Annotated in this window: 89 protein-coding genes, 1 riboswitch and 1 other annotated feature; of the genes, 52 read left to right on the top strand and 37 right to left on the bottom strand. The window is 50.0% G+C overall.

Going from position 1 to position 88,104, the window contains the following annotated elements:
* Window positions 1–484: 484 nt before the first annotated feature.
* From ACTHRH_RS10290 to larE, 3 genes are read right to left on the bottom strand one after another with little or no spacing between them, the layout of a single operon-like run.
* Window positions 485–1,759: a LarC family nickel insertion protein gene (locus ACTHRH_RS10290; protein ID WP_440415389.1), complete on the bottom strand. Its 1,275-nt coding sequence runs from the start codon at window positions 1,757–1,759 to the stop codon at window positions 485–487.
* Window positions 1,760–1,765: 6 nt separating this feature from the next.
* Window positions 1,766–2,536 carry a nickel pincer cofactor biosynthesis protein LarB gene (larB, locus tag ACTHRH_RS10285; RefSeq protein WP_144932422.1) on the bottom strand — a complete coding sequence of 257 codons (771 nt, stop codon included), beginning with the start codon at window positions 2,534–2,536 and terminating at the stop codon, window positions 1,766–1,768.
* Window positions 2,533–3,381 (bottom strand): ATP-dependent sacrificial sulfur transferase LarE, encoded by an 849-nt coding sequence (gene larE, locus ACTHRH_RS10280; protein WP_144932420.1) that lies wholly within the window; start codon window positions 3,379–3,381, stop codon window positions 2,533–2,535. Before larE ends, larB begins: the two co-directional genes overlap by 4 nt.
* Before the next feature lie 282 nt (window positions 3,382–3,663).
* Between larE and ssuE the strand changes: the two genes are divergently transcribed.
* From ssuE to ACTHRH_RS10265, 3 genes are all read left to right on the top strand, one after another.
* Window positions 3,664–4,224, top strand: a complete 561-nt coding sequence (ssuE, locus tag ACTHRH_RS10275) for an NADPH-dependent FMN reductase (RefSeq protein ID WP_144932418.1) — start codon at window positions 3,664–3,666, stop codon at window positions 4,222–4,224.
* Window positions 4,225–4,435: 211 nt separating this feature from the next.
* Window positions 4,436–5,314: a lipoyl synthase gene (gene lipA / locus ACTHRH_RS10270; protein WP_144932416.1), complete on the top strand. Its 879-nt coding sequence runs from the start codon at window positions 4,436–4,438 to the stop codon at window positions 5,312–5,314.
* A 307-nt stretch (window positions 5,315–5,621) separates the two neighbouring features.
* Window positions 5,622–5,930, top strand: coding sequence for a YutD family protein (locus ACTHRH_RS10265; RefSeq protein ID WP_144932414.1), 309 nt, complete (start codon window positions 5,622–5,624; stop codon window positions 5,928–5,930).
* 159 nt (window positions 5,931–6,089) lie between these two features.
* Here the strand turns inward: ACTHRH_RS10265 and ACTHRH_RS10260 are convergent, their stop codons facing one another.
* The gene (locus ACTHRH_RS10260) at window positions 6,090–6,902 is read right to left on the bottom strand and encodes an NAD kinase (protein ID WP_144932412.1); all 813 of its coding nucleotides are present in this window, start codon (window positions 6,900–6,902) and stop codon (window positions 6,090–6,092) included.
* A gap of 120 nt (window positions 6,903–7,022) precedes the next feature.
* On the bottom strand, window positions 7,023–8,249 hold the full coding sequence (gene ylbJ / locus ACTHRH_RS10255; protein WP_440415385.1) for a sporulation integral membrane protein YlbJ: 1,227 nt from the start codon (window positions 8,247–8,249) through the stop codon (window positions 7,023–7,025).
* A gap of 295 nt (window positions 8,250–8,544) precedes the next feature.
* Between ylbJ and ACTHRH_RS10250 the strand changes: the two genes are divergently transcribed.
* A complete protein-coding gene (locus ACTHRH_RS10250; RefSeq protein WP_379285896.1) occupies window positions 8,545–8,928 on the top strand; it encodes a globin domain-containing protein in 384 nt (127 codons plus the stop codon).
* Between the two features lie 188 nt (window positions 8,929–9,116).
* On the opposite strand, the gene ACTHRH_RS10245 is transcribed toward ACTHRH_RS10250, so the two are convergent.
* From ACTHRH_RS10245 to ACTHRH_RS10235, 3 genes are all read right to left on the bottom strand, one after another.
* Window positions 9,117–10,220 (bottom strand): GGDEF domain-containing protein, encoded by a 1,104-nt coding sequence (locus ACTHRH_RS10245; protein WP_440415383.1) that lies wholly within the window; start codon window positions 10,218–10,220, stop codon window positions 9,117–9,119.
* A 123-nt stretch (window positions 10,221–10,343) separates the two neighbouring features.
* Window positions 10,344–10,583 (bottom strand): hypothetical protein, encoded by a 240-nt coding sequence (locus ACTHRH_RS10240; RefSeq protein WP_144932404.1) that lies wholly within the window; start codon window positions 10,581–10,583, stop codon window positions 10,344–10,346.
* Window positions 10,580–10,771 (bottom strand): YycC family protein, encoded by a 192-nt coding sequence (locus ACTHRH_RS10235; RefSeq protein ID WP_144932402.1) that lies wholly within the window; start codon window positions 10,769–10,771, stop codon window positions 10,580–10,582. The genes ACTHRH_RS10240 and ACTHRH_RS10235 overlap by 4 nt, the downstream gene beginning before the upstream one ends.
* 257 nt (window positions 10,772–11,028) lie before the next feature.
* On the opposite strand from ACTHRH_RS10235, the gene ACTHRH_RS10230 reads away from it, so the two are divergent.
* Window positions 11,029–11,406, top strand: coding sequence for an O-methyltransferase (locus ACTHRH_RS10230; protein WP_144932541.1), 378 nt, complete (start codon window positions 11,029–11,031; stop codon window positions 11,404–11,406).
* A 66-nt stretch (window positions 11,407–11,472) separates the two neighbouring features.
* Here the strand turns inward: ACTHRH_RS10230 and ACTHRH_RS10225 are convergent, their stop codons facing one another.
* On the bottom strand, window positions 11,473–11,700 hold the full coding sequence (locus ACTHRH_RS10225) for an alpha/beta-type small acid-soluble spore protein (RefSeq protein ID WP_144932400.1): 228 nt from the start codon (window positions 11,698–11,700) through the stop codon (window positions 11,473–11,475).
* A gap of 148 nt (window positions 11,701–11,848) precedes the next feature.
* Window positions 11,849–12,802, bottom strand: coding sequence for an aldose 1-epimerase (locus ACTHRH_RS10220; protein WP_379285901.1), 954 nt, complete (start codon window positions 12,800–12,802; stop codon window positions 11,849–11,851).
* A 182-nt stretch (window positions 12,803–12,984) separates the two neighbouring features.
* Window positions 12,985–13,225 (top strand) — a binding site (T-box leader).
* 98 nt (window positions 13,226–13,323) lie between these two features.
* Here ACTHRH_RS10220 and trpS point away from each other — a divergent pair.
* On the top strand, window positions 13,324–14,307 hold the full coding sequence (gene trpS, locus ACTHRH_RS10215; RefSeq protein ID WP_379285903.1) for a tryptophan--tRNA ligase: 984 nt from the start codon (window positions 13,324–13,326) through the stop codon (window positions 14,305–14,307).
* Between the two features lie 15 nt (window positions 14,308–14,322).
* On the opposite strand, the gene ACTHRH_RS10210 is transcribed toward trpS, so the two are convergent.
* Entirely contained in the window at window positions 14,323–14,508 is a 186-nt protein-coding gene (locus ACTHRH_RS10210; protein ID WP_144932395.1) for a DUF5325 family protein, read from the bottom strand.
* 553 nt (window positions 14,509–15,061) lie between these two features.
* On the opposite strand from ACTHRH_RS10210, the gene ACTHRH_RS10205 reads away from it, so the two are divergent.
* The 5 genes from ACTHRH_RS10205 (at window position 15,062) to ACTHRH_RS10185 (ending at window position 20,284) form a co-directional block, all read left to right on the top strand.
* Window positions 15,062–16,420 (top strand): ABC transporter substrate-binding protein, encoded by a 1,359-nt coding sequence (locus ACTHRH_RS10205; RefSeq protein WP_150960155.1) that lies wholly within the window; start codon window positions 15,062–15,064, stop codon window positions 16,418–16,420.
* Window positions 16,421–16,622: 202 nt separating this feature from the next.
* Window positions 16,623–17,540 (top strand): carbohydrate ABC transporter permease, encoded by a 918-nt coding sequence (locus tag ACTHRH_RS10200; protein WP_150960154.1) that lies wholly within the window; start codon window positions 16,623–16,625, stop codon window positions 17,538–17,540.
* An 11-nt stretch (window positions 17,541–17,551) separates the two neighbouring features.
* Window positions 17,552–18,448 carry a carbohydrate ABC transporter permease gene (locus ACTHRH_RS10195; protein ID WP_150960153.1) on the top strand — a complete coding sequence of 299 codons (897 nt, stop codon included), beginning with the start codon at window positions 17,552–17,554 and terminating at the stop codon, window positions 18,446–18,448.
* A 12-nt stretch (window positions 18,449–18,460) separates the two neighbouring features.
* Window positions 18,461–19,564: an ABC transporter ATP-binding protein gene (locus ACTHRH_RS10190; RefSeq protein ID WP_150960152.1), complete on the top strand. Its 1,104-nt coding sequence runs from the start codon at window positions 18,461–18,463 to the stop codon at window positions 19,562–19,564.
* Between the two features lie 33 nt (window positions 19,565–19,597).
* Window positions 19,598–20,284: a DUF624 domain-containing protein gene (locus ACTHRH_RS10185; protein ID WP_150960151.1), complete on the top strand. Its 687-nt coding sequence runs from the start codon at window positions 19,598–19,600 to the stop codon at window positions 20,282–20,284.
* A gap of 103 nt (window positions 20,285–20,387) precedes the next feature.
* Here the strand turns inward: ACTHRH_RS10185 and ACTHRH_RS10180 are convergent, their stop codons facing one another.
* On the bottom strand, window positions 20,388–21,371 hold the full coding sequence (locus tag ACTHRH_RS10180; RefSeq protein ID WP_150960150.1) for a metal-dependent hydrolase: 984 nt from the start codon (window positions 21,369–21,371) through the stop codon (window positions 20,388–20,390).
* 113 nt (window positions 21,372–21,484) lie between these two features.
* Between ACTHRH_RS10180 and ACTHRH_RS10175 the strand changes: the two genes are divergently transcribed.
* From ACTHRH_RS10175 to ACTHRH_RS10165, 3 genes are all read left to right on the top strand, one after another.
* Window positions 21,485–21,826 carry a hypothetical protein gene (locus tag ACTHRH_RS10175; protein WP_144932381.1) on the top strand — a complete coding sequence of 114 codons (342 nt, stop codon included), beginning with the start codon at window positions 21,485–21,487 and terminating at the stop codon, window positions 21,824–21,826.
* Between the two features lie 114 nt (window positions 21,827–21,940).
* Window positions 21,941–23,761: an ABC transporter ATP-binding protein gene (locus ACTHRH_RS10170; protein ID WP_440415376.1), complete on the top strand. Its 1,821-nt coding sequence runs from the start codon at window positions 21,941–21,943 to the stop codon at window positions 23,759–23,761.
* Window positions 23,758–25,863, top strand: coding sequence for an ABC transporter ATP-binding protein (locus ACTHRH_RS10165; protein ID WP_150960148.1), 2,106 nt, complete (start codon window positions 23,758–23,760; stop codon window positions 25,861–25,863). Before ACTHRH_RS10170 ends, ACTHRH_RS10165 begins: the two co-directional genes overlap by 4 nt.
* A 67-nt stretch (window positions 25,864–25,930) precedes the next feature.
* Here ACTHRH_RS10165 and gerQ read toward each other — a convergent pair whose 3' ends face one another.
* Together gerQ and ACTHRH_RS10155 are read right to left on the bottom strand one after the other, a co-directional pair.
* Window positions 25,931–26,398 carry a spore coat protein GerQ gene (gene gerQ, locus ACTHRH_RS10160; protein ID WP_225312744.1) on the bottom strand — a complete coding sequence of 156 codons (468 nt, stop codon included), beginning with the start codon at window positions 26,396–26,398 and terminating at the stop codon, window positions 25,931–25,933.
* Window positions 26,399–26,504: 106 nt separating this feature from the next.
* The gene (locus ACTHRH_RS10155) at window positions 26,505–26,876 is read right to left on the bottom strand and encodes a cell wall hydrolase (protein WP_150960161.1); all 372 of its coding nucleotides are present in this window, start codon (window positions 26,874–26,876) and stop codon (window positions 26,505–26,507) included.
* A 269-nt stretch (window positions 26,877–27,145) separates the two neighbouring features.
* On the opposite strand from ACTHRH_RS10155, the gene cyoE reads away from it, so the two are divergent.
* The 3 genes from cyoE (at window position 27,146) to ACTHRH_RS10140 (ending at window position 29,699) form a co-directional block, all read left to right on the top strand.
* Window positions 27,146–28,078, top strand: a complete 933-nt coding sequence (gene cyoE, locus ACTHRH_RS10150; protein WP_150960147.1) for a heme o synthase — start codon at window positions 27,146–27,148, stop codon at window positions 28,076–28,078.
* A gap of 66 nt (window positions 28,079–28,144) precedes the next feature.
* Window positions 28,145–28,759: an SCO family protein gene (locus ACTHRH_RS10145; RefSeq protein WP_150960146.1), complete on the top strand. Its 615-nt coding sequence runs from the start codon at window positions 28,145–28,147 to the stop codon at window positions 28,757–28,759.
* A gap of 16 nt (window positions 28,760–28,775) precedes the next feature.
* Window positions 28,776–29,699 (top strand): AEC family transporter, encoded by a 924-nt coding sequence (locus ACTHRH_RS10140; RefSeq protein ID WP_150960145.1) that lies wholly within the window; start codon window positions 28,776–28,778, stop codon window positions 29,697–29,699.
* Here the strand turns inward: ACTHRH_RS10140 and ACTHRH_RS10135 are convergent.
* A complete protein-coding gene (locus tag ACTHRH_RS10135; protein WP_150960144.1) occupies window positions 29,689–30,048 on the bottom strand; it encodes a toprim domain-containing protein in 360 nt (119 codons plus the stop codon). The genes ACTHRH_RS10140 and ACTHRH_RS10135 overlap by 11 nt on opposite strands.
* A gap of 505 nt (window positions 30,049–30,553) precedes the next feature.
* Between ACTHRH_RS10135 and ACTHRH_RS10130 the strand changes: the two genes are divergently transcribed.
* Together ACTHRH_RS10130 and ACTHRH_RS10125 are read left to right on the top strand one after the other, a co-directional pair.
* Complete coding sequence (locus tag ACTHRH_RS10130) at window positions 30,554–31,513, top strand: Gfo/Idh/MocA family protein (RefSeq protein WP_144932363.1); 960 nt, start codon at window positions 30,554–30,556, stop codon at window positions 31,511–31,513.
* Window positions 31,514–31,525: 12 nt separating this feature from the next.
* Window positions 31,526–32,248 (top strand): ThuA domain-containing protein, encoded by a 723-nt coding sequence (locus ACTHRH_RS10125; protein ID WP_144932361.1) that lies wholly within the window; start codon window positions 31,526–31,528, stop codon window positions 32,246–32,248.
* 116 nt (window positions 32,249–32,364) lie between these two features.
* Here the strand turns inward: ACTHRH_RS10125 and ACTHRH_RS10120 are convergent, their stop codons facing one another.
* Window positions 32,365–32,448 carry a sporulation protein YjcZ gene (locus ACTHRH_RS10120; RefSeq protein ID WP_225312747.1) on the bottom strand — a complete coding sequence of 28 codons (84 nt, stop codon included), beginning with the start codon at window positions 32,446–32,448 and terminating at the stop codon, window positions 32,365–32,367.
* Window positions 32,449–32,679: 231 nt separating this feature from the next.
* On the opposite strand from ACTHRH_RS10120, the gene ACTHRH_RS10115 reads away from it, so the two are divergent.
* Window positions 32,680–33,840, top strand: coding sequence for a DUF6348 family protein (locus ACTHRH_RS10115; protein ID WP_144932359.1), 1,161 nt, complete (start codon window positions 32,680–32,682; stop codon window positions 33,838–33,840).
* 260 nt (window positions 33,841–34,100) lie between these two features.
* On the opposite strand, the gene ACTHRH_RS10110 is transcribed toward ACTHRH_RS10115, so the two are convergent.
* Window positions 34,101–35,240 carry an MFS transporter gene (locus ACTHRH_RS10110; protein ID WP_144932357.1) on the bottom strand — a complete coding sequence of 380 codons (1,140 nt, stop codon included), beginning with the start codon at window positions 35,238–35,240 and terminating at the stop codon, window positions 34,101–34,103.
* A 96-nt stretch (window positions 35,241–35,336) separates the two neighbouring features.
* Here ACTHRH_RS10110 and ACTHRH_RS10105 point away from each other — a divergent pair, with 96 nt between their 5' ends.
* From ACTHRH_RS10105 to ACTHRH_RS10095, 3 genes are all read left to right on the top strand, one after another.
* Window positions 35,337–35,483 (top strand): hypothetical protein, encoded by a 147-nt coding sequence (locus tag ACTHRH_RS10105; RefSeq protein WP_186328149.1) that lies wholly within the window; start codon window positions 35,337–35,339, stop codon window positions 35,481–35,483.
* Window positions 35,484–35,564: 81 nt separating this feature from the next.
* On the top strand, window positions 35,565–35,990 hold the full coding sequence (locus ACTHRH_RS10100) for a hypothetical protein (RefSeq protein WP_144932355.1): 426 nt from the start codon (window positions 35,565–35,567) through the stop codon (window positions 35,988–35,990).
* Between the two features lie 57 nt (window positions 35,991–36,047).
* Window positions 36,048–37,193, top strand: coding sequence for a transglutaminase domain-containing protein (locus ACTHRH_RS10095; RefSeq protein WP_144932353.1), 1,146 nt, complete (start codon window positions 36,048–36,050; stop codon window positions 37,191–37,193).
* A 122-nt stretch (window positions 37,194–37,315) separates the two neighbouring features.
* Here the strand turns inward: ACTHRH_RS10095 and ACTHRH_RS10090 are convergent, their stop codons facing one another.
* Both ACTHRH_RS10090 and ACTHRH_RS10085 read right to left on the bottom strand, forming a co-directional pair.
* Window positions 37,316–38,419, bottom strand: coding sequence for a phosphodiester glycosidase family protein (locus ACTHRH_RS10090; protein ID WP_379285920.1), 1,104 nt, complete (start codon window positions 38,417–38,419; stop codon window positions 37,316–37,318).
* On the bottom strand, window positions 38,409–38,885 hold the full coding sequence (locus ACTHRH_RS10085; protein ID WP_144932351.1) for a hypothetical protein: 477 nt from the start codon (window positions 38,883–38,885) through the stop codon (window positions 38,409–38,411). The genes ACTHRH_RS10090 and ACTHRH_RS10085 overlap by 11 nt, the downstream gene beginning before the upstream one ends.
* A 1,071-nt stretch (window positions 38,886–39,956) precedes the next feature.
* On the opposite strand from ACTHRH_RS10085, the gene ACTHRH_RS10080 reads away from it, so the two are divergent.
* The 6 genes from ACTHRH_RS10080 (at window position 39,957) to ACTHRH_RS10055 (ending at window position 47,645) form a co-directional block, all read left to right on the top strand.
* The gene (locus tag ACTHRH_RS10080) at window positions 39,957–41,981 is read left to right on the top strand and encodes a peptidoglycan D,D-transpeptidase FtsI family protein (RefSeq protein WP_144932348.1); all 2,025 of its coding nucleotides are present in this window, start codon (window positions 39,957–39,959) and stop codon (window positions 41,979–41,981) included.
* A 280-nt stretch (window positions 41,982–42,261) separates the two neighbouring features.
* Window positions 42,262–42,396 carry a hypothetical protein gene (locus ACTHRH_RS10075; protein WP_260981931.1) on the top strand — a complete coding sequence of 45 codons (135 nt, stop codon included), beginning with the start codon at window positions 42,262–42,264 and terminating at the stop codon, window positions 42,394–42,396.
* A 371-nt stretch (window positions 42,397–42,767) separates the two neighbouring features.
* Window positions 42,768–44,648: an asparagine synthase (glutamine-hydrolyzing) gene (gene asnB, locus ACTHRH_RS10070; RefSeq protein ID WP_144932346.1), complete on the top strand. Its 1,881-nt coding sequence runs from the start codon at window positions 42,768–42,770 to the stop codon at window positions 44,646–44,648.
* A 26-nt stretch (window positions 44,649–44,674) separates the two neighbouring features.
* The gene (locus tag ACTHRH_RS10065; RefSeq protein ID WP_144932344.1) at window positions 44,675–45,415 is read left to right on the top strand and encodes an HAD family hydrolase; all 741 of its coding nucleotides are present in this window, start codon (window positions 44,675–44,677) and stop codon (window positions 45,413–45,415) included.
* Between the two features lie 105 nt (window positions 45,416–45,520).
* Window positions 45,521–46,003 carry a DUF456 domain-containing protein gene (locus ACTHRH_RS10060; RefSeq protein ID WP_144932342.1) on the top strand — a complete coding sequence of 161 codons (483 nt, stop codon included), beginning with the start codon at window positions 45,521–45,523 and terminating at the stop codon, window positions 46,001–46,003.
* 25 nt (window positions 46,004–46,028) lie between these two features.
* Entirely contained in the window at window positions 46,029–47,645 is a 1,617-nt protein-coding gene (locus tag ACTHRH_RS10055; protein ID WP_144932340.1) for a putative polysaccharide biosynthesis protein, read from the top strand.
* On the opposite strand, the gene ACTHRH_RS10050 is transcribed toward ACTHRH_RS10055, so the two are convergent.
* Window positions 47,635–49,059, bottom strand: a complete 1,425-nt coding sequence (locus ACTHRH_RS10050) for a DUF2515 family protein (protein ID WP_379285927.1) — start codon at window positions 49,057–49,059, stop codon at window positions 47,635–47,637. The two genes, ACTHRH_RS10055 and ACTHRH_RS10050, sit on opposite strands and share 11 nt — an antisense overlap.
* An 898-nt stretch (window positions 49,060–49,957) precedes the next feature.
* On the opposite strand from ACTHRH_RS10050, the gene ACTHRH_RS10045 reads away from it, so the two are divergent.
* The gene (locus ACTHRH_RS10045; protein WP_440415366.1) at window positions 49,958–51,487 is read left to right on the top strand and encodes a copper amine oxidase N-terminal domain-containing protein; all 1,530 of its coding nucleotides are present in this window, start codon (window positions 49,958–49,960) and stop codon (window positions 51,485–51,487) included.
* A gap of 181 nt (window positions 51,488–51,668) precedes the next feature.
* On the opposite strand, the gene ACTHRH_RS10040 is transcribed toward ACTHRH_RS10045, so the two are convergent.
* Window positions 51,669–52,262 (bottom strand): TetR/AcrR family transcriptional regulator, encoded by a 594-nt coding sequence (locus ACTHRH_RS10040; RefSeq protein ID WP_379285929.1) that lies wholly within the window; start codon window positions 52,260–52,262, stop codon window positions 51,669–51,671.
* 89 nt (window positions 52,263–52,351) lie between these two features.
* Here ACTHRH_RS10040 and ACTHRH_RS10035 point away from each other — a divergent pair, with 89 nt between their 5' ends.
* The 3 genes from ACTHRH_RS10035 to ACTHRH_RS10025 all read left to right on the top strand — a co-directional run bounded on the left by ACTHRH_RS10035 (window position 52,352) and on the right by ACTHRH_RS10025 (window position 53,509).
* On the top strand, window positions 52,352–52,558 hold the full coding sequence (locus ACTHRH_RS10035; protein WP_440415364.1) for a hypothetical protein: 207 nt from the start codon (window positions 52,352–52,354) through the stop codon (window positions 52,556–52,558).
* A 143-nt stretch (window positions 52,559–52,701) separates the two neighbouring features.
* Entirely contained in the window at window positions 52,702–53,265 is a 564-nt protein-coding gene (locus tag ACTHRH_RS10030; RefSeq protein WP_440415362.1) for a GAP family protein, read from the top strand.
* A 31-nt stretch (window positions 53,266–53,296) separates the two neighbouring features.
* Window positions 53,297–53,509 (top strand): hypothetical protein, encoded by a 213-nt coding sequence (locus ACTHRH_RS10025; protein ID WP_379285933.1) that lies wholly within the window; start codon window positions 53,297–53,299, stop codon window positions 53,507–53,509.
* Window positions 53,510–53,797: 288 nt separating this feature from the next.
* On the opposite strand, the gene ACTHRH_RS10020 is transcribed toward ACTHRH_RS10025, so the two are convergent.
* Both ACTHRH_RS10020 and ACTHRH_RS10015 read right to left on the bottom strand, forming a co-directional pair.
* Window positions 53,798–53,992, bottom strand: coding sequence for a hypothetical protein (locus ACTHRH_RS10020; protein WP_144932334.1), 195 nt, complete (start codon window positions 53,990–53,992; stop codon window positions 53,798–53,800).
* 11 nt (window positions 53,993–54,003) lie between these two features.
* On the bottom strand, window positions 54,004–54,849 hold the full coding sequence (locus ACTHRH_RS10015; RefSeq protein WP_144932332.1) for an SPFH domain-containing protein: 846 nt from the start codon (window positions 54,847–54,849) through the stop codon (window positions 54,004–54,006).
* A gap of 391 nt (window positions 54,850–55,240) precedes the next feature.
* Here ACTHRH_RS10015 and ACTHRH_RS10010 point away from each other — a divergent pair, with 391 nt between their 5' ends.
* Complete coding sequence (locus tag ACTHRH_RS10010; protein WP_144932330.1) at window positions 55,241–55,585, top strand: thioredoxin family protein; 345 nt, start codon at window positions 55,241–55,243, stop codon at window positions 55,583–55,585.
* A 177-nt stretch (window positions 55,586–55,762) separates the two neighbouring features.
* On the opposite strand, the gene ACTHRH_RS10005 is transcribed toward ACTHRH_RS10010, so the two are convergent.
* From ACTHRH_RS10005 to ACTHRH_RS09995, 3 genes are read right to left on the bottom strand one after another with little or no spacing between them, the layout of a single operon-like run.
* Entirely contained in the window at window positions 55,763–57,394 is a 1,632-nt protein-coding gene (locus tag ACTHRH_RS10005; protein WP_144932328.1) for an extracellular solute-binding protein, read from the bottom strand.
* A gap of 57 nt (window positions 57,395–57,451) precedes the next feature.
* Complete coding sequence (locus tag ACTHRH_RS10000; RefSeq protein ID WP_144932326.1) at window positions 57,452–58,336, bottom strand: carbohydrate ABC transporter permease; 885 nt, start codon at window positions 58,334–58,336, stop codon at window positions 57,452–57,454.
* Window positions 58,337–58,351: 15 nt separating this feature from the next.
* Complete coding sequence (locus ACTHRH_RS09995) at window positions 58,352–59,311, bottom strand: ABC transporter permease (RefSeq protein WP_150960140.1); 960 nt, start codon at window positions 59,309–59,311, stop codon at window positions 58,352–58,354.
* A 391-nt stretch (window positions 59,312–59,702) separates the two neighbouring features.
* On the opposite strand from ACTHRH_RS09995, the gene ACTHRH_RS09990 reads away from it, so the two are divergent.
* The 4 genes from ACTHRH_RS09990 to ACTHRH_RS09975 all read left to right on the top strand — a co-directional run bounded on the left by ACTHRH_RS09990 (window position 59,703) and on the right by ACTHRH_RS09975 (window position 64,421).
* Window positions 59,703–60,620 carry a COX15/CtaA family protein gene (locus ACTHRH_RS09990; RefSeq protein WP_144932322.1) on the top strand — a complete coding sequence of 306 codons (918 nt, stop codon included), beginning with the start codon at window positions 59,703–59,705 and terminating at the stop codon, window positions 60,618–60,620.
* A gap of 58 nt (window positions 60,621–60,678) precedes the next feature.
* A complete protein-coding gene (locus tag ACTHRH_RS09985) occupies window positions 60,679–62,448 on the top strand; it encodes a UbiD family decarboxylase (RefSeq protein WP_144932320.1) in 1,770 nt (589 codons plus the stop codon).
* Window positions 62,449–62,742: 294 nt separating this feature from the next.
* Window positions 62,743–63,513, top strand: a complete 771-nt coding sequence (locus ACTHRH_RS09980; protein WP_144932318.1) for a Cthe_2314 family HEPN domain-containing protein — start codon at window positions 62,743–62,745, stop codon at window positions 63,511–63,513.
* A gap of 110 nt (window positions 63,514–63,623) precedes the next feature.
* Window positions 63,624–64,421: an SDR family oxidoreductase gene (locus ACTHRH_RS09975; protein WP_144932316.1), complete on the top strand. Its 798-nt coding sequence runs from the start codon at window positions 63,624–63,626 to the stop codon at window positions 64,419–64,421.
* Window positions 64,422–64,525: 104 nt separating this feature from the next.
* Here the strand turns inward: ACTHRH_RS09975 and ACTHRH_RS09970 are convergent, their stop codons facing one another.
* Entirely contained in the window at window positions 64,526–64,771 is a 246-nt protein-coding gene (locus tag ACTHRH_RS09970; protein ID WP_144932314.1) for a NifU family protein, read from the bottom strand.
* A gap of 90 nt (window positions 64,772–64,861) precedes the next feature.
* Here ACTHRH_RS09970 and ACTHRH_RS09965 point away from each other — a divergent pair, with 90 nt between their 5' ends.
* Complete coding sequence (locus tag ACTHRH_RS09965) at window positions 64,862–65,119, top strand: YuzB family protein (protein ID WP_144932312.1); 258 nt, start codon at window positions 64,862–64,864, stop codon at window positions 65,117–65,119.
* A 36-nt stretch (window positions 65,120–65,155) separates the two neighbouring features.
* On the opposite strand, the gene ACTHRH_RS09960 is transcribed toward ACTHRH_RS09965, so the two are convergent.
* Window positions 65,156–66,220: an NAD(P)/FAD-dependent oxidoreductase gene (locus ACTHRH_RS09960; RefSeq protein WP_144932310.1), complete on the bottom strand. Its 1,065-nt coding sequence runs from the start codon at window positions 66,218–66,220 to the stop codon at window positions 65,156–65,158.
* 213 nt (window positions 66,221–66,433) lie between these two features.
* Complete coding sequence (gene mqnE / locus ACTHRH_RS09955; RefSeq protein ID WP_144932537.1) at window positions 66,434–67,501, bottom strand: aminofutalosine synthase MqnE; 1,068 nt, start codon at window positions 67,499–67,501, stop codon at window positions 66,434–66,436.
* 284 nt (window positions 67,502–67,785) lie between these two features.
* On the opposite strand from mqnE, the gene ACTHRH_RS09950 reads away from it, so the two are divergent.
* Together ACTHRH_RS09950 and ACTHRH_RS09945 are read left to right on the top strand one after the other, a co-directional pair.
* Complete coding sequence (locus ACTHRH_RS09950; RefSeq protein ID WP_225312741.1) at window positions 67,786–67,962, top strand: aspartyl-phosphate phosphatase Spo0E family protein; 177 nt, start codon at window positions 67,786–67,788, stop codon at window positions 67,960–67,962.
* 245 nt (window positions 67,963–68,207) lie between these two features.
* Window positions 68,208–68,567, top strand: a complete 360-nt coding sequence (locus tag ACTHRH_RS09945) for a HesB/IscA family protein (RefSeq protein ID WP_144932308.1) — start codon at window positions 68,208–68,210, stop codon at window positions 68,565–68,567.
* A gap of 195 nt (window positions 68,568–68,762) precedes the next feature.
* Here the strand turns inward: ACTHRH_RS09945 and ACTHRH_RS09940 are convergent, their stop codons facing one another.
* Window positions 68,763–69,299 (bottom strand): HXXEE domain-containing protein, encoded by a 537-nt coding sequence (locus ACTHRH_RS09940; protein WP_150960137.1) that lies wholly within the window; start codon window positions 69,297–69,299, stop codon window positions 68,763–68,765.
* A gap of 421 nt (window positions 69,300–69,720) precedes the next feature.
* Between ACTHRH_RS09940 and ACTHRH_RS09935 the strand changes: the two genes are divergently transcribed.
* Complete coding sequence (locus tag ACTHRH_RS09935; protein WP_144932302.1) at window positions 69,721–70,062, top strand: hypothetical protein; 342 nt, start codon at window positions 69,721–69,723, stop codon at window positions 70,060–70,062.
* Window positions 70,063–70,244: 182 nt separating this feature from the next.
* On the opposite strand, the gene ACTHRH_RS09930 is transcribed toward ACTHRH_RS09935, so the two are convergent.
* Complete coding sequence (locus ACTHRH_RS09930; protein WP_379285941.1) at window positions 70,245–71,111, bottom strand: aldo/keto reductase; 867 nt, start codon at window positions 71,109–71,111, stop codon at window positions 70,245–70,247.
* A gap of 262 nt (window positions 71,112–71,373) precedes the next feature.
* Here ACTHRH_RS09930 and ACTHRH_RS09925 point away from each other — a divergent pair, with 262 nt between their 5' ends.
* Window positions 71,374–71,550, top strand: a complete 177-nt coding sequence (locus ACTHRH_RS09925; RefSeq protein WP_186328148.1) for a hypothetical protein — start codon at window positions 71,374–71,376, stop codon at window positions 71,548–71,550.
* A 19-nt stretch (window positions 71,551–71,569) separates the two neighbouring features.
* Here ACTHRH_RS09925 and ACTHRH_RS09920 read toward each other — a convergent pair whose 3' ends face one another.
* Window positions 71,570–71,827, bottom strand: a complete 258-nt coding sequence (locus ACTHRH_RS09920; RefSeq protein ID WP_144932300.1) for a hypothetical protein — start codon at window positions 71,825–71,827, stop codon at window positions 71,570–71,572.
* Between the two features lie 86 nt (window positions 71,828–71,913).
* Complete coding sequence (locus tag ACTHRH_RS09915) at window positions 71,914–72,909, bottom strand: NAD(P)/FAD-dependent oxidoreductase (RefSeq protein ID WP_379285945.1); 996 nt, start codon at window positions 72,907–72,909, stop codon at window positions 71,914–71,916.
* Window positions 72,910–73,428: 519 nt separating this feature from the next.
* Here ACTHRH_RS09915 and ACTHRH_RS09910 point away from each other — a divergent pair.
* Window positions 73,429–74,619, top strand: a complete 1,191-nt coding sequence (locus ACTHRH_RS09910) for an NAD(P)/FAD-dependent oxidoreductase (RefSeq protein ID WP_440415352.1) — start codon at window positions 73,429–73,431, stop codon at window positions 74,617–74,619.
* Between the two features lie 34 nt (window positions 74,620–74,653).
* Window positions 74,654–74,917 (top strand): hypothetical protein, encoded by a 264-nt coding sequence (locus ACTHRH_RS09905; RefSeq protein WP_144932296.1) that lies wholly within the window; start codon window positions 74,654–74,656, stop codon window positions 74,915–74,917.
* 467 nt (window positions 74,918–75,384) lie between these two features.
* Here ACTHRH_RS09905 and hemQ read toward each other — a convergent pair whose 3' ends face one another.
* Window positions 75,385–76,143, bottom strand: a complete 759-nt coding sequence (gene hemQ / locus ACTHRH_RS09900; protein WP_144932294.1) for a hydrogen peroxide-dependent heme synthase — start codon at window positions 76,141–76,143, stop codon at window positions 75,385–75,387.
* A gap of 340 nt (window positions 76,144–76,483) precedes the next feature.
* On the opposite strand from hemQ, the gene ACTHRH_RS09895 reads away from it, so the two are divergent.
* The 3 genes from ACTHRH_RS09895 to dnaI all read left to right on the top strand — a co-directional run bounded on the left by ACTHRH_RS09895 (window position 76,484) and on the right by dnaI (window position 79,449).
* A complete protein-coding gene (locus ACTHRH_RS09895) occupies window positions 76,484–76,780 on the top strand; it encodes a YuiB family protein (RefSeq protein ID WP_440415349.1) in 297 nt (98 codons plus the stop codon).
* A 185-nt stretch (window positions 76,781–76,965) separates the two neighbouring features.
* Window positions 76,966–78,447: a DnaD domain protein gene (locus ACTHRH_RS09890; RefSeq protein ID WP_440415347.1), complete on the top strand. Its 1,482-nt coding sequence runs from the start codon at window positions 76,966–76,968 to the stop codon at window positions 78,445–78,447.
* Window positions 78,448–78,483: 36 nt separating this feature from the next.
* A complete protein-coding gene (gene dnaI, locus ACTHRH_RS09885; protein WP_379285949.1) occupies window positions 78,484–79,449 on the top strand; it encodes a primosomal protein DnaI in 966 nt (321 codons plus the stop codon).
* Between the two features lie 150 nt (window positions 79,450–79,599).
* On the opposite strand, the gene ACTHRH_RS09880 is transcribed toward dnaI, so the two are convergent.
* Entirely contained in the window at window positions 79,600–79,746 is a 147-nt protein-coding gene (locus ACTHRH_RS09880) for a YqzM family protein (RefSeq protein ID WP_144932289.1), read from the bottom strand.
* A gap of 401 nt (window positions 79,747–80,147) precedes the next feature.
* Here ACTHRH_RS09880 and trxA point away from each other — a divergent pair, with 401 nt between their 5' ends.
* Window positions 80,148–80,465 carry a thioredoxin gene (trxA, locus tag ACTHRH_RS09875; RefSeq protein ID WP_144932287.1) on the top strand — a complete coding sequence of 106 codons (318 nt, stop codon included), beginning with the start codon at window positions 80,148–80,150 and terminating at the stop codon, window positions 80,463–80,465.
* A 189-nt stretch (window positions 80,466–80,654) separates the two neighbouring features.
* On the top strand, window positions 80,655–82,697 hold the full coding sequence (uvrC, locus tag ACTHRH_RS09870) for an excinuclease ABC subunit UvrC (protein ID WP_440415344.1): 2,043 nt from the start codon (window positions 80,655–80,657) through the stop codon (window positions 82,695–82,697).
* Between the two features lie 189 nt (window positions 82,698–82,886).
* Here the strand turns inward: uvrC and ACTHRH_RS09865 are convergent, their stop codons facing one another.
* Entirely contained in the window at window positions 82,887–84,491 is a 1,605-nt protein-coding gene (locus ACTHRH_RS09865) for a CPBP family intramembrane glutamic endopeptidase (protein WP_440415342.1), read from the bottom strand.
* Window positions 84,492–84,787: 296 nt separating this feature from the next.
* A riboswitch (cyclic di-AMP (ydaO/yuaA leader) is annotated at window positions 84,788–84,923 on the top strand.
* Between the two features lie 82 nt (window positions 84,924–85,005).
* Here ACTHRH_RS09865 and ACTHRH_RS09860 point away from each other — a divergent pair.
* Together ACTHRH_RS09860 and ACTHRH_RS09855 are read left to right on the top strand one after the other, a co-directional pair.
* On the top strand, window positions 85,006–86,331 hold the full coding sequence (locus ACTHRH_RS09860; RefSeq protein WP_144932527.1) for a TrkH family potassium uptake protein: 1,326 nt from the start codon (window positions 85,006–85,008) through the stop codon (window positions 86,329–86,331).
* Window positions 86,332–86,343: 12 nt separating this feature from the next.
* Complete coding sequence (locus tag ACTHRH_RS09855; RefSeq protein WP_440415340.1) at window positions 86,344–87,006, top strand: potassium channel family protein; 663 nt, start codon at window positions 86,344–86,346, stop codon at window positions 87,004–87,006.
* 144 nt (window positions 87,007–87,150) lie between these two features.
* Here ACTHRH_RS09855 and ACTHRH_RS09850 read toward each other — a convergent pair whose 3' ends face one another.
* A complete protein-coding gene (locus tag ACTHRH_RS09850; protein WP_150960135.1) occupies window positions 87,151–88,068 on the bottom strand; it encodes a LysR family transcriptional regulator in 918 nt (305 codons plus the stop codon).
* Between the last annotated feature and the right edge of the window lie 36 nt (window positions 88,069–88,104).

The following is an 88,104-nucleotide window of genomic DNA, read 5'->3' as shown; positions in this document are numbered from 1 at the left end:
ATACTGGTCGCCTCCCTAAGAAATACAATAATATATTGTAGGGTAGGACTCCAGTTTCGTTAGGGGGCCGTGGAGAAACTGCAGGTCTTTTCCCTAAAAATCGGCGAAATGCTTAATTCTAGAGCAATAATGCAGGTCTTTGGAGCGATTTTTGCGAAATGGCCCCCATTTTGGCAAAAAGACCTGCACTTTTGAGCGTCTTTAGCCTTCTTTTTGGAAAAAGGGAGGATTCTAATGCATTTTTGCTCGTCTTTGGGACGATCGACCGGGATGCGACGTGCGGCTTTCCCTTGACCATCCTTTGACTGGGCAGCGATAAAAGAGTAGGGCGAATGTTAGTGGGAAATTGTACACTAGCCCTCGCTTTTTTTCGGAAGCTACCACGGTTTTGTCGGTTCAGGCCTTCTCACGCATAGTTCTTACTATGTTAATTATGGTGAAAAGCAAGAGGTTTCTCTTAAAGTGGAAAAGGGGCCGGGGCCCCTTAATTTTCGTTTTTTTCCGGCTGCTCATGCTCATGATGGTGGTGATGTCCGTGTTCATGCTCGTGATGCTCATGCTCATGATGGTGGTGATGCCCATGTTCATGCTCATGATGCTCGTGTCCATGATGGTGGTGATGCCCATGTTTATGCTCGTGATGCTTGTGTCCATGATGGTGGTGATGCCCATGCTCGTGCTCGTGCTCGTGATGCTCGTGTCCATGGTGATGGTGATGCCCATGTTCATGCTCATGATGCTCGTGTCCATGATGATGGTGATGCCCATGCTCGTGCTCGTGCTCGTGATGCTCATGCTCATGATGGTGTTGATGCCCGTGTTCATGCTCGTGATGCTCATGCTCATGATGGTGTTGATGCCCATGCTCGTGCTCGTGATGCTCGTGTCCATGATGGTGTTGATGCCCGTGTTCATGCTCGTGATGCCCGTGTCCATGATGATGGTGATGCCCGTGATCGTGCTCGTGATGCTCATGCCCATGGTGGTGCCCGGCAATATAAACGGCTGCGACCGAGGCGGACGGCTTCGGCTGTGCCTCTCCAATAACTGCCCTCAATACGTTGGGCTGATTGGGTAGATTGCGCGTTCCGGCCCCATAGCCGATTTCTTCAATTATCATCGGCGGCAGTGCAGGTGAGAACTGATCCACAATACCGGCGACAATTCCGGCACCGGTCGGTGTAGTCATCTCCATGGCGAAGGGACATTCTGCAATCGGCAGGCCTTTCATCATTTCCAGAGTCGCCGGGGCCGGAACCGGGTATAATCCGTGGTCGCAGCGAACCTTGCCATGGCCAAGCGGAACCGGAGACGATATGATTTGTTCCACTTGCAGAGAATCCAGGGCGAGGGCGACCCCGATGACATCGACGATGGAATCGATGGCTCCCACCTCGTGAAAATGGACTCGATCGAGGGGAAGATTATGGATCTTGCCTTCCGCAATGCCAATCTTTTCGAATATAGCGAGACTAAGTGTCCGGGCCCGGTCGCTGAAACCGGCTTGTTCAATCATCCGCACAATATCCGAGTAATGTCTGTGATGCTGCGGCAAGGACTCCGGATCAAGGATGACGTTCATCTTAAGTGCGGAAATTCCGCATTTGTCCACTCTTTTCCATTCTAATGTAAAGGGTTCGACATTGAGCTTAGTCAATTCTCTCTCAATATACCCGCGGTCCGCTCCCGCATCCACCAGCGCTGCAAGGGTCATGTCTCCGCTTATTCCGGAGAAGCAATCCAAATATGCGATTCTCACAGGGCATCACAACCTTTTTGCCATATTTTGATTTATCAATCCCGCATAATAGCCTGCCCCGAATCCGTTGTCAATATTGACGACACTGATCCCGGGGGCGCATGCATTGAGCATGGCGAGCAGGGCGGCCACGCCCTGGAAGCTGGCTCCGTAGCCGATGCTTGTAGGCACAGCGATGACCGGCTTGGACACCAGCCCGCCTACAACGCTGGCCAGCGCGCCTTCCATGCCGGCGGCTACGACCACCGCGTTCGCTCCGCGAATGAGCGGCAGCCTGCGGAACAGCCGATGGATGCCGGCCACGCCGACATCATACACCCGTTCCACATGGCTGCCCATGCATTCCGCGGTGAGCGCGGCCTCTTCGGCAACGGGCATGTCCGATGTGCCGGCGCACACGACGGCTATATAACCGTCGTGCACCTTCAGCATCGGATGGCGGAACCACGTGATCGCTCTAGCGGTCGGATGATAAGCGGCCCCGTCGATTTCCGCGAGGATGGCATCGGCCTTCGCCTGGTCCACCCGGGTGGCCAGTATACGGTCCGAGTGCTCCTTCATCCGTTTCATGATCGCGATCATCTGTTCCGCCGACTTGCCCTCGCCGAATATAACTTCCGGGAACCCGACTCTGCGTTCCCGGTCCGTATCAATCTGCGCGAAGCCGAGCTCGGCTACGGTTTGGCTTTGCCAATGCTCGGTCAGCTGATTCTTGGCAGCTTCAATATCCAATTCTCCCGATTGTACCTGTTTAAGAATATCTTCCAATGTACTCATACAGAAGCTTCTCTCACTTTTTGTTTGGTTGATTCGCTCAGGACTTCGTTCAGGCTGCCGGTGCGGTAGCCCTGAAGATCCAGAGTGACGAAGGTGAAGCCAATGGAGGTCAATTTCGCATATATTTCCTCCCGGTGCTCCAGCACCTTGGGCAGCTCCTCCGGCATGACCTCAATACGGGCAATTTTGTCATGGTGCCGGACCCGCACCTGATAGAAGCCGAGCTTATTCAGATAATATTCGGCTTCATCCAACTGGTCGATTTTATATTTCTCTATCCGGGTGCCATAAGGAATCCGCGAGGATAGGCAGGCGAATGCGGGCTTGTTCCAGGTAGGCAGGCCCAAATCTTTGGAAAGCAGCCGGATCTCGTTCTTGGTCAGTCCCGCTTCCTGCAGTGGGCTGCGCACTCCTTGTTCATTCTTGGCTTTAAGACCGGGGCGGTAATCGCCCAGATCGTCTACGTTGGAGCCATCGAGCAGATAGGGGTATCCCATCTCTTTGGCCAAATTTTGCAGATGAATATACAGACCTGTCTTGCAGTGATAGCAGCGGTCCGGATTATTCGCTACGAAAGAGGCGTTCTCCAGCTCTTTGACTTCCGTCTTGTACAGGGAGACGCCCATCTCTTCGGCGAGCTTCACGGCTGCATCGAATTCCCGGCTCGGGAAGGTTTCCGAGGCGGCCGTTACGGCGAGCACATGGTCCCCTAGCTCTTGCTGAGCCCGTTTGAGGACGAAGGTGCTGTCCACTCCCCCGGAGAAAGCGACCATTACTTTCCCCATCTCACGCAGAATTTCTCCGAACTTCAAATCTTTCTCATGTATTGTTAACGGTCTGTCCATAGTTCTCCTCCTCCGATATTCGCTATCCCTATCTTACCATAAATTTAGGTAAGCGTATCCGGCTTCCTTCAGAATTCGAGGCCGGTTATCCAACCGGAAAAAGCAGAGGAATATGTACTCCGGATAGCTTCAAATGATTGTTGATCTTCATTCCGAGTGGTACAATCGGAGAAGATACGAATGTCGTTCATTGAGGTTATCCGCTGCTTTAACGAGCAAACGGCCTCAATCCGGGGCAAACCCGTAATTCTTAACAAAATAAAACAGATAGGAGTAGTTGAGATGAGCAAAGCCGTGATTATTTTCGGAAGTCCGTCCAAAACGTCCAGACTGACCTCCGTTATTCAATATGCGCAAGAAGTATTGCAGGCCAGCGGAATGCAGACCGAATGGATTAATGTTGCGGATCTTCCCGCAGAAGATTTGATTCTGGCCCGGTTTGACAGCCCGTCCATTGTTCAGGCCAACGCCTTGGTCGAGCAGGCCGACGCCATCCTTATAGCCAGTCCCGTTTATAAAGCGTCTTATACCGGCGTTCTAAAAACATTCCTCGATTTAATACCGCAGAGAGGATTGGCCGATAAATTGATTCTGCCTATATTTATGGGCGGCACGATGGCTCATCTGTTATCGATCGATTACTCGTTAAAGCCGGTACTTTCTGCCCTAGCGGCCAGATATATGCTGGGCGGAGTGTATATTGTCGATTCCGAAGTGACTCGCAATGAACAAGGCTCAATCGAGCTGAGCGAAGCTATTAAAGGCCGTCTGGACGATTCCCTGCGGCAGTTTGTTGAAGAGACCGCCTGGTATTCGCAGAGAGGCAAGAGCCGCGGGCAATGATGCTTCCCGGCCCCTATGGCCTGTTTATAATCCGCCGGGACCGTCCCCTTTTCTCCCGTAATTGAATGGAACGGTCTTGATTCAATCTAGCCCCGTGCGCGGTTCTATAGGCTATTGTGGTTTGTCGGACAGCTTGTGTTATAATACGTTTAATTGTAAAAAATATTGCTGACATGCTTATTTGGATGCCGGAGAGAAAGCGAGGATAAAGATGTCTAACGAACGGCAAAGAAAGCCGGAATGGCTGAAGACGAAGCTGGAAACCAATGACAATTATAAAGAAATTAAGAGAATGATGCGCTCCAAAACTCTACATACCGTATGTGAAGAGGCGAAATGCCCCAACATTTACGAGTGCTGGGCTAACCGGACGGCGACGTTCATGATTTTGGGCGATACCTGTACGCGTGCCTGCCGCTTCTGTGCGGTGAATTCGGGAATGCCTACAGAGCTGGATATGCTGGAGCCGGGGCGGGTCGCGGATGCGGCCGAGCAGATGGGGCTGAGGCATTGTGTCATTACGTCTGTGGCGAGGGATGAACTGCTGGATGGCGGCGCCCAAATTTTCGCAGAGACCATTCGTGCCGTCCGAAAGCGTCTTCCGTTGTGCGGAGTCGAGGTTCTGATCCCGGATTTCATGGGTAATGACCTGGCGCTGCGTAAGGTGCTGGAAGCGAAGCCGGATATTCTTAACCATAACATAGAGACGGTCGAGAGGCTGTCGGACAAGGTTCGATCCAAGGCAAAGTACAGCCGGACTCTGGCCTTGCTTAAGCGTTCCAAACAAATTGCGCCCAGCATCCCTACAAAATCAAGTATCATGATCGGGGTAGGGGAGACGTGGGACGAAATATTGCAAACGATGGACGATTTGCGTCAAGTCGACGTTCAAATTTTGACCGTTGGGCAATATTTGCAGCCGACGAAGAAGCATCTTCCGGTCAAGCAATTCTATACTCCGGAGCAATTTGCGGAGCTGAAGAAGGAAGGCCTCGCCCGAGGCTTCAGCCACGTGGAATCCGGCCCTCTCGTCAGAAGCTCTTATCATGCACACGAGCAGGTTCAATCGGCGACGGCTTCTTCCCAATAAGCGGCGTCATAGCATCGATCGATGTTCAGGTCCGGAATACGGGGCTGACATGAAGTACCGCCTTCCCGAGACTGTTCCGGCTATACGATGATTGGAGCCAAGGATAAACGGCTATCGCCGTCCCTGGGACAGGCGCGTTTACCGATGAAATATAAAAATAGGTATAAGGTGAACTTATACTTTCTTATATTTTCAAAAAGCCTGCAGGTCTATTTTGTTCGGCCGACAGAGGTGGAAGCATACGACGGATGGGTCCTGGCAAGGCAGCACGAATGGAAGGAGACGGCTGGAAGAAGGAGGATACGTCATGATTCATGTTGGAGGGAATACTTACGAGCTAATCAGAGAGCACAAGAACGGGTGGAATTACGAGGCATTCAAAGACCGTTATAGTGAAGTGCTCGAAAGATACGACTACATTGTCGGAGACTGGGGTTATAATCAGCTCCGGTTAAGGGGCTTCTTCAAGGAAACGCATCCTAAAGCGAACAAGGACAGCTCCATCGTCGGATTGGAAGATTATTTGAATGAATATTGCAATTTTGGCTGCGCTTATTTTATTCTGGCCAAAGATAATTCCAAAGGGCCGCGCCCGGTCTCCAGTGCCGAAGCTTAAGCCCCGAGCCCAGAGAACGGTACATGCAGGGTAGCCCTCAGAATGATAAAAACTAAAGCCCGGCGGCTTACAGTCGGGCTTTTTCTCTTGCCAAAATAAAAAATAACCCGCTCCATATAGGAAATACGGGTTATTTTTCAAATCTTCGATAATAACGAATTAGTGAAACTCGGTTCCGATGAAGGCTTTCTGCACCCGGCTCCAGAACGGAAACGGGCGGAAACGGGCAAACTTGATCTTCTTGTCCGGAGAAACCTTGCAGCGGATCGACAAGACATCATTTCTTTGCGAATATAAGTGATCGATAGACAATTGCACATTCTTCTTGGTTCGGGGATAAATATCGCAATGATGATGCTTGGGTAAAATCATGGAAGAGCCCAGCGTCCGATACACTCGATTGTTAATCGAAGCGATCTCCGCAATTTGGATCGCCTCCAGCGAGGGGTGAATAAGTCCTCCGTTCACCGCTTTGTTGTAAGCAGTGCTTCCGGACGGAGTAGAAATACATATTCCGTCTCCTCTGAACATTTCGAACATGTCGTCATTGATATTAAGCTGGGCGACCATCGTTTCCTCGATTCCCCGTAAAGTAAACTCATTGAGCGCCAGATACGTCTCGATCCCGTCTGCGGTCGTAAACTGAATCTCGGCGAGAGGGTATTCGGCTATTCTTAGATTACTTTCCTCCAGAGGGGTATTCATCAGCTTAGCCAACTGGCCGATCTCGTCAGGGGTCCAGTCGGCATAAAATCCGAGCCGGCCCGTATGAATCCCCACGAACCAAAGCTCGTCCACAAGATGTTGGAAGCGGTGAAAAGCATGGAGCATCGTCCCGTCTCCACCGATGGACAGCACGATATCGGGCTTCTCCTCATTCTGTTCCATGCCGTAAGAATGGGCAAGCCGATGAAATTGCTCGGTTAATCTTAAAGAAAGCTCGTCACCGCGGTCCACAACAAAATATTTCAAGGGAGATCCTCCTAAAACGTTGTTCTCCCCCCATCATACCGAATCTGACCGGAGAACACAACAAGCCTTCTAAGAGCTTCCATTATGCGGACAGATGGATAAGCGCCGCAGGGAGCTCTGTTATCTGCCGGCCCGCCCGAGCTTCTCCCAGATAGAATGAAGCAGCGCAGCGAGGCACATGACTCCGAGCAGGAGGACGAAACCGATGAGCGTCATCGGAATCGGCCAGGTCCAGTGGAACGCCGCAGGGGAGAAATCAGGGGCCGTAGCCGGTAAGAAGGCGGGGGCCGCTGCCGGCTGCAGCCCTTTCCACAAGACGACCGTCATTACGGATGCAAGCAGGCCATGAAGCAATCTTGCCGTCAGGAAGGGCGTGTAGCGTATATTGGTCGTATGGAGCAGGCTGACGATTTGGCCATGGACGGACAGGCCTCCCCAGGCAAGGACGAAGGAAGCCAGAATCGTTTTGAACAATAATGGGATCTGCGTTCCGGCTTCCCCGGCCGCCTTGGCACCGAGAGTCACCTCGAAGAAGCCGTTGACCAGAGAATCGGATAATACAGGAGGAATAGTAAGCCATTGGAAGATGGACTGTACCGAGGCATAGAACAAATCCAAGGCGTGGCTGTGCCGCAGTACCTCCATGATAGCGGAGAAGAAAACGACCAGCCCCCCGATAACGAAGATCATCCGGAGGGAGGATTCCACCGCTTGACGCAGCATCGTACCGAAGGGACGCCCGTCCTTAAGTCTGGCGTTATGCATTTCCCGGAGAGCCCGGACGAAAATCGATCCGGAGCTTTTGTCCCCTGCGTGAGAATCGGGTTTATTCGGTCCATGGAAACGCATAATCAGCCCGACAAGAATGGCGGATCCATAGTGTGCGGCTGCCAGAAGGACGGCAAGCTTCGCGTTGTGGAAAAAACCGACCGAGACCGCGCCAATAAGAAACACCGGGTCGGACGTCGTCGTGAACGCGACCAGCCTCTCCCCCTCCTCCCGGTTGACCAGCTTCTGCTCCCACAGCTGAGCGGTCAAACGGGCTCCTACCGGGTATCCCGAAGCGAAGCCCATCGCCATTACGAAGCCGCCAATTCCCGGAACACGGAATAATGGACGCATCATCGGGTCAAGCAGCGCTCCGAAAAAATGAACCAAGCCAAAGCCCAGCATCATCTCCGAAATGAGAAAGAACGGGAATAAGGCCGGAAACAGAATGTCCCACCAAATGGAAACCCCGCGGACGGCGGCTTCCAGGGTAGGGGCGGGATAGGCCAGCAGGAGGAACGCAATGGCCGCAGCAAGAACAGGAACGATGTAATACGGCTTCGAGCGTAAACCGGACAAGGGACGCCCTCCTTTGCTAAAAAAACTAATAATTCAATTAAAACAGACCGATATAAACGGTTAGAAAAGGTTGTCTCCTTAAACTATATGAAAAAAAAAATAGATCCATGCCTGATCCGTTACTGAACGAAGAAAGCGTTTGTGTTACAATAAAGCTACAAACAAATGTGGGGAGTGAACGGACATGACGAGTATAGTGACTGCTCTGATTGTATGTGCATTTGTTTTCGTAATTAAAGAAACATTGATTAATTCCACAGAAGATGATGTGGATTATTGATAAGGAGCTAGGAATATGGCAGCATCGTCACCCGGCACGATCTACGAAGCAATAGGTGGAGCGGAGGCCGTCCGCCGTCTGGTTGAAGCGTTCTATCCCAAGGTACAGGCCCATCCGCTTCTGTCCCCTATATTTCCGGAAGATATTACACCGGTTATGGAGAAGCAGTATATGTTCCTCTCTCAATTCTTCGGGGGGCCCCCACTGTATACGGAAGCCTACGGGCATCCGATGATGAGAGCCAGACACCTCCCTTTTCCGATCACACCGGAACGGGCCGAGGCGTGGCTTGCCTGCATGAGGCAGGCTCTGGAGGAAACCGTGGAGGATGAATCACTACGTATGCTGATGCTGGAGAGACTTAGCGGTCCGGCGTATCATTTTGTCAATCAGCCTTAAGCCTTATGAGCTTAAATCCCCAGCGGATTTTTGGCTTGTCCGGTTCATGTGCAGCAGAAAGAAGGGCCTCGATGCAGGCCCTTCTTTTGTCCAAATATATGAAAGTATAAGTTTTCACCTTATACCTGTTCTTATATTTCATCGGTAAACGCGCCTGTCCTAAGGACGGCGATAGCCGTTTATCCTTGTTAATTAACCTTCTTATCTAATGCAAGCGACCAAGATGATAATTTGCGGTGTAATGTAAACCGGTTTTTCCCGGAATGCTTGGATTCATACAAAGCTTCGTCCGCTTCGATGATCAACTGGGTCAAGCCTTCATTCTTATCCGTCGTTGTGGACAATCCGACGGAAATCGTAATTTCTTCAGCGGTGATCGGATAGTCCAAGGACAGGCGGGAGATTTCGTCGCATAATTTACGGGATAATCCCGATAAATAAGCAAGGTCGTTGGTGGGCGACAATATAATAAATTCTTCTCCCCCATAACGGGCGATATAATCTCGGTCACCAATCTGCTGCATGAGTCTTTGTCCTACCTCGCGAAGAAGTCGGTCCCCCTCCGGATGTCCCCATCGGTCGTTAAACTCCTTGAAGTTATCGATATCAACCATCAGAATGGCAGCAGGATGCTTCTGAACGGTTCTTTCGGCGATTTCCATGAAGCTGCGCAGATTAGGCAGGCCGGTAAGATTATCCTGGTTAGCCTTCAACTGCAGGGATCTTTGCATTAACCACGTCCTGTTCTCTTCATTACTCATCATGATAAGGACAGCTAGAAATAAACCGGAGATAGCCGCCACCGAGATAGCCGAATGGAGGGGAAGGGTCAGCGAATGACTGATGTACCATCCGGTCATCCAATGGGCCGCAAATAGGATAGCGGACATTTGCCAGCTGCGGTGCAGGGAAATAATAGAATGCCCGCTTTGTTCAGAGCTGTACATAAAGGAACTGATAACACACGGAATAATAATATCCCGCAGCGTGGCAATTGCCTCGTATGATCCCCCCACCATCAGGTAGGAGTAGGTTAAGGGGGGAATGGCGGACAACATCGAGATCGGATATCCGTAACGAAGACCCGTCAAGATGAGAGGCAGCGCCCGCAGATCAAAATCGATTTCCCCGAAGGGGAGCGGCTGGAGAATAAGAAGAATGGAAGCCGTTCCAGCCATCAGAGGAGCGGCAATTCGCTCAAATGCCCCAAGCTTGTTCTGCAATTTAATTGCAGCATAGCATAGGGTTAACAAAGTGCATGCATTGGTCAGTAGGAAGAGAAAGCCACTCAAGGAAACCACTCGTTTACTAAAATATTCATCCTATCGGATGGAAAAACAGAACCTAAGGAGTATATGTTCTACTCATAATGGAAAAATCCTGCCATTTCATAGTAAAAAGGTCCTATTTTTTGATTAGTGGCGTTTGCGCAGCGGCCGGTCAGCCAGCAAATAGTCGGAATCTGCATCGATGAGGGTAATTTTGTTGTAGCAGCATGGAAACACCAGAAGCTTCTTGGCGCCGGAACGAATGGATTGAAAATCCTTGGCCGTCAACGGAATAAGTACATTCCGTGCATCGCAAAACGGGCATTCATTTACATAAGTGTCCTTATTAATAGTCTCATACGGCCAGGTATTCTCGAAGGGAATCATTCTTCCGACCCCTTCCCGGCTCCGTTGTCTGGATCGGGGCTAGTTTCAGACCGGGCTTCCTGGCGAGCTAATTCTGCGAGCTTCTGCATCAGAATATGTTGAGGCATATGCATCAGATGCTCCAGGGGAACGTTTAGCTTGGCAGCCAGCTTCTGGGCTGTTTCGGCTGATATTTGTAATGGTTTCATATTTTCGCCTGCCTCTGTCCTTTTTTCTGTTTTGCTAATCATTATATGTCGTGCAGGCCGTTATAAGCAAACGGATTCACTTTTCACAACCTGCCGAAAGTCGACAAAAATTTGTATATAGTATACATTTTTTGTAATAAAATAGAAAGTTTTGTTGAATTAAGTAAAAAGTCGCAGTATAATGAGTCGTAAGACCCATTTATTAACCAGTTCACCCATAATTTGCGAAAGGAGGAGTTTCATTGAATTTTAACTACATGCCATTAAGCAAGCAGATAGAGCTTGTATTTCGGGAAATTCGGGAAGAAATTCTATCCTTGTCTTCAGGAATCGTCTTCGTCCAAATTAGAAATAACACGATTGGCAAGTTTGGAATCAAGCACTTTCCGATAGAGAGTAAATCCGGTATGCTCCAACCGGTAGGGAGAGGATTGTCCGAATCCCACTTGAAGATGTTTAAAGATATGGCAGTTGAATCTTTGCGTCATAAGAAGCATTGGACTCATGGAGAAATTTTATTTGAATTTGCACTTATAAAGGGAACTCTGCATGCCAGTGTACAGTTCGAATCCAATTATAATATGGCGAATTTGGTTATGAAAAGGGATTCAAGAAATATTAAAGAAATATATTAGAATTGGAAAAGGTGACTGTTTGCACAGTCACCTTTTTGTAATTTGCGAAATGATTCAATCTGATTCTTATCTGCTGAATTGTCCAGCCAGTTGCTGCTCAGCGATTTGAACCAGACGGCGAGTAATATGACCCCCGATTGCACCTGTGTCACGAGTAGCCATATAACCCATGTAGCCGTCTTGAGGAATTTGGATACCCAGTTCTTGAGCCACTTCGTATTTAAGTTGGTCAAGAGCCGCGTTTGCTTGAGGTACAACTAGTTGGTTGCTGGAACGACTTTGTCCTTGTGCCATGTGTATCACCTCCAGTAATAGGTAGTATAAACGAAATATCAAATTCTACTCAGAACATAAACTGGGAATTTGCACCAGAAGATATGAAGCGGATATGTTCGAGAAACATGCAAAAACCGGCCCTTCGACAAGGCCGGTTATGCTGCAGCTATTGGCGATTAATTTCCAGCAGGACATTGAATGTGAAGCTATCTCCCGGTGCGATGGTACGGAATCCGGTCACCCCGGGGTCCATATCGAGGTTGGGAGCATTAGTCACCCAAGTATAAGGTTCTAGACAGATATAATTCCGGGCCGTTCCCATCGTATAGATTACCCATTGTTTGAACTCTTCGGAAGGGACATAGCGAATTTCATAGCCATCCCGGGAGAGAACGGCCAAGGGCTGGTGATGGCCGATCTGGAAAACATTATCGAGATCGACCCCTTCGAGAGTGATGCCGTCGGGCAGACCCTCCATTTCGTTCAAAGGAAGAATTCTTCCTGTTGGCATCGTATCCGGGCCAAGCTCCCAGGCTCCGGTTACCGGCAGACGAAGCTTCCATTTCTGGGGTTCGTTATCAAGCATGAACCAGGTATGCAGTCCGTAACCGAATGGTGCCGGCTTGCGGCTGCCGTTATGGACCTTGACTTTCTGCAGCAGGGAGGAGCCTTTCAGCTCATATGTCATTTCAATAGTGAGCTCGTGCGGATATTGCTTCATCAATTCTGGGAAGTCGGACGTCGAGAAGACCGATGTAATCGAGATCGTATCTCCGTTTTCCTCATAACCGGTTACTTGCCAAGGCCGTCCGACCGCAAAGCCGTGAATGTGATTTCCGGTATTGTTCTTCTCATTTTTATCTAGTTGATATTCTTGATCGCCTACCTTGAAATAACCTCCGCGAATCCGGTTGGGAGGAATAAGCACCGGTGTTCCGTAATGAACCGGTCTTCCCAGAAGGGTATCCAGGCTGTCCGGTGCCCGCAGCACTCCGCGGGAGGCTGCTTTATCATATATCCGGATCACATTGTTGCCGACGGAGGGACAGAGGGAAAGAGACAGCTCCTCATTCTCAAGAATATACAGATCGGTTCCATGCCATTGTTCCTGCTTGATCATTTAGTCATCGGGCTCCTTTGTTATTAAAATCGCTGTCATACGGCTTGTAGTAAGTAATTAATTCCATTGTAGCAGAGGATATAGGGACTGCCAATCTGGGAAAATGGACGGGCCGTTTGACAAAACCCGATCTCCATGTATAATAAATAACCATAAATTCTAATTTGCTGTGAAAGTTTCATAACGATGCTATGACAGGAAAGAGTAGACGGACAGGTCTCTCAAGAGAGCCGGTGGAGGGTGCGAACCGGCGGGGCTTGCCGATTGAATGGGTCCTTGAGCATGAAGCCGAACCGGATGGCCAACGTCGGGCTGACCATCTGCAGTAGGCGGAACGTAAGCTCCACGTTACAGGAGTCCAAGGCTTAGCCGGCAGCAGCCGCTGAGCGAATTAGGGTGGTACCACGGTCTTTCGTCCCTTGCGGGCGAAAGGCTTTTTTATTTTCCGGGGCTATACGTATCGGAGATCATACGTCACCGTTTGATAACACGATTCACAGAATGCAAGGGAGGAAATGATAATGAAGAAAGTACTATCGGGTATTCAGCCGAGCGGACAGCTCACTCTCGGAAATTATATCGGGGCGATGAAAAATTTTGTCGAGCTTCAACACAGCCATCAATGCTATTTCATGGTGGTTGATTTACACGCCATTACGGTGCCGCAAGCACCGGAAGCTTTAAAGGAACAGACGGAATCGGTAGCAGCCTTGTTCATAGCGGCGGGGATTGATCCGGATAAGGCGAGCGTATTCCTTCAATCCCATGTTTCGGCCCATGCCGAGCTGGGCTGGATGATGACGACCCTGTCGTACATGGGGGAATTGGAGCGAATGACCCAGTTTAAAGACAAGTCCGAAGGCAAGGAATCAGTCGGTGCCGGACTGTTTGTATATCCCGCATTGATGGCCGCGGATATTTTGCTGTACAATGCCGATTTGGTTCCGGTCGGAGACGATCAGAAGCAGCATCTGGAGCTGACCCGCGATCTGGCCCAGCGGTTCAACCAGCGGTATGGGGAAACTTTCCTTATTCCTGAGCCGTATATGCCTAAGGTGGGAGCCAGAATTATGTCACTGGACGATGCTTCCAAGAAAATGAGCAAGAGCAATCCTAACCCGGGAAGCTATATTGCTCTGCTGGATCCTCCGGATGTCATTCGCAAAAAGATAAGCCGGGCGGTCACGGATTCCGGGAGGGAAGTGAAATTTGATCCGGTGAACAAGCCGGAGGTCAGCAATCTTATGACGATTTATTCCCATTGCTCCGACATGACGCTTGAGCAAATTGAGGAGAAATACGAAGGTCAGGGCTATGGCAGCTTCAAGAAAGATTTGGCCGAGCAGGTTGTAGCCACCCTGGAGCCGCTTCAGCACAAATATCAAGAAATCCGCAGCTCCGGAGCCATTCATGACATCTTGCGGAAGGGTGCCCGGGAAGCGGTGGAAGTGGCCAATTCCACAGTGCAGGAAGCTAAACGGAAGATGGGCTTCTTGTTACCCTAGAAAACTTTTATAAAATTATCTGTTCCCTTGCCCGCGTTTGCGGGCTTTTGCTTTGAGAACGAAGCCGAGTCCGATGAACGAAATGGATGCGATGGACAGCAGCAGGACAAGCCATGGCCGGTGCAGGCTGATGGAGATGCTGATGCCGACCAGCAGCATAACGCTGATTAATGCGAAAATAAAGGCGGGCAGCCGTTGCATTGCGAACATTCCTCCTCATGAAAATCCCTTCTACATCATAATACAAGTTCGTTTTTTTCAAAAGACCCTTGTTGATGCTTCCGCAAAACCTGCCCGTAGGATATTTTCCAAAAATAATAAAGCTTAATATAAAAATATAGTAATAAAGTTTCAAGATTAAGAAAAATCGTTTGTAATTTTGTTTTGTTTATGTATAATATATCCATGGATAATTTTTGAAACCGCTTTAGTTTTACTCCACCCCAGATCTAGCACATAATCTCTTCGCTATACTCCTTAAAGTTTTACCAACACTTCAAACGTTCTCGGCATAAAAACAAACCAGCATAATTTCAAGATTAAGCAATCGAAGGAGGGACCGCAACCGGATACAACCTGTATATGGTTATTTTTAACCTCTTGAATCAACGGGGAGTTTTTGGTCTCATATACTTCCTTATATTTGCTGTTCTTACAATTAAATTAAAATTTAAGAACGAAATATATCCAGGAAATCAAGCGTAATGGACAAGCTGCGGAAGGAATCAAATTAATCTGGAGAGGGGTAATAAAGATGAGAAAATGGATTCTGTTAGCGATCATCTTCTGTTTGGCAGCCACGGCTGCGGGATGCAGCGGCAAAGGAGCCGGAGGCTCCGAATCCGGCAAGGATGTAATTACCGTATGGACTTTCCCTCACTATCGGGAAAATGCGGAGACCGGGCAAAAAAGCTACGAGCAGCATCTGCAGGAATTGATCGCGGAGGTCGAAGCCGAGAATCCGGATATTAAGGTGAAGTATGAAATCCTTTCGTGGGAGGAGGGGGACAAGAAATTCGATATTGCCCTGAACTCCGGAAATCCTCCCGACATCTTCTTCTCGGTTATGCAGCCTAAATTTATCAAGACGGGATTGGCCGTTCCGCTGGATGATTACTTGGACGATGCCGATTTTGCCGATCTGGAGCAGTTCGCGATTGACAACTTCAGCATCGACGGCAAGCTGTGGGCCATCTCGCAATGGATTTCGATCCATACTTGGGGCGGCAACCGGAAAATGATGGAGGAAGCAGGCGCGGATATCGCCAAAATTCAAAAGGAGGGGTGGACCTGGCAAGAATTTTACGATATTGCCAAGAAGATCTCCAAAGAGGAGAACGGCAAAAAAATATACGGATTTGCCACCCAGGGCAAAAATGAAGAAACGCTCACCCATTTAATGCGGAATAACGGGGTCATCAAATCGGTCACAGAGGACGGAAAGTTTATGTGGAACGGCGATAAGGCGGTTGAGACTCTGAATTTCCTGAAGAAAATGATGGACGAAGGCGTCATGCCCAAGGAAACGGCCGGAATCGATGCTCAGAAGGTAGGCGATATGTTCAATGCCGGGGAAGTCGGAATTTATGGCAGAACGGGTCCCTATCAAGTCCGCTTCAACGACAACCGGAATAAAGAGATCGAGGCCGGAAAGATCGAGGGGGAGAAAATCGACTTTGTCCTGCTGCCCTTCCCTCACAATGAAGGTGAGAAGGAGGTCGCCACCGGGGGCGGGGGCGGAATGTGGCTGTTCAAGCAAAAAAATTATAAAGGGGACAAGCATACGGAGAACGCTGCCAAGGTGTTGAAGCATATTACAGGAACGAAATCGAGCGTTACGGCCGCCACCCTGTTCATCCCGCCGGCCCGCAAATCCGGACAGGAGATGTTTGCGGATTTGCTGCAGCTAAATACAGACAACGGCAAATTTATTCAGCGCACCCTCGGGTATGTCGTGCCCGGGGCCAAGCTGGAGCCTGATCTGGCGCAGAAACAATCGCAAATTCTGAACGACGGCATTCGTCCGAAGTTCCAGGGCTTCCTGGCCGGAGAATTGACGGCGGAAGAGACCGTTCAGCAGTGGACCAAGGTTGCGGAAGGCATATTGAAGTAATTTCGAATGAAGTTCTTCCCGCCCTGCGACGGGAAGGCTTCCCTTTTTAACCCCATGAAAAGCTAAATGATAAGAAAGGACCCGATGACATCTCCGAAAGCGTTTCAATGGCAGCTTTTCTTACCAAATTAGAAGCTTTTCGCATCACCCGATTGGGCGGGAGAAGAATGGGCAGACGGATCAGACCAAAGGAGTTGAACCTATGACCGTTGCAGCGCAAACGACGAATGACAGATGGGATAACATTAAACAATTTATTAAAGATTACGGTTGGTGCTATATTTTCATAGCCCTTCCGTTCCTGTTGTTCCTGGTGTTTACGGTTTATCCTCTGATTACGGCTTTTGTCATGAGCTTTCAGGAATATGGAGTCATGCAATCGACCTTCATAGGTCTGGATAATTATAAATATTTGCTGAATAACGATATCTTCTGGAAGGCGATGGGCAACACAACGATCTATACGCTGGGCACGGTGCCCGTCAATATATTGATTTCCTTTTTCCTTTCCTTGATGATCTTTCCGCTTAACAAACGCTCACAGACTTTTTTCAAGGCATCGTTTTATTTACCGGCAGTTACCTCGGGGATCACGATGTCGTTAATTTGGCTGTGGATGTTCGATCCCACCCGGTCTGGACTTATGAACATCATATTGAGCTGGTTCGGAATCGGACAGCAAATGTGGCTGGCCAGCTCCGATTCGGCCTTGTTTTCCCTCATGCTGATGACTTATATAGGCGGTCATGGGGGCGGAGTCATTCTCTATCTGGCGGCAATGGGGGGAATCCCGAGATCGCTGTACGAAGCGGCGGAGATTGACGCGGCCGGCTGGTGGTCCAAAATGAAAAACATTACCTGGCCGCTGCTGAAGCCGACTACTCTCTATATGCTGATTACCGGCGTGATCGGTTCCTTCCAGGTGTTCGAAGCAACCTACGTGATGACACAGGGGGGGCCTAACTTCGCCACAACGACGATCGCTTATTTAATCTATCAGCATGCTTTCGAGTATTATCAGTTCGGCTTGGCGGCGGCGGAAGCTTTCATCCTGGGCATAGTGATCATAGTGATCTCGGTTCTGCAATTTAAATATATGTCCAGTGACGTTGAGTATTAGGAGGGGCGGATATGGAGATCAAACCGGCGACACATTCGCCAAACCAACTGCTGCTTGATGAGAGGAAAGATCAGAGAAGAAAGCTTGTCCGGCTGGCCGTTCTGTCCGTCATCTACGTGCTGCTGGCTTTGTGGGCGGTATTTACTTTCGTTCCTTTGCTGTGGATGCTGAGCTCCTCCTTCAAGGACACCACGGCCATAACGGCTGTCCCGCCCCAGCTTATTCCGAAGAAACCGACCTTGGACGCATACAAACGAATTATTGAAGTCGGCGGATTAGGACGTTGGTTTGTCAACAGCATTATCGTGGCGGGCTTGAGCACAATTATTAACGTATTCTTCGCTTCTCTGGCCGGCTATGCATTCGCCAAGCTGCGCTTTCCGGGCAGAAACGGGGCTTTCTGGATCCTCTTGTCCACCATGATGATTCCCGGTCAAGTAACGCTAATTCCTTTATATATTCTTGTTGTCAACACGTTCGAGCTGGCCAACACCTACGTCGGGCTGATTGTGCCGGGGATGGTCAGCGTCGGCAGCATCTTTCTGATGAAACAGTTCATGAGCTCTCTTCCGGGCTCGCTGATCGATGCGGGGCGAATCGATGCCTGCAGCGAATTCGGCATCTTCTGGAAGATCATTCTGCCGATTTCCAAGCCCGGCTTGGCGGTGCTCGGGATCTTCACCTTCGTTGGCCATTGGAACAACTTCTTCTGGCCCTTTCTCATTACCAACACGAACAGCATGCGGACTCTGCAGGTCGGCCTGACCAGCTTCAGATTCGAGCATCTGCAGGATTATGGAGCCATGATGGCCGGGGCGGTGTTCAGCGCTCTGCCCATGATCATCGTGTTCCTTGCGCTGCAGAAATATTTCTTGCGCGGAATTACTATCGGAGCGATCAAAGGATAGGGGGAGAGACAGATGGCGGAAGTCAAATTTGTAAACGTAGTCAAGGAATTTGAAGATGAGAAGAAGGGGAAGGTTGTAGCCGTCAACAACGCCAATTTCACCATTCGTGATCGGGAATTTCTCGTATTTGTCGGCCCCTCCGGATGCGGGAAGACGACTTCCTTGCGGATGGTTGCCGGATTGGAGAGACAAACGTCCGGGGATATCTATATCGGCAATCGGCTGGTGAACAAGGTCCATCCGAAAGACCGGGACATCGCCATGGTGTTCCAGGACTACGCATTGTATCCGCATATGACCATTCGGGAAAATCTGGGCTTCGGGCTGAGAAATTTAAAGACGCCCAAGAAGGTCATTGAGGAAAAAATTAAGGAAGCGGCCGCCATATTGAGCATCGAAAACTTGCTGGACCGCAAGCCGCGCGAGCTGAGCGGAGGGCAGAAGCAGAGAATAGCCGTAGGACGGGCGATCGTTCGCAATCCGAGCGTGTTTCTGTTCGACGAGCCGCTCAGCAATCTGGATGCCAAATTGAGAGTCCAGATGCGCGTGGAGCTGTCCGAGCTGCACAAAAGGCTGGGCGCCACGGTCATCTACGTCACGCATGATCAGGTGGAGGCCATGACGCTGGGCGAACGGATTGTAGTGATGAATGAAGGGGAGATTCAGCAGATCGCCGTTCCCGAGGAATTGTACGAGCAGCCCAATAACATGTTCGTGGCGGGATTCATCGGGTCTCCTCCGATGAACTTCGTGAAAGCCCGCCTGGATGGAAATCAGTTGTATACAGCCGGTTATACCTTCACCGTACCCGGACATTTGCTGCCCAAATATTCCAGATATGATGGCAAGGAAGTTGTCTTTGGAATCCGGCCCGAAGATATTGTTACGGTCCACTTGTTGAATTCCGAGCCGGAGAGGAATGTCATCAGCCCGACCTTGAAGGTTGTGGAGCATCTTGGCGCGGAGCTGCTGCTCTATTTTAATATCGGCGACGAGCAGGTGACCAGCCGGGTCAGCGCGGATGCCAAGGTGAAAGGACTTACTCCGGTCAAGCTGTACTTTAATCTGGACAAAATGCAGCTATTCGATCCGGAAACCCAGGAGCGAATTAATTAGCATTATTTCAAACGACGAGAGGTGGAGTGCATCATGCTGTCGATCAGCAAACTGATTATTAAGACCGGGCACCAAATCTTCCAGAACATCTTTACCGTTCTTGGTGTCAGCATCGGCTGGTCTTTGTTCGTCTTTCCGGCGGTATTTCTCCTTCCGCTTCCGTGGGCCGTTGCGTTCCTGGCTCTGACTCTGGTACCCGCCACTGCGGCAGTCTATGCGGTCATGAATCAAGTAATTAACGGGGGCAAAGGAGGAATAGCCGATTTCTTCCGCTTCTTTATTAAATATTTCCGCAGAGCTTTCCTGATCGGGATCATTCTCGTTCTGGCCGTTCTTATCCCTGTCTCGGAATGGTGGTACTATTTAAATGTAAACAACAGTTACGGCATTTTTCTGTTCAGTGTTTTTCAGACTTATTTATGCGCCACTTTCCTGGCTTCGCAGGTTTATACCATCCCGCTGCTTGTGATGGAGGACTTGAAATGTTTTCAGGCGATGAACCGGTCCATCAAGCATTTCCTGGCACATCCCTGGTATACGATCGGCTTGTTTGTCCAAATGGTTTCGGTGACCGTTCTGTTGAGTCTTTCCATTGTCGGCTTCTTCCTGCTTCATATCGGAATGCTGTCGATATTTATTCTGAATGCGACGCAAAATCTGATGCTCGAACCCCGGAAAAGCACTATTGGTTATCTGAAGGAAAATCCGGCAGGCAGATAAGGGGATGGTTCCCCTCTCACCGCAGGCTCGCTCATGCCGGTTTAATAGATCGAGTGAAGAAAAACAGCCCGCAAACCAATTAGGCTTGCGGGCTGTTTTTATATCAAGACGGGTCCATCCGCAGCTTTTTCTCCAAGCGGGATTCGCTGACCCAGCCGACGTAAGAATCAATCGGCTCATATTTGAGATTCATGCGCAGTACGGCGACGAAAGGATACTGCTTGCGATGGCGGTACCTTACATCCGCCCAGCGGACCTCGTATCCCCATTCGTACGGCCTGACCTCGGCAATGGCGAAGGAGGAGAAGTACAGGAAAGCTGCAATGCTTGGATGGGATTTGGAGGCTTCCACAGCAGGATGGTCATCCGGGGCGACCTGGTCCAGCCAGCGGAATTCATCGTTTCTTAATTCACCCAAGAGATACGAGCCGTCGCTTTTCCTTTTGACAACGTTCCAAATCGATAGATTTACCGTCGGGATAAGATAGTATTGATCTCTCTCTTCACTATCGGGGTCGCGGCGTGGTAGGCTTTTTTCCAAGCGATAATGGGTGACGGTTCTCCAAATATAATATCCCGCCATGATGGTATACAGCACCGGAAAGATCCATTGGGGCTCCGCCGCCCGGATGACCCACAGGAAAATAGCGATCAAATGGGAAATAAAAATAAACGGGTCGAAGATATGGATAATGTTCCATGAAATCCATTTTTCCGTAAAGGGCCGAAAGGCTTGGGTTCCATACGTATTGAACAGATCGGTGAAGACATGGAAACAAACCGCTCCCAGCACCCATAGGCCTACATGAAGTAGAGGCAAACCTTTAAACGCGAGAGCCAGGCCGCCCGTAATTAAAATCGTCCATAGGATCAGCGCAGGCAGGGAATGGGACAGTCCGCGATGGTTTTTAATATACACAGCATTGCCTTTCATTCGCAGCAGGCCGTCAAAATCAGGGGCCTGAGAACCTAAGACCGTACCGATCAAAACTGCCGTAGCGACGGTCGAGTCCGAAGCCACAACGGGATCCAAATGAGCCAAACCAGCCAATCCTAAGCCGATGACAAGATGCGTGCCAGTATCCAAAAAGGAATCCCTCCTGAATCTAAGGTTAAATTTGCATTTCCTGATATACTTAAGTCAGTTTATTCTTATTGTATCACTTTCGGAAGAAAAATAAATCGAAGGACTGAGGACAAATGGGTATAATTTTTGTCGAATATCGCATTGATGAACAGAAAAGAGAGGACTTCCTTCCTTTCATTCATAGCTTGGCGGAAGGAGCGCCGATGGAGTTATACGAAGGGTCCGACCAGCCGGGTTTGTTTGTGGAAATCTGGAGGGGGCTGAGCGAGGAAGATTACCTCTGCATGAAGGAAGCGAGAACCGGCGAAGCGGCTGATGAGGCTTCGGATTCCCAAGAAGATGAGGTCGACCGGGAAGGGGCCAACGGGCTGTTCTTCCGCCGGTGGTATCCTGTCGCGAATTATGTTCAGGGCGGTGCCGGACGAATCCATATTTGGCGGTTCGTGAAAGTGTGACCGCTCTTTAGGATGATTAAATAATCCATATTTTCGAGCATATAAATCCATGGTTTCTTCCTCTGTTAAGGTGTAATCTTACTAGACAGTAGAGAATCAGAGCGGGGGGAATCCATGGAGAGAAAATCAATATTCCGGGCTTATATTGTTGAAAACCGATGGTATTATGTTCTAGGTTTTATACTTGTTGCCGCATCCAGCTTTATCCAATTGTTTATTCCCAGATTGCTGGGGCAGTTTACGGACCGTTTGGAACAAAACATGCTCCTGCGTGATGACATTATTTATTTTGCCGTTGGTTTGACCTTGACGGGGCTCGGGGTCGCTTTTTTTCGCTCTGTAGGCCGGATATATTTATTCCGCATGGGCCGGACGCTGGAGATGAAGGTGCGCAACGATTTGTTTTCCCACTGGGGAAAGCTCTCCGCACAATACTTCAATAATCAGAGGGTTGGCGACCTGATGTCTCATGCGATCAATGATGTGAATGTCATCCGCGAAGTCACGATGATGGGCGTCTTTAATACAATGGAAGCGCTCGTTCTGATAACGATTACGACAATAGCGATGATGTCGACGGTTAACGTGTGGTTAACCCTGTTGACCATGCTGCCCTTGCCTCTGTTGAGCTTTCTTGCGTATCGCTTCAACAAAAGAATTCAGAAGCAATCCGCCGATGTTCAGCAGGCGGTAGGGTCGCTGACAAGCCGTGTCCAGGAATTCACGTCCGGCATTCGCATTGTGAAAGCGTTCGTACAGGAGAAAGCGGAGCAGGAGCTGTTCACCAAGGATAACGAGCATGCGGTCAAGATGAACCGCAGGTTCGTCCGTTCGAATTCCTTGTTCAACTCGCTGAGCGCAGCCATCGTCGGAGTGAGCTTCCTGATTTCCGTCGTATTCGGGGGAATGCTTGTGATGAGAGGGGCTATATCGCTGGGTGAATTCGTAGCCTTCAACAGCTACTTGTCCCTGCTGATGGGACCGATCGAAAACCTGGGCCGGGTGTTCAATCAGCTGCAGAGAGGAAGAGCATCGGAAGAACGGCTTCTGGCGATCTTAAATACGAAGCCGGATGTAGCGGACGATGCGATGGCGAAGGAAGAGATTAAACATCTGAACGGCGATATTGAAATCCGCAATCTGAGCTTCCGTTATCCGGGCTCCAAAGAGCCGTCCCTGCGCAACATCAGCCTGAAGGTTCCCCGGGGCAGCAGTCTTGCTATTGTAGGGCGGGTCGGCAGCGGGAAGAGCACATTGGTTCATCTGCTTGTCCGGCTGTTTAATCCGCCCAAGGGAACCATTTTTATAGATGGGCATGAAATTCACGAAATTCCGCTCCAAACGTTAAGGGGACAGATCGGAATCGTGCCGCAGGATCAGTTTCTGTTCTCCTCCACGATCCGTGACAACATCAGCTTCGACCCCCATCCGTATTCCGATGATGAAGTGGAGGAAGCGGCCAAGATTGCCCAGGTCTATGATAATATTAACGAATTTCCCAACCGGTTCGACACTTCGCTCGGGGAGCGGGGCATTTCGTTGTCCGGCGGACAAAGGCAGCGCGTCAGCATTGCGCGGGCGATTATCAAGAAGCCTTCCATCCTCATCTTCGACGACAGCTTGTCTGCGGTAGATACGATAACGGAGGACCTCATCCTCGAGGGGCTGAATTCGGTCATGAACAACCGGACTACGATCATTATCGGGCATCGGATCTCCTCTGTGCAGGCCGCAGATCAGATCATCGTATTGGATCAGGGGAGGATCGCAGAGCAGGGGACTCACGATCAATTAGTCCGTCTCAACGGTATTTATGCGGATATGTACCATAAACAATTGCTCGACGAAGAAGCGGAAGCGGCCCAGGATTTCTTCCCCGTTCGCCAGCCGGTACTGCGTCCAAGCGGCAAGAGGGGAGGGACCGCCCAGTTATGAACATTCATCAAGAGAAGGAAATTGTCAGGGTCAAGGATTCCCAGATGCTTCGCCGCCTGTTGTCATACGCTTGGCCCTATTGGAAAATGATTTTGCTCGGCATTGTACTGGCATTTCTGATCGTTGTCGCCGATTTGGCCCGGCCGTATTTATTAAAAATAACGATTGACGATCACATCAACGGCATTAATCAGCCGATGCTGAGCGTATCCTCCGAGCGTTCCGGCGATTTGCAGGGCTACGGGAAGCCGATCGAGCGGGACGGCTATGTCTATGTCCGACTGTCCCCGGAGCAGGTAACGGAAGAGATTCCCGATGGGGCTGTCAAGAAGCAGATCATGACGGTCCGCGGACAGGACGTGCTGGTGGACGGCTGGTTGGGGGATCAAGGCAGCAAAGCGGAATGGCTCGAGCAGGACGGGGCTTTCTATGTAGTCACTTCGGAGGGCACTTATTCCGCCGAGCGTCTGGGCAAGGAAGAACTGAAGGCGTTCCGGCAGAATGATTATCAGGGCTTTCTAATGATAGGGCTTCTGTTTCTGGGAACGGTGGCTCTGGGATCCATATTGACGTATATTCAAGGAAATTTGCTGCAATATACGGGGCAGTCGATTATTTTTAATATCCGGCAGCAGCTGTTCAAGCACTTGAGCCGCATGTCGATGTCTTTCTTCGACCGCAACCCGTCCGGGAGGATTGTCGTCCGAGTCACGCAGGATACGGAGGCGTTGAACCAGCTATATTCCCAGGTGGTCGTCAATCTGGTCAAGGACGTTATCGTCGTTCTCGGAATTATCGTTATCATGCTGCAAATGAGCGTCAAGCTTTCTTTGCTGGCTTTCGCCGTGCTGCCGGTTCTGGCCGTCCTGACATTCTGGTACCGGTCGGTTATCCGCAAAGGGCAGCGCAAGGCGAGGTTGATTCTATCCCGGCTGAATTCCTTCCTTGCCGAAAATTTGTCGGGAATGCGGATCACTCAATTGTTTATTCGCGAGAAACGGCAGTGGGAACAATTTGACCGGCACAACCGGGACTACTACCGGGCAGGAATGTTCAACTCGACGGTCAATTCGATCTTCCAGCCGGCGATCGGCTTCCTCGGAAATTTCGCAATCGCGCTTCTGGTTTGGTATGGGGGAATTCATGTCATTGACGGCAGCATAACGTTTGGGGTCGTGTATGCCTTTACGCACTACATCCGTCAATTTTTCCAGCCGCTGATGAGCCTGGCGGAGAAATACAACCAGATACAGACAGCAATGGTCGGGGCCGAGCGGATCTTCGAAATGCTGGACGAAAAGCCCGGCATCGTCGATTCTCCTCAGGCGAAGCCGCTGCCTAGGCAGATCAGGGGTGAAATCGAGTTTGATCATGTTTGGTTTGCTTATAATGAAGGCGAGTGGGTGCTCAAGGATGTCAGCTTCAAGATCGAAGCCGGGCAGAGCGTTGCGTTCGTCGGGGCGACAGGGGCTGGCAAGAGCTCCATCATCCAGTTGATCAATCGGTTCTATGATATACAGAAAGGGTCCATCAAGCTGGACGGAGTGGACATCCGGGAGATTCCGCTGGACGATCTGCGCCGCAGAATCAGCGTGGTTCAGCAGGACGTCTTCCTGTTTACGGGAGACATAGCCTCCAATATCCGCCTGAATAACACTCAATTGACGGATGAACAGGTACGCGAGGCTGCGCGCATGGTCCATCTCGACTCCTTCATCTCGGGCTTGCCCGAAGGATATTCCACTCTGCTCGGGGAGAGAGGGATTACCCTGTCGCTCGGACAGAGGCAATTGTTATCCTTCGCCAGAGCCATAGCCTTCCGGCCCCAGATTCTTATATTGGACGAAGCCACTTCCAATATCGATACGGAGACGGAGCTGGTGGTACAGAATGCGCTGCATACCATTTCGAAAGGCAGGACAACGGTCATTGTAGCCCACCGTTTGTCCACCATTCAGCATGCCGATCAGATTATCGTCATGCATAAGGGCAAAGTAAGGGAAATCGGCAATCATTATCAGCTCCTGGCGCAGAAAGGCTACTACTACCGCCTGTTTGAGCTGCAGTACAAGGAGCAGCATAAGGTCCGGCCCGCCAGGTGAGGCAGCCGGACCTAAAATTCAGGCTCCATTAGGAACGTTCTGCCGACAGGGACATCCGGATTTCGCTCTAACGGGATACGGGAAACTGGGTATAGGGGTAGGCATAGTTCAGCGGCTCGTCGAACGTTATATAATTCAAGAAAATCATCAGCAGAATATAACGCCGTCCCGTCTGCGGATCACTGATAATAATATGATCCCGTCCGGCGGCTTCCAGCCTGCCGCGGAATACTTTAGAGTTCCATTCATTGCTTCCTTCGAAGGTCATGTATACGGTCGCTATCTTGCCCAGATTCAATCTCAATATGTTCTCGATGTAAGATTGCTCCTGAAGCGACGGAGCCGGACCCCCGGTCGGTGTGATGGCCATCCCGGACGGCATGGACGGCGGAATGCCTTGCGAAGCCGCAGCGGATCCCGGCGGATAGCTCGGGGAAGTTACGGCTCCCGCCGGATAGCCGGGGGCCGCAGTCGTTTTGGGACCTGCGGTCGGATATGCGTAGGGCTGCATGTTGCGGAATGAATTACAGGTCATTCGGATTCTCTCCTCCTTAATATCGCTTTGATCTTGGCTTGCCAATCCGTTATACGGGAAGCCCGCCTAAAGCGTGAATGAACTGGATAACGTCCGCAGGGCTTTCCTAATACACTTGCGGACAATCCTGTGCGCTCGGGATAAAGAAACAGTGGCTTTTAAAGCGCCCCGAGTTGACTTGATTGTACCAGCTCCCTGGACAATCGCCCGTCGGACGGAAGAACCATAAAGCATTGGATGCGGGATGGAACCGCTCACCTTTGATCACTCTCTCTGCAAGCCGGACATCTTGTGAGCGGGCCGCCTGATAAAAATATCCTTTGAGCGTCGCCTCGAAGCCTCCGGGTCTTTGGAAGACCATTTCTTCGAGGTTGCGGATATTTCTGAAGTCCAGGCAGTTGGCCAATACCCGGTTAACGCCGACATTTCCTACCATGAGCATGCCGAGCTCTCCCTCGCCTTCCGCTTCGGCTCTCATCAGCCGGGCCAACAGCCTGGTATGCTGGATAGTAGATTGCACGACGGGCACAACGATTCACTTCCTTCCATTCGGGATGTCAAATGGCCGCCTGTTGGGCAGGAGCCTTTTCAATTACAGTCTATAGAGGAATGGGCGAATTGGTGAGTCGTCCGATAAAAATCAGTTTACGACAATATTTTGAAATGTGAGTTTCATTCGTTGTAATTAGAACGTTACATTGCTATTATTAGAAATGATGCTGAAAAGTAGGAGGGGTAGACGCTGCTGTGGATAATCCGGTAAGTTATACGAATACGGTAGAATCGACGGAAGATACCAATAAACCAGTAGTCCGGTCCGCAACGTGGAAGGACTTCTTAGATATTACGAAACCCGGAATATTGTTTTCCAATACGATCACGACCTTCGGAGGGTTCTGGGTAGCTTCCCATGGCAATGTCCAATGGGCTTTGATGATTTTCGTAATCCTGGGAACTATTCTGACGATGGCATCGGGATGCGTGCTGAACAACTATTTGGACCGTGACCTGGATATCAAGATGGCCCGGACCAAGAAGAGAGCGCTGCCTTCGGGGGTACTGAAACCATCGACTGTTTTGGTTTACGGGATTATTCTAGGCATTGCCGGACTATGTGTGCTGGGGCTCCTCGTTAATCCGTTAGCCGCACTGCTGGGATTGTTCGGATTGTTCGGCTATGTGTGGGTCTATACCGCCTGGCTGAAACGGACATCCGTATGGAATACAACGGTCGGGGCGTTATTCGGAGCCGTACCGCCGGTTATCGGTTATGTAGCCGTTGCCCAAACGCTGGATATGACCGCGCTTATTCTGTTCGGGATCCTGTTCTTCTGGCAGCCGCCTCACTTCTGGGCGCTGGGAATCCGCCGGGTGGAGGACTACCGTGAAGCCGGATACCAGATGCTGCCCGCGGTGAAAGGGACTTACCAGACGAAGCTTAGCATAATGAGATATGTGGTTCCGCTCGTTCCGACATCGATGCTGCTTTATTTCACGAACAGTGTCGGAGTCATTTATTTCATTGCCTCGGCGGTGCTTGGCTTGATATGGGTATTTATGTGCATGCAAGGTTTTAAAGCCAAGGACGAAACGTTATGGGCCAAGAAAGTTTTCGTCTTCTCGATCAATTATCTAACCTTGCTCTTTATCATTATGGTTATCGATACAGTTACATTGTAAGGTCAGATCCCATGATTAACATGGGATTCCTTTTTTATGGCCCGACAAATATAGGGGGAGAGAAACTTGGGCGCATTCTTGTCGAAGCATTGGTTTAAGCTCGTAACAGTAGTGCTGCTGGCCGTAATTGTAGGCGCAATTATTAGCCAATTGAACAAACCGGAAATTACCAAATTTACATTAAATGAGAAGGCTCCGGACTTTACTCTTGAAAATATAGACGGCCGGCAGGTCTCCTTGAACGAAACGGACGGCAAGGTTCGTATTGTCTATTTCTTCTTCTCTTTCTGTCCGGACGTATGTCTTCCGACGACGTTCAAGCTGTCGCAGGTACAGGAAATTCTGCAGAAGAAGAAGGCATTCGGAACGAAAACGGCGTTCTATTCGATCTCTTTCGACCCCGAAAGGGATACAAGGGAGAGGCTGCAGGAATATTCCAGCTATTATGAACCGGATCCGGAAGCCTGGTTCTTCCTGCGCGGGGATAGCGAGGAGGCTATGAAAGATTTGGCCTATCAATATAAAGTCGGGGTGCAGAAGGATAAAAACGGCAATTTCATGCATTCAAACGTCTTTGCTCTCATTGATAAACAAGGCAATCTTCGTCACTTCTATTTGGTGGATGATGATCTGAAGCCGGAGCGAATCGCCAATGACATGATCGCTCTAAGCAACGAATAGCTGAACGGAGAGATTCATGGAGTATTTTATCTATATTCTTCTTAATAACATAATTCCGCTTTCCATACTGATAGGGATCGGCGCTCTTTTGCAAATCATTTTTAAACTGGATATCAAGACGCTGTCCAAGCTGAATTTTTACCTGTTTTCTCCGGCGGTTATTTTTAAAATGCTGTATGAATCCGAGATTTCGCTGACCATCCTGCTTCAGGTGCTGCTCTTTTTCTTTATTTTTATTGTTTTGTTATTTTTGCTGGTGGAGCTGGTCATGCGAATTCGCCGGTACAAGAACGAAATGAGAAGCGCCATGAGGAACAGCGTCATTTTCTACAACAGCGCGAACTATGCCATTCCCCTGAACCAGCTTGTTTTTATCGGGGATGCTTTCACGCTGTCCATCCAGATCATTATCATGATGATGCAGAGTCTGCTGCCCAATACTTATGGGATATATAGTGTAAATGTGCACAAAAGTGATTTGAGGGACACGCTTCGCAAAATTTTGTCCCTTCCGGTCATCTATGTCATTCCCCTCGGGTTTCTGATGAGAGGGCTGGAGATCCCGATTCCGGATTCGCTGTATCAGCCGCTGAATTATGTCGCCAACGCCTTTATCGCCACTGCGCTGCTGACTTTAGGTGTTCAATTGGGCAGCATGAAGTGGAAGCTGAAGATCTCCGATGTGGTATTGTCCAATACGCTGCGTCTGCTCGTCGCTCCGGCTCTCGGCTTCGCGGTAGTTTGGATGCTGGGGATTAAGGGAATGATGGCGCAGGCCCTCGTGCTCTCCTGTGCCGTCCCGACGTCGCTCAGCAGTGTGCTGCTTGCGGTGGAATTCGATAACGAGCCGGAGTTTGCTTCCCAGGCTGTTTTCTCGTCGACCGTATTCAGTATATTTACCGTTACGCTTGTGATCTATCTGCTGCAATTTATTCCGTAATCGAAGGCAGTGCCGAAGAAGGGTAGATGATATACTCTTCCAGGCCTGCCTTTTCCAATTGCTGGATCAAATATTCCTCAGGGGTGCCTTCTACCCCGGCATAGCCTCTTCTTGTATAGATTTGTTCCGCTTCGGGGAAAGCATCGCACAGCAGAGCCCGAATTTTCTTGCCGGAAGCGTCATTGTCCGTAAAGATGTAGACGGGGACTGCCCCGATTTTCTTCTTCAGCCGGGCCAGCGACTCGGTTCCCGGGGTTCCGTAGGAACAGAAAATCCCGACTTGTTCATCGAGCAATCTCCTTAAACGGCTGCGGTCGTTTTTGCCTTCTACAATAATCGCTATGTGCATTTGGACCTCCTGGACTTCATGCCATTGAGAATAATTGCGCGTAAGAATCTTGTAGTCCCTTACAGCGTTAAGACGGTGTATCGAAAAATTCTTGTCGGCAAGAAGAAGCTGTTTCTAAAAAAAGGTTTTTGCCTTCGAGACGGCTTTAAATCAATTTTACCACAATAAGTTTGGGCGAATGCCGACAGCACTGTGGAATGAATATTTCGTCGGAATCGTTTGAATTTATGACTGTCCGGTATTAGAAAGTTAATATTTGTAAACGGGAAGGGCAATCTCTGTTATACTATTTGTAACTATCAACCTTCGCCCTTGAAGCTTCCTGCCGTTGTTCGTTTTGCCAAAATGAAATTATAGTCAGCCGGCAATTACTCGACCGGTGGGAATAGAGGTTAAGGCCAGGAGCATCCGAAACGCGACGGGGAATTTAAGCGGTTACATACATAGAATGAAAGAAACCGGATGGCCCATAACGCCATTCGACATGGTGAGGAGGAGTACAAGATTGAAAGCGATTTTGGTTGGACTGGGAAGTGCCGGATACGGGTGGTACAAGCGGATCCGCCAGGCAGGACTGGAGCTGGCGGTTGTGGAGACCGACCCGAATAACCGGAGCAAGGCCGATGATGGTGTGCCGTTGTACGTCGACCTGGAGGAAGCGATCGGGAAAGAACAACCCGACTTTGTCGTTAACGTCACCCCGCCGCAGGTTCATACGCGAATCAACACGATAGCTTTCGACCATAAGCTTCCGGTGTTATGCGAGAAGCCGATCGCGTTCGATTATGCGGAATCGGTGGACATTGTGGGCAGGTCGGAGAGAGAGCGAATTCCGTTCATGATTGCTGAAAATTACCGAAGGTTTGCCTATATGCGCAAATTAAAGCAAGTGCTGGAATCGGGTGTGATCGGCGCCGTTTCCACCATGGACGTCAGCTTTTACAGATATCACAATGTTCAGCGGAATTATTCCGTCAGTCTGCTGGATGATATTGCCGTTCATCATTTCGATCTTATGCGCTATCTGAGCGGCCGCGAGGGCAGGAAAATTTATGCCCGCCTGTTTAATCCGATCGGACATTGGGGAACGGACAGCGAGTGTCTGGCCATGAACGCCCAGCTTGAATTGGACGGCGGGATCATGGCAGCCTTCACCGGGTCTATTTCCGCAAGGGGGCCGGAGACGGAGTGGGGCGGTCATTGGCGAATAGAAGGAAGCGAGGGCGCCGTGCTTGTGGCCAATCAGGAGATCCGGGTAGTGCGGGACGGCGAAGTAACGGTTATCAACGATTACCGCGATGTGGATTCCCCCGGTGCGCTGGCCGATTTTCTGCGCGGGCTAAGGGACGGAACGGAATTTGAAACGAGCGGTAGAGATTATTTGAAGACGCAGGCCATTGTTCATTACGCGAACGAGTCGCATCGGGAGAACCGGCCGGTGAACATCGTACTTGGAAGGGAATAGGAGGCGGCCGACATGACCATTCGGGTGACAATATGGAATGAGTTTGTACATGAGAGGAAGCATGCCAATGTCGCGGAAATCTATCCGCAGGGAATTCATGCGGCGATCACCGAAGGCATCGGGCGGATAGAGCCGGACTTCTCCATACGTACGGCAACATTGGAGGAGCCGGAGCACGGGCTGACGGAAGAGGTGCTGCAGGAGACGGACGTGCTGCTCTGGTGGTCGCATGCCCGTAATCATCTGGTGCAGGACGAAGTAGTGGAGCGGGTTTGTTCCCGGATTTATGACGGGATGGGGTTTATCGCGCTGCATTCCGCCCTCAACTCCAAGCCGTTTCGCAAGCTTATGGGAACGACCTGCCAGATCAAATGGCGGGAAGCGGATGACAAGGAACGGATTTGGGTCATTGACCCTTCCCATCCGATTGCCGAAGGCATTGGTTCTTACATAGATATCGGTTATGAGGAGATGTACGGGGAACACTTCGACATTCCGATACCCGACGAGCTTATTTTCGTCAGCTGGTTTACCGGCGGGGAAGTATTTCGGAGCGGAGTGACCTATCGGCGAGGCAGAGGCAAAATATTTTATTTCCGTCCCGGACACCAGGAGGTTCCCACATACCATCATCCGGACGTACTGAAAGTTCTGGCTAACGCCGTCCGCTGGGCCGCTCCACGCCATGGCGCGATGCCCCGGTACGGAAATTCCGCTCCGATCGACTTCGTTTGAACCGATCCGCTACCCCTTGTTAGGGGGCCGGAAAACGAAAAAAGGCCTGAAAGCATAGAGCCTTCAAGCCGGTTAAAGAGATTTGGGAGGAGTATGCGATTAAGGAATCATAATCATCATATAAAAGCGCAGGATACAATCACTAACAAGATGAACAGGACGAGAATTGTGCCTGTTGAAGTCCAGAAGCCGGCACTCATGCTATGCACCCCTTTCAGGACCGGTAGGTCATCGACAATACAGTGTATGTAGGAAAAGCGCCCTTGGCTGTGCAAATACCCAGAAGGCGGGAAAATAGGTAAATATCCCGCCCTAAATCAGCAGACGACAATGGTTTGGAAAAAACGAGCTCCGCTCATGGTGATTACCGGAGAATAGTTGTGGTATTCTTGGATAGAAACCGGCACGGACCAAGGAGGAAACGGCAAAAGATGAGCAAGGGTAGAGAAGATTGGTTGGATAGGGAAGACGAGAAAATTGAGGACCCCTTGCACTTCCTTCTGCACCGCGGAATGAGAGGGATTTATGAAGCGGAGGAGGTGCTAGAGGGGGATCATATCTATATTCCGGAATGGAAGCTTACGATCCGTCCTCATGTAGCCCAATGGTCGGAGCAGTCCGTTTTGCTCCAGTTTCATTTAAGCTCGCCGAAATGGGATCGCGATATCTATGAAACCTCCGCTGGCATCGGCAGCGGGGCCCATAATGCTCTCGGCATGGCCATCGGCGGCTTTGCCTTTACGTTAATGCAGGGGATCGCATCCATGGAGAAAGACAGGAACCCCGACGAGCTCCATACGACTTACGGGGACACGGCCCATCGTTGGAAGGTATATAAGAGCGATATCATCGGTGTGGGCGAATCATCCGCTGAAATGCGCAATACTCCTTATTGGGAAGCGCTCAAGGACGGGATTGCGAAACGCGTTGGCAACCAGAAGCTCTGTTATATTAAAATTTATGGCGTGAAAAATGGCGATACCATTACCGGCGAATGCCGCATTAATAATATTCCAAGCCCCGAATTGGGGCAAATCGTGGCAGAAATGGCCGGCAAGTGGCAGGTAGAAGGCTTTGCTTCGCAAAAGCAGTTTATTTTCCTGCTGCAGTCCGAGGAGACATACTCACCGTATCCCTACCAGGCCGATCAAATTGCCGCCGCCACTAGGACAGCGGTTAATATGTTCATGGAGTGCGATACGCAGGAGAAGTATGACGAATATCCGGACCGGCTGGTTGAGCGCTTGCAGGATGCCAGCTTGGCGCAGGAGCTGTATTCCTTCCTGCCGGAAATTTGTGCGGAGCATGCCTTCGATACGCTCACCTATAAAGAGGAACTATTGTTGTTCAGGGGTGAAGAGGCCTTCAGCGTTTATCGGACTCAGCTTGCCAGCTATTATATGATTTATGATGCATTGTTCGAGGACTTCAGTACGGGTCAATTTGATGATGAGGTGTATAAGCGATACATCGGTGTCAGTTCTATCTACAATGTGATTTGCAGTGCTAAAGAGGAGGGGGCGGATTTGGTGGAAAATGGCGGTGAGCTCACGCTTTCCTTCGGAATGTCAGACTCTTATCAGTTTAGATAAAGCCGGAGATCCGTGTATCCGCCAATGAAAAAAGCTTCTGCCTCAAGTGTCGGCAGAAGTTTTTCTTGTGTGGAGCGGAAGCTAAAATTATAGAGGGTTCATTCCGATAAAAACATAACCTTACTCTTGAATAGAATGCCGTGACAGTGGGGCGGACGCACCATAGCTGCCGGCCCCGCCCGATGAATTACGAATTTCCCCGAAGAGATATGAAGCTTTATTCCGGCCACCGCATGATCGCTTGTTCGCCAAGGGGCCTGTCAGGTGCTGATGGCCGGCCGGATGCGGCCTAGAGGCAATAGGGTAATGCCTATCATTAAGGACAGGAAGGCGATAAAATAGGGAGACACCTCCAGCCGGAGCTGCCCGGCAAGTATCGGACCCAGGAAGGCGCCGATCGAGAACGCGATGGATAACAGGGAGAAGGCGCGACCATATCGGTTTCTGCTCGTAATATTGGCTAGGAGGGTGGAGATCGACGGGAGGATGATCCCTTTAGCCATTCCAATTAGAAACAAGGAAACATAAAGGGGAATAGACCAGTTGACCGACATGCCGAAGAAAATCATGGCCAGCCCGAGACAACCCAACAAAGTTCGGATGTAGGCGGAATACCGGTTCAGAAACAGCAGACTCAGGGTGAGCAGAGCTCCCAGGCTGACGAGTGAAAACAGGATGCCCGAGGTCAGGATGGAAGCCTGGACAGACTGCATAAGCGGCAATTCAAAAAATAAAATTCCTTGTGCGCAGGACATGCCTAACGGGATGAGGAAGAATAACCAGGGAATGGATTCGGCTTCCGGCTGCGCCCGGACGTTGGCTACGGCGGCAACCGCTTCTTTCTCGTGGATCACCCCCGGCTCCTTGAGGCCGAAAATAGCCAATATGCCGGTGGCAACCAACCCCCAGCCCAGTATGGAGAAAGAGGCGGTGAACCCGAACTTGGCCACAAGCACGGCCCCTGCCGCAGGAGAAACTACGGAAGCCAACGTATGAACCAGCCCGTTGCCCGACATTAATTTGCCCTGATGAATTTGATCCCGGGCAATTTTGGCCAGCATGGCCAAGCATGCGGGAGACAGGAATGCGAGAACGAAGCCGCTGATGGAGCGGATGACCAACAGCTCCCATGGGGCGGTTACACGCGCCTGGAAGATCAGCAGGAAGCCTGCCGCAATTAGGCTGACAACGAGGAATTTTTTGCTGCCGTACCGGTCGACCCCATACCCGGCCAGCAGGTTCCCGGGAAGATGGGTAATAGAGTAGACTCCCAGAATCAGGCCGATGAACGATGGCGTCGCGCCCAACGATAGGGCGAACGGGGATAAAATCGGATACTGTGCGTGCAAATCGAAAAAGGCGACGAAAATAAATAAATACAGCCATATGGCCGTTTTCATGTTAAAGCCACCCCCTGAATCATTGTGTAATGGCAGGTCTCCCTTTACTTGTACGCTGCTTGGTACAAACATATGCCCAAATAGGAGGGGAGTTCTATGAACAGATGGATGATCATCCTGCTTTTGGCAGCCGTTCTTATTGCTCTATGGAGATTGCGGCGGACTTATTCCGGAATCAAACCCGATAGGGAACAGGAAATTCGCGAGAAGCTGGAGGAGCTGAGGAAGAAAAGAGATGAATAACCGCATCCGAATATTGTAAGATAGGAATAATCAGAGGGATGGAAGATTTGTAATAATCTATAGAACGAAAGGGGAGCCGAGATGGAGCAGTGGATGTTATTTCTGCAGGAACGCTGGTTTATTATCCTGATTGCTATTGTCGTGTTATTTTTAGTGATTAAATTGGTAAAAACAGTGATTAAATGGATTGTTGTGCTATTGATTATTGCAGCGATATTGTATTACGGAATGAATTACAAGGATCAGATTGGAGAATTCGCGGGGACCATCGGCAGCACGATTACGGAAAGCGTGAAGGAGCAAGCGATGAAGGCTATGGCCTCCGAAGCGAAAGAGGCGAAGTATAAGCTCAATGAAGATGGCTCGTATACGGTAACGACCAAAAATATTCAGGTGGATGTCAAGCCGAATTCCAAGGAAGCGAAGATTACCTTCCTCGGCCAAAGCTTCAGCCTCCCGATGAACGACCTCATCGAAGGTTTCATCGAGCAGGCTAAATCACAGTAGCATGATCTCCGAACATTCGCCTGCCACTAGAGATAAAGGTATGGACGGGGGACCGAGATGACCTCTTTTTTCGAAACCATTTCCACATACAATCTTATATCCGTCCTCATTGGAGCCGTCATAGCGCTGTCTGTTCTTCAAGGAGCCAGGAGGGGAGCGGCAGGCTCGGCCCGGCAGTTGACTTTCTTTCTGTTGGAGGGGTTAATGACTCTGGCCAGCGTCGTGGCCGCCTGGAAGCTGATGAACTGGCTGTCGCCGGTTGTGAGGGATTGGCTGATCGCCAGACAAATCGTTATTCCGAATGAGAAGCTTGGTTACTTTCATCAGCTCTATTATACGGCGGTGACCGGGATCCGGGATTTTTCGTTAATGCGGTCGGGGCTTATTTTCCTGCTGGTCTATTTGATTTGCAAGCAATTGTTGACATGGGCGCTGTACCAGCTTTATGGGGGCAGTCCGTCGGCAGCATCCCGCAGGAAGGGGGGCTTCTTTGCCTGGTTAAGCAGTCTGGCAGGGGGAGCGATCGGTTTGTTGACTGGGGCGGGAAGGGCGGTTCTGCTTATTGCCGTCTTGTTTGTCGTGACGGTGCTGTTCCCTCGCTCGTCTTTCACTGAATATATTCAAGGGTCGGGAATCTATCAGAAAGGCGCGAAGGAAGTCATCCAACCGGTGGCAGGAGGGTTTCTGGAGGAGCAGCTGCCGGTGTTCACGAGAGCGGTGGAAGCGGAGTTAAACGGCATTCTGCAGCGGAAATATGAGGTGCTGGACGCCAATGTTCCCGACGATGTGCTGGCGGCTGCGAAAGAAGTGACGGCCGGCGCCGATACGGATGAGGAAAAAGCCCGGGCCTTATACGAGTGGGTAGGCACTCGCGTAAGCTATGATCATGAGAAAGTCAGACTTTACGAAGAAGAGCGGATATGGAAGGAGCAGACACCGGAGGATACGTTCGCCAGCAGACAGGGAGTCTGTATCGATTACTCCAGATTGTATGCGGTTATGGGCCGTTCTGTCGGATTGGAGGTCAAGGTGGTCACCGGTCTCGGCTACGACGGCCGGGGCAGCTATGGGCCGCATGCCTGGAACGAAGTGTTTCTGTCCGAGAAGGGGGAATGGGTGCCGTTGGACGCAACCTGGGTATCGAGCGGCGGCAATTGGTTCAATCCGCCGAATTTCTACGAAACCCACGTGAAGGATGCTTAAGCATCCTGTTTGGAGAAGATGCTTGCGAAGAAGAAAAGGTGGAGCCGGAAGCATAATGTTCCGGTCATCCACCTTTACATGAAGAATCGGGAGCTTGGGGATAGCGCAACACGGCATACCCGTTAAGGCAGCACGACGAAATTGGTAGGAAGCCGTCTTTCCCGTCCGTCGGAAGGGCTGTTGAGCAGCTTGCCGTTGTAGTAAAACGCGCTGGAGCCGCCTCCATCCAGCGTATAGGCATCGCGGACCTTGAACTCAAGCAGCTTGTCCTGTGCTTCTTCCAACGTTACCCCTTCGCTGTAGCCCTTTTGCCTTCCGTCAATTACGATGAAAAGCAGGTCGCCGTTAGAAAAATGTCCGATCAGGGTGCGCGGCTCTTTTTTGTTCCTCCAGGCGCTGGGTATCGTCAGCTTCTCCCCGTCCTTCAACAGGGAAGGAACGAATGTTGCTCCCTGCATCACGTTCAATTTCTTAATCTGTTCTTCGGTCGTAATTTCACCGCCTACGAGCTTTCCGTTATTATCAAACCCGATAAAGCTCAGGTCGGTGCGGTAAAATGTTTTGATCTCACCGTCTACCACCGTAATGCCAATCGGATAGAGCAGCCCGTTCTCTCTGGCGAAGCCGCCGCCGTTAATGGCCAATACGGCACCTGTTCGACGACCGGCCTGACTGGTAGTCTCGCCTTTGTCCCCGACCTTGTTATTGGACAGCACCAGCTTGACCGCGCTCGGATCATGCAGCTTGACCTTGGCCATATACCCTCTATATCCGGCTTCCTTCAACGAGAAAACTTTGACCGTCGATCTTTCGCCGAAGGATTGTCCGATCGGTTCGCCAAGCATATTGGTCAGGATCTGATCCAAGGTATCTTCCGTTTCCTTCGCGTGCTGCTGGCTGGTGGCCACCAATTGGTCTACAGCCTGCCTCTGTGCTTCATCGATTGCGGTTTGGGTTGATACGGATTCAATCAGCTCGGCAAGCGCTTGGCGGCTCTCGCTTAAGTGACCCGCCGCTTGTGAAGCTGTTGCCCCCATAGCCTCGTAACTCTGCTCAATGGCCGTCATATCATGCAGCATACTCCCCAGTGTCTGCTTGGTAGGTTCCAGCGCTTGGGCTGCGTGCATAGTTTGATCATGCAGCGGATTAGAGAACAAAAAAGCGAAAAAGAAGGCCGCCAGCATAGACACAAACAACCCCAGCGCCACATGAATTCTAGTACGCACGGGCAGCTTCCTCCAGCTTAGTAATGGAGCTTCGCAGATTTTCCAGCTCCTTGCTTAAGTCGCTGATCCGTTCATTGAGAGCTTGTCTCGTCTGATCGGAGGAAGTTAACGTGCTGCCGGCGAGCGAAAGCTCTTCCTTCACCGCCTCCAGATCGCTCTGCACATGATCAAACTGGCTCTGGAGCTGGGCCAGGCTTTCCTTATGTTCACCTAACTGGGTATGTAGCTCCGTAACTGTACGGTTCAAGTCTTCGGCACTGGTCTGAATCTGAATCATTTGCTGCTGCAGCCCGTTTATGTAATGCTTGGCCAAGAAAAAACTGCCCACTAACAGCAGCGCCCACACAAGTATGGGAGCGGACCAAACCAGCCATTTGCGCAGCGGTTTTCTGGCTTCCTTGTTAGCCGGGACAGAGGTGCTCGTTGCGACAGAGGAATCGGCAGGAACATACGATAAATCTTTCATGATGTAATAGAAATCCTTTCTGTGTAAATATTATTGCTTCCTCGCTACTCTGGGTGGGGTAAATAGACAGCGATTTTATATGGAGAGGCGGGCATGATAAGCTGGTTAGCAACGCGAATTCCTTACCCTTCGCGGCTTTCGCGAGTACTCATGCCCGCAGAGGCTCCATGTCAAATCGCTCTATTATGCCTCTCAAACGTAGTTTTTCCCATGTAGTATAGCGAAGAGCCATATTATTCTTGGTGAAGAAAAACTAGCAACCTATTAATACTTACGTCGAATAATAGCAAATGTTGCTGTAAAAAACAAAAAAACTGCGAGCTTTTCGTCGCGGATTAACCTGATCTTCCGACCGGTATCGTTAATCCTTCGGGCCATATGCACAACTAATTTGTACGAAATTTCATACAGAGCAAACGGAATGGCGCGTCTAACTGGAAAAACTCCACCTAGTTTGCTCCTCTGGAGCGAAAGTTGGTAACTACCTTGAAAATCCGTCTATTTTCATTTTCTGCTGGTGCCGAGCAAACGGAATGGCACGTCTAACTGGAAAAACTCCATCTAGTTTGCCCCTCTGGAGCGAAAGTCGGTAACTAAGTGGAAAAACTGCAGCTAGTTTGTGCAAAAAAGGCGATTTCAGCAAAAAACCTCCATTCTAACTGTAGTTTTTCCATCTAGTTTAGTCACTCTGCGCCATTTGCATCAATTTACCTGCATGAAATACAGTTAGACGCCCATGCAGGCCGCTTGGCCGCACCATCTGATGGTGAAAACAAGCCGGCGGATCCAGGAGAAGATTATAGCTTGGGGGATGGGGGGAAGGGTTATTGGCTGAACACGGGTCAAGGCTTCTTTTTGTGCCGTCAAATATGTTAAACTGGTAGGAAAAGCATAACTGGTGAGGATCGGTTTAGGAAGTCTGGTGAGACAGAGGAGCATGCGGAAAGTTTGGAACGGAAATGGCGGGAAGACTGTTCAAGCGGCGGACCGGGACGTTAACCGTATGGGAAATCCAAACTGGGCGCAAAATGTTCATTCAATCACCACACTTTTTAGGAAGGATGGGCAAGTATGGATATTACTCCGGAAGTGGAAGAGACACAAAAAAGGGAGATTAAGAAGCGAATAGGGTTTTCGATCCGTATTAATGTGTTCTTTTTCTGTATTTTTCTGTTGTTCTCTATCCTTATTGTTCGGCTGGCCATTCTTCAGTTTGTTCAAGGGGAAGAGCTGACAGCATGGGAAAAGAGAAATTTGAGCCGTAATATTTCGATTTCACCGATTCGTGGAAATATATATGATCGGGAGGAATCGCCGATCGCTTCGACAACGTCGACACAATCGGTATCTTACCGGATTGAGCCCGGTCAGACCAAAGAGGAAAAAATTGAGCTGGCCAAAAAGCTGGAGGAAATTTTCGTCCGCTTCGGCGATCCGTCCGTCGAACCGATGACCGCGGAGGAAATCATCGAGAGGATGGATGTCGGCTTCGACATCAACGGCGAGAAGTCAAAGGACCCCGCCTATACCTACTGGCCGAGGCGGATTAAATCCGGACTGACCCGGGATGAGATTGCTTATATTTCGGAACATCGCGACGAATTGAAGGGGCTTGAGGTCGAGGAGGAAAGCACCCGTGTATACGACCCGAGGCAAATTGCCGTGCAGTTGGTCGGATACTTGCGGCCTTATTCTACGGCGATAAATCAGAAGTCGAAATCGTTGGACCGGTACAAAGAGGAGAACAGCGACTATTTGAAGGATGAATATGTCGGTTTCGACGGGTTGGAATTGATGTATCAGGACGTGCTGCGGGGCCAGAACGGGGTGCGCACCTATCCTGTGAACAGCCGGGAGCAAATTGTCGGACATGTGGAAATTACACCTCCGGTCAAGGGAAACAACCTGTTCCTGACGATTCATAATGAGGTGCAGCTGGCAACCCAGCAGGCGATCACGGACCATTTGGAGCTTCTACAGAAGCATCCCCCGAATGCAACTTATGCCAAGGGCCGCAATGCGAAGGCCGGATATGCCGTTGCCATAGAGGTTGACTCGGGCAAGGTAGTGGCCATGGCGAGTATGCCTGATTATGATCCGAATGTATGGACCGGGGGGATTTCAACGGAGGCCTGGAACGCTATCCAGAACCGGTATACAAACGGGACGATACGAGAACGGTACGCGGATGTTCCGGACGATCAGGTAGGAAAATTTGCGTCATCGCTAGTTCCTCCAGGATCGGTGCTTAAACCGCTAACCGTGCTGGTCGGCCTGAACGAGAAATTGATTACACCCAACGAAAGGTATAATGACCGGGGAATCTTCACTTACGGTAAAAATAACAACGCCAAAGTCCGAAATTCGGATTACCGGGCCTACGGTCCGATTTCTCCCGCACGGGCTCTGCAAGTCTCCTCCAATACATTCGTGGCCGAAAGAGTAGGGAACCAGTTATATACCAAAGTTAAAGATCCTCTGGACGTCTGGCACTCCTATATGACGCAATTCGGGCTCGGGGTATCTACCGGAAGCGGCCTGCCCGGTGAAATCGAGGGAGATTACTATTATTACGAAACCGCCAAGAAACTGCAGGCGCAATTTCCGCTAATCAATGCCTCTTTCGGACAGGAAGCCCGCTATACGACGCTTCAGCTTGCGCAGTATACGATGATGCTGGCCAACAAAGGAAAGCGGTACAAGCCTCTCTTCGTGGACCGGATTACGACCTATGACTTCGAACTCGTGGAGAAGGTGGAGCCCGAGCTGCTTAACGAAGTAAGCTTCCCCGATGAATACTGGAAGGTGATCAAGGAAGGGATGACCAGTAAGGTGGACGGGTTCGACGGAGTTCCTTACACCTACGTCCGCAAAACCGGTACGTCGGAGTGGGAAATTGCCCGAAAGCATGTGGATAATGCGGTATTTATCGGCTATGCTCCCGCCGACAAACCGAAGCTGGCCGTTGCGGTGGTCGTTCCCGAGGGAGGATTCGGGGCTTACGGGGCAGCGCCGATCGCCAGAAAAATTTTCGATGCATACGATCAATACATCGGCCTGGACGGTATTCCGAAGGGACCGGCCGTTATAGAGTAGAATCCTTTAGAGGCGGGCTTTCTGCCCTGTGCCCTCACCTTGCACCTTTTGCAGGCGGGACGCATAGGGTAAAGAAAGGCCGCTGCTTTTTTATATTAAATGTTGCCCTAGGTAAAATGTTTTGTGAATCGCCTAAATAGTGGCTGTGAGAGATGCCGGATCAGAATCGGATCGTTCAAGGCATTCATGCGGCCTGCAATATGCCGGAAGGCCCCGCATTTCAAGCTCCGCAGCTTGCAATATGTTTTTATGACTAATGGAAGACAGGAGGAGAGGATCAATGAGCGGAAGAAGACTTAATTCTTCCTTGCAGCGCTTGATCATAAGCATGGTTTATTTGGTCCTGACCGCAGCGGGTGCTATGTGGTTAGGAGGGGCGGGAGCAGCGGTTGCAGCCTTAACCCTGTATAAATAAGCTGACCGGAAGCAGATTTACGCGCCGCGTAAAGGCAGGTTCCGTAATTGTCGGCGTCCTCTAGGGGAGAACCATACCGTATTACTTAAGCATCGCAGACCGCGACGCATGTGGTCGGCTGCCGACATGCAGCGCCATGCAGCGCCATGCAGCACCATGCAGCACCATGCAGCACCGGGAGCCGCGTTTAGATGCAGGAGGTGTCTGAACTTTTTGGCCGTTCGTTTCCGCAAGGCGTTAAGGTATGGTATACTAAGTCATCGGTATCTGATCTTCAATTGCCTTAAGATGCGGGCGCATCTTGGGGCATTGATGCTGAAATGGAGCTATTAATTACTTAAACAGCCATATAAGTTTGGAGAGTGTACCACATGTGCGGAATAGCAGGAGCGATGTATTTTACAGAAGAAGTACCGTCAGAACAATTGCTGCGCAGAATGACCGATGTAATCGTTCACCGGGGACCGGACGACTCGGGATTCTGGACGGATCCGGGAATAGGGTTAGGCTTTCGCAGACTGTCGATTATTGATTTGCAGGAAGGCCATCAGCCTCTGACTAACGAGGACGAATCGGTCTGGATCGTCTTTAACGGAGAGATATATAACTATAAAGCGCTTCGTCAGCAGCTTCAGAGCAAGGGACACCAGTTCCGGACACAGAGTGACACCGAGGTCATCGTTCATCTGTATGAGGAGTATGGCCCGGAATGCGTCAAGATGCTGCGGGGGATGTTCGGTTTTGTCATCTGGGACCGCAAGAAGAGACAGCTGTTCGGGGCGCGCGATCATTTCGGCATCAAGCCTTTCTATTATTCCTGCGGGCCGAATCAATTTCTGTTCGCCTCGGAAATCAAAAGCATTCTCGCGGCCGACGGAACGCGCCGTTCCGTGGAGACCGAGGCTTTCCTGAATTACTTGACGTTCCAATATGTCCCCGAGCCGATGACGATGTTCCAGGGCATCCGCAAGCTGCCCCCGGGTCATACGATTACGGTGCGGCCGGACGGAACCATTAAGCTGAGCCGTTACTGGGATCCGATGTTCGAGCCGGTGTCAAGGCCGTTCGATGATTACGTCGAGGAGATCCGCGAACGATTGAAGGATTCGGTCGTTCATCATATGCAGAGCGATGTGGAGAGAGGCTGTTTCCTGTCCAGCGGGATTGATTCCACAGCCATTGCCGCTCACATGCGGAGCATCGAGCCGATAAGGACCTTCTCGGTCGGTTTCGAAGGGGCCAACAATGAGACGACCATTGCCCGGGAGACAGCGGAAGCGCTGGGGACCGAGCATTATTCCAAGTTGATATCGGAGAAGGATTTCTTCGAATCGGTTCCGAAAGCGATTTGGCATCAGGATGAACCGGTAGCCGACCCATCTGCGATCGCCCTCTATCATGTGGCGCAGCTCGCAAGGGAACATGTAACGGTCGTATTGTCCGGCGAAGGAGCGGACGAGCTGTTCGGAGGCTACCGCATTTACCGGGAGCCGTTGTCTTTGCGTCCGATCTCCTGGCTGCCCTTGCCCCTTAAGAGGCTGCTTCATCAGCTTGTAGACAAGCTGCCTGCGGGGATGCCCGGAAGGAACTACTTGCTGAGGGGAACGACTCCTCTCGAAGAACGCTTCCTGGGAAATGCGAAAATTTTCACCGAGGACATGAAGGCGGAAATTGTCCGCGCCAGCGGCTCCCTGCTGGATAACTACAAGAAGCCCGTGCAAATAGCGGCTGAGTTCTATAGCAAGACCCGTCACCTGGACCCGGTAACCCGGATGCAGTATATCGATATGAACCTGTGGCTGCCGGGCGATATTCTTATGAAGGCGGATAAGATGACCATGGCCCATTCCCTGGAGCTGCGCGTTCCGTTCCTGGACAAGGAGCTGTTCGAGCTGACGCGCAAAATTCCGGTCGATTATCGTCTGGGGCAGGGAACCACGAAATATATTTTCCGCAAAGCGATGGAAGGAATTATCCCGGACTTCATCCTCAACCGGCCGAAGCTGGGCTTTCCGGTGCCGATGAGGGAGTGGCTCAAGGGCAGTCGGGGTGAAATGGTGCTGGAGCAAGTGAAGGCCAGCGGAATAGGGGATTTGGTCAATCTGACGACTGTAGAGCAAATGGCGCTGAAGCACCGCAAAGGAGAAGGGGACTATGCCCGGAGACTTTGGGTGATCTATGTATTTGCATTGTGGCATGCTTCCTATATGCTGGAGAAGCCGGGCACTTCCTATGCTGCGGCTAATTCATAAAATATTAAACGTGTCGGAGGAGAGAGATGGCTGCGTACAAACTGATTGCGTTGGATATGGATGGTACATTCCTGACAGAAGAGAAGACGATTTCCGAGGAAAACCGCAAATGGGTTAACCAAGCGATCGAAGCCGGGGTTACGGTGATGTTTTCTACAGGGAGAGGGGTTCAGAATATTTCCCCTTATGTTGAGGATTTAGGATTGACTTCCCCGATGGTTGCCGTCAACGGCGGAGAAGTCTGGAAGTCTCCGCAGGAGCTTCTGAGCAGGACTCCGCTCCAAACGAGCTGGGTTCAACAGCTTCACCAAATGGCCTTGGAATATGATGTATGGTATTGGGGTTATACAGTGGGGGGCTTATATAATAAAGATAAATGGACTTCGGATTTGGAGTCGGAGCAGTGGCTCAAGTTCGGATTGTTTACCGAGGATCATGTTAAGCTGGCCGAGATTCGCAGCAAATTAGAGGAATGGGGCAATTTGGAAATAACCAACTCTCATGTTTCGAATCTGGAGCTGAATCCCCGCGGCATCAGCAAAGCAAGTGGAATCAGAGAGGTATGCGGCCTGCTGGGAGTGAAGATGGAGGAAGTGATTGCGATGGGGGACAGTCTTAACGATCTGGAGATGATCCGTCAGGTCGGTCTCGGAATCGCGATGGAGAACGCCCAGGAGGAACTGAAAAGAGAGGCGGATGCGGTTACCGCTTCGAACGAAGAGGATGGGGTCGCCAAGGCGATTCAGAAGTACATATTCGGGCTTTAAGAAATTCGGCGTTTTTAAGGAACGAAGCGGAAGCCCGGATCCGGAGAAAAGTTGAAGTTCAAGGATTAAGCCTCAAAATCCTAAGTAAAGGTAAGGGGAATAGCCATGGCTATAGTGGGCTGGATACTGATAATCGCATTGTTTGTAGTCGGCATGCTCGGTACGGTAATTCCCGTGCTTCCTGGCGTGCTGGCGGTATATGCTGCGTTCTTTGTCTATGGCTGGTTTTTCAGCTTCGAGCCTTTCGGCTTCTGGTTCTGGGCTATACAGACCGCGATTGTGGTGGCCATTCTGGTGGCTGATTATATGATCAGTGCCCTCGGGGTCAAAAAATTCGGGGGGACGAAGGCTTCGGTCATTGGCAGCACTATCGGGATTATGATCGGTCCGTTTGTTATCCCGGTCGCCGGGCTGATTCTCGGTCCGTTCGTGGGAGCCTTCATCGGGGAATTGATTGCCGGGGCGGACTGGAAGCAGGCGGGGAAAGCCGGAATCGGCTCTGTCGTCGGATTTTTCTCAAGCGTTGTCGCTAAAGTTCTGCTTCAGCTGCTGATGATCTTCCTCTTCATCATCTGGCTAATCGTCTAAACCTTAATTGGGGGAAGGGTTGCAAGTGTCCAAGGATTCATTAGTTAAAGGAACCCTCATCCTTGCTGTCGCCGCCCTGGTTGCGCGTGTGCTCGGCGTGGTCCAAAGGGTTCCTCTCGTTTACTTGATAGGCGACCAAGGGATGGCTACGTTCTCGATCGCGTTCAATATTTATACTCCGCTTCTAACGATAGCTACGGCAGGCATTCCTAGCGCCCTAAGCAAAATGGTATCAGAGCGGACGGAGCTTGGGCGGCATGCCGAAGCCGACCGGATTTTTCGCGCCTCGGTACAGTTTGCCGTAGTGGCCGGTCTGATCATGACCGTTCTGCTGATTCTGATCGCCCCTTCCTATGCCCAAATGTCAGGGGACCCGTCCGCCGCGCTGGCTATAAGGGCGCTGGCTCCCGCTTTGCTGCTCTTCCCGCTTATCGCAATGATGCGCGGTTATTTCCAGGGAAGGCAGAGGATGATGCCGAACGGACTGTCCCAGGTCATAGAGCAGATTCTGAGGCTGATTACGGCGGTCGGACTTGCCTATTTGCTTCTGGCTATCGGCTGGGGGCATGATTGGGCGGTAGCCGGGGCTTCCTTCGGAGGAGTGATGGGCAGTGTCGGGGCATTCCTCGTCCTGCTTCTGTTCTATAAACTGCTCAGGGAGAAGGATGCGTCTCAAGGAATAAGGAGGAATGCTTCCTTCCGGCAAAAGCCGCTTCCTTATCGCACGATTTACGGGCAGATTTTTCGGCTGTCGGTGCCTATTGTGCTGTTTTCGATGGCGGTACCCTTGGTGTATTTTATCGATACCTCGACGGTCATTCCGCTGCTGCAGAATTTGATCGGCGCCGAGCAGGCCAAGATTGAGCTCGGTGTCTTGACGGGGAGGGCGCAGTCTCTGGCCGGGATTCCGATCATTCTGGCAGTCGCGCTCAGCCAGTCGATCGTCCCTATCGTATCGGCAGCCTATGCCCGCAATGATTTACCTCAGGTCCGGCAGCAAGCCGCCAAAGCGATGCAAATTTCGGTGCTGACCGGTCTGCCGGTCGTGCTCGCTATTGCTGTCGCTGCGAGGCCGATTAACGGCACGCTGTTTCCGGATGAGAACGGAACGCTGATCATTGCGCTGCTGACGGCTACCGCATTGTTCCAAATTATGATGCAGACATCGGGAGCCATTCTGATGGGCATCGGCGCCATGCGGCCGCTGATTCTCCATGTCCTCATCGGCCTGGCCGTCAAGCTGGGGGGCAGCTTCGTATTTGCCCCATGGCTGGGCATCAACGGAGTCGTGCTGTCAACGGCACTTTGCTTCATCGTGATGATGCTGCTGAATTTCCGGACGCTGAAGGGCAAGGTTCCGTTCGTAATCCTGGGGCTTCCGCGCTGGATCCGGCTGATTGCCGCATCCGCCATCATCATCGCCGCGGGCGCCGGGGTCGAGCGGTTAATGTACCGTTACGTCACCTGGTTCCCGGCCAAGCTCGACTACTTCCTGAATGCGGCCGTCACGTGCCTGGTGGTCATCGCGCTCTATCCGCTGCTGCTGTTCACCTTCCGCATCGTGACGAAGAACGACCTGGCCAACCTGCCGGGGCCAGTGCAGAAGCTGGTCCGCAAGTTCTCTGCGGCCATCAATCGATGAGCTCGCGCGCGAGGATCGCGAGCTCCAGCTTGCGCAGCCCCGCGCAGTGCAGGCGCGTCAGCTCGGCCGGGGCCCCGGCTCTGGCGGCCGACAGGTGAGCGACCGGCGACAGGTCGCGGAACCAGTCGTACCGCTCCGGGGCCGCCAGCGGCCGATCCGGCCACGCCGCAGGCAGCCGGGGGCTGCACAGCCGGCTTGCGCCTTCGCGCAGCGCGCAGCCGTTCAGCCTTTCCGTATATGATGATGGAAAGGCTGTTTGCGTGGCCGCATCCTGGAACAGATGCGGCCAATAATCGGCCCGGGAGCCGCTGTGCGGCACTTCCCGGGCGAAGCGGTGGAAGCCGTCGCGGGCAGACGGCAGGCCGAACAGCAGCGCGTACAGCTGCTTGCCGATTTCGATCCGTTCGTCCAGATCGGGGAAGTTCTCCAGAACGCGGCCGTACAGCGGCCAAGGCTTCCCCGGATTCCCCGCACGGATCGGCATGCCCATCGCATCGGCAGCTTGCGATGGGGAGGGAGCGGCTTCGGCGCCCGGATAAGCGGCTGCCGGCCGCCCCGCGGACGCGGTAGCCTTGCTTCCCGCTGCCCGGCCAACTGCCGAAGACTCCGCCGGAGCGGATTTGCAAGGGAAGATGATCTGGTTGGTCTGCGTGGCGGCCTGGGTCAGGCGCATGAGCGAATGCAGCGCATGGTCTTGAAAGCGGGGATGCTCGGCAACCCTGGCTTGAATATAGTTCTGCTCATTGATGATTAGAGCAATCGTGATCAGAGCCGAGCTGCCTTCATCCCAGAACAGCTCCCACATCGGCTGCATGAAGCGGGAAACGTGGAGCCAGGGCAGCAGATGAAAGAGGGGGCGGTTCCATGTGCGGCTGCGTTCGTAAAGAAGCAATTGAGGAAAGGCATCCTGAAAAATGAGGGCGTTAGCCGTTTCGAGCATGTCGAAGACGGATTCAATTTCCCCCTCATCCAGCAGACGGGGAAGAAGTTCCCCGCGTAAATCGGTCATGTTCCACCCGCCATTGCGGGAAACCATATGAGCTAGCAGCGCCCAATGAATATCCGGGTGCTTGCCGTAAAACTCAAGATAAGCGGCAGTGCGCGTGAGGTTATTCCGGTTAAGGAGGGCGGTATGCTCTTGTAACTCGCGAACCAGCTCCTTTTCCCGGCTGCTTAATGCCTTATTTGAATGATGGGCAGGGGGCTTCCTCAGCTGTTCCTCCAGGCGGGAGACTAGCTGCCGTTTCCTCTCCGGAGAGAGGTTCAGGGGGATTTCCGCTTCACCGGACCGGACGGAAGCATGCCACAGCCGGTTGACCGAATCCGCGATCAAGCGAGCTATTCCTTTACCGAGCAGAAGTCCTTTAGCCCACATGCTGTCTCCCTTATTCGCCCCTTTCGATTCCGCCGCCATTTCATTGCCCCTTAATGAGAATGATAGTTTTTTACCACATTAGAAAGTTTAAGTTCATTAAAGCGTTAAAATGGAATAACTTTCCAACTGGCATAAAAAGCTACCTTTAAAACCGGGTTATTCGTCTTCGAAGAGGCTCCGTTAGGTGCTTTTTTTATAGTATGTTCCATTTATTTGAAATTATTGTGAACAGAAATCCTCTAAATTTAGTACCTCTCCACTCTACCGGCGAACACAAACCGGCCACAAAGTGAACACAAATGCGGGTACAAATTCCTGCGAAAATGCAGCAATTTTGATCGATTCAACTCAATCATGGAGAAAAGCCTGCGAAAATGCAGTAATTTTTGTATAAAATCCTTCGAGCCCCCGTCGAACGAGAAAAAAGATGTATTTGTTCAGGCTTTGCCGCGGATACGGAGCACCCCGGCCAAAATGATGCAGAATTGCAGGCTTTTTAAATTCCGCGGGGGGTTCCGCAAAGTACGAACGGGAAAATGGTTCCTCACTGCGCGCGACTCCCAGCGTGCGGTAATTGGCGTCGCATGACGCTGGTCAACCACACGCCTCTTCAAAGGCTGTATGGCCATGTCAATTTATGGGGATATTTATTTTCCCCAATCTGAATCTTAATTATTCTTTAAACGTAGTAATTAGCATGATATGATTATTATGTAAGGTGGAAATCCATGGAGACTCCGGTTTGGGATGGCAATAGGTCCTTTATTCTAGGCAGAGCTGCTGTCGTTGACTGAATCCGGTTCTGCGCCAAGGAGCGGCCTGTTTGATAGAATCGCTGCTGGATTAGCAGAGTGTTCTATTATCCAGTCCACCGGGAGGGGGATTTTCACCGAGCTAATAGTCTTCATTTATATCGACTAAGAGGGAGAGGATAGGTTTGAAGAAGAGGTACATAACATGGATGAGTGCTTTCGTCGGCCTGATGATGCTGGTGCTGACAGGCTGTCAATCCATTGGCGGCGTAGATTTGAATAAAGCGCTGCAGAACAACCTGGAGGTTGCCTCCTACGAAGGAACTTCCAATTTCTCGATAGAATTGATCGGAGGATCCGATTTTGACTGGGCGGCTGACGGAGAAGATCTGTCCTTCCTGAACAATCTTCAGCTGGAAATGAACAATATTAAAATGCAGGACCGGAACACCCTGTCTATGGACGCGGCATTAGTGACCGGTAAAGGAAAATTTCCTTTCTCCGTATCCATGACGAAAGAAGAGATAGCCGTTCAATTTGAAGGAGCCGCCAAGCCGGTTTATCTTAAGCTGGATGACTATACTTCGTTAGACCCGATGATGATGACCATCAACTGGGCGGGGCTGTCCGAAACGCTGGAGAATAATCAAGAGCAGCTATTGAAGGCAGTAGGTCCTTTCATTATCAATAATTTGCCGAATCCGGACAATATTAAAGTTTCCAACACCAGCGAGCAGATTGACGGCATCTTTACGAATCTGACCAAGGTTCAGGTGGAAATCAAGGGAAGCGAAGTTCTGGATCTGCTTAAAGCTTTCATTGATAACATCAACGCTAACGATCAGGCCTTGAAGGAAGTCATCCAACAAATCTTTACTCTCGTAATCGATCCGGTTCAGAAAGAATTGCAAGGGGAGATTGAGGGTCTGGACAATGGTGTCGATGTTAGTCCCGCTACCGTGGATGAAATCTACAATGCGGCAAAAGAAGGATTGACGGAGCTGTCTCTAGAAATTGAGGCGATGAAAAATTCCGGAGAGGCTGACGAGTTCTTAAACGAGAACAACTACATGAAAGTAGATATGTATGTGGACAGCTCTTCTCAAATTCGCAAAATGGATATGGAGCTTGTCCTGAACAATCCGGAGCCGTCGAATGACGATTTGAATACGATCAAAATCAAATCGACGTCCGAGATGTGGAATATTAACCATGCGGTAAAAGCGGATATTATTAACACTCAGGATGGTTTGAATGTCGAGAGCGTGACTATGGGTAAGTTCCTGAAGAACCTCGACGCCAATTCTGCGCTTTACAAGCTTATGGTGGATGATTTGGGGCTGAAAAGCAAATATATTTACTTGCCGATCTGGGAAGAAGTAGACGGCGAATTGTATGAGCTTCCGTATATCGATCCCGTGACGGAGAAAGCTATGGCTCCGGTACGTTTTGTAACCGAAGAGCTTGATGCCGATGTAACGTGGGATAACGAGAAGCGGCAGGTGACCGTTGTCGACATCTGGACCGGCAAAACGATTGTGATGACCATTGAAAGCAGCACCGCTACCGTAGACGGCGTTCCCGTGGAGATGGAAGGGGTAGCCACGCTGCAAGGAGACACGACTTACGTCCCTCTTCGCTTTATCGCTGAAACCTTCGGTGCCGAAGTCAATTGGGATACGGAAGATTGGGCGGTTATTATTACTAGAGACTAAGCAGGGTAAATAAAGGGCGCGGCCATCAAGGGTCGCGCTTTTTTTATGTTGGGGGGGTATTTACAGGGCACCGTTAAGAGTCTTTTTTGGCTCCTCGGATTTTATGCCGGGATTCTACTTCTTTTCATTGTCGACACATTCCACAGAGTTTATTTAGAAAACGAGTATTTAACTCAATATATTATTGATTGCAAAGTTCATTTAAGTGGTGAGCAATAATTTGTTCCGTTTTTTCAATTGTGAATATGTCCGGTCTTAATAGAGCATGTATGGATAAACCTTCAATGACTACCGATAGCCTTAATTTTTCTATTTCAATATTTATGTCTTTATTTACATAGCCTGCTTTTATCAATATTTTAAGCAGTGCTTCCATTAAAATATATTCACCTTCAGTTAGTTCATTTTTTTTCGTGTTCAAAGCTGCACTTGTAAGTGAGCGAATGGCGAAAACGAGCCAAACGCCAGTTTCAGTTTGTTTATCCCGATCCACAGGAACTAATTCTAACAATGTTTCCTGTACCGCAATAAGAGGGTTTTTTGACCATGATTTATTCTCCGACCGTTCTTTCCCGCGAGCAAGAAAATATTCCATGATAAACAATAGTAATTCATCTTGGTTTGAGAAATAATGTCTTAGTGCTCCGGTAGACATTCCAGCCTCAGATGCAATTCTTCGGATAGATGCTTTTTCAATGCCTTCACCCTCAATAATTTTCCAAGCTGTTTCAGCGATAATTTTCCTTTTGTGATCATGATCAACAATTTTCGGCACTCAAATCACCTCTTGCTTTTATTTAGTACACCGTGTTATTATCATTTTATCACAGTGTGTGAAATAAATAAATAAGGGGGGATGTTTAGATGCTGGAAATCATTGAATCATTGATTCCTGCCAACATAGATTTCACAACAGCACTCCTCATTATTGTACTCTGTGCTTTCATTGATATCTTAAGCCCCGGGGTATTGGCGATTACAGCCTATATCCTTCTAATACAAAAAGAAAAAGGCTCTTCGCTATACTACATGGGAAAAACTACGTTTGAGAGGCATAATAGAGCGATTTGACATGGAGCCTCTGCGGGCATGAGTACTCGCGAAAGCCGCGAAGGGTAAGGAATTCGCGTTGCTAACCAGCTTATCATGCCCGCCTCTCCATATAAAATCGCTGTCTATTTACCCCACCCAGAGTAGCGAGGAAGCAAGAAAAATTGGCATCGCGTTTGATCGTTTTTCTATTATCGACACAATTTTGCTATTTTATGATGGGTATCTTGGTTTACCTGGGAGTTGGGCAGATACATGGTTTTATAGAAAGCATGTCTAACAATCAAATTTCAAGTTGGTTTTATACGATACTTGGAGTCGGCTTTGTACTAATTAGTTTTTATAAGCCTAAGAAAGGAATGGAATCCCGATTTTTGGAATGGTTGCCTAAGCAAGTATCAATAAGTGGGATGATTATACTCGGTATTATTGTATTTGCGATCGAGTTTACCACAGCTTTACCGTATTTTTACTCGATATTATTAATGGATCGTTTAGCGTTTAATACGGGTTTGTCCATAAGTATTTTACTTGGCTATAACGTGCTTATGGTACTACCTTCAATCTTATTATTGTTCATTTATATTCTATTTGGAGGCTGGACACAGAATAAGCTTGAAAAGCTAAGAACACAATTAGTAAAAGCTCCATTGTCTTCTGTATTAGTAGGAGTGGCAGTTATTGGAGCGGTGTTATTCAATATTGGCATTAGGGGAATTCTATCGTGATATTAGTTATTTGGAAAGGGGATGTAGTGTCATGAAAGAGATTACAAGCGCTGTAAGTCTACTTCTATTAATTCAAGGAGTTGGAGGTTTGATAAACCGATTAACAGGCGGGGGACCCAGTTGGTTTCTCGTAAATTACATCGAGGCTTTGCAAGGGTATGAAATTATAGCCAGTATAGTTTTAGTTATACTGGGAGCAATTATTGGTTTAGGCTCTCTCAAAATAAAAGGCAAAGATGACTAACCTATTATTTCTTCAAGAACGGCTTACAATTGAACCGTAGACGTTATAAGTGTTGTGAATGTGATTCTGCCTTCCGGGAACGCCTTATATCCATTGACGAAAAGCGTAGTTATCAAGCCTTAGACGGTGTTACTAATTAAGAAAATTGGAAAAGGGCGGCTTATAAGCCCTTTTCCACCATAAAGTCCGAGTACCCTATTTTTTTAAAATATAAGAAAGGACGGCGATAGCTGTTTATCTCTGATTCTTGTCAAGGTATAGCTGCCCCTCAATGCTCGTTCTCGGGCTTTATTCCTCCGCTTCCGGTTCCGGCGGCTGCGGAAGAATTCGATGTTCCTTGAGACGACCGGCCCTCATTGCCGCATCACGAAGCAGGAATTCGATGTGTCCATTAACACTGCGAAACTCGTCGGCGGCCCAACGTTCCAGTACTTCGTACAGCTTGGGATCGATCCTGAGCGGGAAGTTTTTCTTGGGTGCCATTTAAGGGCCTGTCAATAAAGGCTTCCTGTGTTGATGACCGGACTTGCGGATCGATCCGACACGATGGCCACCATCAGGTTGTTGATCATTGCCGCCTTTCTTTCCTCATCCAGTGTAACGGCACCGTCGGCCTCCAGCCGGGCTATGGCCATCTGAACCATGCCGACGGCCCCTTCGACAATCTGCTGTCTGGCCGAAATGATGGCCGACGCTTGCTGTCTCTGCAGCATGGCGCTGGCAATTTCGGTAGAGTAGGCGAGGTGGGTCAATCTTGCTTCCAGCACCTCTACTCCCGCTACGGACAAGCGCTCTTGAAGCTCCGCCCCGAGCTCGCCGGCCACCTCTTCGGCATTGCCTCTCAGGGAATAACCGTCGCTAATGAAGTTATCATATGGGTATTTGCTGGCTACGTGCCGAAGAGCCGTTTCGCTCTGGATTTCCACGAATTGCTCATAATGGTCCACATCGAACATCGCTTTCGCCGTATCGACCACTTTGAAGACGATGACCGCGGCGATTTCGATCGGATTGCCTTCCACATCATTCACCTTCAGCTTGGCACTGTTGAAATTGCGGACGCGAAGGGAGATTCTTCTGCGGTTGGAGAAAGGAACGGTAATCCACACTCCGGCCTCGCGGATGGTGCCCATATAAGTCCCGAAGAAGGTGATGATCTTGGCCTGATTAGGCTGAACGACCGTAAATGAAGACATCAGAAAGATTATATCTATGGCTAACAGAAGGAGACCGGATACAATAAACTCCTGGATCAGCAAAAAGATGCTGGCGATAAACATAGCGACCAGAATCACCAATCCCAGATAGGCGTTAAATTTCCAAGCTTTCTTTTCAACCATGGTGTCTCATCCTTTCAAAAGATATTGTTGTCATTTCGTTTTGATACTTAAATGATATCACATTTTGAAATATATGTAAATATTAATATTTTCCATTTTCCTAATAAATAGACTCCTATTGCAAGTGCGGTAAAAGAGGCAGAGACCATCGAGCTTTCACTTAACCTAAGCAAATGGGAGGGTTATGGAGAAGGGATGCCGCATAGGCTTCCCGGATCGCAACGATTGTTGTCCTGTGATAAGCATGCTGTGAACCATTTGACATACGGAACGGAGAAGTGCTATAACAAGGAAAATGGTCCGTAGCTCACTGCTGATGCTTTAAGCCATAGGGTGGGAATAGATTCAGTGGCGTATATGAGCGAGGACAATACCTAAGGAGGGAACGGCGTTGAACCGAATTCATTCCGAGCAGGAGTTTCAAGAGCAGGTTGGGCAGAATAAACCGACGGTTGCCGTATTTAAGGCCGCATGGTGCAAGGACTGTCATTTTATCGATCCGTTCATGCCGGATGTAGAACAGGCTTATGCAGATAAGCTGACCTTCGTGGAGATTGACCGGGACGAGTTGCCCGATCTATGCGAGAAATATAATATTCTTGGTATTCCCAGCTTCATCGTTTTCCGTCAGGGACGGGAAGTGACCCGTTTTGTAAGCAAACTCCGCAAGACAAGGGAAGAAATCGAGCAATTTCTGGACCGTTCCGTAGAGGTGGCCAACGCGCTTCCGTCTTGATCTTCGGGCAGCCTCCGATCTTGGACATTGCCGATAGGAACAGATAGCAGCACCACAAGATAAGAAAGGCCGGGTAAGAGAGTTCTCTTCCCGACCTTTTTTACAATTATAGGCTTTATCTTATCGGCGCCCGGCTGCTTAATGCCCGATAGCACCTTATCCGCGCCTCATCGTCCATTAACTGTTTTTGTAACGCTCATAGGCGGCTTCGTACACTTTCAAATACTTGTCCACACCCATATTCTCGACTTTTTTGACATAGCTGTCCCATTCGCTGAACGGAACGGCTCCGGTAATGAACTTGGCCTCCATTTCCTTGATCAGCGTATGAATATCGCTTCCGGTGGATTGCATAAACTCCGTTTCATCCTGGAGGAAATTGAAGCTGTACCAGAGGTCCTTAATCCGGTCGGGTTCGGCTTTCTGGCCGACGGCTATCGATTCCGGCAGCGTTTCCGAGCCTTTGAAATATTTCTCCTGAACGTATCCCGGGTAGCTGCCGCCCATCCAGGTTACATATTTCGTCAGAGCTTGATCCAGAGTCAATCCTTCCGGGTTGTTCTTGATTTCATCGACGAACTCCAGCTTGCCGTCCGGCGTTTGCGTATAGGAGACGCCTTCTTTCCCCATGAAGTAGAATGTGGCGCCCTCATCTCCGAAGAAATAATCGATCCAGCGAACCGTCGCTTCCGGATGCTTGTTATTGTTCGTTATGACGAAGGCTCCCGGCCAAACCATAGGAACTTTGATATGGGTATACAGCTTATCTCCGTGCGGACCTTCCAAAGCGCCCAGCCCGAAGTAATTTTCCCCGTTAAACTGCGTTTTCGGATTCGGATTGATCGTCGCTCCGAGAATATCCTTGCCGCCCTTGGCGTACAGCTCGCTCGATTTTTGCGTAAATATGTCTTTGTCGATCAGACCTTCCGCATACAATTTATGGACATATTCAAGCACTTCCTTGTACTTCGGGTCCAGACGGAAGAAGCGCAGCTTGTTCGTCTCCGGATCCACATCGACGAACTTATGCCCCAGGCCTCTTGTGCCCACTCCCCAAGCTCCTTTCAACTGATCGATCAGAGGCTCGATTCCCGTTCCGCTATAGGGGATTTCATCCATTTGGCCGTTTCCGTTCAAGTCGGTTTCTTTTACCGCTTTTAAGTATTGGTAGAACTCCTCCGTCGTCTTCGGCTCCGAAAGGTTCAGCTTGTCCAGCCAGTCCTGCTTGATCCAGAGAGGGGTGCCGATAAGCATGGGCAGGAACTCGGGGCTGTAGAAAGAAGGAAACGAGTATATATTTCCGTCGGGCATTGTCAACGCTTTTCTCAAATCGGGATACTTGTCCAACAATGCTTTCAAGTTAGGCGCGTGCTGATCGATCAAATCATTCAATTTGAGAAAAACGCCCTGCTCACCGTATTTCGCCAGATCGGATGCAGGCATCCGGGCCGTATAGAATCCATCCGGATAATCCCCGTTGGCCAAGGCGAGATTCCGCTTCTCCGTCAAGCTTTCGAAGGGAACCAATTGAAAGTTGACTTTGATGTTCGACATCTTGGCATATTCTTTCCATACCAACGTTTCTTCGAAGTTATTCGTGTTGGTCGCCGCCTTGCCCGTAAAGAAAGTAAGCTCAATCGGCTCTTTGACGATCGGCATGCCTGTCGGATTGAAGTTGTCCGTTGTCTTGGCTTCAGACTCCCCGCCGGTCGTTGTGCCTCCTGCTGCTTCTTGTCCGCCGCACCCCTGCAGAAGACCCGCGGTCATAACGGAGGACAGCATGATGGTGATCCATTTCTTTCTTTGCATTTTTCGATTCTCCTATCCTTTGTTTAATATTTATGTTTTATATGGAAAACGTACAGTTTAGCCCTTGAGGGCTCCGATCATAACGCCTTTGACAAAATACTTTTGCAGGAACGGATACAATAGAAGGACCGGCAAATTGGCGATGACGACTACCGCATATTTGATCGCCTCCGCCTCCATCAAGGTTCTGGCGTGAGATTCGTCGCCGACATTGATCATTTGCTCCATCTGGCCTTGGATGAGAATTTCCCTAAGGAATAGCTGCAGCGGGTATTTCGCTCTGTCGGTCAAATAAATGAGCGCGTTGAAATAAGCATTCCAATGGCCGACACTGTAAAACAGGATCATGACCGCGATGATCGGCATCGACAAAGGCAGAACGATCTTCCATAAAATTTGCAGATTGGAGCATCCGTCGATAGAGGCCGACTCCTGAATCTCCCCGGGAATGCTTGACTGGAAGAAAGTCCGCATAATAACGATGTTCCACACCGATACGGCATTCGGGATTACGAGCGCCCAGAACGAATTGAGCATTCCCATTTCCTTCACAATGAGGTAGGTCGGAATCAGACCGCCGCTGAAGAACAGGGTGAAGACCATAATCCCCGTGATCAAATTCTTGCCGGCAAAATTCGGCCTCGACAGCGGGTAAGCGGCCATGACCGTCATCGCCAGATTAATCGCCGTGCCGACCAACGTATACATAATCGTGTTCAGATAACCGGTCAGAATCTCCTGATTCTGAAATATTTTTTCATACCCTGTAAACGAAAGCGAGCTGGGAAATAACCAGATCTCCCCGTTCAGGACATCCTCGGGATTGCTGACCGAAGCGCTCAGGACAAAGACCAGCGGGTAAAGGACGATAACGGAGACGACCGCCAGCAATAGATTGATTATAATTCCGACGATCCTGTCGCCGGTGCTTTGCGCTGTCATGGACAATCCCCCTTTCTACCATAAGCTCGTTTGCTTCATCATTTTGGCTGCGCGGTTAACGAGCACCAACAGAATGAAATTCACTATCGAATTGAATAACCCGACCGCAGCGGAAAAGCTGTATTGTGAACCGAGAATTCCGCTCCGGTACACATAGGTGGAGATGACGTCCGAGCTTTCGTTGTTCAGCGAGTTTTGCATCAGAAACACCTTCTCGAAGCCGACTCCCATAATGGAACCTACATTCAAGATAAGCAGGATAACGATGGTGGGCATAATGCCGGGAAGGTTGATATGCCATATTCTCCGCAGCCTGGAGGCTCCGTCGACCCGTGCTGCCTCATGAAGCTGAGGATCGATGCCGGCCAGAGCGGAGAGATAAATGATCGAGCTCCAGCCCATCTGCTGCCATACTCCCGACAGGACGTAAACCGTCTTGAACCAGGCCGGATCGGTCATGAATGCGATCGGCTCGCCGCCGAACAGCTTGATTATCTGATTGATCACGCCATTCTGCGGGGACAGGAACATGACGACGATTCCGACCAGAACGACGGTGGACAGAAAATGCGGAGCATAAGTGACGGTTTGTACAAAACGTTTATAAAATTTGAACCGCACCTCGTTGATCATTAAAGCCAGTAGAATCGGAACCGGAAAGCCGACCAGCAGCTCGTACAAGCTGATGCCGAGCGTATTTTTGATCAGTCTCCAGAAGAAATAGCTGTCGAAAAACCGTTCGAAATGCTTAAATCCGACCCATGGGCTGCCCCATATCCCTTTGGTGGCGATAAAATCCTTGAAAGCGATCTGCACCCCGTAAATAGGAAGGTAGTGAAAAATAATGAAATAAATGAGGACCGGAGTGATCAGCAAATAGAGGTCCCAATATTGGCGAAACGATTTCAGCAGAAAAGATCGCCGCTTCTTTCTCTTATGGACCGCCGTCAATTCGGTCGAAGCTGCAGTTTCCATATGTGGTATTCACCCCCCTTCGCTCATTTCTCCGACCGGAACAGAGACGGTTGAGAAAATAATGTTTCGTCGGGAAGCGGATTTATACGCTTCCTTATCGCTTCTTTTAGCTTTTCTCGTTGTCTCCATCCGGTATTTCTTCTTTAATTTGCGGATACATGAGCATTACTTAGTTTATAGGCCAATTGTTAGGGCAGAATTAGATCGATGTGAAGGTTTGGTAAATTTCTCGAAAGAGGCGGGCTGTTTTTACAAAGCTTTATTGGAGGGAGCGATTCATTGGTTTGTCACAATTGTGAATGGAATTACAGGGGAATTATCGATATAATTGGACTTGGTATGATGTAACAGCTATCACCATGTGAGACTAAAAAGCGGGTGGCATGTCAATATGAATAAGTGGTTAAATAAAATAGCCGTAGCTTCCGCCATCGGAATGTTTATCGTTCTGTTGATGGGTGCTGTCGTAACCAAGACCGATTCGGGAAGGGGTTGCGGAGACGATTGGCCGTTATGCAACGGCAAGTTCATCCCCAGCTACACGATTGAATCGATGATTGAATACAGCCACCGGTTTGTGAGCGGTGTAGAAGGTATTCTCGTACTGGTCGCGTTCATTGGAGTGGTGAGGCTGGTCAAGCGCAAGGACGCCCGCTGGTATGCCGGCCTGGCTCTTGCTTTCACCGTTGTACAAGCCATTCTGGGGGCCATGGCTGTTAAATGGGAGCAGTCTTCGCTCGTTATGGCGCTTCATTTCGGTATTTCCATGCTGGCCTTCGCCTGTTCACTGCTTCTGGCCATCATTCTGCTTTATTCGGAATCGATTCCTGAACGGGGACCCCGGGGAGGCAACACTACAGTTCTCCCGTCGGCCGGCTTGCGCTACATGATATGGATCACGACGATATATTCTTATATCGTTGTTTATTTGGGAGCTTTCGTCCGCCATACGAAATCATGGGGAGGCTGCTCCGGATGGCCGTTGTGCAACGGACAAGTCATCCCTGAATTATCCGGGGCGACCGGTATTGTCTTCTTGCACCGGGTGGCGGCTTTGCTGCTGTTCGTCGCCATTGCCGTTATGCTGTATATGCTGCGCAGGGAACGGAAATACCCGCAGGAGCTGGTGAAAGCAGGGTATTGGGCATTCGGCTTGATCATTCTGCAAATTCTGAGCGGCGCCTACGTTACTTTTACAATTACATCGGATTGGCATCTGCTCTCCGGGCTTATCCATACTTTGCTTATCGCAGGCCTGTTCAGCATTCTTGTTCATTTAAGCGTCCGGGTGTTTCAGTACAACCGTTAATCCGGATCCCGGCAGACTATCGCATTTATGAATCGTTTATCAGGTGAGGGGGAACACTATGGCTTTCGAAAATTTGCGGGAATTTTTGCAGGTACTGCGCCAGGAGAACGAGTTGGTCGAGATTTCCGCTCCGGTTGACCCGAATTTGGAGCTGGCCGAAATACACCGCCGGGTCATCTCGGAAGAGGGCCCGGCCTTGTTATTTACTAACGTTAAGGGAAGTCCGTTTCCGGTTGTGACGAATTTGTTCGGCACCATTCGGAGGGTGAATCTGGCCTTCGGACCGAAGCCGGAGCAGTTGATGAAGCAAATTATAGGAGCCAAGGATACTTTACTGCCTCCTTCGTTCAAGGCTTTGTGGGACGAGAAGGAACTGCTGTTCGATTTGCTTAAAGTAGGCACACGGACCGTTTCCAAGGATCAGGCGCCCGTGCTTCAGGTGTGCGACAGGGATCAGCCTCTGAACAAGCTTCCGGCACTGACCAGCTGGCAGGGGGATGGGGGGCCGTTCGTTACGCTGCCGCTTGTCTATACCGAGAAGCCCGGCCAAGAGAACGATCATAACCTGGGAATGTACCGGATGCAGCTGTATGACGGAAACACGAGCGGGATGCATTGGCAGATTCAGAAGGGCGGAGGGTTCCATTATCACGAAGCCGAGAAGAATAACCGGGCACTGCCGGTTACTGTCTTCCTCGGAGGTCCGCCGGCGCTTATCGCGTCTGCCATCGCTCCGCTGCCGGAGCATCTGCCGGAATTGCTGCTGACATCGCTGATTATCGGCAAGAAGCTGAAGATGGTCGACAATCCGAACGGCGGACATCGTCTGGTCGCAGATGCCGAGTTTGCCATTTGCGGTGAGGTTCCGCCTCATATTCGGCGGCCGGAGGGCCCCTTCGGCGATCATTTCGGCTATTATTCATTGCAGCACGATTTCCCGGTGTTCAACGTGAGCCACATGTGGCACCGTAAAGACGCCATCTATCCGGCTACCATTGTCGGCAAGCCTCGCCAAGAGGATTATTATATGGGGGATTTCCTGCAGCGGCTGCTGTCCCCGGCCTTTCCGATGGTTATGCCGGCAGTCAAGGATTTGTGGACGTATGCGGAGACCGGATTTCACGCCCTGGCCGCAGCGGTTGTTCGCGAGAGCTATAGCCGGGAGGCGCTTAGCGCCGCTTTCCGGATCTTGGGCGAAGGCCAGTTGATTCTGACGAAGTTTCTGATCGTTACGGATCAGCCTGTAGATTTGTCCAACTTTAAGCTGCTGCTTGAGACGGTGCTGGAAAGATTTCGGCCAAGAACCGACTTATTTATTTTCAACCATACGTCTAACGATACGTTGGACTATACCGGGCATAAGCTTAACGAAGGCAGCAAGGCGGTGCTGGTTGGAGTAGGGGAGCCCGTGCGCACTCTGCCCGTTCAGTATTCGGGAGGAGAGCTTCCCGGTATTCGCGACGCGAGAGCCTATTGCAAAGGCTGTCTCGTCCTCTCGGGAGCATCGTTCGAGGAAGATCCCGAGCTTGCCGCCAGACTGGTCGAAACGAACGGGGACCGCTTGGCGGCATGGCCGCTTGTTATTATAGCGGATGATGCCGGAATAGTAGAGAACCAGACGGCGTTCTTATGGACGGTATTTACCCGTTTCAGCCCGGCCAGTGATATCTATGCCCGTTCCCAGACCGCCAATCACCACATCGGCTATCAATTTCCTATTGTGATCGATGCCAGGATGAAGCCCGGCTACCCGGAGGAGCTGATTCCCCGGGACGATATTGTGAAGCTGGTGGATTCCCGTTGGAAGGAATACTTTCCCGGAAACTGATCGTTCGCAGTAAGCGAGTGGATGTCTGCGGTAAGCGGTAAGTTCTGGTGGATGCAGCAGATTGCATAATAACAGGGGTAGGGAAAGTGACCGTTTAACACGATCCATCGGCAGATAACAGCGAGCGGATTCCGGATTTGCCCAGGAACCCCGGAATCCCGGCGGAATACAAAAATGGACTCGAAGTGTCCGGCACTTCTTACAATATGCAGTTAAGATTAGTTGGAAGTCCCAACAGGCTAGAGCTGCCTATCCCCGGGCTTCCGACGAGCGATCAGGCGGGAGTGACGCTTTATGCTAAGGTATTTGTTCAACCAGCCGCGCAGGCGGGATGAAGGGATTATGGGAGAGGCGATGAAGGCTCTTAACCATTATCTGCATATACAGGAAGGGAGGGTGCTGAAGGAGCGGTCGGCACTTCAGACCCAAGAGACAGATAGAAGCACCCTCTCTCTATTCATTAAAGCGGGCGGCTTCATCCGGGCGTTGGACGAGCTGGAGCAGAGTCAATATGCAGCAGAGCAATTCAGCTTGCTTGTAAACAAGCGCTATATAGAAGAGATGGATGAAGAGGAATTGGATAATTATCACAGGCATCTTTATTTTTACAAAAATGCCCTGCTGCGGATCTTCTCCATTCTGGACAAGCTGGGTTACTTTCTCGATGAACAATTACGCCTTGAAACCGAGAAAGTGAAGCAGCAGTTCTCCTATTTCACCGTCCTGCGCCGGATGCATGAACGAAGGCCTGATCTGCCCATGGATCAGCAGCTGTATCAGATCAAGGAAAGCTTCCAGCCATCGATGACGATATTGCGCAAGGAAAGAAATATGGAGACGCATTTCATGAATACCGAGCTGTTGGACGATCTTCTCAAGGCTAAGATGGAGCTGTTCCCTCCGAACCAAACCGCGATAGAAAATGTAGAGGATAAATTGCGAACGCTGGGCCAGGGGTTCGAGATGGTCTGCCGAACGTTGACGACGGCTTTTAACGGGTTAAGCCAGGAGAACCAAAGTAACGTCCGGGTGCGGAGAAGACGGGCGGAGCTTTATAAGCAATAATCTGGGTCCGGGGCTGCTTAATGGAAAGGAACTATGATAAACTTAGACTGGATGGCAATCAAGAATGGAGGCCGGTCGTTGTAAGCACTGGTCTTGAACAGGAGGTTGCGATGCGGCACGATCGAAAAGTAGCCCTCATTACCGGAAGCGCTAAAGGGTTAGGTAAGATGACTGCGGTTACATTGGCTGAGCAAGGCTGCGATATCGCGATAAATTACGTTCACAGCCGGACGGAGGCTCTGGCCTTGGCCGAGAGGCTGGAAGCGTTCGGTGTCCGTAGTCTGGCCGTTCAGGCTGATGTCTCCAGAACGGAAGATTTACGGAGAATGGTCCGGGAAGTAGAGGAGCAGCTGGGCGGAATCGATATTTTGGTGAACAATGCCGGCCCCTTTGTCAGAGAACGAAGACTCTTTGCCGACTATGATACGGAAGAAATCGATTATTTGGTGCGCGGCAACCTGTTAGGTGTTATGGAATTGGACCATATGGTACTTCCCATGATGAGGAAGCAAGGGTGGGGCCGAATTATCCATTTCGGCTTCGGGAGGGCATCTGAAGGGACCGGATGGCCTCATCGGGCGGTATATGCCGCGGCCAAAGTAGGCCTGGTGTCCTTTACCAAAACGTTGGCCGTCGAAGAAGCTCCTAACGGAATAACGGTCAATATGATCTGTCCGGGGGACATTCGCGGCGAATACAAGGAGAAGTACATTCACGAGGTGGAGCAAATTACGGATGATGAATCGCCTAGGGGAAGGCCAGGAACGGGAGAGGATGTCGCGCGGACGATCGCTTTCCTCTGTCATCCCCGTTCTGACTTTATTACCGGTAATATCATGGACATTTCCGGAGGCCTCGATCCTATCCGGGCGGTTAAAGGCACGGCACCTCTGACGCGAGGACAATAGTCGTGAAGGCTGTGCCTTCATCATTACATGCATATAACGAAAGCAGAGCCCGTTCATTCACGGGCTCTGCTTCGTTACGTATTGGATAACCTCTTCTTATGGGATTAGAATACCTGAACGACCTCTTCTATCCCTTCAACTTCCTCTATCAATGCGCGTTCAATACCGGCCTTCAGCGTGATGGTCGAGCTTGGGCAGCTTCCGCAAGCACCCATCAGCTTCAGCTTAACGATTCCATCCTCAACATCGACGAGTTCGACGTCTCCTCCGTCACGCTGCAGGAAGGGGCGGAGCTTATCTAAAACTTCGAGCACTTCATCGTACTTAGTGCTTTGAGTATTTTCGCTCATTTGCGTCATCTCCTTTCTTTATTCTATTATAATACAACGTGGGGTAAAATAAAATGGTCAGCACATATCTTTCAAAAAAGGGGGCTCCCCATGAGACCGATCATAGAATTCTGCGCAAATAATATGCATCACGGAACGGACGAAGTGATGCAGAAGCTGGAGAGTAATCCCGATTACGATGTGGTCGAATACGGCTGCCTCGGTTATTGCGGCGAATGCTTCTTGAGCCCGTATGCCCTGGTTAACGGCGAGCCGGTCTTTGCCGAAGAGGTGGACGAGCTGTATGATCTCATTCTGAATAAAATAAAAGAACAGGAAGAAATGGACAAGCTTCTCGACGATTTGTAATTGCCGGAGGCTTCATCCATTCCATCTATTCCCGGATTACCCTTTGTGGTGTTTCGATAACCAAAGCACCCCGCTTTTTAGAATCCGGGGAACTTTGCCCAGCATCACTGTCCGTTTACCCATGACGCCGAAGCCTGACTTCTTGCCGAGTGAGCCGAGGACTCCCTTCAGCTTGATTATTCCCAAGTGAGGGTCCTCCCCTTTAGCGATGGCGGCGATCACATCCGCCACTTGCTTGCCTTGGGCTTCCGCGGCCTGCGCGCTGGGGGAGAAGCTCAGGCTGGCGCAGTCTCCCACGACATAGACATCCCGGTATTGCGGGATCTGATGGTACTCGTTCAGCAGAACGCGTCCTTGCTTATCCTTGCCGACGTTTAACTGCCTGACCACCGGACTCGGTTGAATGCCTGCGGTCCATACCGTTGTATCTGTATAAATAAGTTCTCCCTGATTATAGATGACTCCATCCTCCAAACGGGTAACGGCCACCTGGTGAACCATCTCGATATCATGCTTCTCGAACCAGGTGCGGACGAAGGTCTGCAGCTTTACCGGGAAGGCGGACAGAATACTTGTCCCCCGGTCCAAAATCCGGATGTTCAGGTCCGGTCGGCTCTCTCTCAGCTCGGAGGCCATTTCTACGCCGCTCAATCCGCCCCCGACAATAGATACTTGACCATAAGGCTTCACATCGTTGACTCTTTGGTAAGTTATTCTGGTGGAAGACAAGGACTGAATGCTGTTGGAATACCGCTCCGCACCCGGAATATCATGGTACTTGTCTACACATCCCAAGGCGATAACCAGCACGTCATATTCCAGAGGATCCCGGTCCATAAAGAAGATATGCTTATGGTTCAGGTCTACCGATTCCACTACTCCGTACACTTTGTTCAATCTGGGATCGGGCGGAAATTCCACCCGAATGTCGATGTCGGGAACGGTTCCCGCGGCTAAAGCATAATACTCTGTTTTTAGCCCCTGATAAGGCATCCGGTCCACGAGTGTAAGATCGTAGTCCGGCAAGTCTTTCTCAAGCAATTGATGGGCCACTGTCAAGCCCCCGTAGCCTCCGCCAAGGATTACAACATGTTTTCTCATGAACAGAACCTTTCTCTCTTCAGTAATAGTAATGGTACCGCCATTATTTCTAACCATTATGGATAACTAGATAGTCGGTTTATTCTCTTATTGTTCAACGAAGCGGCCGATATCATTCCATAGGTAGATTCATTCCTTGCACCGCTCCGGTCGGGAAGCTTATAACAAAAGCGTTATGAGGACCGGAATGCTGAGGACATTTGAACATCAGTCTTAAAATACTTTAATTTCGTTATAGAAAGTATCCCTCTCGACCGGAATCCTTCCGGCTCCCTTGATAAGCCAGACCAGCTCATCTTTGGTCAGCCCTTCCGGCGAAAGAGCTCCGGCCGCATGGCTGATCCTTTCCTGAATAATCGTTCCGTGAACATCGGATGCCCCGAATGTTAACGCCATCTGAGTCAGCTGGGTTCCCAGATTAATAAAATAGGCTTTGACATGCGGTATGTTGTCCACCATCAGACGGCTGACGGCGATGGTTCTCATATCGTCGAAGGCGGAGACTCTCCGTTTGATCCCCGCTTTCACGCTGGCCGGCTGCACCGCATTTGGAATAAAGACAAGGAATCCGGACGTTTCATCCTGCAGCTCGCGTAAATAAATCATGTGCTGGATTCTTTCCTCCAGGGTCTCGATGGAACCGTAGAGCATTGTCGCATGAGTCTTCATTCCGAGCCGATGCGCTGCCCGTTGGACTTCCAGCCATTGATCCGTCGTTGCCTTGCCTACTCCCATCTTCTTGCGGTATCTCTCGGACAGAATTTCGGCACCGCCGCCCGTTAAGGTATCCAGTCCGGCTTCCATCAGTGTCCGCAATACTTCTTCGTAGGTAAGCCCGCTCAAACGGGAGAAAAATTCGATCTCCGCCGCTGTATGGGCTTTGAGCGTGACGGAAGGGTACTTTTGCTTCAAGGAACGGATGCAGTCGACATAGTACTCGAACGGCACATGGGGATTATGCCCGCCGGTAATATGAAATTCGCGCATTTCCGGATGGATATGCTTGTCGATATAGTCAAACATCTGCTCCCCGGTCAGCGTATACGCTCCTTCTTCCCCTTCGTCGCGGCGGAAATGGCAGAACGCACAGTGCGCTTCGCACACATTCGTAAAATACAGGCTCATATTTTGAATAAAATAGACCTTCTTGCCGTTCTTGCGGAGGTTGGCGAAATTAGCCAATTGCCCGATCGTCAGAAGATCGTCCGATTGATAAAGAAAAAGACCGTCCTCTTTAGTTAAACGTTCTCCGGCTAAAACTTTCTCCTTGATTTCCTCCATCCTCGTATCGTGGGTGGGTGTAACGATATTCACCGATTTCACTCCTTACCATTATCGACCCGTCAATAAACCCGATTTTATCTAGAGTTTCGATCGTATGGATGATAAATTTAGTCCATCTTCATTATAATCCTACATTAATAATAGGGGCAAGACACACTTCGACACTTATAAAACGCATCCAATCATGAAAAAAATACGAATTTCTCCAAAATATGCTTCCAATTATTTGAAATTTGTGTATACTAAATAATTGTGTGATTATTTTTTAAAGGTGATTAAAGGTGAAGAGTTTATTATTGGAAATGGACATCTCCGAAGAGATCGAAGATGCGCGGCAGCACATGGTTCAATTGGGCAGCCAACTGGGCTTGCTGCATCCCCGTGTAGTGGAAAGCAGCGAGAATCTGGACAGGCTTCTTCTTCGCTACTATCATTTGGAAAAGACGAAGAGTAACTGAGCCCGGTATCCGATTCTGGAGGATTATCACTTGAGACTAACCGAAAATATGGGTATACTTAATCTATAAGGGATGGAAACAATACGGTACAGATCCGACATTTTTCTCACCTTTATTTATAGCAAATGCACGTTCGGAAGGTTTGCCGCCCAGCGTAACGGCGGGTGGAATGCTAATACGCAGCAGACCTTTAGAACAGCCTCTAGCAACTAACGCTACTCTTTCCATATAGAGGAGGGACTCATATGATTAGCATCAGTGATTCGGCTGCGGAGAAAATTAAGGAACTGCTCGCGGCGGAAGAAATTCCCAATATGTTTTTGCGCCTCGGTGTCAAAGAAGGCGGCTGCAGCGGGTTTTCCTACAGCATGGGTTTCGATGACGAGCAGAGCGAGACGGACAAGGTTATGGACGTGAATGGATTGAAGGTTGTCGTCGATGAAGATAGCAACAAGTATTTGTACGGAGTTGAGATCGACTACAAGGATGTAGGCATGGGCGGCGGTTTCACCATTCATAATCCCAATGCCGTAGCTACTTGCGGTTGCGGCTCTTCCTTCAAGCATAGGGAAGAGGAAGGCAAGGCAGAGAAGTGTGACGACTGATTTCGGAACCGCCGACTGTGGTTCCAACAGCTTGCCGGCATAGGCAGGTTATGGTCGAAATACTTTGGATAAATGCAAGATGACCATTGTTGAGGAGTCAGGTAATTAACATTAGGTCTTAATGAACAATGCCTCTCAGGCTGGCGGGGATAACTCCAAGCTTGAGAGGTTATTTTTTTATATATAGTTGTAACGTCACCGGGACACCAGTTTTCCGCCCAGATAATGCCCGAACCCTACGATAGGAAGCAAGAGAAGCCCGAACGGCAAGCTTGTAATTAAATCGCTCCACTGTATCAAATGCTCCGAAAGCAACCGATAAAAAAGATACAACGTATAAGGCAGTGTAATTAAAACAGCCGTTGTCACACCCGGAACGAGCATTCGAACGAACAGTGCCTGCCCGATATGCATAAAAACATGGAGCAGCAGTACGGCATTGAAGCCGATGAACAGCAAATAATGATTATGTTCGGCTGCTAAATATGTAACGGGAACGAACACCATAAACTCAACACATACGGCAAACGCAAACTGTGCGGTTGTAATTTGTGAAGCGGAGCTGACTATTTTATCAAACGGCTGGGGCACCTTCAGAATAACGGTCCTGCCGGCTTTGCGAAACCAATTTTCCATGCGGATGATTTCCTCGAAATCATGCAGCATGAATGCGGCAAGAAATAACCATATTAACGATTGGATGCTGACGGCTGAATCTATGTATGAAAGCATGGAATTCCCCCTTTATCCTTTACATTACTATATTTTTCAAGCTTTCAAAATAGTTAAGGGCTTCATATGATCTGAAAAGCTGGTATCAGAAGATAACAGTCTGCTGATTTAGGTAATACTTTGGGAAAACATACCAATGAAATGATATATACTCTATGCTATACTAAATATACAGAGTTCGATATACGTCGAAATTCTGTCTTCATAACCTTTTTTTCTTCTCTTCAATTCGCGCTCGATTTTCGAGCGCTTTTTTTGTTTTTCGGCATTATGCCAACATAAGTCCTCTTTTTATTTCCTGGGTAATTGTGACAGGAATATTTTGGCGATTGCAATATGGTAAGTAGAGTGTATCCCGGTTAGGTTATGGAAGGCGGTCTCCTCGCATATATATAGCGAAAAACAGAGGGGACGGAAGCCGATGGAGGAAAAGCTGAAGGCCTATTTCGATTTAAAAGAACAGCAAAGGCAGATTGAACGGGATTTGGAGCGATTAAGAAATGAACTGCTGCGGATTTTCCCGGAGCAGACTGATTCGGACCTAGGGGAATACCGGTTGAAAATCGGGATTCAGGAACGAAGAGAGTATAGAGACGAAGACCTTTATAACCGGTTTAACGATGATGCGCTGTGGAAGCTGATGTCCAAAGCGGATCCAGCGAAAATCACCGGCTTGATCAAGCTCGGGGTGGTTAAGGAAGAAGCTCTGCAAGGAACCTATGAAATCAAGAAGGTCCCGTATGTTCAGGTACAAAGGCTGTAGCCGCTAAAAAAAGTGGATCGCCTCCGTTGGGTAGGAGGCGGTCTTTTTTTGCTCCGGTGTCTCTGCAAAGTATTGTATAAACCACTATCGAAGCAAGACAGGAAGAGCGACCGTGAATGGATGAAGGTTAGGATGCACCAATTCCTGCGATTACAAGGCATGCGTCACTTGGCAGCGTTGTGCTAAGCGTTCATCGCATTAAGCTCAGCCATTTCATCCGCGGTAAGGGTGAGGGAAGCGGCCGCTGCGCTGTCGGTAATCGTGCTTCCGCGGCTTGCGCCGGGGATCGGCAGCATCACAGGGGAGAGCTGCAGCAGCCAAGCCAGTGCCACTCTTTGCGGAGATACCTGATGCCTGTCGGCTATCTGCCGGATCCTCTCATGATCCCCGAGCTTGCCTGCCTGACCCATCCCGGCTAAAGGGCTGTAGGGAAGGAAGGCGATTCCCAATTCCTCGCATCGGCGGAGAACATCCATGGAGGAGCGATCGAACAGGTGCATCCGATTCTGAACGCTGACGACCGTTACGATACTTAAAGCCTCCTCCAATTGCCTAACCGATACATTGGATAAGCCGATATGTACAATTTTGCCCTGCTCCTGCAAGCGGGCCAAAGCACCAACGGATTCGGCATAAGGAACATCGGGATCCGGCGCATGCAGTTGATATAGCATAATTTCTTGCCGGTCCAGCGCCTTCAGGCTTTCTTCGCAGGCAGCCTTCAAATGCTCGGGATGTCCGTTGCGCACCCATCTTCCTTCGGGGCGGACGGTTCCTCCCTTGGTGGCGATAATCGCATGGGATACCCCGTCCAGAGCTTTGGCCAGTAATTTCTCGTTATGTCCGATATCCCGATCGTCCAAACAATACGAATCCGCAGTATCGAATAAAGTCACTCCTTGCTCCAAAGCGGTATGAATCGTCCGTATCGCTTCGGATTCTTCCGGGCGGCCTTGTATGGACAGCGGCATGCATCCCATTCCGATTGCCCCTACTTGCAACCCGGAAGTTCCTAATCGACGAGTAGGCATCTGATTTGCAGCTCCCATAATTCGCACCTCCTAAAAAATGGATCAACTCCCCTTTATTATAATTTAAAGCACAGCGGAATCCTACACTAATGATTTAATGCCTTGCCGGCTTCCCAGAATTCATCTTTTTAAAGGCAGGCGGGATAGAGGGGGGATTGTCGTCAATGAGCGAAGCCTTTGACCCAATACGAGTGCCCGACTTGTCATAAAGATCCTTATCCGGCATGCAAGGGAAATCGAGTCCGGATGGAGAATTATAAAGAGCAGGGAGGGGAGCGGAATGAACATAAAAGTGAATTTGATGGTAGGAGAACACCAAATCGATGAAGTGCTTACGATAGAGGATCACAAGCTTGAGGGCTTCTCCGAGGAGGAGATCGAGGCGGTCATTGAGGTGAAAATACGGAACTGGGCCAACGATTTGATCCGCATTGCTTGGGAGGTCGAAGAGGAATAAGGAAAACGATCTGGCCGGCTTAGGTACCGGCCGGTCTTTCGGGAAGGAAGGCGTAGAAGCTGTGGGAGCAGTGCTCGCAGTGAAAGACATGTACACAGCAATGATTGGCGACATCGGCAAATCCGTTGGTGAGCGATAAATCCTCTATTGGGCGGTAGGGGGAATAAGGTCCCAGGTAATCATTGAAGCGTCCGAAGTCTTCAGCAGTCTTTCCACACAGCGGACAGGACCATTCGGCGGTTTCCAGTCCATTGCAAACCGGGCAATAATAGGACAAAATAATGGGCACCCCTTTCATAGAGGCCGGCGGAAGATAAGCCGGCGATATATGAATAGGGTGCCCATCCTTCTAGCATTCGATGATTAAAATTTCATATTGCTGCTATGTCCGGGGGATAATCTTGCCTTCGGATCTATGTACACTTTAGCGTTGTTTATTGCAGTTGGCGCTTCTCCGAAGCCTACTGCAATCAGCTTTAATTTCCCGGGATAGGTTGTGATGTCCCCCGCGGCGAAAATTCCGGGAATCGAGGTTTCCATACGGGAATCGACGACAATCGAGCCGTTCTCGATGGCCAGCCCCCATTCCGTAATCGGTCCGAGCGAGGACACGAAGCCGAAATTGACAATGACCGCACCCGTTTCCATTTCGGTTAGCTCCCCGGACTGGATATCTTTAAGCGTTACTTTATGGATCCGGTCCTCTCCATGCAGTTGTACGATTTCCTTCGGAGTGACGACATTCACTCTGGATTGCATAAGGGTCTCCACACTGTGCTCATGCGCCCTGAATTTGTCCCGGCGATGAACCAGTGTAACCTGTTCAGCTACAGGCTCCAGCATTAAGGCCCAGTCTACGGCGGAATCCCCGCCTCCGGTAATGACGACTTTCTGTCCGGCGAAGGCTTGCAGATCCTTAACAAAATAATGCAGATTGGCATTCTCATACCGGGAGGCTTCCGGCAAATCAAGCTTTCTGGGCTGGAAGGCCCCGATTCCGCCCGTAATGACAACCGCGCGGCTGTAATGAACGCCTTTGTTAGTTGTCACCTCGAACAGACGCTCTTCTTTCTTCTCTACCTTCACAACTTTTTCTTCCAGACAAACTTCCGTCGGGAACAGGTTCATCTGCTGAGACAGATTATCAATCAGCTCTTGCGCACGCACTTTCGGAAACCCGGCCACATCGTATATGTACTTTTCCGGATATAAAGCAGATAATTGGCCTCCGAGCTGCGGCATGCTTTCAATAATTTTAGCGGATGCCTGTCTCATTCCCGCATAGAACGCCGCGAACATTCCGGCGGGACCTCCCCCGATGATCAGAATATCTACTGGACCTTGACCATTAGCTGACACTATGAAGAACACCTCCGTGGGTTAATACCTGCCGATTATAATTATAAGCTTTGCCCGGCGGGAAAGGAACCCGAATCCGGGCTAAAAGGGCAGAAAGAGAAAAAAGCCGGCCCAAAAACAACCGGCCTATAAAATAATTAAATTTATCATGTAAAGAATTCGTACCGTCCGGGAGTGCAATCGATGATTACAGGCTCAAATTTAATGCTTGCTATTTGGACAGGTTCGGTTTATCCTGTCTAAGGAATGGGTAAATAGATGGCAGAGGACATACTTTTTTCATAGCTTAAGAATAGGGCTTTAGGTTATTTTCCCATCATCGGTGTTAAACTATAATAATAGGAAACCATTAATAGACTTGTGTAATTTTTCACAATATGATACTGACTCCAAAGATCCTTTAATTCCATAAGTTGGAACCCGGGTTTGACTCGGAATGGTTTTGACAGCGAGAGGGATACGCAAGGATTATATATAAATGAATAATTAAACATAAAAATTATGGAGTGGGTAAGAGAGATGGGCAGAATACCAAGAATCGTGATACTTGGGGCCGGATACGGCGGCATAGTAACGGCGATTCGATTGCAGAAGGAGCTTAATTATAACGAAGCCGATGTAACCCTGGTCAACAAGCACGACTATCATTACATCACGACGCATTTGCATATGCCGGCGGCCGGTACGGATAAACCGGAGAACGCCCGGGTAGACATTACGAAGCTGATTGACGAGTACAAGATTGATTTTGTAAAATCAACGGTCACCCAGATTAAATTGGATGATCAGAAGATTATTCTCGAAGACAGCGCGATATCCTATGATTACCTGGTCATTGGATTGGGCGGTGAACCCGAAACCTTCGGTATTCCGGGATTGCAGGAATATGCGATGAACATTCGCAGCATTAACAGCGTCCGCCTCATTCGCGAGCATATCGAGTATCAGTTTGCCAAGTACAAGCGTGAACCGCACCGCCTCGATTATTTAACTTTCGTAGTCGGAGGGGCCGGGTTTACAGGAATAGAATTCATAGGAGAGCTGGCCGACCGTATACCGAAGCTGTGCGCGGAATTTGATGTCGATCCTTCTCTTGTTCGAATCTACAATATTGAAGCGGCTCCTACCGTCCTGCCCGGATTCGATTCCGAGCTTGTGGAGTACGCGATGAAGGTGCTGGAGGATAAGGGAGTTACATTTAAAATAGCGACCGCCATCCAGGAATGTACCCCGCAGGGTGTAATTTTGGCAACGGGGGAAGAAATCAGATCCTCGACCGTCATCTGGACCGGAGGGATTCGGGGCAATCGTATGCTGGCCGAGGCCGGTCTGGAAACGATGCGCGGACGAGTAGTCGTCGATCCTTATTTGCGCACCAAGGAATACGAGAATGTGTATGTGATCGGAGACTGTTCCATCGTTATGAATCCGGAAGGAAGGCCTTACCCGCCGACGGCGCAGATAGCTACCCAGCAAGGGCAAACCTGCTCCTATAATCTGGTCGCCTCCATCCGCAATGCCCCGCTTAAGGAATTCAAGTTCCAGAACAAGGGGGTTGTAGCCTCGCTGGGTAAAGGCGAAGCGATCGGGGTTGTCGGCAAGTATAAAATGAAAGGCGCAACCGCTGCGTTCATGAAGAAGCTGGTTGACATGCGCTATCTCTTTATCATTGGAGGAATACCGCTCGTATTGAGAAAAGGCCGATTATAGCCTTATAGTATAACCGGCTTGGGAGGGTCCGTTAATGAGACATTGCAGTGTGCAGGTCAGAGGGCTGTTGACCCGGGAGGAATTGGACCGCTACAATGCCCTGATGGAGGTCGGCCAATTTCTGGAATCCCACAACCGATATGACCTGGCTTATCCCGTGCAGAAGGAAATAGACCTTCTGATTATGCCTGCCATTGAGCGGCTTAAGGAGAAAGGCCGGCAGAGGGACAGGGCGACCGAAGAATATTTGAAGAGCAAGGAAATGGCACGGGAATCCGGGGAGGCAAGGGAGTCCTAGAAACTCCGTGAATTGCGAAAGTCCGCTATACAATCAAAATAAAGGCTGTCCAGCTATTATGCGGACAGCCTTCGTTTAAAATATAAGAAAGTATAAGTTTTCATCTATACCTGTTCTTACCACATTAGAAAGTTTAAGTTCATTAAAGCATTAAAATGGAACAAACTTTCTAATTGGCATAAAAAGCTTCCTCTAATACCGGGTTATTCATCTTCGAGATGGCTCCGTTAGGAGCTTTTTTTACCACAATCAGAATTTATAAGTTATTGCGTCCTGAATAACTTCAAATTCTATTTGGCGATAAAAACATCCTTTAAACGCGGTCGCTCATCCATGAAATACTCCGATAGGAGTTTTTCTCATATTTCATTGTAAACGCGCCCGTCCTAAGGACGGGCGCGTTTATCCTTGTTTAGTTAACCTCAACCCGGTTTATTCTTCTTCGAAACGGCTTCGTCGGGAGCCTCTTACTTGTCCGAAGGCAGTGCCAGCATGGCTTCCGCTTTCGCGGGATCCAGCAGGTTGCCTACATAAAATTCGCCGAATTCCCCGAATCTCGCACTGGCCTCGTCGAATCTCATCTCATAGACAAGCTTCTTGAACGTAAGAGCATCGTCGGAGAATAAAGTAACTCCCCATTCCCAGTCGTCCAATCCGACGGAACCGGTAATGATTTGCTTAACCCGTCCGGCGTAGCTGCGCCCGATCATTCCATGACTGCGCATAAATTCGCGGCGCTCTTCCATGCTCAGCATGTACCAGTTGTCGTTGCCTTCCCTCCGCTTGTTCATAGGGTAGAAGCAGATATGTTTCGTTTTAGGCAGTATCGGCTTTAGCCGGGCAACCACTTCGGGATTCTGCATCGGATCAGAGCCGGGCTTGGCCATATAGCTGCTCAGCTCCACGACGGAAACATACGAATAGGCCGGCAGCAAATGCTGGGCGAATGCCGTCTTGTTAAAGGCAGTCTCCAGCTCATTCAATTCTTCCATCGTTTCCCGCAGGTGCATGAAGACAAGATCGGCTTTCTGGCCTACAATGCTGTATACGGCCGTGCTGCCCAGCTTATCATTCTCGACGGACTGCCAATCCTGCATGAACTGCTGGAGTTCTTCGATGGCTTCCTTCCTCTCTTCCTTGCTCACATATCTCCAGGATGCCCAGTTGATGGACCGGAAATCGTGCAGAGCATACCAACCTTCCAATGTTTGTACCGCTTCGCTCACTATATATTCACTCCTTCAATGAAAAACATGGTATGACGGAAAGTGGATTGCCAAAAGCAGCAGCTTGTCCCGGGGGAGAAGGTCCTGTTGGCCGATGGCCGAAGGGGATCGTTACGGCCGGTATCATTTCCGTTTCATTCATTGTAGCCAATTCAACGGGCGAGGGCAAACGGCTAAGCCGTTACAAAGATGGCAATTTATTGACTTCTTTATAGTGGCCGGACTATTTGCCGTTTTGGAATTTCGTTCTCCCTTTACTTTTACTTTTCGGTTGGGCTACAATATTATCAAGACAATATTTAATCCGCTGGCACGGAATGAACATAGGGGATGAGTCAGAATGATTATAATCGACTTGGTGCAGTTGGTCGTGCTCATTTTATTGGGCTTCTGCATGTTCTTCGGACTGGGCTTCATCATCAATATGCTTCTGAAGACAACATGGCTTCCCATTTACGTTTATATTATTTTTGTGATCGGGATTGTCTACTGGTCCTGGGGCACCGCTTCGTTAATTGAAAACATCAAGGGATACACCCTGGCGGATTATCTTCCCATCATCAGCGGCTTGGTTGGAGCGGTCATGAGCGGATATACGATCAAAATGCTGCGCGTGAAGGGCTACAAGATGTTCTAGATGCCGCCCAACAGGAAAAACCTCTCCTCGGCAGAGGTTTTTTCTTTTTTTTGTTAAGTTTATTAGGAGGACGCTTGAAGAAGATTCTGGGTCTTCCGTTTTTGGCCTTTTAATCTCTTTTTGAGGGATGGAGGATATGATAGAATGAAGAAATACAAGATTACAGGCGGATGGAGTCGGGTAGTATGCGTATAACGAACATGCTTCATTTTACAGAGAATCACAGGTTTTGCATATGCCGCGATTTCTCGTTGAGCGGGCTGGATTACAGACTGCTCGGCAGCCTTTATCAGCCGATGGTCGGGGCGTTTGCCGTCAGTGTATACTTGACGTTATACCAACAGCTTTCGGGGGACCGGGTAGGCTATTCCGAGCTGGAGCAGCAGCGCAAGCTGTTCTTAACCCTGGAGCTGGACCCGGGTGAGCGGGGCCGTTCCGTATTTATCGAGCAGACCTCCAAGCTGGAGGCCGTAGGACTCCTGCAGACATCCCGCCGTTATCTCACTTCCAATGAGGACTACATTTACGAGTATCAGCTGTCGAGGCCTTTGCCGCCGGCAGAGTTTTTCCAGAACCAGCATTTGCTTCTTCTGCTCAGGGATAAGGTAGGCAAATATATGCTCCTGTCGCTGAAGGATGAATTTATAGCGGAACAGCCGATAGAGCTAGGTGAATCGCAAGCGGAAAATCTGTCCGTACCGTTCTATGATCTGTTTCAGCTTAATACGCAGATTATTGATTATGAGCTGGAGCAGGCGTTCTACCAGACAGCTTCCGGGCGAGCGGAGGCAGCCTCGGGTCCGGATGTAACGACCAAGGGCTACGGATATGCCGATATCATTCGCCGTTTCCCGCGCCAGTCCATTAATAGGCAGCATGTTGAGGGGCTTAAATTCCGGCCGGATCAGTTGGCGGCGATCAACATGATTGCCAAGAAATACCGGCTGACACTGCTGGAAACGTGCCGCCTGCTGGACGAGGACGATGTCTTCACCGAAGAGGGCATGCTCCAGGATGAAGTGCTGAGCTACAGAGCCAATCTGTATTACCGCCAGAGCAAAAAACGGGAGGAGCAGATGGTACGCCAACTGGGCGGACAGGCGGAGAAGGAAACCGCACCGCAGGATCAGGCTTCCGCGGAGAAGCCGGTGGAGATGGCTTATTATTTGGAAGTCCCGGCCTTGTTTCAAGGCCAGTGCGATATTCATCAATATAATATCATTCTCCGCAACGAGCCTTATACGCTTGTGCTGGAACGTTTTTTCCCGCAGGGGACCGTACCGGACGGCGTTCTGGATATTTTTCAGAAGATCGATCTTAACTATAAATTGAACGAAGAAGTAATTAATGTCCTTATTCATTACATTCACGTCGATCGCCGGTCATGGGCGAAATCATCGATCGAGGCGGTCGCTTCGGATATGCTGGGCAAGCAGGTCTCCACATATGAGCAGGCGGTCGAATACATAAGAGAGATGCGGCGCTATAAGCAGGAGGCGGCCGCCAAGGCAGCACTCCGGAGCAGTGGGGGAAAGGGAAGAGGCGGCAAGACCGGCAAGCCGAAGATTCCGATTATTACAGACAAGCCTCAGAGCGTCAAACGGTTGACCGAGGCGGAAATCGAAGCCATGCGCCGCAAAGCATTGAAGCTGGACGGCAAGCTGTAATCCTTGGGCAGATTTCTTTGGAAGGAGGGGAGACAGATGGAATCGCTGGCTGATTTACTAAAACAATTTTCCGGCACACCGCTTTGGAAGAACCGGGAAGAGATTCGTAAGCAAGTAGCGACTGATCCGGCCGTGCGCGAATGGCGTCTCCTGCATCCGGAAGTAACGGATGAAGAGATTAGCCTTAATCTGAATAAATTTTATCAATTCGTTAAGGAACGGAATAACTGCAGCCAGTGTCCGGGGCTGGAGCGATGTCCGAATGATTTCGAGGGTCATTATACGGTACTCTCGGTCGAGACGACTCAGGACCGCTGCTATATTTATGACCGCAAGGCAAGCTGCGACAAATTTATTACAAAGCAGAATCAGGATTCCATCCGCAGCCGGATACGCAGCTTTTATGTGGATGAACGCTCCTTGAACCAGGGATATTCGGCGGATGAAATTCTTAGCAAGGACTGGGAGAGGGCTGCGGCCGTCGATCAAATCATGGATTACATCTTGAAGACCAAGGAGCAAGGTCTGCAGCGGCAAGGCTTGTATTTGGCCGGACCTTTCGGAACGGGCAAGACGTTTCTCATGTGCTATATGCTGTATGAATTGGCGAAGGTCGGATTAACCGGCGCGATTGTTTATATGCCTGATTTCTCCGAGGATCTGAAATCGATGTTTCAGGATCCGCAGAAGCTGAAGGAAACTATCGATCTGTTGAAGGAAACCGATCTGCTCGTGCTTGACGATATCGGGGCGGAGAATATGAACCCGTGGCTAAGGGACCATGTCCTCGGGACCATCCTCAACTATCGGATGAACCGGAAGCCGACCTTCTTCACCTCCAACTATGAGCTGGATGATCTCGAGAAGCACTTCAGCTTCACAAGTAAAGACGGCGAAGAAGAATTCAAGGGACAACGGATCATGGACCGCATCCGTCATTTTGTCGAGGTGGTTCATGTGACGGGGTATAATAAACGCAGCAAGGCCGGAGAGACGGAATAATCCGCACCCGGCCGATAAATAGAAAAAGTCTGAAGGGACATGGTCCTTTCAGACTTTTCTCAAAATATAAGATTCCTGATCTTATATTTCATCGGTAAACGCGCCTGTCCTAAGGACGGCGATAGCCGTTTATCCTTGATAAATCCATTATTATTTCATAGCCACTTCGATAATCGTTGCAATAACCGCTATAAGGAGCATTACTCCGGCTGTGACGCCAAATCCCACCGCGACATCCATGAAGTCATTCCTCGGTTCCTCGTTCACATGATGACCGGGATGATTAGGTTCTAGCATTGCAATTCCCTCCTGTATCAATGCGCTGAATGCTGACAGGTCCAATTCGGTTCACAATAACAGCTAAGCGCAGGTTCGCATATTAGTCTCCTATCAGTATACCCAACCGGGTGGAAAGTTGTAAACCCTCCCTGGCCGCGTTCCCCTGCATTTGAGGTTGATCGTAACAAGTTGGCCATAAATTGTTCATAAATGGGTATTGCTTATGAGGGAGAGCCGTCATTTTCTAGTCTGTGATTCCCTGGAGAGGATTATTCCCGCTGGCCATCCCAAGAGGCCATACCTATACCCCGGCAAAGAGGGGTTATGAAAACAGGGGGGATTGTGGTATACTTTACATGTTGACGTAGAAGTCACATGATCCACAAATATATAGTACAATTAAGGGAGGATTCCATAAAATGGCTATAGTAAACGTATCTGATCAGTCTTTTAACGAAGAAGTGGAAAGCACAGGAACCGTTCTGGTCGATTTCTGGGCGCCATGGTGCGGACCTTGTAAAATGATCGCTCCTGTACTGGAAGAGCTTGACGGTGAAATCGGCGATCAAGTGAAAATCGCTAAATTAAACGTAGATGAAAATCCGGAGTCTGCGTCCCGTTTCGGAGTCATGAGCATTCCGACTTTAATCCTGTTCAAGGACGGTAAGCCGGTAGATAAGGTTGTCGGTTTTCAATCCAAGGATGCTCTGAAGGGTGTTATCTCCCGTCATCAATAATCTGCCAAATAACAGGCATGTAAAAAAGCTCTTTTTCTGCTATGCTGAAAAGGAGCTTTTTTTTGACGTTCGTTCTGCAAAAATATCGTTTCATACTCGTTAGAAGAAACCTGAAATTATATAATTGAAACTTTGTTAAAGCGGTTTTAGTATCATCAACCTCAAAATTATGGGAAGGAGGATGGCGAAATGGAAGAACGCTCCGGACAGATTCAGGAGAACATTCGCCGTAAATTGGCCTTGCTGCCGGATAAACCGGGCTGTTACTTAATGAAGAACCGGGAAGGGACCGTCATTTACGTAGGTAAAGCCAAGGTATTGAAGAATCGTGTCCGGTCTTACTTCACCGGCAGCCACAGCGCCAAAACCCAGCGTCTGGTCAGCGAAATTCGGGACTTCGAATATATTGTGACGGCGAATAATGTGGAAGCCCTTATTCTCGAGTGCAACTTGATCAAGCAGTATTATCCCAGGTATAACGTCCTGCTGAAAGACGATAAGTCTTTTCCATATATTAAAATAACCAATGAGGAGCATCCCCGGCTGGAGGTTACCCGCAAGGTCGTTAAGGATAAGGGGAAGTATTTCGGCCCCTATCCGAATGCCTATTCCGCCCAGGAAACGAAGAAGCTGCTGGACCGCCTGTATCCGCTGCGCAAATGCCGGAAGCTTCCCGACCGTGTTTGCCTTTATTATCATATCGGACAATGCGTCGCGCCCTGTGAATATGAGGTGGCGCCCGAGGAATACGAGCGGATGATCCAGGAGATTACCCGTTTCTTAAGCGGGGGGCATAAACAAATCCGCCAGGAGCTTGAACGCAAGATGCTCGAGGCTGCGGAAGAGCTGCAGTTCGAACGGGCCAAGGAGCTGCGCGACCAAATTGCGCATATCGATGCGGTGATGGAGAAGCAAAATATTACCGTCGCCGATCAGGTCGACCGGGATGTCTTCGGCTTCGCGGTGGACAAAGGCTGGATGTGCGTGCAAATATTGTACATGCGCCAAGGGAAAATGATCGAGCGGCATGTTACGGTGTTCCCGTACTATGGGGAGCCCTATGATGATTTCTTGACCTTCGTCACCCAATATTACAGTGAGAATCCGGCTCTGCCCAAGGAAATTCATCTGCCGGTCAACCCCCATCAGACCAATGAGGAGGAGAATGCCGAGGCGACTAACCCCCAGACAGCGGAAGGCTCTGAAGCACAGCTTTCCGCGGCAAATGATGAAGCTGTCCATGGAGAGTCAGAGGGATCGCTTCGTCCGGCTGGAAGGGCTGAAACGGCGGAGGTTGAGGCTGAAGAGGACGAGGACGCGTTCCACGCAGGCGGAGCGGACAAGGAAGTTATTAAAGAAGCTCTGGAGTCGTGGCTGCATGTGAAGGTTCATTTTCCTCAAAGGGGAGTCAAGAAGCATGCGGTAGATATGGCATCGGATAACGCGCGAGTGGCTCTCGAAGAGAAATTCCGGATGATTGAAAGAGACGAGGAGCGGACGATCAAAGCGGTGGAGAATTTGGGAGAACGGCTCGGAACGGGCACCCTTCACCGGATCGAGGCCTTCGATAACTCGAACATCCAGGGAACCGACCCGGTGTCCGCGATGGTCGTATTCGTGGATGGCAAGCCGGATCGCAAGGAATACCGCAAGTATAAAATCCGCACCGTCCAAGGACCGGATGATTACGAGACGATGCGGGAGGTTATCCGGCGGCGCTACGAAAGAGTGCTGAAAGAAGGGCTGCCGCTCCCGGATATGATTGTCGTCGACGGGGGCAGAGGCCAGATATCGGCGGCCGTGGATGTGCTTGAGAATGAGCTGGGGCTGTTCCTGCCGGTTTGCGGGCTGGTTAAGGACGCCAAGCATAAAACGGCCCAGCTTATGACCGGAGATCCTCCGGAGGTTGTTCCGCTTCCGCGCGACAGTCATGAATTTTATTTGCTCCAGCGCATACAGGATGAGGTTCACCGGTTTGCCATTACCTTCCACCGCGAACAACGGGGCAAATCGATGGTGGCCTCCCAATTGGATGCCATTCCCGGTATTGGCGAGAAGCGGCGGAAGCTGCTGCTGAAGCATTTCGGCTCCCTGAAAAAAATAAGAGAGGCGGCCGTTGAGGATTTTCGCCCGTTGGGCATCGGTGAGAAGCTGGCGGAAACTATTCTTTCATCCCTCCGCGGGGACAAGAAGACCGAGGAGGAGGAGGGCGACTCAGTCGTCCTTGATTAAACGGTATAATCGGCTTAATGCATATAAAAAGTGCACCTTTAATGATCCCTGTAAACGGGGCTTGAGGTGCACTTTTTTTGAAATATACAAAGTATAAGTTTCTCCCAAACGCGTCTGTTCAAAGGAATGGATAGCCGTTTATCGTTGAGCGGCCTTCCGGGATCCGGGAATTCTCTTGGCCGATTCCGGTTATACCGTAGACGCGGGGCCCGATCGTTTACGGAACAGGCTGTGGACCCACATCAATATATATCCGGTGATAGCCGGCATCAGGATATACCCAACCCCGATCAGAATATTCGATGTGCTGGGTGTAGTCGTCATCAGTGACAAAGCCATCAAAATAATATCCATCGTGACATGGGTAAAGATGGCGGTCATCAAGCCGTATTTCAGGAAAATGTATCCAAAGATGATCCCCAGCACGGCCACCTCGAATAACCTCGTGTAGCTAGGATAAATCGTGTAGCCGGTATGGCCCAAGGCCCAAATGATGCTCGGCACCAGGACTGCCAGGAAGCGGAGGCGGAACCACTTCTGAAACAAGGCGATGCCGAAGAGCCGATACATAATTTCTTCGGAGGTTCCCGCCATCCACGCAAGAAGCGGGAATAAGGCGGGCCAATACATGTTGAGCACGGATTGGGTCGGATCGTTGACTGCGAATGAATCGAAGGCTTCGCCGGCAATGAAGAACAGAACCTGCTGTACCCCGAGAATAAACAAACAGAGCAAATATCCTCGGCCCATTCCGTAAAACATATCCTCCCCAAAGTTGGACTCCCGCCATCTTGGCCAAGGATTCCAGCCCTGCGCTCTCCATAATTGGTCACCGGATATGGCTGCAAAATATTGTGCGCCCGCCAGAAGCGCAATAATTAGAAAGGTAAACACAATATAGATTACGTTGAAGATAGCGGCATCCTCCGGAGGAATTTGTGTGCTTGCTCCCGGCCAGCTATTTATCGTGTGAAGGCCGTATAGCCCGGCGAAAATAAGAGCAAAGAGGATTCCCCGCGAGAACCGGACCTTCTTCCGGTTAATAATAACGAGGATCAAGGCCGCAATACTCAAAAGAAACATGCCGCCCAGTCCGATATAAGACATCAGGCCGGCAGACCGCTCCTGCCCGGCAAGCCATTGGCGGAAGCTTTCCGGAACCGAGAAGGAAGGAACGAAGCCTACCACTTCCTCTCCTCTTACGGCCACTCCGAGCTGCAGCCTGGATTCGCCGATGCTCTCCTTGGCACTTTCGTACATGAGCAGGCTGCTTCGGGACCCTTGCATCAGCTGCAAATCCGCCGGATCATATCCGTTCTCGGCCAGGAAGCTTTCGGCCAGCAAGCGGCGGCTTTCTTGAGAGCCTGAGGAGGCAGGGGCCGCTTGCTTCTGATTCCATGCCGTCACCTTGGGTTCATTCAATCCGACAAAAATGATCCAATTCAGACGATTTCTCGAATCGAACATTTGAACTTCCCAATAATCGAGAGGGTAATTGTCTCCATACCGGGTGCTGTATTCCTCGGTCAGCTTCGCTTTTTGCAAATAACCGCTCAAGCCTTTGTCCGACTGATAAATAATGTTGATCTTGTTAGGGGTGTAGTCCGGTTGTTTGGTGTGGACGAATTGCCGGGCCAGGTCGGCCGCTTGCTCTTCAGTCACCTTCGGCCCTGACAATTCTTCCTCTACGCCGTTAACGCCGGGAAGCAGGTTGATCAGGATGACGCCGAAGTATAACACTATGCCGATAATGGCCAGCCAAATAAGAGGACGGTTTATTCTGTGTGGAACCACGGGCATTCTCCTCCGCAATAATCTTCTTCATTCCAAAGTACCATAGATAACGGCCTGTTTCCAGTGATTACCTCTGCTTGGGCCGTGTCTCTTCACCGTTATCGAAAATACGGAAACCGCTTGATAAGCTTCAAGAAACGACTCGTCTTATTCAATGCAAGGCAAGGAAATCGCGTGAAAATAAAATGAAATCTTGCATTGCCTGACCATTTTGCCCGAATACTTCCTTACAGCATGATTTTTTCCTAAAATACAGACTTTGTATACCGACCAAAAGCAGGATATAATCGTTATCAATTAAATAGAAGCCGAATTTCTTTTAGAAAGCGGGGGAACCATTTAACTGGGGTGAATTTTGCTAGTTCCAATGCAAATAGGGTGCCTGCACACCCGAATCCGTCAGCTAACCTCGTAGGCTTGCTGTCAGGATACCATACGCCTAAAGCATTGGTTTTCCAGTGCTTTTTTTGTTTCCAGAGGAGAATGAACGTTGCTGAAACGATTGTTTACGAAAATGCATCCGCCGCAAATTTTGGCTTCCGGATTTATCATCATTATACTGATAGGAACCATCCTGCTGACGACTCCGATGGCGTCGGTTGACGGCCGTTCCGTGCCCTTCGTGGATGCATTGTTCACGGCTACTTCAGCCATGTGTCTGACGGGGCTCGTAGTTGTGGATACGGCGACGACTTATTCCGTCTTCGGCCAGATGGTCATTATGCTGCTTATCCAGATTGGCGGCCTGGGCTTTATGACGATGTCGACGCTTTTTGCCCTGGTGCTCAAGAAAAGAATATCGCTCCGTGAGCGGCTTATTCTTCAAGAGGCGCTCAATCAGAACAGCATGGAAGGAATCGTCCGCCTCATCCGCAAAATCATTATTTACTCGCTGAGTATAGAGTTCGTGGCCTTCGTCCTGCTTACTTTGCGCTGGTCCGTTGATTTTCCGTTCGCGGAAGCTGTCTACTTCGGAATGTTTCATGCCATTTCATTGTTTAATAATGCCGGCTTCGATTTATTCGGAGGAGTCAGCGGCCGATTCAGCGGGCTAGCGTTGTTTACGAACGACCCGATCGTCAGCATTATAGCTATGGCCCTGATTATTCTGGGCGGAATCGGATTTATCGTGATGTCCGATTTGATGGAATATAAGAAGCGGAAGAGGCTTCTGCTGCATACGAAAGTAGTTCTGTTCACATCGGCGGTTCTTATTGTCGGAGGGGCGGTGGTCATCTTCACCTTCGAATTTACCAATCCGGCTACTCTCGGGCCTCTTAATGGAGGAAGTAAGGTGTTAGCCTCCTTCTTCCACGCGGTTTCACCGCGCTCGGGGGGAGTGAGCACGCTCGATGTCGGCTCGTTCAGACAGGCCACTCAATTCTTCCTGATTATTCTAATGTTCATCGGGGCTTCGCCCGGTTCGACCGGGGGAGGTATCAAGACAACGACCTTCGCTATCCTGATCGGGGCCATGATAGCGATGGTCCGAGGCAAGGACGATATCGTCATGTTTCGCCATCGGCTGGCCAAGGACCGGATTTATAAAGCCATTACGCTAACATTGTTCGCCCTGGTTATCGTTATCATTTCGGCCATGGTGTTGTCTACTACGGAGAACCATCAATTCCTGATGATCCTGTTCGAAGTTACTTCAGCCTTCGGTACGGTTGGATTGTCTATGGGGTTGACTCCGGAGCTGTCGACGATCGGAAAAATCATCATTTCCTTTCTAATGTTTCTTGGCCGGCTTGGACCTCTAACATTAGCCTATGCACTAAATCCGAAGAAAGAGAAAGAATTGTTCCGGTACCCGGAAGGCAAAATTACGATTGGATAGGAGCTTGAAACCATGGAAGGAAATCAGTATGTGGTAATCGGACTGGGCCGATTCGGATCCAGCTTGGCTAAAGAGCTGGTGAAACTGGGATACGAGGTACTGGGGATCGACAAGTGCGAGGAAATCGTTAATGAAATGAGCGGAGAGCTGACCTATACCGTTGAAGCCGATTCTACGGATGAAGATATGCTCAGGTCGCTGGGCATCCGAAATTTCGATTGTGCGGTCGTGGCGATAGGCGATGATATACAGGCCAGCATTCTGACAGCCATTGTGCTGAAGGACCTCGGGATCAAGAAGGTGGTGGCCAAGGCTCTCTCCGATTTGCACGGTAAAGTGCTGGAGCGGATTGGAGTGGACCGGATCATCTTCCCCGAGAGGGATATGGGGGCAAGAGTTGCTCACCAGTTGGTGTCGCCTAATCTGCTCGATTATATCGAGCTCTCTGAGGAATACACGCTCGCGGAATTGTCGGTTCCGTCCAAGATGTCCGGCCAGACCTTAAAGCAGCTTGATCTTAGAGCGACCTATGGCTGCAGTATAGTGGCTATTAACAAGAAGAGCGGAATGGTAATCGCTCCTACCGCCGATGACATCGTAGAATCCAATGATATTATGGTAGTTATCGGCACCAATGAGCAGATTGAGTCATTCGAAAGATCAGCTTATAAATAAATAGCCTGCTTCAAATCATTCGCCGGCATCATCCCCTGCAGGCCGGTTGTTTGTTGGCTCCCGATTATGGAGAGAATGAGCCTAGCAGGCAAATATTTTCGGCGAGAACCGGGCAGCGCTGCAGAACTAACCGTAGCTGTCCGGCTATTGGAAATCGCTCCGAGCGGGTCTTTCCCGTGTGAAGAATTCCCTGGCAAGATCGATAAAGGAGCGGATGACGGGATCCTGCGGCGCGTCCGTTGTAAACAGGAGAGAGGTCGTTCTTTTCTTCTCCTCCAGCTCGGGAATCGAACGTACGGTCAGCTCGTTATTCTCCAGCAGCTGCCGGTGCAGATAAGATTTGGGCAGCAGCGTTGCGGCCTGGATTGTAGACAAAAGGCGGATGATCGCTTCGAAAGAGTCAATCTCCATTTTCACATTTGGAAAAACCGCGTAGTGATGGAATAATTCATCCATCAGGACCCGGTACCAAGTTCCTTTGGAAAAAAGAATCATCGGCAGGTCATGAATCTCCCTCATCGTGATCGTCTTCAGATGCAGATAAGGATGGCCTGCGGGCAGCACGAGACAAAGATGGTCGTCGAACAAAGGAAGGCAGGTAAGCCCCGGGCTCTCCGTTCGCGATGCGACCAATCCGATATCGACCTTCTGTTCTTTCACCATCGTGACCACTTCGTGAGTTTTTCCGGTTAATGCTTTGATGTCCGTATGCGGAAAGTCCTTTGTATAGAAGGAGATCAGATCCGGAAGGGTGGACTGGAGAGTCGTCAAGCTGGCGCCGACCGTCAGGCTGACCGCTTCATGACCGGACCGGAACTGGTTCAAGGTATGCCGCATCTCTCTTTGCAGCCGCCGCATCTCCACGGCGGTTTCGTAGCAAATTTGACCTGCCCGGGTCAACTCCAGCCGCTTGCCTTTGCGTTCGAACAGATGGACGCCGAGCTCGGTTTCCAGCTTCATGATTTTACGGGAAAGGGCGGGTTGAGAAATATTCAGCACGGAGGAAGCGCGATTCAAGCTCTTTTGTTCCACGACGACAGCGAAAGCATCGAGATTTTCCACTTCAAACCCTCCTGGATAGTTATTTCCTTATGCATG

Origin of the sequence: Paenibacillus sp. SAFN-117 (assembly GCF_051966115.1) — a bacterium.
GTDB classification, from domain to species: domain Bacteria; phylum Bacillota; class Bacilli; order Paenibacillales; family NBRC-103111; genus Paenibacillus_L; species Paenibacillus_L residui.
This window is presented reverse-complemented; position numbering and strand designations above follow the sequence as displayed.

Coding starts and splice junctions, on each gene's coding strand:
- larB (WP_144932422.1), bottom strand. CDS start 2,536: ATGAGTACATTGGAAGATATTCTTAAACAGGTACAATCGGGAGAATTG.
- larE (WP_144932420.1), bottom strand. CDS start 3,381: ATGGACAGACCGTTAACAATACATGAGAAAGATTTGAAGTTCGGAGAA.
- ssuE (WP_144932418.1), top strand. CDS start 3,664: ATGAGCAAAGCCGTGATTATTTTCGGAAGTCCGTCCAAAACGTCCAGA.
- lipA (WP_144932416.1), top strand. CDS start 4,436: ATGTCTAACGAACGGCAAAGAAAGCCGGAATGGCTGAAGACGAAGCTG.
- ACTHRH_RS10265 (WP_144932414.1), top strand. CDS start 5,622: ATGATTCATGTTGGAGGGAATACTTACGAGCTAATCAGAGAGCACAAG.
- ACTHRH_RS10250 (WP_379285896.1), top strand. CDS start 8,545: ATGGCAGCATCGTCACCCGGCACGATCTACGAAGCAATAGGTGGAGCG.
- ACTHRH_RS10240 (WP_144932404.1), bottom strand. CDS start 10,583: ATGATTCCCTTCGAGAATACCTGGCCGTATGAGACTATTAATAAGGAC.
- ACTHRH_RS10235 (WP_144932402.1), bottom strand. CDS start 10,771: ATGAAACCATTACAAATATCAGCCGAAACAGCCCAGAAGCTGGCTGCC.
- ACTHRH_RS10230 (WP_144932541.1), top strand. CDS start 11,029: ATGCCATTAAGCAAGCAGATAGAGCTTGTATTTCGGGAAATTCGGGAA.
- ACTHRH_RS10225 (WP_144932400.1), bottom strand. CDS start 11,700: ATGGCACAAGGACAAAGTCGTTCCAGCAACCAACTAGTTGTACCTCAA.
- ACTHRH_RS10220 (WP_379285901.1), bottom strand. CDS start 12,802: ATGATCAAGCAGGAACAATGGCATGGAACCGATCTGTATATTCTTGAG.
- trpS (WP_379285903.1), top strand. CDS start 13,324: ATGAAGAAAGTACTATCGGGTATTCAGCCGAGCGGACAGCTCACTCTC.
- ACTHRH_RS10210 (WP_144932395.1), bottom strand. CDS start 14,508: ATGCAACGGCTGCCCGCCTTTATTTTCGCATTAATCAGCGTTATGCTG.
- ACTHRH_RS10205 (WP_150960155.1), top strand. CDS start 15,062: ATGAGAAAATGGATTCTGTTAGCGATCATCTTCTGTTTGGCAGCCACG.
- ACTHRH_RS10200 (WP_150960154.1), top strand. CDS start 16,623: ATGACCGTTGCAGCGCAAACGACGAATGACAGATGGGATAACATTAAA.
- ACTHRH_RS10195 (WP_150960153.1), top strand. CDS start 17,552: ATGGAGATCAAACCGGCGACACATTCGCCAAACCAACTGCTGCTTGAT.
- ACTHRH_RS10190 (WP_150960152.1), top strand. CDS start 18,461: ATGGCGGAAGTCAAATTTGTAAACGTAGTCAAGGAATTTGAAGATGAG.
- ACTHRH_RS10185 (WP_150960151.1), top strand. CDS start 19,598: ATGCTGTCGATCAGCAAACTGATTATTAAGACCGGGCACCAAATCTTC.
- ACTHRH_RS10175 (WP_144932381.1), top strand. CDS start 21,485: ATGGGTATAATTTTTGTCGAATATCGCATTGATGAACAGAAAAGAGAG.
- ACTHRH_RS10170 (WP_440415376.1), top strand. CDS start 21,941: ATGGAGAGAAAATCAATATTCCGGGCTTATATTGTTGAAAACCGATGG.
- ACTHRH_RS10165 (WP_150960148.1), top strand. CDS start 23,758: ATGAACATTCATCAAGAGAAGGAAATTGTCAGGGTCAAGGATTCCCAG.
- gerQ (WP_225312744.1), bottom strand. CDS start 26,398: ATGACCTGTAATTCATTCCGCAACATGCAGCCCTACGCATATCCGACC.
- ACTHRH_RS10155 (WP_150960161.1), bottom strand. CDS start 26,876: ATGAGAGCCGAAGCGGAAGGCGAGGGAGAGCTCGGCATGCTCATGGTA.
- ACTHRH_RS10140 (WP_150960145.1), top strand. CDS start 28,776: ATGGAGTATTTTATCTATATTCTTCTTAATAACATAATTCCGCTTTCC.
- ACTHRH_RS10135 (WP_150960144.1), bottom strand. CDS start 30,048: ATGCACATAGCGATTATTGTAGAAGGCAAAAACGACCGCAGCCGTTTA.
- ACTHRH_RS10125 (WP_144932361.1), top strand. CDS start 31,526: ATGACCATTCGGGTGACAATATGGAATGAGTTTGTACATGAGAGGAAG.
- ACTHRH_RS10120 (WP_225312747.1), bottom strand. CDS start 32,448: ATGAGTGCCGGCTTCTGGACTTCAACAGGCACAATTCTCGTCCTGTTC.
- ACTHRH_RS10115 (WP_144932359.1), top strand. CDS start 32,680: ATGAGCAAGGGTAGAGAAGATTGGTTGGATAGGGAAGACGAGAAAATT.
- ACTHRH_RS10110 (WP_144932357.1), bottom strand. CDS start 35,240: ATGAAAACGGCCATATGGCTGTATTTATTTATTTTCGTCGCCTTTTTC.
- ACTHRH_RS10105 (WP_186328149.1), top strand. CDS start 35,337: ATGAACAGATGGATGATCATCCTGCTTTTGGCAGCCGTTCTTATTGCT.
- ACTHRH_RS10100 (WP_144932355.1), top strand. CDS start 35,565: ATGGAGCAGTGGATGTTATTTCTGCAGGAACGCTGGTTTATTATCCTG.
- ACTHRH_RS10095 (WP_144932353.1), top strand. CDS start 36,048: ATGACCTCTTTTTTCGAAACCATTTCCACATACAATCTTATATCCGTC.
- ACTHRH_RS10085 (WP_144932351.1), bottom strand. CDS start 38,885: ATGAAAGATTTATCGTATGTTCCTGCCGATTCCTCTGTCGCAACGAGC.
- ACTHRH_RS10080 (WP_144932348.1), top strand. CDS start 39,957: ATGGATATTACTCCGGAAGTGGAAGAGACACAAAAAAGGGAGATTAAG.
- ACTHRH_RS10075 (WP_260981931.1), top strand. CDS start 42,262: ATGAGCGGAAGAAGACTTAATTCTTCCTTGCAGCGCTTGATCATAAGC.
- asnB (WP_144932346.1), top strand. CDS start 42,768: ATGTGCGGAATAGCAGGAGCGATGTATTTTACAGAAGAAGTACCGTCA.
- ACTHRH_RS10065 (WP_144932344.1), top strand. CDS start 44,675: ATGGCTGCGTACAAACTGATTGCGTTGGATATGGATGGTACATTCCTG.
- ACTHRH_RS10060 (WP_144932342.1), top strand. CDS start 45,521: ATGGCTATAGTGGGCTGGATACTGATAATCGCATTGTTTGTAGTCGGC.
- ACTHRH_RS10050 (WP_379285927.1), bottom strand. CDS start 49,059: ATGGCGGCGGAATCGAAAGGGGCGAATAAGGGAGACAGCATGTGGGCT.
- ACTHRH_RS10035 (WP_440415364.1), top strand. CDS start 52,352: ATGCTGGAAATCATTGAATCATTGATTCCTGCCAACATAGATTTCACA.
- ACTHRH_RS10025 (WP_379285933.1), top strand. CDS start 53,297: ATGAAAGAGATTACAAGCGCTGTAAGTCTACTTCTATTAATTCAAGGA.
- ACTHRH_RS10020 (WP_144932334.1), bottom strand. CDS start 53,992: ATGGCACCCAAGAAAAACTTCCCGCTCAGGATCGATCCCAAGCTGTAC.
- ACTHRH_RS10015 (WP_144932332.1), bottom strand. CDS start 54,849: ATGGTTGAAAAGAAAGCTTGGAAATTTAACGCCTATCTGGGATTGGTG.
- ACTHRH_RS10005 (WP_144932328.1), bottom strand. CDS start 57,394: ATGCAAAGAAAGAAATGGATCACCATCATGCTGTCCTCCGTTATGACC.
- ACTHRH_RS10000 (WP_144932326.1), bottom strand. CDS start 58,336: ATGACAGCGCAAAGCACCGGCGACAGGATCGTCGGAATTATAATCAAT.
- ACTHRH_RS09995 (WP_150960140.1), bottom strand. CDS start 59,311: ATGGAAACTGCAGCTTCGACCGAATTGACGGCGGTCCATAAGAGAAAG.
- ACTHRH_RS09990 (WP_144932322.1), top strand. CDS start 59,703: ATGAATAAGTGGTTAAATAAAATAGCCGTAGCTTCCGCCATCGGAATG.
- ACTHRH_RS09985 (WP_144932320.1), top strand. CDS start 60,679: ATGGCTTTCGAAAATTTGCGGGAATTTTTGCAGGTACTGCGCCAGGAG.
- ACTHRH_RS09980 (WP_144932318.1), top strand. CDS start 62,743: ATGCTAAGGTATTTGTTCAACCAGCCGCGCAGGCGGGATGAAGGGATT.
- ACTHRH_RS09975 (WP_144932316.1), top strand. CDS start 63,624: ATGCGGCACGATCGAAAAGTAGCCCTCATTACCGGAAGCGCTAAAGGG.
- ACTHRH_RS09970 (WP_144932314.1), bottom strand. CDS start 64,771: ATGAGCGAAAATACTCAAAGCACTAAGTACGATGAAGTGCTCGAAGTT.
- ACTHRH_RS09965 (WP_144932312.1), top strand. CDS start 64,862: ATGAGACCGATCATAGAATTCTGCGCAAATAATATGCATCACGGAACG.
- ACTHRH_RS09960 (WP_144932310.1), bottom strand. CDS start 66,220: ATGAGAAAACATGTTGTAATCCTTGGCGGAGGCTACGGGGGCTTGACA.
- mqnE (WP_144932537.1), bottom strand. CDS start 67,501: ATGGAGGAAATCAAGGAGAAAGTTTTAGCCGGAGAACGTTTAACTAAA.
- ACTHRH_RS09945 (WP_144932308.1), top strand. CDS start 68,208: ATGATTAGCATCAGTGATTCGGCTGCGGAGAAAATTAAGGAACTGCTC.
- ACTHRH_RS09940 (WP_150960137.1), bottom strand. CDS start 69,299: ATGCTTTCATACATAGATTCAGCCGTCAGCATCCAATCGTTAATATGG.
- ACTHRH_RS09935 (WP_144932302.1), top strand. CDS start 69,721: ATGGAGGAAAAGCTGAAGGCCTATTTCGATTTAAAAGAACAGCAAAGG.
- ACTHRH_RS09930 (WP_379285941.1), bottom strand. CDS start 71,111: ATGGGAGCTGCAAATCAGATGCCTACTCGTCGATTAGGAACTTCCGGG.
- ACTHRH_RS09925 (WP_186328148.1), top strand. CDS start 71,374: ATGAACATAAAAGTGAATTTGATGGTAGGAGAACACCAAATCGATGAA.
- ACTHRH_RS09910 (WP_440415352.1), top strand. CDS start 73,429: ATGGGCAGAATACCAAGAATCGTGATACTTGGGGCCGGATACGGCGGC.
- ACTHRH_RS09905 (WP_144932296.1), top strand. CDS start 74,654: ATGAGACATTGCAGTGTGCAGGTCAGAGGGCTGTTGACCCGGGAGGAA.
- ACTHRH_RS09895 (WP_440415349.1), top strand. CDS start 76,484: ATGATTATAATCGACTTGGTGCAGTTGGTCGTGCTCATTTTATTGGGC.
- ACTHRH_RS09890 (WP_440415347.1), top strand. CDS start 76,966: ATGCGTATAACGAACATGCTTCATTTTACAGAGAATCACAGGTTTTGC.
- dnaI (WP_379285949.1), top strand. CDS start 78,484: ATGGAATCGCTGGCTGATTTACTAAAACAATTTTCCGGCACACCGCTT.
- ACTHRH_RS09880 (WP_144932289.1), bottom strand. CDS start 79,746: ATGCTAGAACCTAATCATCCCGGTCATCATGTGAACGAGGAACCGAGG.
- trxA (WP_144932287.1), top strand. CDS start 80,148: ATGGCTATAGTAAACGTATCTGATCAGTCTTTTAACGAAGAAGTGGAA.
- uvrC (WP_440415344.1), top strand. CDS start 80,655: ATGGAAGAACGCTCCGGACAGATTCAGGAGAACATTCGCCGTAAATTG.
- ACTHRH_RS09860 (WP_144932527.1), top strand. CDS start 85,006: ATGCATCCGCCGCAAATTTTGGCTTCCGGATTTATCATCATTATACTG.
- ACTHRH_RS09855 (WP_440415340.1), top strand. CDS start 86,344: ATGGAAGGAAATCAGTATGTGGTAATCGGACTGGGCCGATTCGGATCC.